This is a genomic window from Streptomyces sp. NBC_01334, assembly GCF_035983595.1.
Taxonomy (GTDB): domain Bacteria; phylum Actinomycetota; class Actinomycetes; order Streptomycetales; family Streptomycetaceae; genus Streptomyces; species Streptomyces coriariae.
Window position 1 is genome coordinate 4,007,586 of record NZ_CP130718.1, and the last position, 115,343, is coordinate 4,122,928.

78 protein-coding genes, 3 rRNA genes, 1 other RNA gene and 1 pseudogene (1 of these 83 only partly in view) are annotated in these 115,343 nt (G+C 70.9%); 31 read left to right on the forward strand and 52 right to left on the reverse strand.

Annotated elements, in window-relative coordinates:
* On the forward strand, positions 1-1,117 hold the 3' portion of the coding sequence (gene murA, locus OG736_RS17930; protein ID WP_020132410.1) for a UDP-N-acetylglucosamine 1-carboxyvinyltransferase. The gene continues 230 nt to the left of window position 1, outside the view; 1,117 of the gene's 1,347 nt are visible here — the last part of the coding sequence; its start codon lies off the left edge, out of view; the stop codon is at positions 1,115-1,117.
* Positions 1,118-1,470: 353 nt separating this feature from the next.
* On the opposite strand, the gene OG736_RS17935 is transcribed toward murA, so the two are convergent.
* From OG736_RS17935 to OG736_RS17990, 12 genes are all read right to left on the reverse strand, one after another.
* Complete coding sequence (locus OG736_RS17935) at positions 1,471-1,752, reverse strand: HU family DNA-binding protein (protein WP_004000874.1); 282 nt, start codon at positions 1,750-1,752, stop codon at positions 1,471-1,473.
* Positions 1,753-2,070: 318 nt separating this feature from the next.
* A complete protein-coding gene (locus OG736_RS17940; RefSeq protein WP_327183344.1) occupies positions 2,071-3,489 on the reverse strand; it encodes an NAD-dependent malic enzyme in 1,419 nt (472 codons plus the stop codon).
* A 385-nt stretch (positions 3,490-3,874) separates the two neighbouring features.
* Positions 3,875-6,253 (reverse strand): HelD family protein, encoded by a 2,379-nt coding sequence (locus OG736_RS17945; RefSeq protein ID WP_327183345.1) that lies wholly within the window; start codon positions 6,251-6,253, stop codon positions 3,875-3,877.
* A gap of 64 nt (positions 6,254-6,317) precedes the next feature.
* Positions 6,318-7,112 carry an anti-sigma factor family protein gene (locus OG736_RS17950; protein ID WP_327183346.1) on the reverse strand — a complete coding sequence of 265 codons (795 nt, stop codon included), beginning with the start codon at positions 7,110-7,112 and terminating at the stop codon, positions 6,318-6,320.
* A 38-nt stretch (positions 7,113-7,150) separates the two neighbouring features.
* Positions 7,151-7,672: a sigma-70 family RNA polymerase sigma factor gene (locus OG736_RS17955; RefSeq protein WP_010039908.1), complete on the reverse strand. Its 522-nt coding sequence runs from the start codon at positions 7,670-7,672 to the stop codon at positions 7,151-7,153.
* A 335-nt stretch (positions 7,673-8,007) separates the two neighbouring features.
* On the reverse strand, positions 8,008-8,583 hold the full coding sequence (locus OG736_RS17960) for a CGNR zinc finger domain-containing protein (RefSeq protein ID WP_327183347.1): 576 nt from the start codon (positions 8,581-8,583) through the stop codon (positions 8,008-8,010).
* Positions 8,584-8,775: 192 nt separating this feature from the next.
* The gene (locus tag OG736_RS17965) at positions 8,776-9,951 is read right to left on the reverse strand and encodes a uroporphyrinogen-III synthase (protein ID WP_327183348.1); all 1,176 of its coding nucleotides are present in this window, start codon (positions 9,949-9,951) and stop codon (positions 8,776-8,778) included.
* Between the two features lie 99 nt (positions 9,952-10,050).
* The gene (locus OG736_RS17970; RefSeq protein WP_327183349.1) at positions 10,051-11,445 is read right to left on the reverse strand and encodes a nitrate/nitrite transporter; all 1,395 of its coding nucleotides are present in this window, start codon (positions 11,443-11,445) and stop codon (positions 10,051-10,053) included.
* Positions 11,446-11,741: 296 nt separating this feature from the next.
* Positions 11,742-13,280: a metallophosphoesterase gene (locus OG736_RS17975; protein ID WP_327183350.1), complete on the reverse strand. Its 1,539-nt coding sequence runs from the start codon at positions 13,278-13,280 to the stop codon at positions 11,742-11,744.
* A 213-nt stretch (positions 13,281-13,493) separates the two neighbouring features.
* Complete coding sequence (locus OG736_RS17980) at positions 13,494-14,768, reverse strand: acyltransferase family protein (protein ID WP_327183351.1); 1,275 nt, start codon at positions 14,766-14,768, stop codon at positions 13,494-13,496.
* On the reverse strand, positions 14,768-16,846 hold the full coding sequence (locus OG736_RS17985; protein WP_327187633.1) for a bifunctional polysaccharide deacetylase/glycosyltransferase family 2 protein: 2,079 nt from the start codon (positions 16,844-16,846) through the stop codon (positions 14,768-14,770). Before OG736_RS17985 ends, OG736_RS17980 begins: the two co-directional genes overlap by 1 nt.
* A 1,024-nt stretch (positions 16,847-17,870) precedes the next feature.
* A complete protein-coding gene (locus tag OG736_RS17990; protein ID WP_327183352.1) occupies positions 17,871-18,701 on the reverse strand; it encodes a hypothetical protein in 831 nt (276 codons plus the stop codon).
* 701 nt (positions 18,702-19,402) lie between these two features.
* Between OG736_RS17990 and OG736_RS17995 the strand changes: the two genes are divergently transcribed.
* Genes OG736_RS17995 through OG736_RS18015 form a run of 5 tightly spaced genes read left to right on the forward strand, consistent with a single transcriptional unit; the run spans position 19,403 to position 25,822 of the window.
* Positions 19,403-20,716, forward strand: coding sequence for an ABC transporter substrate-binding protein (locus OG736_RS17995; RefSeq protein ID WP_327183353.1), 1,314 nt, complete (start codon positions 19,403-19,405; stop codon positions 20,714-20,716).
* Positions 20,713-21,678 (forward strand): carbohydrate ABC transporter permease, encoded by a 966-nt coding sequence (locus OG736_RS18000; protein WP_327183354.1) that lies wholly within the window; start codon positions 20,713-20,715, stop codon positions 21,676-21,678. The genes OG736_RS17995 and OG736_RS18000 overlap by 4 nt, the downstream gene beginning before the upstream one ends.
* Entirely contained in the window at positions 21,675-22,505 is an 831-nt protein-coding gene (locus OG736_RS18005) for a carbohydrate ABC transporter permease (protein ID WP_327183355.1), read from the forward strand. Before OG736_RS18000 ends, OG736_RS18005 begins: the two co-directional genes overlap by 4 nt.
* Positions 22,506-22,535: 30 nt before the next feature.
* Positions 22,536-24,806: an alpha-xylosidase gene (yicI, locus tag OG736_RS18010; protein ID WP_327183356.1), complete on the forward strand. Its 2,271-nt coding sequence runs from the start codon at positions 22,536-22,538 to the stop codon at positions 24,804-24,806.
* Positions 24,806-25,822 carry a LacI family DNA-binding transcriptional regulator gene (locus OG736_RS18015; protein WP_327183357.1) on the forward strand — a complete coding sequence of 339 codons (1,017 nt, stop codon included), beginning with the start codon at positions 24,806-24,808 and terminating at the stop codon, positions 25,820-25,822. Before yicI ends, OG736_RS18015 begins: the two co-directional genes overlap by 1 nt.
* Here the strand turns inward: OG736_RS18015 and OG736_RS18020 are convergent.
* The 6 genes from OG736_RS18020 to ftsE form a co-directional block, all read right to left on the reverse strand.
* A complete protein-coding gene (locus OG736_RS18020; protein WP_327183358.1) occupies positions 25,809-26,171 on the reverse strand; it encodes an immunity protein CdiI family protein in 363 nt (120 codons plus the stop codon). The two genes, OG736_RS18015 and OG736_RS18020, sit on opposite strands and share 14 nt — an antisense overlap.
* 81 nt (positions 26,172-26,252) lie before the next feature.
* Positions 26,253-26,639: a transfer-messenger RNA gene (gene ssrA / locus OG736_RS18025) on the reverse strand.
* Positions 26,640-26,772: 133 nt separating this feature from the next.
* The gene (gene smpB / locus OG736_RS18030; protein WP_327183359.1) at positions 26,773-27,321 is read right to left on the reverse strand and encodes an SsrA-binding protein SmpB; all 549 of its coding nucleotides are present in this window, start codon (positions 27,319-27,321) and stop codon (positions 26,773-26,775) included.
* Between the two features lie 60 nt (positions 27,322-27,381).
* Complete coding sequence (locus OG736_RS18035; RefSeq protein ID WP_327183360.1) at positions 27,382-28,560, reverse strand: S41 family peptidase; 1,179 nt, start codon at positions 28,558-28,560, stop codon at positions 27,382-27,384.
* Positions 28,561-28,627: 67 nt separating this feature from the next.
* The gene (gene ftsX / locus OG736_RS18040) at positions 28,628-29,545 is read right to left on the reverse strand and encodes a permease-like cell division protein FtsX (RefSeq protein WP_020132391.1); all 918 of its coding nucleotides are present in this window, start codon (positions 29,543-29,545) and stop codon (positions 28,628-28,630) included.
* 60 nt (positions 29,546-29,605) lie between these two features.
* Positions 29,606-30,295: a cell division ATP-binding protein FtsE gene (ftsE, locus tag OG736_RS18045; protein ID WP_020132390.1), complete on the reverse strand. Its 690-nt coding sequence runs from the start codon at positions 30,293-30,295 to the stop codon at positions 29,606-29,608.
* A 236-nt stretch (positions 30,296-30,531) separates the two neighbouring features.
* Here ftsE and OG736_RS18050 point away from each other — a divergent pair, with 236 nt between their 5' ends.
* Positions 30,532-30,726, forward strand: coding sequence for a hypothetical protein (locus OG736_RS18050; protein WP_327183361.1), 195 nt, complete (start codon positions 30,532-30,534; stop codon positions 30,724-30,726).
* Positions 30,727-30,813: 87 nt separating this feature from the next.
* On the opposite strand, the gene OG736_RS18055 is transcribed toward OG736_RS18050, so the two are convergent.
* The 4 genes from OG736_RS18055 to OG736_RS18070 all read right to left on the reverse strand — a co-directional run bounded on the left by OG736_RS18055 (position 30,814) and on the right by OG736_RS18070 (position 36,301).
* The gene (locus OG736_RS18055) at positions 30,814-31,656 is read right to left on the reverse strand and encodes a hypothetical protein (protein WP_327183362.1); all 843 of its coding nucleotides are present in this window, start codon (positions 31,654-31,656) and stop codon (positions 30,814-30,816) included.
* A 270-nt stretch (positions 31,657-31,926) separates the two neighbouring features.
* On the reverse strand, positions 31,927-33,033 hold the full coding sequence (gene prfB / locus OG736_RS18060; protein ID WP_054240261.1) for a peptide chain release factor 2: 1,107 nt from the start codon (positions 33,031-33,033) through the stop codon (positions 31,927-31,929).
* 156 nt (positions 33,034-33,189) lie between these two features.
* Complete coding sequence (locus OG736_RS18065; RefSeq protein ID WP_327183363.1) at positions 33,190-34,443, reverse strand: serine/threonine-protein kinase; 1,254 nt, start codon at positions 34,441-34,443, stop codon at positions 33,190-33,192.
* A 145-nt stretch (positions 34,444-34,588) separates the two neighbouring features.
* On the reverse strand, positions 34,589-36,301 hold the full coding sequence (locus OG736_RS18070; RefSeq protein WP_327183364.1) for a serine/threonine-protein kinase: 1,713 nt from the start codon (positions 36,299-36,301) through the stop codon (positions 34,589-34,591).
* A 336-nt stretch (positions 36,302-36,637) separates the two neighbouring features.
* On the opposite strand from OG736_RS18070, the gene OG736_RS18075 reads away from it, so the two are divergent.
* From OG736_RS18075 to OG736_RS18115, 9 genes are all read left to right on the forward strand, one after another.
* The gene (locus OG736_RS18075) at positions 36,638-40,330 is read left to right on the forward strand and encodes an FHA domain-containing protein (protein ID WP_327187634.1); all 3,693 of its coding nucleotides are present in this window, start codon (positions 36,638-36,640) and stop codon (positions 40,328-40,330) included.
* Positions 40,331-40,606: 276 nt separating this feature from the next.
* Positions 40,607-41,989 (forward strand): ABC transporter substrate-binding protein, encoded by a 1,383-nt coding sequence (locus OG736_RS18080; RefSeq protein ID WP_327183365.1) that lies wholly within the window; start codon positions 40,607-40,609, stop codon positions 41,987-41,989.
* Positions 41,990-41,996: 7 nt separating this feature from the next.
* Positions 41,997-43,340 (forward strand): carbohydrate ABC transporter permease, encoded by a 1,344-nt coding sequence (locus tag OG736_RS18085; RefSeq protein WP_327183366.1) that lies wholly within the window; start codon positions 41,997-41,999, stop codon positions 43,338-43,340.
* Between the two features lie 47 nt (positions 43,341-43,387).
* The gene (locus OG736_RS18090) at positions 43,388-44,215 is read left to right on the forward strand and encodes a carbohydrate ABC transporter permease (RefSeq protein WP_327187635.1); all 828 of its coding nucleotides are present in this window, start codon (positions 43,388-43,390) and stop codon (positions 44,213-44,215) included.
* 185 nt (positions 44,216-44,400) lie between these two features.
* Entirely contained in the window at positions 44,401-46,677 is a 2,277-nt protein-coding gene (locus OG736_RS18095; RefSeq protein WP_327183367.1) for a bifunctional glycosyltransferase/CDP-glycerol:glycerophosphate glycerophosphotransferase, read from the forward strand.
* Positions 46,678-46,901: 224 nt separating this feature from the next.
* Positions 46,902-49,106 carry a bifunctional glycosyltransferase/CDP-glycerol:glycerophosphate glycerophosphotransferase gene (locus OG736_RS18100; RefSeq protein ID WP_327183368.1) on the forward strand — a complete coding sequence of 735 codons (2,205 nt, stop codon included), beginning with the start codon at positions 46,902-46,904 and terminating at the stop codon, positions 49,104-49,106.
* Between the two features lie 8 nt (positions 49,107-49,114).
* A complete protein-coding gene (locus OG736_RS18105; protein WP_327183369.1) occupies positions 49,115-51,337 on the forward strand; it encodes a bifunctional glycosyltransferase/CDP-glycerol:glycerophosphate glycerophosphotransferase in 2,223 nt (740 codons plus the stop codon).
* Between the two features lie 8 nt (positions 51,338-51,345).
* Positions 51,346-52,623: a glycosyltransferase family protein gene (locus tag OG736_RS18110; RefSeq protein ID WP_327187636.1), complete on the forward strand. Its 1,278-nt coding sequence runs from the start codon at positions 51,346-51,348 to the stop codon at positions 52,621-52,623.
* 207 nt (positions 52,624-52,830) lie between these two features.
* On the forward strand, positions 52,831-54,390 hold the full coding sequence (locus OG736_RS18115) for a hypothetical protein (protein ID WP_327183370.1): 1,560 nt from the start codon (positions 52,831-52,833) through the stop codon (positions 54,388-54,390).
* A 22-nt stretch (positions 54,391-54,412) separates the two neighbouring features.
* Here the strand turns inward: OG736_RS18115 and OG736_RS18120 are convergent, their stop codons facing one another.
* A complete protein-coding gene (locus OG736_RS18120) occupies positions 54,413-54,826 on the reverse strand; it encodes an organic hydroperoxide resistance protein (protein ID WP_307163642.1) in 414 nt (137 codons plus the stop codon).
* Between the two features lie 142 nt (positions 54,827-54,968).
* Between OG736_RS18120 and OG736_RS18125 the strand changes: the two genes are divergently transcribed.
* On the forward strand, positions 54,969-55,466 hold the full coding sequence (locus OG736_RS18125; RefSeq protein ID WP_020132371.1) for a MarR family winged helix-turn-helix transcriptional regulator: 498 nt from the start codon (positions 54,969-54,971) through the stop codon (positions 55,464-55,466).
* A 195-nt stretch (positions 55,467-55,661) separates the two neighbouring features.
* Here the strand turns inward: OG736_RS18125 and OG736_RS18130 are convergent, their stop codons facing one another.
* Both OG736_RS18130 and OG736_RS18135 read right to left on the reverse strand, forming a co-directional pair.
* Positions 55,662-56,306, reverse strand: a complete 645-nt coding sequence (locus tag OG736_RS18130) for a LuxR C-terminal-related transcriptional regulator (protein ID WP_327183371.1) — start codon at positions 56,304-56,306, stop codon at positions 55,662-55,664.
* Positions 56,307-56,341: 35 nt separating this feature from the next.
* Positions 56,342-56,989, reverse strand: a complete 648-nt coding sequence (locus tag OG736_RS18135) for a TetR/AcrR family transcriptional regulator (protein ID WP_327183372.1) — start codon at positions 56,987-56,989, stop codon at positions 56,342-56,344.
* 171 nt (positions 56,990-57,160) lie between these two features.
* Between OG736_RS18135 and OG736_RS18140 the strand changes: the two genes are divergently transcribed.
* Together OG736_RS18140 and OG736_RS18145 are read left to right on the forward strand one after the other, a co-directional pair.
* A complete protein-coding gene (locus OG736_RS18140) occupies positions 57,161-58,078 on the forward strand; it encodes an ABC transporter permease (protein WP_020132368.1) in 918 nt (305 codons plus the stop codon).
* Positions 58,071-58,925, forward strand: a complete 855-nt coding sequence (locus tag OG736_RS18145) for an ABC transporter ATP-binding protein (protein WP_327183373.1) — start codon at positions 58,071-58,073, stop codon at positions 58,923-58,925. Before OG736_RS18140 ends, OG736_RS18145 begins: the two co-directional genes overlap by 8 nt.
* A 110-nt stretch (positions 58,926-59,035) precedes the next feature.
* On the opposite strand, the gene OG736_RS18150 is transcribed toward OG736_RS18145, so the two are convergent.
* Entirely contained in the window at positions 59,036-63,997 is a 4,962-nt protein-coding gene (locus tag OG736_RS18150; protein WP_327183374.1) for an NAD-glutamate dehydrogenase, read from the reverse strand.
* Between the two features lie 794 nt (positions 63,998-64,791).
* Between OG736_RS18150 and OG736_RS18155 the strand changes: the two genes are divergently transcribed.
* The gene (locus OG736_RS18155; protein ID WP_327183375.1) at positions 64,792-65,358 is read left to right on the forward strand and encodes a DJ-1/PfpI family protein; all 567 of its coding nucleotides are present in this window, start codon (positions 64,792-64,794) and stop codon (positions 65,356-65,358) included.
* Between the two features lie 146 nt (positions 65,359-65,504).
* On the opposite strand, the gene OG736_RS18160 is transcribed toward OG736_RS18155, so the two are convergent.
* A complete protein-coding gene (locus OG736_RS18160; protein WP_327183376.1) occupies positions 65,505-66,176 on the reverse strand; it encodes an HAD family hydrolase in 672 nt (223 codons plus the stop codon).
* Between the two features lie 139 nt (positions 66,177-66,315).
* Positions 66,316-66,831 (reverse strand): DUF6912 family protein, encoded by a 516-nt coding sequence (locus OG736_RS18165; RefSeq protein ID WP_327183377.1) that lies wholly within the window; start codon positions 66,829-66,831, stop codon positions 66,316-66,318.
* Between the two features lie 334 nt (positions 66,832-67,165).
* Between OG736_RS18165 and OG736_RS18170 the strand changes: the two genes are divergently transcribed.
* A complete protein-coding gene (locus OG736_RS18170) occupies positions 67,166-67,855 on the forward strand; it encodes an Rv3235 family protein (RefSeq protein WP_327183378.1) in 690 nt (229 codons plus the stop codon).
* A 188-nt stretch (positions 67,856-68,043) separates the two neighbouring features.
* Here the strand turns inward: OG736_RS18170 and secA are convergent, their stop codons facing one another.
* Entirely contained in the window at positions 68,044-70,890 is a 2,847-nt protein-coding gene (secA, locus tag OG736_RS18175; RefSeq protein ID WP_020133045.1) for a preprotein translocase subunit SecA, read from the reverse strand.
* 281 nt (positions 70,891-71,171) lie between these two features.
* Here secA and OG736_RS18180 point away from each other — a divergent pair, with 281 nt between their 5' ends.
* Both OG736_RS18180 and OG736_RS18185 read left to right on the forward strand, forming a co-directional pair.
* Positions 71,172-71,792 (forward strand): GNAT family N-acetyltransferase, encoded by a 621-nt coding sequence (locus OG736_RS18180; RefSeq protein WP_327183379.1) that lies wholly within the window; start codon positions 71,172-71,174, stop codon positions 71,790-71,792.
* A 170-nt stretch (positions 71,793-71,962) separates the two neighbouring features.
* Positions 71,963-73,162: a winged helix-turn-helix domain-containing protein gene (locus OG736_RS18185; protein WP_327183380.1), complete on the forward strand. Its 1,200-nt coding sequence runs from the start codon at positions 71,963-71,965 to the stop codon at positions 73,160-73,162.
* A gap of 90 nt (positions 73,163-73,252) precedes the next feature.
* Here OG736_RS18185 and OG736_RS18190 read toward each other — a convergent pair whose 3' ends face one another.
* From OG736_RS18190 to mtrA, 6 genes are all read right to left on the reverse strand, one after another.
* On the reverse strand, positions 73,253-73,999 hold the full coding sequence (locus OG736_RS18190) for a response regulator (protein WP_020133042.1): 747 nt from the start codon (positions 73,997-73,999) through the stop codon (positions 73,253-73,255).
* Between the two features lie 206 nt (positions 74,000-74,205).
* Positions 74,206-74,898 (reverse strand): ribosome hibernation-promoting factor, HPF/YfiA family, encoded by a 693-nt coding sequence (gene hpf, locus OG736_RS18195; protein ID WP_327183381.1) that lies wholly within the window; start codon positions 74,896-74,898, stop codon positions 74,206-74,208.
* Positions 74,899-75,211: 313 nt separating this feature from the next.
* Positions 75,212-76,147, reverse strand: coding sequence for a ComF family protein (locus OG736_RS18200; RefSeq protein ID WP_327183382.1), 936 nt, complete (start codon positions 76,145-76,147; stop codon positions 75,212-75,214).
* A 349-nt stretch (positions 76,148-76,496) separates the two neighbouring features.
* Positions 76,497-78,341 carry an LpqB family beta-propeller domain-containing protein gene (locus tag OG736_RS18205; protein ID WP_327183383.1) on the reverse strand — a complete coding sequence of 615 codons (1,845 nt, stop codon included), beginning with the start codon at positions 78,339-78,341 and terminating at the stop codon, positions 76,497-76,499.
* Positions 78,331-80,577: an MtrAB system histidine kinase MtrB gene (mtrB, locus tag OG736_RS18210; RefSeq protein WP_327183384.1), complete on the reverse strand. Its 2,247-nt coding sequence runs from the start codon at positions 80,575-80,577 to the stop codon at positions 78,331-78,333. Before mtrB ends, OG736_RS18205 begins: the two co-directional genes overlap by 11 nt.
* Position 80,578: 1 nt before the next feature.
* Positions 80,579-81,268, reverse strand: coding sequence for a two-component system response regulator MtrA (gene mtrA, locus OG736_RS18215; RefSeq protein WP_187282414.1), 690 nt, complete (start codon positions 81,266-81,268; stop codon positions 80,579-80,581).
* 161 nt (positions 81,269-81,429) lie between these two features.
* Here mtrA and OG736_RS18220 point away from each other — a divergent pair, with 161 nt between their 5' ends.
* On the forward strand, positions 81,430-82,302 hold the full coding sequence (locus OG736_RS18220; RefSeq protein ID WP_442817048.1) for a GNAT family N-acetyltransferase: 873 nt from the start codon (positions 81,430-81,432) through the stop codon (positions 82,300-82,302).
* 83 nt (positions 82,303-82,385) lie between these two features.
* On the opposite strand, the gene mtnA is transcribed toward OG736_RS18220, so the two are convergent.
* Complete coding sequence (gene mtnA / locus OG736_RS18225; RefSeq protein WP_327183386.1) at positions 82,386-83,537, reverse strand: S-methyl-5-thioribose-1-phosphate isomerase; 1,152 nt, start codon at positions 83,535-83,537, stop codon at positions 82,386-82,388.
* 140 nt (positions 83,538-83,677) lie between these two features.
* Here mtnA and OG736_RS18230 point away from each other — a divergent pair, with 140 nt between their 5' ends.
* The 5 genes from OG736_RS18230 to OG736_RS18250 are packed head-to-tail and all read left to right on the forward strand — an operon-like array spanning position 83,678 to position 89,417.
* Positions 83,678-85,072, forward strand: a complete 1,395-nt coding sequence (locus OG736_RS18230) for a DUF7847 domain-containing protein (RefSeq protein WP_327183387.1) — start codon at positions 83,678-83,680, stop codon at positions 85,070-85,072.
* Between the two features lie 4 nt (positions 85,073-85,076).
* Positions 85,077-85,925, forward strand: coding sequence for a DUF4129 domain-containing protein (locus tag OG736_RS18235; protein WP_442817049.1), 849 nt, complete (start codon positions 85,077-85,079; stop codon positions 85,923-85,925).
* Entirely contained in the window at positions 85,922-87,118 is a 1,197-nt protein-coding gene (locus OG736_RS18240; RefSeq protein WP_327183388.1) for a DUF4350 domain-containing protein, read from the forward strand. Before OG736_RS18235 ends, OG736_RS18240 begins: the two co-directional genes overlap by 4 nt.
* Positions 87,118-88,107, forward strand: coding sequence for an AAA family ATPase (locus OG736_RS18245; protein ID WP_327183389.1), 990 nt, complete (start codon positions 87,118-87,120; stop codon positions 88,105-88,107). The genes OG736_RS18240 and OG736_RS18245 overlap by 1 nt, the downstream gene beginning before the upstream one ends.
* Positions 88,107-89,417 (forward strand): DUF58 domain-containing protein, encoded by a 1,311-nt coding sequence (locus OG736_RS18250; RefSeq protein ID WP_327183390.1) that lies wholly within the window; start codon positions 88,107-88,109, stop codon positions 89,415-89,417. Before OG736_RS18245 ends, OG736_RS18250 begins: the two co-directional genes overlap by 1 nt.
* A gap of 108 nt (positions 89,418-89,525) precedes the next feature.
* Here OG736_RS18250 and rrf read toward each other — a convergent pair.
* The 4 genes from rrf to OG736_RS18270 form a co-directional block, all read right to left on the reverse strand.
* Positions 89,526-89,642 (reverse strand): 5S ribosomal RNA (rrf, locus tag OG736_RS18255).
* A 91-nt stretch (positions 89,643-89,733) separates the two neighbouring features.
* Positions 89,734-92,856, reverse strand: a 23S ribosomal RNA gene (locus OG736_RS18260).
* Positions 92,857-93,170: 314 nt separating this feature from the next.
* A 16S ribosomal RNA gene (locus OG736_RS18265) occupies positions 93,171-94,696 on the reverse strand.
* Together the 16S, 23S and 5S rRNA genes form the textbook arrangement of a ribosomal RNA operon.
* Positions 94,697-95,270: 574 nt before the next feature.
* On the reverse strand, positions 95,271-96,278 hold the full coding sequence (locus OG736_RS18270; protein ID WP_327183391.1) for a stage II sporulation protein M: 1,008 nt from the start codon (positions 96,276-96,278) through the stop codon (positions 95,271-95,273).
* A 130-nt stretch (positions 96,279-96,408) separates the two neighbouring features.
* On the opposite strand from OG736_RS18270, the gene OG736_RS18275 reads away from it, so the two are divergent.
* Positions 96,409-97,548 (forward strand): RDD family protein, encoded by a 1,140-nt coding sequence (locus OG736_RS18275; RefSeq protein WP_327183392.1) that lies wholly within the window; start codon positions 96,409-96,411, stop codon positions 97,546-97,548.
* Between the two features lie 31 nt (positions 97,549-97,579).
* On the opposite strand, the gene OG736_RS18280 is transcribed toward OG736_RS18275, so the two are convergent.
* The 9 genes and pseudogenes from OG736_RS18280 to OG736_RS18320 all read right to left on the reverse strand — a co-directional run bounded on the left by OG736_RS18280 (position 97,580) and on the right by OG736_RS18320 (position 108,220).
* Positions 97,580-98,194 (reverse strand): hypothetical protein, encoded by a 615-nt coding sequence (locus tag OG736_RS18280; RefSeq protein ID WP_327183393.1) that lies wholly within the window; start codon positions 98,192-98,194, stop codon positions 97,580-97,582.
* 194 nt (positions 98,195-98,388) lie between these two features.
* Positions 98,389-99,846 carry an adenosylhomocysteinase gene (ahcY, locus tag OG736_RS18285; RefSeq protein WP_327183394.1) on the reverse strand — a complete coding sequence of 486 codons (1,458 nt, stop codon included), beginning with the start codon at positions 99,844-99,846 and terminating at the stop codon, positions 98,389-98,391.
* A gap of 348 nt (positions 99,847-100,194) precedes the next feature.
* Positions 100,195-101,175: a cation diffusion facilitator family transporter gene (locus tag OG736_RS18290; RefSeq protein ID WP_327183395.1), complete on the reverse strand. Its 981-nt coding sequence runs from the start codon at positions 101,173-101,175 to the stop codon at positions 100,195-100,197.
* Positions 101,176-101,309: 134 nt separating this feature from the next.
* Complete coding sequence (gene manA / locus OG736_RS18295; RefSeq protein ID WP_327183396.1) at positions 101,310-102,461, reverse strand: mannose-6-phosphate isomerase, class I; 1,152 nt, start codon at positions 102,459-102,461, stop codon at positions 101,310-101,312.
* A 122-nt stretch (positions 102,462-102,583) separates the two neighbouring features.
* Complete coding sequence (locus tag OG736_RS18300) at positions 102,584-103,717, reverse strand: SIS domain-containing protein (RefSeq protein ID WP_327183397.1); 1,134 nt, start codon at positions 103,715-103,717, stop codon at positions 102,584-102,586.
* 174 nt (positions 103,718-103,891) lie between these two features.
* Positions 103,892-104,062: a Trm112 family protein gene (locus tag OG736_RS18305; protein WP_078890202.1), complete on the reverse strand. Its 171-nt coding sequence runs from the start codon at positions 104,060-104,062 to the stop codon at positions 103,892-103,894.
* Positions 104,063-104,411: 349 nt separating this feature from the next.
* Complete coding sequence (locus OG736_RS18310; RefSeq protein WP_327183398.1) at positions 104,412-105,776, reverse strand: phosphomannomutase/phosphoglucomutase; 1,365 nt, start codon at positions 105,774-105,776, stop codon at positions 104,412-104,414.
* A 131-nt stretch (positions 105,777-105,907) separates the two neighbouring features.
* Positions 105,908-107,531, reverse strand: a pseudogene (locus tag OG736_RS18315) (L-lactate permease).
* A gap of 269 nt (positions 107,532-107,800) precedes the next feature.
* Entirely contained in the window at positions 107,801-108,220 is a 420-nt protein-coding gene (locus tag OG736_RS18320; protein WP_020128555.1) for a DUF3499 domain-containing protein, read from the reverse strand.
* Between the two features lie 363 nt (positions 108,221-108,583).
* Between OG736_RS18320 and OG736_RS18325 the strand changes: the two genes are divergently transcribed.
* Positions 108,584-108,964 (forward strand): metallopeptidase family protein, encoded by a 381-nt coding sequence (locus tag OG736_RS18325; protein WP_171397645.1) that lies wholly within the window; start codon positions 108,584-108,586, stop codon positions 108,962-108,964.
* 64 nt (positions 108,965-109,028) lie between these two features.
* Here the strand turns inward: OG736_RS18325 and OG736_RS18330 are convergent, their stop codons facing one another.
* The 3 genes from OG736_RS18330 to OG736_RS18340 all read right to left on the reverse strand — a co-directional run bounded on the left by OG736_RS18330 (position 109,029) and on the right by OG736_RS18340 (position 114,745).
* Positions 109,029-110,564 (reverse strand): DUF5719 family protein, encoded by a 1,536-nt coding sequence (locus OG736_RS18330; RefSeq protein ID WP_327183399.1) that lies wholly within the window; start codon positions 110,562-110,564, stop codon positions 109,029-109,031.
* A complete protein-coding gene (locus OG736_RS18335; RefSeq protein WP_327183400.1) occupies positions 110,561-114,268 on the reverse strand; it encodes a glycosyltransferase family 2 protein in 3,708 nt (1,235 codons plus the stop codon). The genes OG736_RS18330 and OG736_RS18335 overlap by 4 nt, the downstream gene beginning before the upstream one ends.
* A gap of 207 nt (positions 114,269-114,475) precedes the next feature.
* Entirely contained in the window at positions 114,476-114,745 is a 270-nt protein-coding gene (locus tag OG736_RS18340) for a WhiB family transcriptional regulator (protein ID WP_020128551.1), read from the reverse strand.
* Between the last annotated feature and the right edge of the window lie 598 nt (positions 114,746-115,343).

The window sequence follows — 115,343 nt, forward strand, 5'->3', positions numbered from 1 at the left end:
CGAGCTGGTGCTCGACCCGACCTACGTGGAGAGCGCCAACGTCGCCGACATCGACGCCCACGCGGGTTCGAGCCGGATTCCGATCCTGTTCTGCGGCCCGCTCCTGCACCGCCTCGGCCACGCGTTCATCCCGGGCCTGGGCGGCTGCGACATCGGCGGTCGGCCCATCGACTTCCACTTCGACGTGCTGCGGCAGTTCGGCGCGAAGATCGAGAAGCGGGAGGACGGCCAGTACCTGGAGGCCCCGCAGCGGCTGCGCGGCACGAAGATCGTGCTGCCGTACCCGTCGGTCGGCGCGACCGAGCAGGTGCTGCTGACCGCCGTCCTGGCGGAGGGCGTCACCGAGCTCGCGAACGCGGCCGTGGAGCCGGAGATCGAGGATCTCATCTGCGTGCTCCAGAAGATGGGTGCCATCATCGCGATGGACACCGACCGCACGATCCGCATCACCGGTGTCGACAAGCTCGGCGGCTACAACCACGCCGCCCTGTCGGACCGCCTGGAGGCCGCCTCCTGGGCTTCCGCGGCGCTGGCGACCGAAGGCAACATCTACGTCCGTGGCGCCCAGCAGCGCTCGATGATGACGTTCCTGAACACCTACCGCAAGGTGGGCGGCGCCTTCGAGATCGACGACGAGGGCATCCGCTTCTGGCACCCGGGCGGCCAGCTGAAGTCCATCGCGCTGGAGACGGACGTCCACCCCGGTTTCCAGACGGACTGGCAGCAGCCGCTGGTCGTCGCCCTGACGCAGGCCACGGGCCTCTCGATCGTCCACGAGACGGTCTACGAGTCCCGCCTGGGCTTCACCTCCGCGCTCAACCAGATGGGCGCCCACATCCAGCTGTACCGCGAGTGCCTCGGCGGCTCCGACTGCCGCTTCGGGCAGCGCAACTTCCTGCACTCGGCGGTCGTGTCGGGCCCCACGAAGCTCCAGGGCGCCGACCTGGTCATCCCCGACCTCCGCGGCGGCTTCTCGTACCTGATCGCCGCCCTCGCGGCCCAGGGCACCTCCCGGGTCCACGGCATCGACCTCATCAACCGCGGCTACGAGAACTTCATGGAGAAGCTCGTGGAGCTGGGCGCGAAGGTCGAGCTGCCGGGCAAAGCGCTCGGCTGACCCCTCACCGCCTCACCCCGGCCCGGGACAGCCTCCCTCCCGGCCGGGGGTCCGGGGGTCGCCCCCCGGGCAGGCACAGCATGGAGAAGCTCGTGGAGCTGGGCGCGAAGGTCGAGCTGCCGGGCAAAGCGCTCGGCTGACCCCTCACCGCCTCACCCCGGCCCGGGACAGCCTCCCTCCCGGGGAAGGCGCTGAGCTGGTACGCATCCGTCCGGGCCGGCAAGAACCGGCCCGGACGGCCCTCGAGGCCATGCGTGAGCGCACAACGATGGGGCGGCACCCGGAAAACCGGGTGCCGCCCCATCACGTTGCCTACGCGCCGTACACCGTCCGGTGAGGCGTAGACGGCAAGGTCACTTGCCCTTTGCCGCTTCCTTGAGCTTCGAGCCCGCGGAGACCTTGACGCTGTAGCCGGCCGGGATCTGGATCGGGTCGCCGGTCTGCGGGTTGCGGGCGGTGCGAGCGGCACGGTGGGTGCGCTCGAAGGTCAGGAAGCCGGGGATCGTGACCTTCTCGTCGCCCTTGGAGACGATGTCGCCGACGACCTCGGCGAACGCGGCCAGCACTGCGTCGGCGTCCTTGCGGGTCACCTCGGCGCGGTCGGCCAGCGCGGCCACCAGCTCACTGCGGTTCATGTTGTTACTCCCGTGTTCTTCTTGCCGTTGCGGCGTGCCACGCGGCGGAGCCGCATGTTGGGCACAGCGAAGTCGTTGTGCACGCGCCCAGAGACGCATCCTGCCCCTACCAGCGGCGCGAAAGCCAATCCGGCACCCGCTCGGAGTCGTGAGACAACCCTTGGGAGTCACACGAAGGACGGTTGGGTCGGGCGCAACCCTAGAGGGCTGTCCGCGGCGCGAGGTTCCGCGACGCGCCGTCACAGGGGCCACCGTGGCGATCCTCACAGCCCCCGCCACGGGGATCTTGACGGCCCCCGCCCACTCGGATGCCCCAACCTACGAGGCTGACACCCCCGCCGCCTTCGCGGCCTCCCGCACCGCACCCGCGACCGCGCCGGCGACCTTGTCGTTGAAGACGCTCGGGATGATGTAGTTCGGGTTGAGCTCGTCGTCGCTCACGACGTCCGCGAGGGCCTTCGCGGCCGCGAGCATCATCTCGGTGTTGACGGTGCGGGACTGCGCGTCCAGCAGGCCGCGGAAGACGCCCGGGAAGACCAGCACGTTGTTGATCTGGTTGGGGAAGTCGGAGCGGCCGGTGGCCACGACGGCGGCCGTCTGACGGGCGATCGTCGGGTCGACCTCGGGGTCCGGATTCGCGAGCGCGAACACGATCGCGTCGTCGGCCATGGCGGCCACGTCGTCGCCGTCGAGGACGTTCGGGGCGGAGACGCCGATGAAGACGTCCGCGCCGCGCACGGCCTCCTTCAGGGTGCCGGTGAGGCCCTCGGGGTTGGTGTTGTCCGCGATCCAGCGCAGCGCCGAGTCCGGGGCCGCGTCGACCAGGTCCGCGCGGTCCGCGTGGACGACACCGTGGATGTCGGCGACGACCGCGTTCTTCACCCCGGCCGCGAGCAGCAGCTTGAGGATGGCGGTACCGGCCGCGCCTGCGCCGGACATGACGACCCGCACGTCGCCGATGCCCTTGTTCACGACACGCAGGGCGTTCGTGAGGGAGGCGAGGACGACGATCGCGGTGCCGTGCTGGTCGTCGTGGAAGACGGGGATGTCGAGGGCCTCGCGCAGCCGGGCCTCGATCTCGAAGCAGCGGGGGGCGGAGATGTCCTCGAGGTTGATGCCCGCGAAGCCGGGGGCGATGGCCTTGACGATCTCGACGATCGCGTCGGTGTCCTGGGTGTCCAGGCACAGCGGCCAGGCGTCGATGCCGGCGAACCGCTTGAAGAGGGCCGCCTTGCCCTCCATGACCGGCAGCGCGGCCTTCGGGCCGATGTTGCCGAGGCCCAGCACGGCCGAGCCGTCCGTCACGACCGCAACGGAGTTGCGCTTGATGGTGAGGCGGCGGGCGTCCTCGGGGTTCTCGGCGATCGCCATGCAGACGCGGGCCACGCCGGGCGTGTAGATCATCGAGAGGTCGTCACGGTTGCGGATGGGGTGCTTCGACTGCATCTCGATCTTGCCGCCGAGGTGCATCAGGAACGTACGGTCGGAGACCTTGCCGAGGGTGACGCCCTCGATGCCGCGCAGCTGCACGACGATCTCGTCGGCGTGGGCGGTGGAGGTGGCGGCGATGGTGACGTCGATGCGGAGCTTCTCGTGGCCGGACGCGGTGACGTCGAGGCCGGTCACCGAGCCTCCGTGGGACTCCACGGCCGTGGTGATCTGGGAGACCGCCGTTCCGCTCGCGGGCACCTCCAGACGGACCGTGATCGAGTAGGAGACGCTGGGCGCCGTTGCCATGGCCGACTTCCTCTGCACTGCTGGGTCGCGGGTTTGCCGTCCGATCGTCGCACCTACCGACGAGTACATGAAAGCCGCCCCGGATTGCGATCGTTTTGTTCTCAATCAAGTCGGTGGAGGCGCCGGGAGAGGGCCGCGAGGGGGCAATGAGAGGGCAATGAGAGGGCAATGAGAGGGCAATGAGAGAGGCCCACATCACAGGTGATGTGGGCCTCTCTCGCGTTCACGACACCGGCCCGCCATGCTCGCCTCGCGGCAAGTGGTCGCTCGTAGCGACGAAGGTTGGGCCCGGGGGCTTGGATCGAGCCGGTGTCACGACCAGGCTAACAAACGGATGGCCGAAGACCATTCCCGTCCGGGGAGTTCACAGGAAACGGTCAGCTGTTCAGTCCCTCAGAAGGTCCGGGACGCCGTTCGCGTCCGGCTCGTCGCGGTCCCCGGAGACGACCGTGAGCTGCTGCGTCGCCCGGGTGAGGGCCACGTACAGCACCCGCAGGCCGGCCGGGCTCTCGTCCGCGATCTCCGCCGGTGAGACGACGACCGTGGCGTCGTACTCCAGGCCCTTGGCCTCGAGGCTGCCGAGGGCCACCACCCGGTCGCCCAGCCCGGCGAGCCAGCGTCTCGCCTCCTCGCGGCGGTTCATGGCGACCACGACGCCGACGGTGCCGTCGACCCGCTCCAGCAGACGCCGCGCCTCCGCGCGGACGGTGGCGCCCAGGGTGTCGGTGACGGCCTCGAAGCGCGGCACGACCCCCGTCGACCTGACCGCCGACGGGGATTCGGCGCCGGGCATCGCCAGGGCCAGCACCTTCGCGGCCAGCTCGGCGATCTCGGCCGGGTTGCGGTAGTTCACGGTCAGCTGGAAGCGGCGGCGCGGGCGGGTGCCGAGGGCCTCGTCGCGGGCCTCGGCGGCCTCGTCGGGGTCGGACCAGGAGGACTGGGCCGGGTCGCCGACGACCGTCCAGGTGGCGTGCCGGCCGCGGCGGCCGACCATGCGCCACTGCATCGGGGTGAGGTCCTGTGCCTCGTCCACGATGACGTGCGCGTACTCGGTGCGCTCCTGGGCGAGCCGCTCGGCGCGCTCGCGCTGCGTCTCCTCGCGCACCGGCATCAGCTCCTCCAGGCCGGTGAGCTGGTCCAGCGGGTCGTACTCGCGCCGCTTCTTCGGGCGGAACGGCACGCCGAGGATCGCCTCGAGCTCGTCGAGCATGGCGATGTCGTGCACCGAGCGGCCGTCCCGCTTGAGGGCGCGGGCGACCTTGCGGACCTCCCCCGGGTTGAGGATGCGCCGGGCCCAGCGGCCGAGCCGCCGTTCGTCGGCCATGGCCGCGAGGACGGCCTCCGGCGTCAGCTCGGGCCACCAGGCGTCGAGGAAGGCGATGAACGCGTCCTCGGTGGTCACGTCCTCGTCGAAGGAGGAGCGCAGCTCGGCGGCGAGCTCGGGGTCGCTGTGCCGGCCGGCCGCGCCGGAGCGCTCCCACAGGGCGTCCAGGAGCAGTTTGCGGGCGCGGGGGCGCAGGAGGTTCACCGGGGCGGTGCCGCTGAGGGCGCTCTGCCGGACGCGGTCCAGGTCGGCGGCCTCCAGCTCCAGACGGCGGCCGAAGGCGACGACCCGCAGCCGGGTGGGTGTCCCGGTGGGAGGGAGGGCCGCACCGGCCTCCTCGTCGGGGTCGCCGAAGGCCAGCTGTGCCGGGGCCCGGCCACCGCTCTCCAGCGCGCCGCGCGCCGCCTTCCGCAGCACCTTGAGCATCCGGTACGACCCCTTGGCCCGGGCCACCGCCGGGGAGTCGTACAGGGTGGCCTCGGCGCCGTCGACGAGCGAGCCGATGGCGCGGATGGCGACCTGGCCCTCCTCGCCGAGCGAGGGCAGCACGCCCTCGGTGTACGCCACGAGCAGCGGCGTGGGCGAGACGATCAGGATGCCGCCCGCGTACCGGCGCCGGTCCTGGTAGAGCAGATAGGCGGCCCGGTGCAGCGCGACGGCGGTCTTTCCGGTGCCCGGCCCGCCCTCGACGTAGGTCACGGAGGCGGCGGGGGCGCGGATGACCAGGTCCTGCTCGGCCTGGATGGAGGCGACGATGTCGCGCATGGTGTGGCTGCGGGCCTGTCCGAGGGCCGCCATGAGGGCGCCGTCGCCGATGACGGGCAGTTCGCCGCCGTCCAGGACCGCCTTCAGCTCGGGACGCATCAGGTCGTCCTCGACGCCGAGGACGCGACGCCCCTTCGAGCGGATCACCCGGCGCCGTACGACGCGCCCCGGGTCGACCGGGGTGGACCGGTAGAACGGCGCCGCGGCCGGTGCCCGCCAGTCGATGACCAGCGGGGCGTAGTCGGAGTCGAGGACTCCGATACGGCCGATGTGGAGCGTTTCGGCGATGTCGGCGGTGTTGTCGGGGCGGACGGCCCCCTCGGCGGGCTCGACGGCGGTGTAGGCGCCGTCGGGGCCCTTCTTGCCGTCCTTCCCGGCGAGCAGGTCGATCCGCCCGAACAGGAAGTCCTCGAACTCGTTGTTGAGGCGGTTGAGGTGGACGCCGGCGCGGAACACCTGGGCGTCCCGCTCGGCGAGGGCGCCGGGCGTGCCGACCTGCCCTCGCTTGGCCGCGTCGTGCATCAGGAACTCCGCCTCGTCGATCTTCTCCTCGAGGCGCCGGTACACCCGGTCGAGGTGTTCCTGTTCGATGCCGATCTCTCGGTCCCGCACCGAATCCGGCGCGGTGTGCCGAACCGATCCGACCGCGGTTTCCTGCTGTGCCTGAACGGCCACCGGGCCCCCTTCTGACGTGCTGGGCAGCCGTCAACCGTACGCGAAGGGGACCCCGTGTAGGAAGTTACGCGTCGATCTGGACGAGCTTCTTGCCGTCGAAGGTCATGACCTCGAAGTGGTCGATCTCGTTGGTCTTGAAGGCGGCGCCGCCCACGACGTAGAGCGGGTTCTTGGCCTGCTCGGTCTTGGCGTTCGCGATGCCGTAGCCCCACTCCGGGACCGACCAGGAGGAGACCGTCTCGCGCTCGCCGTTCTTGCCGACGGCGATGAGCGAGCACTTCTCCGGACCCGTCACGTTCTTCAGCTCGACGCCGATCTCCGTGCCCCACGCCTTCTCGCCCATGGCGACGGTCGCGGAGACCTTGGAGGCGGAGTCGGTCGCGGAGACCCGGTCGCTGAGCGTCGCGAAGGTGTCCTTGGCCGCGTTGGCCGACTTGGTGGAGCTCGCCTCGGTGCCCTTGGTGCCGCTGTCGCCGCCGGTCGCCGCCAGCACGGTGAGCGGGCCGCCGATGATCAGCGCGGCCGCGGCCGCTACCAGGAAGAACGAGCGGCGGCGCTTGGCCGCGCGGCGCTCGGACACCTCGTCGACCAGCCGTTCCGCGAGCCGCGGGCTGGGGCGGGCGGAGAGGGACTCGCCGATCGCGGGGGTGCCGGTGCCCGGCAGGTCCGCGAGGGCGGCCAGCATGGGTTCCATGCCGGCGAGCTCGTCGAGCTGCTGGGCGCACCACTCGCAGCCGGCGAGATGCATCTCGAAAGCGGTTGCTTCGGCGTCGTCGAGAATCCCGAGGGCGTAGGCGCCGACGGTCTCGTGTTCGCTCGGGCTCGGAGATCCCGTAGATCCCTGCATGGGTCCAGACATACCCGAACCACCTGCTCCGAATCCCCCGTAAACGCTCATCACGCCGTCACCCCCCGCTCCTCCAGAGCCAGCTTCATCGACCGCAGGGCATAGAAGACCCGTGAGCGCACGGTGCCGCTGGGTATCCCCAGCGTCTCGGCCGCCTCGTTGACGGTACGCCCCTTGAAGTACGTCTCGACGAGCACCTCCCGGTGGGCCGGGGTCAGGTCGTCGAGCGCGTCGGACAGCGTCATCAGCCACAGCGCCTTGTCGATCTCGTCCTCCGCAGGAATGACCTCCAGCGGCGACGGGTCGACCTCCTGCGGCCGGGCCTGCCGGCTGCGGTGGCCGTCGATGACGATGCGGCGTGCGACCGTCACCAGCCAGGGGCGTACAGATCCGGTCGCACGATTGAGCTGACCGGCGTTCTTCCAGGCACGGATGAGCGTCTCCTGCACGACGTCCTCGGCGCGCTGCCGGTCTCCGGCAACCAGGCGCAGGACATACGCAAGCAGGGGTCCGGCATGCTCCCGATACAGAGCACGCATCAGCTCCTCGTCAGGTTCCGAGGGCTGGGACATGCGATGTCGGGCCCTCGATCCACGTTCATTGGCCACGGCCGCATCCTTGCGCACGCCCACCTCCGGTGTCCGGGGGTTCCCCCAGTCGGTCGCTCGACGACGGGTACGCAAGCGGGGTGTTGAGCGTTCAAACCGAGGAGACACTTTTCTTCGGGGTGTCATGACGAGCGGGGACATGGCGGCACATTCCCACCGCTTTTTCTTTACGTTTTCGCCACATCGACAAGATCGCGCTGACTGCCCGGCGCGCGGCTCAGGTAAACGGCGTGTAATCGAAATCACTTCGACAGTCGGTCGGCGACGCCTCCACGAAAGCCGCATACCAGGCAGGGGAGTTACGTCCGTGGTGCGAGCGCAGCCCGCCGACGGTGCCGCGCCACCCGCTCCCGGTTCCCGCAGACCTCGCTCGAACACCAACGGCGCCGGCGTCCCCGGGACATGTCGACATAGACGATCGGGCAGTTGTCCCCCGCGCACTGCCGCAGCCCCGCGCGGGCCACGGGATCGGTGAGCAGTTCCACCGCATCCCGGGCCACGGCGGCCAGCAGCGCAACACACGCCGGCGGTCCGGCCAACTCGCGGACGAGCCCACCGTCTTCGCCGCGCACGGCACGCGGGGCCGGAGGAACGGCCCGGGCGGCGTCGTTGACGCGGGCCAGGGCGAGGTCGTACGACCCGACTTCGTACCGGTTGAGCCACCCGTGCACCAACTGTCCGGTGTTGCGACGCAGTTCGCGGAAGGCGGGCGGCCAGGAGGCGTCGGCGTGGGTGAGCGGGGTGTCCGGCGGGACGAGTCCGCAGCCGCGGATCCACGCGCACAACGGCGCGACGGCGTCCAGCCGTTCGAGGGGATGCGCGGTCGCGAGCAGGTCGAGACAGATCCGCCCGGCGTCGAACCGGAGCTCGTCCATGCGCGTGTCACCGCCAACCGAGGGGCACTGCTCGGGAATCCGTCCCTTCACAGTGCCAGCGCCGGGTGCCAATCACCAGCCCGCCCGGCGATTGAGGACGAGGCCCTCTCGGGGCCGAAGCGGGGCCCGGGGGCGCCAGCCCCCGGTGACGCGGCTCCTGGCCGGACCGGCTCCGGTGCCGATACCGCCCGCCTACTCGTCGGCGTACTTCGCGTCCGCGGCCGGGTCCAGCGCCAGCCGGTACCCCCGCTTCACCACCGTCTGGATCAACTTCGGCGCCCCGAGGGCCGTCCGCAACCGGGCCATCGCCGTCTCGACGGCATGCTCGTCCCGCCCGGCGCCGGGCAACGCCCGCAGCAGATCGGAGCGCGGCACGACCCACCCCGGCCGCCGGGACAGCGCTCGCAGCAAGGACATTCCCGCCGGCGGCACCGGCTTCAGAGACCCGTCCACCAGCACCGCGTGACCCCGGATCTCCACCCGGTACCCGGCGATCGGCAGGGCCCGGGACCGCGACGGCAACTCCTGGCACAGCAACTGCACGAGCGGCCCGAGCCGGAACCGCTCCGGCTGGACGGTGTCCACGCCGTGCCCCTGGAGCGGCAGCGCGGTGACCGGACCGACGCAGGCGGGCAGCACATCGTGGGCGAGGGCGGCGAGCAGTTCGGGCAGCAGGCCGCGTTCCTCCGCGCGCGACAGCAGGGACGCGGCGGCGGGCGCGCTGGTGAAGGTGATCGCGTCCAGTCCGCGGGAGACGGCCGCGTCGAGGAGCCGGTCGAGCGGCGAGACGTCCTCCGGCGGCATCCACCGGTAGACGGGCACCCCCACGACCTCGGCGCCCGCGACCCGCAGCGACTCCACGAACCCGGGCAGCGGTTCACCGTGCAGCTGGACGGCGACCCGGCGGCCGTCGACGCCCTCCTCCAGGAGCCGGTCGAGCACCTCGGCCATGGACTCGCTGGACGGCGACCAGTCCTCCGTCAGCCCCGCGGCCCGCACGGCGCCCTTGACCTTGGGGCCGCGGGCCAGCAGCTCGACGCCGCCCAGCTTGGCGAGCAGCTGCTCGCCAAGTCCCCAGCCGTCGGCGGCCTCGATCCAGCCGCGGAAGCCGATGGCCGTGGTGGCTACCACGACGTCCGGCACCTGGTCGATGAGCTCCTTCGTGGCGGCGAGCAGCTCACCGTCGTCGGCGAGCGGCACGATCCGCAGGGCGGGCGCGTGCAGCACCGCCGCCCCACGCCGCTGGAGCAGCGCGCTGAGCTCCTCGGCCCGGCGCGCGGCCGTCACGCCCACGGTGAAGCCCGCGAGGGGACCGTGTTCGACGGCGCCCAGAGGGCCGGCATCGGATCGCTGCTGTTGCTCGTACATAACTCTCGTCCCGCTCGAGTCCCGTTTGCACCTACATGCCGACGAGCCTGTCAACGGTGCGTGACAGGCTCGGTTCGGCCACGTGTCGCCGGTGTTACGTCACACCTCGGCGTAGCTGAGCTGCTGCTTCGCCTCGGAAGCGGTGCTTCCTGCCGTGATCCTGCCGGACGGGCGGCGAAGGTATACGGCCCAGGTGACCCCGAAGCACGCCGCGTAGAAGGCGAGGAAGGCGACGAAAGCGCCGGTCCCGGAACCGTAGGACAGGAAGGACTGCCGGAAGGCCAGGTTGATCGCGACACCGCCGAGCGCGCCGACCGCGCCGATCAGTCCCATGGACGCACCGGAGAGACGCCGGCCGTAGGCGGCCGCCTCCTCGCCCTCCAGCCCCTTGGCCACGGCCTTCGCCTGGAAGATGCCGGGGATCATCTTGTACGTCGACCCGTTGCCGAGGCCGCTGAGGACGAACAGCACCACGAAGACGGAGACGAAGAGCGGCAGCGACTTCTGCATGCTGGCGAAGACCAGGACGGCGGTGGCGGCGGCCATTCCGACGTAGTTGTACAGGGTGATGCGGGCACCGCCGTAGCGGTCGGCGAGCCAGCCGCCGACGGGACGGATGAGGGAGCCGAGCAGCGGGCCGATGAAGGTGAGGTAGGCCGCCTGGAGAGGCGTCCGGCCGAACTGGTTCGTCAGGACCTGCCCGAAGGCGAAGCTGTAGCCGATGAACGACCCGAAGGTGCCGACGTAGAGGAAGGACATGATCCAGGTGTGCACGTCCTTCGCGGAGTCGATCGCCGCGCCCGTGTCGTTCTTCACCGAGGCCAGGTTGTCCATGTACAGCGCGGCGAGGGTGGCGGCGATGACGATGAGCGGGATGTAGATCCCCAGCAGCACGCGCGGCCCGCCGCTGGCGCCGATGACGGCGAGGGCGATCAGCTGGATCACCGGCACGCCGATGTTGCCGCCGCCCGCGTTGAGCCCGAGCGCCCACCCCTTCTTACGGAGCGGGAAGAAGGCGTTGATGTTGGTCATGGAGGAGGCGAAGTTGCCGCCGCCGATGCCCGCGAGCAGGCCGACCAGCAGGAACGTGTTGAACGAGGTCCCCGGGTCCATCACCGTGAACGCGGCGATCGTGGGGATCAGCAGCAGCCCGGCCGAGATGATCGTCCAGTTCCGGCCGCCGAAGACCGCGACGGCGAAGGTGTAGGGCACCCGCACGACCGCCCCGACCAGCGTGACCATCGACGTCAGCAGGAACTTGTCCGCCGGGGTGAGGCCGTACTCCGGCCCCATGAAGAGCACCAGCACGGACCACATCGTCCAGATCGAGAACCCGATGTGCTCGGAGAGGACGGAGAAGAGGAGGTTGCGGCGGGCGATCTTCTCGCCCTTCTCGTTCCAGAAGGCCTCGTTCTCCGGGTCCCACTCCTCGATCCAGTGGCTCCCCTTCTTCGTGGGGGGCGGGGATGCGGGGGCTGTACTCGGGGCTGTCATGACGCCTCCACGGTGCTCCGGGGCTGGGGTGGTTCGGGGGGATGAGCGGTGATGAGTCCCGAAGGTAGGGAGGGCGCGTTTCCACGCTGTGGCTGTGGGTGACCGGAAAGGAACGTTGCTCTCACCTTGCGTGGAGGGCCGGTGAGAGGTTTTGGCCCGAGCCCGAGCGTACGGGCCGGGGCGGGGCGCTGTTGCCTGCGACGGCGCGCCGGACGTCCGCGTGCGCGTACCCGGATGCGCCTCCACCCCCGGCCGAGCCGGGGGTGGAGGCGCATCCGTCGAGGTCCGCGGGCCCTTCAGTGGCAGACGAACTCCTTGTTGGCGGTGCTCCCGCTCAGCGTGCAGGTCTGACCGCGGACCGCACCGGCCGGGTCGTGAGCGGTGAGGTCCCAGGTCCCGGCGTTGCGGCTCAGGACCGCGTACCCGAAGACCCCTCCTTGGGTGACGGAGTGATTCACGGCCTGCAGCGGCGTCCCGACCGTCTTTCCGATCACGCCGGCGTCGTTCGGCCCCTGCTCCAGGGGGGCTCCCCCGGAGAAGCCCACCGTCACCTGCGGTGGCCGCGTGGTGCTGAAATCGATCATCTGGTAGAGGTGCGCATGGCCGGAGACCACCATGCGGATGTTGTCCGCCAGCCGCCCCAGGGTCGTCCCGGCGACGGCCCGCTGGAGGACCGGGGTGAACGTTTCCAGCGGCGGGCCGACCGATCTCACCATCCACACGGGCTTGTGGGTGACGACGAAGTAGTCGTGGCCGGTCTGCTGCGCCGCGACCTGGTTCACGGTTTCGAACTGCCGGGTGTAGATCGCCTGCTGCGCGAGGCTTCCGCTGTCGGCCGGGTCGGCGAACGAGGAGTCCACGTTGAGAAGGTGCAGGACACCTGCCCTGATCTCCACCGGATCGGGGTAGAGGGAGCACGATCCGTTGGCTCTGAGTTCGTCGGCGAGGTAACGGAACCACGCGGCCCCCGCGCCGCCCGTCGCGGGCGGGGTGCGGCAGTCCTCGTGGTTGCCCCGCGTCAACACGACCGGCGCCACGGCCAGCAGCTTCTCCGCCGGCCTGAAGAAGTCGGCGACCACACAGGCCCAGGTGAATCTGTCCGCCGAGGTCGTGCAGCCCGGATTCGCCGCCTTGTCGTCGGCCTGAGCCGGGTCGTCTCGGTAGAGGTAGTCGCCGACATGGATCACGAGGTCCGGTTGTGTCACCGTGGCCGCGCTGCTCGCGACCTGCGGGAACGGCCAGCCGGTCTGGTGGTCGGCGCAGTCCTGATCGGGACCCGACGTCGTGACGCGACACCCCGAGTCGCCGATGACGGCGATGGTGCCGGGACGGGTGTTCGCGGTCCAGTTCGGCAGAGGAAGCTGACGGTTCGCGGGATGCACCACGGCCGCGGCGACCGTCGACTGCGCGAGCACCGCGTCGTAGGCCCCGAGCGGCACGACCAACTCGCACACCGTGGTGGGGAACTGCGGCGGCGCGGGACGGCTCAGCAGCCGCATCGGGTAGGCGGTCCTCAGGGGGCCCATGGTGTACCGCACGGAGGGGCACGTACCGGACGTGTCGGTGGTCACATAGCGGATCTGGGTACCCCGACCGGTCAGCTGGGTCCATGCCCATGCCTCACCGTTGGGGTTACCGGTCCCTGGTGGCGGAGCGGTCGGCCCCGGCGGCTTCGGGCCTTCGCCGTAGGGCGGGGCCCCTGGCGGAGGGGTCGCCCCCGGCGGCTTCGGCCCTCCGCCGTCGGACGCGGTCCCCGCGAGGGCCGTCCCGACCGAGAGCGCCGCGGCCAGCACACCCGTCATGGCCAGAACGATGGTCCGGCGCGTCCTGCTCACGTTCCTCCATCCCGAAACCCTGGGCTCCGACCCGTCCGATCGACGGGCATACCGGGCCATAGTCACCAGGGCTTCCGATGGACGCACCCCGAACCGGGCGAACGGCGTACGGCGGCGTACGGCGGCCTGCAGCGCTGCACGGAGGCGCACACGGGGTCCGGTTCGGGGGGCTGAAGGTGCCGTTCGGGACCGGTGCGTTCAGGACCGGTGCGTTCAGGACCGGTGCGTTCCGGCGCCGACCCGGCCGTCCGGCCACAGGCGTGGCCTGCGGCGGGCCGCCAGATCCTCCACCCAGCCGAAGCAGATCACACAGGCCGCGGTGAGCAGCCAGACGGCGGGCAGCTGCGGCCACGGGCTCTCCAGGACCCAGGAGGCGTTCGTTTCCAGCCAGGAGATGCCCCACAGCCGGTCCCACAGGGCCTCCACGACCCCGATGCAGACGTTGTGCCACAGGTAGATCGTCACGGCACGGGAGTTGAGCAGGGTGATCAGCCGGTCCCAGCGGCGCAGCCCGGCCGGCCACTCTGACCAGGACGGGCTGAGGTGCAGGAGCAGCAGCACCGCGGCGAAGGACCACAGGGACTGGGCGAAGGGCATGTCGTCCAGGTCGTGGCCTTCCCTGAGGTCGTGGGTCAGGGTGTACCAGAGGCCGATTCCCGCCACCGCGGGGGCCAGGGACGGCACCACATAACGCGGCAGGCGACGCAGCACGCCCTCCTGGTGCGCCATGCCCAGCAGCCAGCACGCGCCGAACGCGCCGAAGTCGCTGAGCTGGGCCTCCAGCCGCCAGCCCGGCACCGACAGTGAGCCGAACTCCAGGGCGGCGGACAGCGCGACGGGCGCGAGGATCGTCGGCCAGGGCAGCCGGCGCAGGGCACGCAGCAGGAACGGGGAGAGCAGCACGAACCAGAGGTAGGCGCGGATGTACCAGAGGGGTACGCCCAGGTCGCCGGCCCAGCCGTCGCTGATCAGCCCGTGCACACCGGGCAGGGCATCGCCGTACGGCGGGTCGCTCAGCGGCAGGATCCAGTAGGCGAGGTGGAGCCACCACCAGCCGGGGTGCCCCTCCTCGTCCGGGCCCCAGCCCGCCACCAGCATGCCCGTCACCCCGACCGCGCCCAGCAGCCACAGCGGGGGCAGCAGCCTGCGCAGCCGGCCTCGTACGACTCCCAGCGCGGGGCGGCGGGCCAGCGAGCGGGCCATGAGGTTGCCGGCGAGCGCGAACATCACGCCCATGGAGGGGAAGACGACGGGCAGCCAGGCCCAGCCCATCAGGTGGTAGAAGACGACCCGGAAGAGGGCGATGGCCCGGAGCAGGTCGAAGTAGCGGTCCCGGCCACCGCCCTTCTTCTCGGCGCCCTTGTTCTCGGAGTCCTGCTGCCCTGAACCCTGCTGTTCTGGTCCCTGCTGCTCCGGCACGGTGGTCCGGGCCGAGGCGTGGGGCAGTTCGGGCAACTCGGCCGTGGTGTCCGTCGGGTGGGTGCTCATCAGGCCGCTCCTCCGTCCGCGGTCGCCGCCGCCACGCCGGGCGGGGCCGCCACCTGGCCCTTGCGGCGGAGCTTCTGCCAGCGCAGCCGGCCGCCGGTGAGGGCGGTGATCCAGGACTGGAGCAGGACGATGTACATCAGCTGGCGGTAGAGGAGTTGCTGGAGCGGGAGGGAGATGAGGGGGGTGAGGCGCTCGCGGTCCAGGACGAAGGCGTACGCCGCGCAGCCCGCCTGGACGGCGAGGACGCCGAACCAGGCCGCGATCGTCTTGCCGGTCGGGCCGAAGAGCAGGCCGTAGACGAGGAAGAGGTCGATGAGCGGGGCGAGGAGCGGCGCGACCACCATGAAGAGGGAGACGAGCGGGAGGCCGACGCGGCCGAAGCGGCCCGACGGTCCGCCCTCGACGAGGGCGCGGCGGTGCTTCCAGATCGCCTGCATGGTGCCGTAGCACCAGCGGTAGCGCTGCGACCACAGTTGCTGCACTGACTCGGGCGCCTCGGTCCAGGCGCGCGCCTTCTCCGCGTAGACGACGTGCCATCCGTCCCGGTGGATGGCCATGGTGATGTCGGTGTCCTCGGCGAGGGTGTCGTCGCTCATGCCGCCGACCCGGTCGAGCGCGCTGCGCCGGAACGCCCCGACGGCCCCCGGAATGGTGGGCATGCAGCGCAGGACGTCGTACATCCGGCGGTCGAGGTTGAAGCCCATCACGTACTCGATGTGCTGCCAGGCGCCGATCAGGGTGTCCTTGTTGCCGACCTTGGCGTTGCCTGCGACCGCGCCGACCTTCGGATCGGCGAAGGGCTGGACGAGTTCACGGACCGTGGAGGGCTCGAAGACCGTGTCGCCGTCCATCATCACGATGAGGTCGTGCCGGGCGTTGGCGATGCCCCGGTTGAGGGCGGCGGGCTTGCCCGCGTTGAGCTGGCGGACGACGCGGACGCCGGGCAGGTGCAGGTCCTCGACGATACGGGCGGTGCCGTCGCTGGAGCCGTCGTCGATGACGACGATCTCGATCGGGTGCTCGCTCTTCATCAGCGAACGCACCGTGCTCTCGATGCACTTGGCCTCGTTGTAGGCCGGGACGAGCACCGACGCCGGTTCGGTGACGGGCGCGTCGGGCCCCCAGACGAAGCCTTTGCGGCGGGTACGGCGGGTGTGGATCCCGGAGAGCAGGAGCATCAGCCCGAAGCGGGCGAAGACCAGGACGCCGATGACGGCGAGACCGACGACCAGGACGGCGGTGATGTCGTCCGAGGCCTCGACCAGGAAGACCCAGGCCCTGCCCTTCCACAGGTCGAGCCCGGTGACCGGGGTGTGCGCGCTCGGGGCCTCCAGGGCCTCGGTGAGGTTCTCGAACGTGTAGCCCTTGCCCTGGAGTTCGGGAAGGTAGGTGTCGAGGGCCCGGACCGTCTGGTGGCGGTCGCCGCCGGAGTCGTGCATGAGGACGATCGCGCCCTTGCCGCCCTTCGGCGTGGAGTTGCGGATGATCTCCCGGACCCCGGGCCTGCGCCAGTCCTCGCTGTCGGCGGTGGTGAAGACGGTGAGGTAGCCACGGGTGCCGACGAACTGCGTGACCGGCCAGGAGGCGTTGTCGAGGGCGTCCGTGCTGGAGGAGTAGGGCGGCCGGAAGAGCGAGGTCCGGATCCCCGCGGCTCCTGCCAGGGCCAGCTGGTTCTGGGTGAGTTCCCAGTCGATGCGCTTCTTCGACTGGTAGGAGAGGTCGGGGTGGTTGAAGGTGTGCAGCCCGATCTCGTGGCCCTCGTCCACCATCCGCCGGACCAGGTCCGGGTAGCGGGAGGCCATGGTGCCGGTGATGAAGAAGACGGCGTGCGTGTGGTGCTTCTTCAGGACGTCGAGGACCTCGGGGGTCCACTTCGGGTCGGGCCCGTCGTCGAAGGTGAGCACGATCCGGTGGTCCGGCACGCCCAGGCTGGTCTGCTGCCCGTTCCGGGTGTCGACGACCGGGCCGCCGTCGAGCACCTTCTGCGGCACCTTGTCGGCGGCGGCCTCGGGGCGGATGCGGTAGTCGGCGAGGATCTCGCTGTGCACATAGCCGCGCAGCATCAGCATCGCCATCATCGCGACGAGCACGACGAGCGGCAGCAGATGACGCAGCCGGAGCGACACCAGCCGCCGGCGCTCGGGTGACGGCGGCGCGGCGTGCGCGGAGCCGCCGGCCGCGTGCCCCGGGGCGCGGCCCCGGCCCTGCCTCGGGCCGGACCGCCGGCCGGAGGACCGCCGCCCACCGCCGCGCGGCCCGCCGGCCGACTCACCTCCTGGCGCGTCCCCCGTCGACGGTGAAGCGGACGCGGCGTGGCCGCCGGACGAGTGCGCGGGCTGCCCGACAGCTGACCGTCGGGTCGAGCGGCGGCTGGTACGTGGTGCCATGAGAGGTGGTTCTCCGGAGACGAGGTCGGGCGAGGTACGCGCCGCGAGCTGAAGCGGCGAGGAGCGAGCATCAAGACATCGCTGACAAGTTCGGACTTCATGTGCCGGGCCCCGTCACGTCGGGGCCGTCAGGTCGGGGTTGGCAGGTCGGGGCTGTCACGTCGGGGTCGTTGTGCCGGGGCTGTTGCGCTGGGTCGTTGTGCCGGGGCCGTCAGGTCGGGTTGTTTCCGGGCCGGTTGTGTCGAGCCCGGCGATGCGGGCCGGAGCGGACCGGCGGGTCCGGATCCCGGGCCGGTCCCGGAGGCGGGAGCCCGAATCGCGGTGCGGTGGTGCAGCCGTGGTGGAACGACGACGGCCGCCCTGCGCCCGCGTGACCGGAGCACCGGCCCGGCGGCCGAGAACTGCCGCCCCCCAGGGCCGAAGCCCGGCCCCGGCCGCTGATGGCCGAAGCACAGGCCCGGCCCCTGAACACCGAAGCCTCGGCCCCGAGCCCGGATGGCCGAAGCCCCGATTCCCGGCCCGGGTGGCCGACGCCCCGGTCCTGGCCCGGACGGCCAAAGCTCCGGCCCCTGCCCAGGTGCAGCCACTACGGCGGTGGTCGGTGCGGTGTTCGTCGGCCGCCGCTCCGAAGCCGGGCTCGGCGGCGGGGTTCACCGTGCGCCGAGGCCGGTGGCGTCCGTGAGGCCGGTCGGCCGAGGACTCGCACGGGTCCCGTTCAGGCTGCCGGGGTCGATGCCGCCGGTACCGGTTCCGGCGGGCCGTCAGCGACCGTGGTGGAGGCCCCGCCGGCCGGGGACGGCTCGGAGGACGCGGAGGGAGAGGCGGCGGGTGAGGACGCCGGCGGTGGCGTGGACGGCGGCGTCGGTGCGACCACCGGGCCGCTCGGACCGGGCGCCGAGGAGCCCGTGGCCGTCGCGCCGGTGCTGGGGCGAGTGGCCCCGCTCGCCGAGGGCCGCGCCGCCGTGGACGCCTTGCCCGACGGAGCCGCGCTCCCCGACGCACCCGGCGCCTTGCTCGCGCCCGGCTTGCCCGGCACCGCGCCGGACGCGGTCGCGGTGGCACCCGAGCCGCCCGGAACCGTGCCACCGGGAACCCCGTGGCGCGGGCTCGCGGACTTGTCGGGCGCCGACGTGCCGTCCACCTTGCCGGCCGCCGGCTTCTCGTCGGCCTGGCCCGGCACGGGGACCGGCAGCCAGGGCGCGCCCGCGTTGCCCGAGAGCAGCGCGGCCACGATGACGACGGCGTACGCCCCGCAGGCGATACCCACGACGATGCCGATACGGCGGAACGTACGGCTGCGCCGGCCCGACTCGTCGACGAACACCGGGACGTCGGAGGCGGCATCGGAACCGTCCGGTCGCCCCTTCTTCAGGGGGTCGAGCTGGACGGTCACCTCGCCCGGGTCGCTCTCCTCCCCGTGCGCGCCGCCGGGCTCCTCTCCCCAGGGGTCCCGGAGATCACTCGACCGTTCGTTTTCGGAAAGCCCGTTCGAGGTGTTCGGGGTGTTCGAGCCCGACAGGAGGCCGCTTTCTCGCGGTACATCCATGAGCGACCGGTATCTAGTGCTTTCTCCCGCCACGGACGTCAGAGGCTGCCCCCCGATCCCTGCCAGGCTCTGGGATCCCGGCCCCACGACCGGCGCGTCCCGGGTCGGCGATGCCGCCGCCGGCCACTCCGGTTGGGCGTCTTCTCGCCAATTCTTCATGTGCGTACTTCCCCCCACGGAACTGTTCCGGGTGCGCCGACGACCCTGAGCGCACGCCGATGAACCGGGCCCCCACCCAGCTCTCGCGCCCCATTTATCCCATTGCGCTCAGGTCTACGAATCTAGCGCAGGCTTGGGCCCTGTGTTCGCGATGTGTCATACATGGACAGAATTCATGCCCTTGTCCATGACTGAAAATCGCCGCTGGTCAAGCCTCGGCGGTCGCACTCGATCACAGCGATCACGAAAGTGACCCCTCGATGCACATCGCAGATCGAGACGGTCGGCCTCGTTCGCCACACAAGCGGTATATAGGTACAAAAGACCGACACCGAGGGGGCGGCGGAGGGCCACACCAGGCATGGCCGGAAAGTTCACTGGCGCCAACGTCGGATTGCCCGTTTTTCCCACCCGCCCCATTGACGTGACCACAGCAGCCACATAACTTCCCCCGTCGAAGCGCTTCGACGTCACCCATCGAATCGATTCGATGGACGCACCGTGACGCCCTCAGATCCATCCGACTCCCCTGGAGGCACAGGATGTTGACGGCACGAAGGCGTGTGATCGCACGACGGGGAACGGCGAGCGCGGCGGCGGTCCTCGCCGGATCGCTGCTCCTGGCCTCCTGCGGCGGCTCGGACGGCGGCGGTCCCTCCGACGCCAAGACCCTGCGGCTGTGGCACTACGAGGCCCCGAACAGCGCGATGGGCGTTGCCTGGACAGCGGCGATCAAAGAGTTCGAGGCCCAGCACCCGGGCGTGAAGGTGGAGTTCGAGGAGAAGAGCTTCGACCAGATCCAGAAGACCGCCCCGATGGTCCTCAACTCCTCCGACGCGCCCGACCTCATGGAGTACAACAAGGGCAACGCGACGGCGGGCCTGCTCTCCGAGCAGGGGCTCCTCACCGACCTGTCCGCCGAGGTGACGAAGCGCGGCTGGGACAAGCTGCTCAGCCCGGGCGTGCGCACCACCAGCCGGTACGACACGAACGGCGTGATGGGCTCCGGCAAGTGGTACGGCGTGCCCAACTACGCCGAGTACACGATGGTCTACTTCAACAAGGACCTGTTCGCGAAGTACCGGCTCACCGAGCCGAGGACGTTCGACGACCTGGTCGCGGCGATGGACACCTTCACCGAGCACGAGATCACCCCGCTCGCCAACTCCGGCGCCGAGTACCCGGCCCAGCAGTACGTCTACCAACTGGCCCTGTCCAGGGCGGACCGCTCCTGGGTCGACTCCTACGAGCTGTACAAGGGCAAGACCGACTTCCACGACGCCGCCTGGACGTACGCGGCCGACACCTTCGCCGACTGGGTGAGGAAGGGCTACATCGGCAAGAGCTCCACCAGCGCCAAGGCCGAGGACGCGGGCATCTCCTTCCTCCAGGGCAAGGCACCGATCCTGTTCTCCGGCAGCTGGTGGTACGGCCGCTTCCAGGACGAGGCGACGTTCGACTGGGGCACCACCCTGTGGCCCGGCTCGAACCTCACCCCGGGCTCCGGCGGCAACCTCTGGGTCGTCCCCGAGAGCGCCCACAACAAGGAGCTCGCCTACGACTTCATCGACATCACCATGTCGAAGAAGATCCAGAACCTGCTCGGCAACAAGGGCGGCGTCCCGGTCGCGGCGGACACCGCCGCCATCACCGACCCGAAGTCCAAGGAGCTCATCGCCAACTTCAACACCCTGTCCGGCCGCGACGGACTCGCCTTCTACCCGGACTGGCCGGTCCCCGGCTTCTACGACGTCCTCGTCTCCGAGACCCAGAAGCTGATCACCGGCAGCGAGAAACCCGACGGCTATCTGGACGCGCTGCAGGAGGCGTACGACAAGGGCGTACCGAAGACATGACGGTGACCGTCGAACGCGGCGGGCGGGTGACCGGCAAGCAGGACGGGTCCCCTCACCCGCGCCGTGCCCGCGATTCCTACGCGCTGTTCCTGCTCCCGGGCGCCCTCGCCTTCCTCGCCGTCGTCATCGTGCCGTTCCTGATGAACACCGGGGTGAGCCTCACCGACTGGCAGGGCGTGGGCAGCCCCGAGTGGGCCGGACTCGCCAACTACCGTGAGCTGCTGGACGACGCGGAGTTCTGGGAGAGCTTCCGGCACAGCCTCTTCATGGTCGTCGCGATGGCGGCGCTTCCCACGGCCGTCGGACTGGTCCTGGCCGCCGCCCTGTTCGACTACGTCGGCAAGCACTTCGGCAGCCGGACGGCGGCCGTCCTGCGTGCCTGCTTCTATCTCCCGCAGGTGCTGCCGATCGCGGTCGCCGGCATCGTCTGGAGCTGGATCCTCGCGCCCGACGACGGCTCGCTCAACGAGCTGCTCCAGGCCGTCGGTCTCGGCTCCTGGCGGCAGGACTGGCTCGGCGACCCCGACCTCGCGCTCTACAGCGTCATGGGCGTGATGGTGTGGGTGCAGCTCGGCTTCCCGCTGGTCGTCTTCATGGCGGGACTGGAACGCGTCGACCCGCAGCTGTACGAGGCGGCCGAGCTGGACGGCGCCGGCTGGTGGCGCCGCTTCGCGCACATCACGCTGCCGCAGATCCGCCCGGAGATCTACGTCGTCCTGACCTGGTGCACGATCGCCGCGCTGAAGGTGTTCGGCGCGGTGTACGTCCTGACGAAGGGCGGCCCCGGCGGCGCGACGAACGTCCCCTCCTACTTCTCCTTCGCCACGTTCTTCGAGAAGACGCAGGTCGGCTACGGCGCCGCGATCTCCACCGTGCTCACCGTGATCATCCTCGCCCTCTCCCTGGTCGGCCTGCGGCTGCAGACCCGGGCGCAGGACGCGGAGGAAGGACTCCGGACATGAAGGCCGTACGAGCCCTGCGCCGCTACCCCGTCCTCCTGGCCCTCTGCCTGGCCGCCCTCTTCATGATCGTCCCCTTTCTGATCGTCGCCGTGAACGCGGTCAAGTCCCCGGCGGAGTACGCGCGGAACGGCCCGTTGAGCCTGCCCGACGGCCTGTACCTGGACGGTCTGAAGGACTTCTGGGAGCGCGTCGACTACAGCCGCAAGCTGTTGAACTCGGTTCTGATCAGCGGCTCGGTGGCGGTGGGGGCGGTGGTCCTGTCGGTGCTGAACGCCTACGCGATCGGCATCGGGCGGATCAGGGGCCGCACCTGGGTCCTGGCCTTCTTCGTGCTGGCCAACATGCTTCCGCAGGAGGCGCTGGTCTACCCGGTGTACTACCTGAGCAAGCAGGCCGGCCTGTACGACACCCGGCTGAGCGTGATCATCGTCTTCACGGTGATCCAGGCGGCCTTCGGCACCTACCTGCTCTCCGCCGTGCTGAGCCGGTTCCCGCGCGAGATCATCGAGGCGGCCCGGATCGACGGCGCCGACAAGTGGCAGGTGCTGTGGCGGATCGTCGTCCCCGTCAGCCGGCCCACCCTCGGTGTGCTGCTGGTCTTCTTCTTCGTCTGGACCTGGAACGAGTTCCTGCTCCCGCTGGTCATGCTGATCTCCAACGACAACCAGACCGTGTCGGTGGCCCTCGGTGTCCTCCAGGGGCAGCGCCTGATGGACGCCACGATGACCAACGCGGCCGCCCTCCTCGGCGTACTCCCGGCCCTCGTCTTCTTCCTCGTCTTCCAGCGGACCCTCACCCGCGGTATCGCCGTGGGTGCCGTGAAGTAGTGAGGACCGAGCAGTAAGGACCCCCCACCCATGAAGTTCACCGACGGTTACTGGCTGCTGCGCGAGGGCGTCACGGCCGCCCACCCGGCCGAGGTCCTCGACGTCGTCGAGTCGGACGGCGTCCTGGAGATCCACGCGCCGACCCGGCCCATCCGCAGCCGCGGCGACCTGATGACGGGACCGGTCATGACGATCACCGCCCACACCCCGATGCCCGACGTCGTCGGCCTCACCCTCACCCACTTCACGGGCGAGCGGCCCCGCGAGCCGGCCTTCGACCTCACCGAGGCGGAGCCCGCCCCCCTGCTCTCCTACGACGACGCGTACACGACCCTGACCTCCGGCGCGCTCTCCGTGAAGGTCGCCCGTTCCGGCCCCTGGCACGTGGAGTTCCTCGCCCATGGCCGCACCCTCACCTCCAGCGGCCCCAAGGGCATGGGCATCATGCGGGACGCGGCCACCGGCGGCCACTACCTGCGCGAGCAGCTCAACCTGGGAGTGGGGACCTCCGTCTACGGCCTCGGCGAGCGCTTCGGCCCGCTGGTCAAGAACGGCCAGGTCGTCGACATCTGGAACGCCGACGGCGGCACGGCGACCGAACAGGCCTACAAGAACGTGCCGTTCTACCTCACGGACGCGGGCTACGGCGTCTTCGTCGACCACCCGGGCAAGGTGTCCTTCGAGGTCGGCTCGGAGGCCGTCTCCCGGGTCCAGTTCAGCGCCGAGACACAGGAGTTGACGTACTACGTCATCCACGGCCCCACCCCGAAGGACATCCTCCGCAAGTACACCGCCCTCACCGGCCGCCCCGCCCTTCCGCCCGCCTGGTCGTTCGGCCTGTGGCTGTCGACGTCGTTCACCACCTCCTACGACGAGGAGACGGTGACCTCCTTCATCGAGGGCATGCGCGAGCGCGAACTCCCGCTCTCCGTCTTCCACTTCGACTGCTTCTGGATGCGGGAGTTCAACTGGTGCGACTTCCGCTGGGACCCACGGGTGTTCCCCGACCCGGAGGGCATGCTGGCCCGGCTGAAGGCGAAGGGCCTGCACGTCAGCGTGTGGATCAACCCGTACATCGCCCAGCGGTCGCCGCTCTTCGCGGAGGGCAGGGCGCTCGGCCATCTGCTGAGGCGGCCGGACGGCGGTGTCTGGCAGTGGGACCTGTGGCAGCCCGGCATGGCCCTCGTGGACTTCACCAGCCCCGCCGCCCGCGACTGGTACGCGGCCAAGCTGGAGGCGCTGCTCGCACAGGGCGTCGACTGCTTCAAGACCGACTTCGGCGAGCGCGTCCCGGTCGACGTGACCTGGTCCGACGGCTCGGACCCGGAGCGGATGCACAACTACTACACGTACCTCTACAACCGCACCGTCTTCGACGTGCTGCGCAAGCACCGGGGCGAGGGGGAGGCGGTCGTCTTCGCGCGGTCGGCGACCACCGGCAGCCAGCAGTTCCCGGTGCACTGGGGCGGTGACTGCGAGGCGACGTACGAGTCGATGGCGGAGTCGCTGCGCGGCGGCCTGTCCCTGGGCCTGTCCGGGTTCGGCTTCTGGAGCCACGACATCGGCGGCTTCGAGGGCACACCGACACCGGCGCTGTTCAAGCGCTGGCTGGCCTTCGGCCTGCTGTCCTCGCACAGCAGACTGCACGGCAGCTCCTCGTACCGGGTGCCCTGGCTGTTCGACGAGGAGTCGGTGGACGTGGCCCGGCACTTCACCCGGCTGAAGCTGCGGCTCATGCCCTACCTGTACGAGGCCGCCCGCGTCGCCCACGAGGAGGGCACGCCGATGATGCGGGCTATGGTGCTGGAGTTCCCGGCGGATCCCGGCTGCGCGCACCTGGAACGGCAGTACATGCTCGGCCCGGACCTGCTGGTCGCGCCGGTGTTCAGCGACGCGGGGGACGTGACGTACTACGTCCCCGAGGGCACCTGGACCCACTACGTCACCGGACGGACGGTGACCGGGCCGCGCTGGGTGCGCGAACGCCACGGGTTCCTCGGCCTGCCGCTGCTGGTGCGGCCGGGCGCGGTGCTCCCGGTGGGCGCCCACGCCGACCGGCCGGACTACCCGCACGCCGACGGGGTCACCCTGCGCACCTACGGCCTGGAGCGTGGCGCCCAGGTGACGGTACGGGTCGGGGACGTGACCTTCACCGTCGTACGGGAGGGGGACACCCTGCGGGCTTCCGCGAGCGATCCCTCGGCGCCGTGGGCGCTGGCGGCCGGGGACCGGGTCGCGCGGGCGGCGGCGGGCACGGGCTTCCTGACCCTGGAGACCCCGGACGACCGGGAGCAGGCCTGATGGTGAAGATCACCGATGTGGCGCGGCACGCCGGGGTCTCCCCCAGCACGGTGTCGTACGCGCTGAGCGGCAAGCGCCCGATCTCCGAGGAGACCCGGCGGCGGGTCGAGGAGGCCGCCCGGACACTGGGCTACCGTCCGCACGCCGGCGCCCGCGCGCTGGCCAGCAGCCGCTCGAACGTGCTGGCGCTCGTGGTGCCGCTGCGGGCCGGCATCCATGTCCCGGTCGTCATGCAGTTCGCGGTGTCGGTGGTGACGGCGGCCCGCCGGCACGACCACGACGTGCTGCTGCTGACCCAGGAGGAGGGCGAGGAGGGGCTGCGCAGGGTCGCGGACACGGCCCTGGTCGACGCGCTGATCCTGATGGACGTCCAACTCCACGATCCCCGGCTGCCGTTGCTGCGCTCCTTGGACCGGCCATCCGTGATGATCGGTTTCCCGCTCGAGGCCGACGGGCTGACCTGCATCGACCTCGACTTCCGGGGGGCGGGCGAGCGGTGCGTGGAGCATCTGACGCAGCTCGGGCACCGGGTGGTCGGGCTGGTCGGTTCGCCGCCCGAGGTGTACGTGCGCGGGACGGCCTTCGCGCAGCGCGTGGTCCAGGGGTTCACCGCGGCCGCCGACCGGGCGGGGCTCGCCTCCGCCGTCCACCCCTGCGAGGCGACCCCGGCCGCGGCCCGCCGGGCGGCGGAGCGGCTGCTGCGCGAGCAGCCCGCGTTGACGGGGGTGGTGGTCCACAACGAGGCGGTCCTGGAGCCCCTCGTCGACGCGTTCGAGCAGCTGGGCCTGCGGGTCCCCGGCGATCTGTCGGTCACGGCGATCTGCCCCGACGAGCTCGCCGCGGGGCTGCGGGTGCCGGTCACCTCCATCGCGCTGCCGTCGGCGGAGGTGGGTGAGCGGGCGGTGGAGCTGCTGATGCGCAAGCTCGGCGGCGAGACCGTACCCGAGGCGACCCTGCTGCCGCCCGCGCTGACCGTGCGGGCGAGTACGGCGCCGCGGACGGTCAGTCCACGCTGACCGGGTTGCCGAGGCGGGTCCCCAGGAGCGCGCAGGACACGCCCTGGACGCCTTCGTAGCCCACGGTCCGACCGGGGGCGAGTTCCCGGGCGAGGCGTTCGGCCAGCGTCTCGCCCTCCTCGTGCAGGCGCAGGAACGCGGCGTCCCAGCGGAAGTCGTCACGGTCGGCCAGCCAGGTGTTCATGGCGGCGTCGATACCGCTCGCCCAGGCGGACAGGTCGGCGACCAGGGCGGCGGACAGGCCGAGGGCGGCCGTGGGGTCGTCCGGGGCGAAGTCGTCGTAGGGGCCCCTGCGGAGCGGGCGCGCGTGGTACTCGCCCAGGAGCGTGATGTGCGGCGGGTCGTCCACCGGGCCTCCCTCTCTTAGTCCGACGCGTGACGACAAAAACCCCGCCGCTCGGGAGCGACGGGGTTCTTGTTCACATGGGATGAGTGGAGATGGCGGGAATCGAACCCGCGTCCAACGGTGCAGAATCAGGGCTTCTCCGTGTGCAGTTCGCTGTGATTTTCTCGGCCCCGGTGATCACGCGAACAAGTCGCCGACGGGCCCAGTCACTGTTTGATTTCCCATCCGACCCCGTGACCGGGCCAGATGGTTTAGTTCCCTAGATTATGCCAGGATCCGGGCCGGGAACACTCCCGGGCTGACACCCTTTAGGGTCCTACATCACTGCTTATTAGGCAGCGAGGGCGTAGGACTGGGAATCGCTCTTGGTATTGGCGATTATTTTTTGCGACATATGGTTTACGAGATCATTGCCGCTTCCTCGACACGCTTCCCCTGCTTCAACAGTCGCTGTCGAAACCGATCATCCCCATGTTGATTTTTCAATCCCTCCGGAGAGGGTTCGTGCCTGCTGTGAGGCACAGGTGCCATCGTACGTGACCAACGCACGACGGTGCCACTGTATTCCCCGCGACCCCGCGTGCGGCGGCTGCGCGGGCGGCGGTCACGCGTGCCGCTGCCTGCGCTTCTCCGCCGCGATCACCCGGTCCGTCTCCCGGCGGTCCTGCTGCTCGCGCAGGGTCTGCCGCTTGTCGTACTCCTTCTTGCCGCGCGCCAGCGCGATCTCGGCCTTCGCCCGGCCGTCCTTGAAGTAGACGGCCAGGGCCACGATCGTGTGGCCCGTCTCCTCGGACTTCACCGCCAGCTTGTCGATCTCCTCGCGGTGCAGCAGCAGCTTGCGCTTGCGGCGCGCGGAGTGGTTGGTCCAGCTGCCCTGGAAGTACTCGGGGATGTGCGCGGCGTGCAGCCACGCCTCGTTCCCCTCGATCTGGACGAAGGCGTCGGTCAGTGAGGCGCGCCCCTCGCGCAGCGACTTCACCTCGGTGCCGGTGAGGACGAGACCGGCCTCGTAGACATCGATGATCGCGTAGTCGTGCCGGGCCTTCTTGTTCTGCGCGACGATCTTGCGCTTGCCGTCCTTGACCTTGCCGGACGCGGCCGCCCCGCCCTGCTTCGGCTGGGACTCCTTCGGTACGTACATTCCCTTGCTCATAGTGGAGCCAGTTTCGCACCCGGAGGCCCGCTGAGGGAAAGCCGATTACACGGCGGTCGCTCAGGGCACGTCCCCGAGGCCGCTCAGCACGGTCTCGGCCCGCTCCAGCGCCCCGTCGTCCGCCTCCAGGTCGGGGGTGATGCCCCGGCCGTCGACACCGTGACCGGAGGGAGTGCGGTAGTGCCCGACGGTCAGCTCGGCGACGGAGCCGTCGGGCAGTCGGCTCGGCATCTGGACCGAGCCCTTGCCGAAGGTGCGGGAGCCCACGACGACCGCGCGGCCACGGTCCTGGAGGGCGCCGGTGAGCAGCTCGGCGGCGCTCATCGTGCCGCCGTCGACAAGTGCGACCAGGGGGCTGGTGGTGTCGCCGCCGTCCTCGGCGTGCAGGGCGCGCTGGTCGCCGTCGACGTCGTAGGTGGCGACCAGGCCGCCGTCGAGGAAGGCGGAGGCGGCGGAGACGGCCTCGGTGACCAGGCCGCCGGAGTTGCCGCGCAGATCGAGGACGATCCCGGCCCCTGCCGGGGTCCGGCGGACGGCGCTGCGCACGCTGTCACCGACGCCCTTGGTGAACGCGGCGACGGTGATGACGGTGGTGTCGTCGGAAAGTTGGTGGACGGTGACGGCGTCCGTGGAGAGGAGCGCGCGGCGCAGGGTCTCGCTCCACGCGCGCGTGCCGCGCTCCAGGCCGAGACGGACGGAGCTGCCGGCGGTCGCGCCCGTGGCGTCACCGCGCAGTAAGGAGACGACGTCGGTGACCGGGAGGCCTTCGACGGACCGTCCGTCCACGCTGCGCAGCCGGTCGCCCGCGCGGATCCCGGCGGCGGCCGCGGGCGATCCCGACTGCACCTTGGTCACCTCGATCCGGCCGTCCCGGTCGCCTCGCGCCTCCAGCCCGACGCCGGTGTACCGGCCGTCGAGGGACGCCTCGAACTCCTCGTACTCGCCCTCGGAGTAGACGGCCGCCCAGCGGTCCCCGCTGCGGCTGACGGCACGCTCGGCGGCCTCCATCGGGGACTTGCCGTCCGCGGCGGCCTCCTCGGCGGCCCGCGTCACGTCCTCGGAGCGGCCGGCGGGGGCCGGGGAGGGGGCGGCGCCCGAGGCGCTCCGCCCGCCCTGCGCGGGGTCGCCCGGCAGGGATCCGGTGGCGGCGCCGGCGACGAGCACGCTCGCGAACACCAATGTCAGGGCGGCCCCGCGGCCGAAACGGCGGGGCTGACAGAACAGGTCACGGCCTGACATGGCGGTGAGTCTAGGGGAACGCGAAGGGCCGTACGGTCGGTTGACCGTACGGCCCGCGGGGCGTGCGTCACACCTTCAGGTACTTGCGCAGCGCGAAGAACGCGGCCAACGCGGGCATCAGCAGGCTCGTGGCGAGGATGAGCGGAAGCTTCGTCAGCACGGCGTCCCAGCCGATGAAGTTGATCAGGTTCAGCTTCTCGGACAGGGCCAGGCCGTTGTCGATGATGAAGTACCGGGCGATCACCAGGAATCCGCAGGCGACCGTGCCGCCGATCAGCCCGGCGACCGCGGCCTCGGCGATGAACGGCGCCTGGATGTAGAAGCCGGAGGCGCCGACGAGCCGCATGATCCCCGTCTCACGCCGTCGGCTGAAGGCAGAGACGCGCACCGTGTTGACGATCAGCATCAGCGCCACGACGAGCATCAGCGCCATGACCGCCCGCGCCGCCCAGTTCATGCCGTTGAGCAGCCCGAAGAGGTTGTCCAGGATGCCCTTCTGGTCCTGCACGGACTGCACGCCGTCGCGCCCGTCGAAGGCGGTCGCGATGACCTGGTACTTCTCCGGGTCCTTCAGCTTGATGCGGTACGACTCCTGCATCTGGTCCGGCGTGAGGGAGCTGGCCAGCGGGGAGTCGCCGAACTGCTCCTTGTAGTGCTTGTACGCGTCGTCCTGCGACTCGTACGTCACCTTCTCGACGACCCCCATCTTGTCGAGGTCGGACTTGATCTGCTTCTTCTGGTCCGCGGTGACCGCGCCCTTGGCGCAGTTCGGGTCGGACTCGGCGTCGCTCTTGTTGCAGAGGAACACCGAGACGTTGACCTTGTCGTACCAGTAGCCCTTCATCGTGCTGACCTGGTCGCTCATCAGGAGCGACCCGCCGAAGAGCGCCAGGGACAGGGCGACGGAGACGACGACGGCGAAGGTCATCGTCAGGTTGCGGCGGAGACCGACACCGATCTCCGACAGTACGAACTGGGCGCGCATGGCGAGTTGTTCAGGCCTTTCCGGGGACTTCCGCGAGGGCGGGGGCGATGGCGGGGGCGGTCAGTGCTGGTAGCCGTAGACGCCGCGCGCCTGGTCGCGGACGAGGCGGCCCTGCTCCAGCTCGATGACGCGCTTGCGCATCTGGTCCACGATGTTCTGGTCGTGCGTGGCCATCAGCACGGTCGTGCCCGTCCGGTTGATCCGGTCGAGCAGCTTCATGATGCCGACGGAGGTCTGCGGGTCGAGGTTGCCGGTGGGCTCGTCCGCGATCAGCAGCTTGGGCCGGTTCACGAAGGCGCGCGCGATGGCGACACGCTGCTGCTCACCGCCGGACAGCTCACCGGGCATCCGGTCCTCCTTGCCGCCGAGCCCGACGAGGTCGAGCACCTGCGGCACGGACTTGCGGATCTCGCCCTTCGACTTCCCGATGACCTCCTGCGCGAAGGCGACGTTCTCCGCCACCGTCTTGTTCGGCAGCAGCCGGAAGTCCTGGAAGACCGTCCCCAGCTGGCGGCGCATCTGCGGCACCTTCCAGTTGGAGAGGCGCGCGAGATCCTTGCCCAGGACGTGCACCTGACCGTGGCTGGTCCGCTCCTCGCGGAGGACCAGCCGCAGGAAGGTGGACTTGCCGGAGCCGGAGGATCCCACGAGGAACACGAACTCGCCCTTCTCCACCTCGAGGGAGACATCCCTGAGTGCGGGGCGGGTCTGCTTGGGGTAGACCTTGGAGACGTTGTCGAATCGGATCACGGGTGCACCACGGGTCGCCGGGGGTAGATGAGCGTGACCATACGCGAACCGGGGAGGGCGGCGCAGGCGTCGCGAGGGGTTGAGTGGGGCTTGTGCGTTTTTGTACGGGACTTTGTACGCCCCCCGCTCTCCGGGTGGGCCGCGCGGCCCACGGAGGAACCTGGCACAGTGGAGGGGGAACGTTCCCGTTCCCCGAAGCGTTGTGTACGTGGAACCGGTGCTAGGAGGGCGAGCGCATGACGTACGACCGGCTGGTGTGCGCTAACTGCGCCGCGCCCGTGAGCGAGGGCCGGTGCCCGGTGTGCCGCGCGAACCGCGAGCGGCTGCAGCAACAGGACAACTTCTTCGCGGGGCTGAACCCGATGGCGCTGATCGCGCTGCTCGCGGTGCTGGTGGCAGCGCTGGCGCTGCTGGCCCACCAGAGCGCGTGACCCCCGGACACACACGGAAAGGGGCCCGGAGCTGATCGCTCCGGGCCCCTTCGCGTGTACGTCACGTACGGACGCGACCACCTGACGTCAGGCAGCGGCTCCGTCGCGGCCGGCCGCGAGGCGCGGCAGCACCCGGAAGCCGATGCCGCCGGCGATCATCGTGGCGGCCCCGATGATCAGGAAGGTGGTCTGGCCGGCACCGGTCTCGGCGAGCTCCTTGCCACCACCCTGCGCGCTGGTGTCGGCGGCGGAGTCCGAGGTGTCGGTCAGCGCGGAGCTGCCCTCCTCCTGGGTGGAGGTGCCGTCGGTGTCGGTGCCGCCGGTGGTGGAGCCACCGCCGGTGGTTGCCGAACCGCCGGTGGTGGATCCGCCGGTGGAGTCGTCACCGCCGGTGGTGCTCGAACCGCCGGTGGTCGAGCTGCCGCCGGTGGTGGAGCCACCCGTGGTCGAGCTGCCACCGGTCGTGGAGGAACCGCCGGTGGTCGAGCTGCCACCGGTCGTGGTGGAGCCACCCGTGGTCGAGCTGCCACCGGTCGTGGAGGAACCGCCGGTGGTCGAGCTGCCACCGGTCGTGGTGGAGCCGCCCGTGGTGGGGTCGCCACCGGTGCTGGACGTGCCGCCGATGGTGACCGTCCCGCCGATGGAGGCGGCGCCGCCGACGGAGGCGGTGCCGTCCGTGGTCGATCCGCCCGTCGTGGTCGTCGAACCGCCCGTCGTCGTGGTCGATCCGCCCGTGGTCGTGGTCGGGTCACAGTCAGGAGTGGTGACGATGTCGCACGGGTCGTCGTCGCCGGCAGTGGCGACCGTGCTCGTGTCGACAAGCGCGTCGTCGTCGGCCGAGGCGACGCCGGCGACCGTCAGCGAGGCGCCCGCGGCGATCACGGCGCCGGCGGCTATCCGCGCGAACCGGATCCGCGTCTTCTTGGTCATATAGCTGCTACCCCCAGTAGCTGAATCGTCGATGAGGCCGCGCCCGGGGCCGTGATCGACGGAGGTAGCTGAGCTGTAGCTGAAGCCCCCGGTTCACATGCGCCCCAGAGATACGCATGCCACACTGCACCTTCCCCACTTTTCAAAGCATCGTCAAGGTCGTTGCGTACGCAATGTCCAAGTCGGGGCGCTTTGCGTGTCGTTGGTGCTGTGAATGTGATGTAAAAAGCAACCGCCCCTGATTCAGGGGCGGTTGCCTTGTCGACAAAGTTACTTCTCTTGCTGCTTGCGCCAGCGAATTCCGGCTTCCAGGAACCCGTCGATCTCACCGTTGAACACGGCCTCGGGGTTACCGACCTCGAACTCGGTGCGCAGGTCCTTGACCATCTGGTACGGGTGCAGGACGTACGAACGCATCTGGTTGCCCCAGGAGTTACCGCCGTCGCCCTTGAGCGCGTCCATCTTGGCCTGCTCCTCCTGCCGGCGCCGGTCGAGCAGCTTGGCCTGGAGGACGTTCATCGCGGACGCCTTGTTCTGGATCTGCGACCGCTCGTTCTGGCAGGAGACGACGATGCCGGTGGGCAGGTGGGTGAGGCGCACCGCGGAGTCGGTGGTGTTCACGCCCTGGCCGCCGGGGCCGGAGGACCGGTAGACGTCGACCCGCAGTTCGGACTCGTCGATCTCGATGTGGTCGGTGGTCTCCACCACGGGAAGGATCTCGACACCCGCGAAGGAGGTCTGCCGACGCCCCTGGTTGTCGAAGGGGGAGATCCGCACCAGCCGGTGCGTGCCCTGCTCCACGGAGAGGGTGCCGTAGGCGTACGGGATCTGCACGGCGAAGGTGGTCGACTTGATGCCGGCCTCTTCGGCGTACGAGGTCTCGTAGATCTCGGTCTTGTAGCCGTGCTGCTCCGCCCACCGCAGGTACATCCGCTGGAGCTTCTCCGCGAAGTCGGCGGCGTCGACGCCACCGGCCTCGGCACGGATGTTCACGAGCGCCTCGCGGGAGTCGTACTCACCGCTGAGCAGCGTACGGACCTCCATCTCGTCCAGCGCCTTCTTGACGGAGGTGAGCTCGGACTCGGCCTCGGCGAGGGTGTCCGGGTCGTCCTCCTCCTGGGCCATCTCGAACAGCACGGAGAGATCGTCGATCCGGCTGCGCAGCGCGTCCGCCTTCCTGACCTCGGCCTGGAGGTGGGACAGCTTGCTGGTGATCTTCTGCGCCTCGTCCGGGTTGTCCCACAGGGACGGCGCGGCCGCCTGCTCCTCGAGCACGGCGATATCTGCCCTCAGCTTGTCGAGGTCCAGAACGGCCTCGATCGACTCCATGGTCGAGGAGAGGGACTTGAGCTCTTCGGATACATCGACGACTGCCACGCCTCCAGCCTAACGGACCCGGCATCCGAGCCCGCCCGGCCTCGACCGCCGGGCCCGACTGCCCCGCCCCGGTCAGGACATCCCAGCCCGTTCGGCGATCGAGGACGAGGCCCCTTCAGGGCCGAAGCGGGGGGCTGGGGGCGGCAGCCCCCAGGGTCAGGGAGACGCCGGCGCCGAGTTCTTCGTGTCCTGCGGAGTCGCCCCCGCGTCGTCGCCCGAGGTGGCCGCCCAGGTGCCGATCCCGGCCGCCGCGGCCAGCGCCACCGCCGCCACGCCCAGCGTGATCCGCCGCCGCCGGGTGGCGGAACGGTTCCGTGCCGAGCCGGGGCGCGGTGCGCCGGCCGCCCTCGGCACCCGTGCCGTGCCGTGCGCCCCGCCCGCCAGCTCGTCCGGCGCGGGCACCCGCATCGACGTGTGGGTGTCCCGGTTGGAGTCCGGCTTCGCGCCGGGCACCAGCGGGACCGACCCGCGCCGCACCCGCCCGGAGGGCGCCGCGGACGAGGACGCGGAGGGCGCGGTCTCGACCGGCTCGCCCTCCCCCTCCTCCTGCTCCGGGTCCGGCTCGTCGACGTCCAGCGGCGGCATCCCGGCCAGCGTCGGCAGCTGCTCCCGCAGCCGCGCCGCCAGCTCGGACGCCCGCAGCCGGGACGCCGGCGCCTTCGCCAGGCACTGCACGAGAAGCTGCCACAGCTCGTCCGTGATGCCGGGGAGCGGGGCGACGGACTCCGTGACGTGACGGCGCAGCACCGCGCCGGGGTGGCCGCCGCCGAACGGGGTGAAGCCCGCGAGGAGCTCGTACAGCACGGTCGCCAGGGCGTAGATGTCCACCGAGGCGCGCGGCGGCAGGCCCTCCACGATCTCCGGCGCCAGATAGTCCGGTGTGCCGATGATCTTCGTCGCGCGGGTCCGTTTGGGGGTGTCGATCAGTTTCGCGACACCGAAGTCGGTCAGCAGCGCGCGGTGCGAGCCGCCGGGGCCGAGCGGGCCCTGCATGTCGAGCAGGATGTTCTCGGGCTTCACGTCCCGGTGCACGATCCCGGCCGCGTGCGCGGCGGCCAGTCCCTCGGCGATGTCCGCGACGATCGCCACGGCGGCCTCGGGCGCGAGCCGTCGGTCCCGTTCGAGGCGGGTGCGCAGGTCCGTGCCGCGGACGAGGTCCATGACCAGGGCCAGGTCGTTGCCGTCGACCACCAGGTCCCGTACGGACACCACGTGCGGGTGCTCCAGGCCGAGCAGTGCCGTGCGCTCCTGCACGAAGCGGCCCACGAGCTCCTCGTCGGAGGCGAGGTCCTCGCGCAGCAGCTTGACGGCGACGGGCCCGTCCGGTCCGTCGCCCAGCCACACCGTGCCGGCGCTGCCCCGTCCCAGGATCTGGTGGGCGGTGTACCGGCTGCCGATCTTCCGTGCCAAGGCTGCTCCTACAGACGCGTGTTGCCCATCAAAGTACGCGTCCGAGGAGCCAACCTTCACCGCGGAGACGGAAATCACCCGCCGGATGTCGACAAGTACACAACCTCGACGGTCAGGACCGGAGTCCGTGCCGGTCGCCGGTGCCTCAGTTGCCCGTTCCGCCCGTGCCGCTGCCGCCCGAGTCGGCCAGGTCGCCGATCCAGCCGGTGACATCGTTGAACCAGCCGCTGATCAGCTGCCAGTAGTTCTTGCCGGTGCCGATCCAGCCCTGCAGCGGGCTCAGCTCCCAGATCAGCCATCCGGCCACGAACAGGATGACGATCGTGAACAGGCAGCCCTTCAGGCAGCCCAGCCCGGGGATCTTCATCGGGTTGGCACTGCGCTGCCTCGGCTCCCGCGGCTGCCGGGGTTCCGGCTCCGGCCGCTGCCTCGGCTGCTGCTGGGGCGACGGCGCGTACCGCTGGGGCTGGTGTTGCGGCTGCTGGTGCTGCGGCGGCGCGTACTGCTGCTGCGGCTGCCCCTGGTAGCCGTAGCCGGGGGGCTGCTGCTGGCGCTGCTGAGGTCGCTGTTGCTGCTGAGGCCGCTGTTGTTGCTGGTTCTGCTGCGGATACGGCTGCTGCGGCTGCTGCTGGCGGGAGACCTGCCGCTGGGGGCGGCGGCGCAGCGGGTCCTCGCCGGGGTCGAGGTACTGCTGGACCTGCGTCGGCTCGTTGCGGTCGCGGGCGGCCCGCATCTGCGACTGCCAGGGATGCGGCTCTTGGCCCTGCTGCCCCTGCTGGTGCGGCGGCACCGGCGGCAGCACGGCCGTCGGATCGGCGGCGCCCGCGGGGCCGCTGGTGTGCGGCAGCACGGCGGTGGGGTCGGCGGCGCCGGCGGGACCGCTGGTGTGCGGCAGGACGCTGGTCGCGGCGTTCGGGTCGTAGGCGCCGCCCGGCACGGTCGCGGGCGCCGGGTCGGGCGCGAGGAGGTGACCCACGCCGTCGGCGGCGGCGATCTGCATCGAGTTCGCGTGCACCCCGATGCCCTCGGCGACGATGCGCAGCCCGCGCGCGAGGTTCTCGGCGCTCGGCCGGTCGTCGGGGTTCTTGCGCAGACAGCGCTCGATGACCGTCCAGAGCGGGTCGGGGACCGTGGACGGGCGGCGCGGCTCGGCGTTCAGGTGCTGGTGCAGGACCTCGAGGGCGGAGCCGCCGGAGAACGGCGGACGCCCGGTGACCAGCTCGTACAGCAGGATGCCGGCGCCGTAGATGTCCACGGCCGAGGTCTGCGGACGGCCCTCGGCGGACTCCGGCGCGACGTACGCGGGCGTGCCGACGAACTCGCTGGTCCGGGTCAGGCCCGGGGAGTCGGCGAGGCGCGCGATGCCGAAGTCGGTGAGCAGGGGGTGCATCTGCCCGCCGTTCTGCATCAGCAGGACGTTGGCCGGCTTCAGGTCGCGGTGCACGACGCCGTCGGCGTGGCTGGCGGCGAGCGCGTCGGCGACCTGGGCGGTGAGCAGGGCCGCGGCGACGGGCGTGAAGGGGCCGTTCTCGCGCAGGTAGCGATGCAGGTCCGGGCCGTCGACGAGGTCCATGACCAGCGCCAGCAGATCGCCCTCGACGACCAGGTCGCGGACCCGGACGATGTTCGGGTGGGTCAGGCGCAGCAGCACCGAACGCTCGCGCAGGAAGCGCATCACGACGTCGGGGTCGTTCGCGAGCTCCTCCTTGAGGACCTTGATCGCGACGGTCTCCCCGGGCTGGCCGGCCACGGCCGCCTCGGCGCCCGCGGTCTCGCGCTGGCGCGCTCGCCAGACGGTGCCCGTGGCGCCGCGTCCGAGCGGCTCCTCGAGCAGGTACTTGCTGCCGACTGGCCGCACGTCACGCGCTCCCTGCTGCTTGCTTGCCTGTCCTGTCCGTGTTCCGACCCACTGTAGTGCCGCAGTGCGGACACCGGGCTGTCGTCTTCGTCCGAAGGAAAGACGCTCGGCCCGGTCTTCCTGGTTGCCGGGGGCGGACGTGACCGATCTCAACTGATCGTCGGCGACGCACTTGTCAGGCACTTTTGCGGGCAGAGCCGACCAATCAAGATCACTTGTCCCCCGGTGTGGGGCGCGTTGTCAGTGACAGGTGCGAGGATGCCTTCAGTACTGGCCGCTGTGCTCGTGTGGGGTGGGGGGAAGTCCGCGCCCGTGCAGAAGGGACCGCTGACGGCGATGCAGATCCGGCTGACCGTCGTAGACCCGACGGGCCCGCCCTTCCCGGCGCCGGGCTCGGCTCGCGCGGGGGGAGCTCAGGCGCGGGCCCGCACCGCGAGTTGCGACGTGCTGGTCACGGCGCCCGCCGGCACGGCCCTGGCCGCGGTGGCGTCCGCGCTGGCCGCGGCGGTCTCCGGGGAGGGCGCCCCGTCGGCCTCCTCCGCGGCGGCGGTCGTGCTCTACGCGGGCGTGGAGCGGCTCGACACCCAGCGCTGCACACTCGGCGAGCCGCCGCTGATCGACGGCGCCGTGCTGTCCCTGGGCGCCCCGGCCGACCCGGAACCGCATCCCGAGGTCGACGAAGCCCCGGCCCGTCTGCACGTGGTGGCCGGGCCCGACGCCGGCGGGGTCCATCTGCTGCACGGCGGCCAGGTCCGCGTGGGCCGCTCCGCCGACGCCGACGTGCCCCTCGACGACCCGGACGTCTCACGTCTGCACTGCACGGTGACGCTCTCCCCCGAAGGCCGTGTCACGATCGCCGACCTCGGCTCCACCAACGGCACCACCCTGGACGGCGCCCGGGTACAGGACCGTCCCGTCCGCCTCACCCCCGGCGCCCTGCTGCGCGTCGGCGAGTCGGCTCTGCGTCTGGCCCCGCCCGGCGGCCCGGGACCACGGGCGGCGACCACTCCGGACGGCGAGGGCCATGTCCGGGTGCCCTGCGCGGGCACGGAACCTGCGGCGGGCGACGGCCCGTCCGGCGGGAGCCCCGGCGCGGCCTCGGGTGAGGCACACGCGCGTGCGGCGGGCGGCGCGGGCGACCGCGAAGACCCCTCCGGCCCGACCGGCCACGCCTACGGCACGGTGGACTGGAACGGTTCGTCGGAGGGCCGGGGCGGACGGACGCGCGGCGCCGGGGAATCCCACGCGGCGCCTGCGGTGGTGCCCGGCCAGGGCACGGCGCCGCGCATCGAGAGCCGACGCGGCGGCGAGCCACGCGCAGGGGACCCCGCGCGCCGGAACCCGCCCGGAGCGGTTGCCTCCGGTGGCGTGCCCGGAGCGGGTCGAGGTTCCTCGGCCACCCACGCCGGCCGCTCGGGCCTCGGGTCGTTCACGGGGACATACGACGACGTCCGGGGACCGCACGGCGCGCCGGAGGACGCGGGCGCCCCGCACCGCCCCGCCGCCTCCGCTCCCGGACCCGCCGCCCCGTCCGGCCCTTCGTCCGGCCCTTCGTCCGGCCCTTCGTCCGGCCCTTCGTCCGTTTCCCCGGCCGCGTCCCCCTACGACGACGCCCCCGAAGCCGATCCGCGCGCGGCCTCCCGCCGTAAAGGCACCCCGCTGCGCGGCACCGACGTGCCCCCGGGCGTGCGCAAACGCGGCGGTCTCTCCGCGTGGGCGCGCCGGCTGGCCGGCGGTCGCGGCGACGCGCAGGACACGGACGACCCCGGGACCTACGAGGAGGAGGCCGCAGCGCAGACGTACCCGTCGGTCGCCGCGTCCCCCGCGCCCGAGACCTGGCCGGACCCGGCCGCGCTGCTGCTGACGGCGCTGGGCCCCGGCCCCCGGCTGTGGGAACGCGGCCCGGGGCACCCGGAGGCGCTCACCGTGCGGCTCGGCACCGCCGACCGGCCGGCGCCCGACGGCTCGGGTCTGCTGCCCGCCGTACCGGTGACGACGGGGCTGCGCGAGGTCGGCGCGCTCGGTCTGGCCGGGCCGCGCCCGCGGCTGTCCGGGCTGGCGCGCGCGGTGCTGGCCCAGCTCGCCGCGCTGCACTCCCCCGACACCCTGGAAATCGTCCTGATCAGCACGGACCGCGCGCGTTCCGAGGAGGAGCGCGTCGCCGAGTGGTCCTGGCTCGGCTGGCTGCCGCAGCTGCGCCCGGGACACGGACAGGACTGCCGTCTCCTGCTCGCCTACGACCGCGACCAGGCCACGGCCCGCGCCGACGAACTGCTGCGTCGTCTGGAGGACCACCTGGCCGACAGCGCGGGCGGCCCGAGCGGTACGAGCGGTACGGGACCGGTCCAGGTACCCGCACCCCGCGGCGCAGGCCGCCGCCCCTCCTGGGCCGTGCCGGACGAGACCGACGACGGCGGCTTCCCCGGCCCGTACACCGTGGTCGTCGTGGACGGCGATCCCGGCGGCGCGGACCTGCGCGAGGCGGTGGCCCGGCTGGCGGTGGCCGGACCGCGCGCCGGGATACACGTCGTCTGTCTGGCCGAGACGCCCGCCGCCTCCCCTTCCTCTCCGGTGACCGAGACCTACGAAGCGGCCTGTGCGGCGGCGCCCACCTTCCGCGCGTGCGGAGCCGTCGCGCTGCTCAGCGGGGACGTGGCGACGGCCCTGCGGCTGCTGCGGGTCGCGCCGGCCGGGGCGGAGACGGAGCGGCCCGGCCCGGTGGGACCCGGCACGGTCGGCGCGGTGGACGCGGTCTCCCTCGCCTGGGCCGAACGCTTCGCGCGGGCCCTCGCACCGCTGCGCCCGGACGGCGCGGGCGGCGGCGAGCGGCACACGCGGGTGTCGGCTCCGCTGCCCCAGTCGGCCCGGCTCCTGGACAAGCTGGGCCTCGCCCGGGCCACGCCCGCCTCGCTGATGGCCCGCTGGGCGGACGCGGCCGACGACGCCGAGGCGCTCGGCGGACGGGCGTGGGCCGTGCTCGGCGCGGGGCCGCGCGGACCGGTCGGCGTGGACCTGGTCGCCGAGGGCCCGCACCTGCTGATCGAGGGCCCGACGGGCAGCGGGCGCACGGAGCTGCTGCGGGCGGTCGTGGCCTCGCTGGCCGCAGCCGAGCGGCCGGACCGGCTGGGCATCATCCTGCTGGACGGCCGCGACACCGTCGGCAAGGGCGGCGGCGGTCACGGCGACGGCCTGCGGATCTGTACGGACGTACCGCATGTCACCACCCACCTCACCGCCAACGACCCGGTCCGCATGCGGGAGTTCGCGCAGTCGCTGAGCGCCGAGCTGAAGCGGCGGTCCGAACTGCTGGGCCGTTCCGGCTTCGTGGACTGGCACACACAGCGCGCGGTGTCCGGCCGTGTCGTTCCGCAACGCACCCCGAACGCCCCGTCCCCGGGAGCCGGGCTCGGCGGCTCCAGCGGCGGCGCCGCCGACATCGAGGCCCCGCCCAGCACCACGCTGCGGCTGCGCCCGGGAGCGGCCGCCCGGCAGCGGGCCGAGGCGACGCCCCCGCTGCCCCGTCTGGTGGTGGTCGTCGACGACCTGGACGCTCTCGTCTCCCCCGCCCTCGGCTCCCCGGGCCGGCCGGCCGCCGGCTCGGTCATGCGCGCGCTGGAGGCGGTGGCCCGCGAGGGCGAGCGGCTCGGCGTGCACCTGGTGGCCGCGGCAGGCCCCGGGGGCCGTACGGCGGAGTCGGAACCGGCCCGGCTGTCCACCGTTCGGATCACTCTGGACCCGCCGGGTTCCGGCACGGACGAACCGGCGCCGGGCCGCGGCCGGCTCAAGGGCGCGGACGGCCGCCTCACCCCCTTCCAGGGCGGCCGCGTCACGGGCCGCATCCCCCGTACGGCGACGCTGCGCCCCACGGTGGTCCCCCTGGAGTGGCAGCGCATGGGCGACCCCCCGGCCCGTCGCCCGGTACGGGAACTGGGCAACGGCCCGACGGACCTGGCCCTGCTGGCCAGCGCCCTGGAGCGAGCCGCGCGGCAGCTCAGCCCGTCCGGGGGCGCACCCGCCGGGGGCGCCTGAGGCGAGGCCCTCGCGGGCCGAAGCCGGCCCGGGCGGGCCCGGAGCCGGTGACCGGAACGGGTGACCGGGGGCGGTGGCCCCCGGTCGCCGCCCGCGGCGGGCCAAGCGCACCGGCCCGGCACCGGGAATCGCGCGCCTTGCGATCACGACGCGGTCACGATCCCCCGCTTGACAGCACAGGCGCCCTTGCCGAGCCCAGGCACCCGGCGTAGACCAGTGCTCACGGGACAGCGCTCGAACGTTCACGAGTCGACGAGGACGAAGAACGGGGCAGTGATGCGCAGCACGAGCAATACCATCCGGACACGCAGGACCGTGAAAGCGGCCGCCACGCTCCTGGCGGGAGCGCTCGCGCTCTCGCTCACGGCGTGCGGCAGCGACGACGACAAGAGCGGCGGAAGCGAAAGCAGCACCGGCGGCAAGGAGTCCGGCGGCACCCTCACCCTCCCCAAGCTCGACGGCACCACGCTCGAAGTGGCCGCCGTATGGACCGGCACCGAACAGGCGAACTTCAAGAAGGTCCTCGCCGAGTTCGAGAAACGCACCGGCGCGAAGATCACCTTCGTGCCCGCACAGGACCCGATCATCAACTTCCTCGGCTCGAAGATCGCGGGCGGCTCACCGCCGGACGTCGCGATGCTGCCGCAGCCCGGCGCGATCAAACAGGCCGCCGACAAGGGCTGGGCCAAACCGCTGGGCGCCGAGGCCCAGGCGGAGCTCGCGAAGAACTACTCGCAGGGCTGGCAGGACATCGGGAAGGTGGGCGACAAGCAGTACGGCGTCTACTACAAGGCCGCCAACAAGTCGCTGATCTGGTACAACGCCAAGGTCTTCGAGAACGCGGGCGCCACCGACCCCGCGACGTGGAAGGACCTGCTGACCACCGCGCAGACGGTGTACGACTCCGGCGTCACCCCGTTCTCGATCGGCGGCGCCGACGGCTGGACCCTCACCGACTGGTTCGAGAACGTCTACCTCTCCCAGGCGGGCCCGGAGAAGTACGACCAGCTCGCCCAGCACAAGATCAAGTGGACGGACCCCTCCGTGAAGGAGGCCCTGACCACCCTGGCCCAGATCTGGGGCAAGAAGGACTGGGTGGCGGGCGGCGCGAGCGGCGCGCTCCAGACCGAGTTCCCCGCCTCGGTGACCCAGACCTTCACCGGCGGCGAGCAGCCGAAGGCGGCCATGGTCTACGAGGGCGACTTCGTCCAGGTCAACATCGCCGACACCAAGTCGAAGGTCGGCACGGACGCCAAGGTGTTCCCGTTCCCGAAGGTCGGCGACACCGCGCCGGTGGTCTCCGGCGGTGACGCGGCCGTCATCCTGAAGGACTCCAAGGGCGCGCAGGCACTGGCGACCTTCCTGGCCTCGCCGGACGCGGCGGAGATCCAGGCGAAGCTCGGCGGCTATCTCTCGCCGAACAAGAACGTCGATGTCTCCGTGTACCCGAACGAGGTCCAGCAGACGATCGCCAAGGCGCTGGTCGCGGCCGGCGACGACTTCCGCTTCGACATGTCCGACCAGGCCCCGCAGGCCTTCGGCGGCACCCCCGGCAAGGGCGAGTGGAAGGACCTCCAGGACTTCCTGAAGAACCCGACGGACGTGGCCGGCACCCAGGCGAAACTGGAGTCGGACGCGGCAGCGGCGTACGGGAACTGACGCGGAGATGGCGACGCCCGCGGCGGCGGGGGCTCCCGGGGCCCCCGCCCCTCCTCGCTCGCGCAAGAGTGTGACCGGCACCCGAAGGACCGTGGCCGCGCTGTTCCTGCTGCCCGCCCTGGTGCTGCTCGGCGCACTCGTGGTCTACCCGATCGGGTACTCGGTCGTGCGCAGTTTCTACGACCAGTCCGGCGACGGCTTCGCCGGCGTCGACAACTACAAGGCCCTCTTCACGGACGAGGGCATCCGTACCGCCCTCAAGAACAACGTGATCTGGGTGGTGTTCGCGCCCACCATCGCGACCGCGCTCGGTCTGATCTTCGCCGTGCTGACCGAACGGGTGCGCTGGGGCACCGCGTTCAAGCTGGTCGTCTTCATGCCGATGGCGATCTCGATGCTCGCCGCCGGCATCATCTTCCGGCTGGTCTACGACCAGGACCCGGACAAGGGCGTCGCCAACGCGGTGTGGGTGGGCGTCCACGACACGTTCGCCGAGTCGTCGGCGTTCCCGAAGGCCCACCCGGGCCGCGACTCGCCGCTGCGACCGCAGGACGGCGGCTTCATCACCAAGGCCCCGGTCCACACCGGCGTCCCGGTCGCCCTTCCGCTGGTCGGCGTCGCCCCCGACCAGATGCCCGGCAGCGCGGAGAAGGCCGTGAAGGCACGGCCCGAACAAGGGGAGGTCACCGGGACCGCCTGGCAGGACTTCACCCGCGGCAAGGGCGTCGGCACCCTCGGCGCGCCCGACCCGTCCGAACCGGGCTACGCCGGCATGAAGATCGAGGCGGTGAAGGACGGCAAGGTGGTGGCCTCGACGAAGGCGGCCGACGACGGCACCTTCACGCTTCCCGCCGAGGCCGACGGCGCCCGACTCCGGCTGCCCGCGAGCAACTTCAAGGAGGCGTACAACGGTCTGGACTGGCTCGGCCCGTCGCTGGTCACGCCGGCCATCATCGGCTCGTACATCTGGATGTGGGCGGGCTTCGCGATGGTGCTGATCGCGGCCGGCCTGGCGGGGATTCCGCGGGAGCTGCTCGAAGCGGCCCGGGTGGACGGCGCCAACGAGTGGCAGGTGTTCCGCAGAGTCACCGTCCCGCTGCTGGCGCCGGTCCTCGCGGTCGTCGCCGTCACCCTGATGATCAACGTGCTGAAGGTCTTCGACCTGGTCTTCATCATCGCCCCCGGTTCCTCGCAGGACGACGCGAACGTGCTCGCCCTGGAGCTGTACCGCAAGGGCTTCTCCGAGGACCAGCCCGGCATCGCCAGCGCCATCGCGGTGTTCCTGCTGCTGCTGGTGATCCCGGTGATGTGGTTCAACGTGCGTCGGCTCAGGCGGGAGGTGCGGCGGTGACGGCGACGACGGGGACGACGGGGACGAAGAAGCGGCTCGAGTGGGTCATGGAGAAGCTCAACGGCGGGCTGGTGCGCGCCTTCCTGATCGTCGTCGGCCTGTTCTGGCTGGTGCCGACCATCGGACTGCTCATCTCCTCGCTCCGCTCCCCCGAGGACATGAGCGCCGACGGCTGGTGGAACGTGTTCAGCGAGCCGTCCCAACTCACCTTCGACAGCTACCGGAAGCTGCTGGAGAACGGCGACATCACCAGCTCCCTCGTCAACACCGTGCTGATCACGGTGCCGGCGACGGTCCTGGTCGTCGTCATCGGCGCGCTCGCGGGCTACGCGTTCGCGTGGATGGAGTTCCCGGGCCGGGACTGGTGGTTCCTGGGCGTCGTGGGGCTGCTGGTCGTGCCCGTGCAGGTGGCGCTCATCCCGATCGCCGAACTGTTCGGCAAGGTCGGCCTGTTCGGGAACATCCTGGGCGTGATCCTGTTCCACGTCGGGTTCGGACTGCCCTTCTCGGTGTTCCTGCTGCGGAACTTCTTCGCGGAGATCCCGCGCGAGCTGCTGGAGGCGGCCCGTCTCGACGGAGCCGGTGAACTGCGGCTGTTCGCCCGCGTCGTGATGCCGCTGGGCGCCCCCGCGATCGCGTCCCTGGGCATCTTCCAGTTCCTGTGGGTGTGGAACGACATGCTGGTCGCGCTGGTGTTCACCAACGCCGACAGCCAGCCGATCACGGTCGCGCTCCAGACACAGGTGCGGCAGTTCGGCAACAACATCGACGTGCTGGCGCCCGGCGCGTTCATCTCGATGGTGATCCCGCTGGCCGTGTTCTTCGCGTTCCAGCGGCAGTTCGTGTCCGGCGTGATGGCGGGCGCGGTCAAGTAGCGAGCGCGCAGTCGTCGAGCAGCCGGTCAAGTGGCCGGTGGAGCAGGGGCGGGCCGGGTCATCGGCCCGCCCCTTTCCGTTCACCCGCAATCCCCCGTATGCCGTACGAACCGTAACCAATTCACTCCATCGGCCGTTCCCGGGCAAGGCCCTGTCTTCCGTCCGCGCCGACCCATGGATGTGCCTTGCCCAGGTTCAGTGTCATCGTCCCCGCGTACAAGGTTCAGGCGTACCTGCACGAGTGCCTCGAATCGGTGCTGTCCCAGTCGTTCGCCGATCTCGAACTGATCGTCGTCGACGACCGTTCGCCGGACGCCTGCGGCGAGATCATCGACGAGTTCGCGGCCCGCGACGAGCGGGTGCGCGCCGTGCACCTGCCGGAGAACGTCGGCCTGGGGCAGGCCCGCAACGCCGGGCTGGAGCGGGCGACCGGCGACTACCTGGTGTTCCTGGACTCCGACGACACGCTCACCCCGGACGCGCTGCGCGCGATCGCCGACCGGGTGAAGGAGACGGGCGAGCCGGACGTCCTGGTCTACGACTACGCGAGCACGTACTGGTCGGGCGAGACCGTCCGCAACCAGTTCGCGGCGCAGCTCTCCGAGGAGGGCGCCGCACCCTTCCGGCTCGAGGACCGCCCGGGGCTGCTCAGGGTGCTGATGGTGGCTTGGAACAAGGCCTACCGACGGGAGTTCATCGAGGGCGTGGGCCTGACGTTCCCGTCCGGCTACTACGAGGACACCCCGTGGACCTACCCGGCGCTGATGGCCGCGCAGTCGCTCGCGACGCTCGACCGGGTCTGCGTGCACTACCGCCAGCGCCGCCGGGGCAACATCCTGTCCACCACCAGCCGGGGCCACTTCGACGTCTTCGAGCAGTACGACCGGGTCTTCGCGTTCGTCGAGCAGCGTCCCGAACTCGCGCACTGGCGACCGGTGTTGTTCCGCCGCATGGTCGACCACCTCTCGACGGTCTTCACCAAGCGCGACCGGCTCCCGCGCGGTTCACGCGCCGAGTTCCTGCGCAGGGCCCGCGCCCACTACCGCCGTTACCGCACCCCGGGCGTCCCGGTACCGCTGCGCTCCCGGCTGCGCCACACGCTGGTCCACTTCGGCGTGCACCGCACCTACCGGGTGCTCCAGGCGTCCATGACCGTGCGCCGGCGCACCCACAAGGCCGTCTCGAAACTCGCCCGCGCGCTGCGGGCGGGCGTCCTCCAGGCGCACTACCGCGTCCAGTTGAAGCTGCCGCTGCGCGCCGACCGGGCCGTGTTCGCCGCGTACTGGGGCCGCGGGCACAGCTGCAACCCGGGCGCACTGGAGGCCGCGTTCCGTACCTTCGCGCCGCAGGTGCGCACGGCGTGGATCGCCCGCCCCGAGCACCGGTCGGCCGTCCCGCCGGGCCCTCGCCAGGTGCGCCCCGGGACGGCCGCCTACTGGACGGCGCTGGCCCGCTCCAAGTACCTGGTGAACAACGTCAACTTCGACCGGCGGCTGGTCAAGCGCCCCGGCCAGGTCTTCGTGCAGACCCAGCACGGCACGCCCCTCAAGCACATGGGGCTCGACCTCCAGGAGCGCCCGGCGGCCGCCCGCGACATGGACTTCGCCGAGCTGCTGAGGGGCGTCGACAAGTGGGACTACGTCCTGTCGGCCAACCGCCACACCACCCTCACCTGGGAGCGCGTCTACCCCGGACGCTACGAGACCCTCGAGTACGGCTATCCCCGCAACGACGTCTTCCAGCGGGCGACCTCGGCGGACGTGGCCCGGCTGCGCGAGTCCCTCGGCATCCCCCGCGACACGGTCGCCGTCCTCTACGCGCCGACCCACCGCGACTACCGCCGCGTCCAGCGCTCCCACCTCGACCTGGAGCGGGTCCTGCGCCGGCTGGGGCCCCGCTTCGTGATCCTGGCCCGCTCCCACTACTGGCAGGAGGCGCCGGCCGGCCGGCCGGTGGCGGGCGTCATCGACGTCACCGACCACCCGAGCGTGGAGTCCCTGTGCCTGGCCTCGGACGCCCTGGTCACCGACTACTCGTCCCTCATGTTCGACTACGCCGGTCTGGACCGCCCGATCGTGATCCACGCCGACGACTGGGAGGCCTACGAGGCGGCCCGCGGCACCTACTTCGACCTGCGAGCCTGTCCGCCGGGCGTGGTCGCGCGCAGCGAGGACGAACTGGTCGACATCTTCGCGACCGGTCACTGGCGCGGCTCCCGTTCCGCCCAGCTGCGGGCCGCGTTCCGTGAGCGGTTCTGCCCGTACGACGACGGCCGCGCCGCGGAGCGCGTCGTACGGCGGGTGGTGCTGGGCGAGACGCTGCTGCCCCCGGTCGTGCCGCTAGCCCAGCGCCGTCCGGTGCCGTCGGCCGCCGCCTCGGCGTCGATGCCCGCGGGGCGCCCGGCGCTCGCCCACGTGCCCCCGCCCGCAGGCCCGGTCCTCCCCGTCACCGACCGGCGCTGAACCCCGTTCACCCTCAGGGGAGTTGCCATGCCCTCCGGCTCGTCACGGCCCACCCCGACCCGGCCGTCCAGCCGGCGGCCGGCCGGGCGGCCCGGACGTACCGCCTGAAGAACACCCCCGAGACCGACCGCCGCAGACCGACCGCCACGGACCGACCGCCGTAGACCGTCCGCCGCAGACCCTCCGCCGCGGATCGTCCGCCGCACCGACAGAGAAAGAGCAGCATGCCCCGCTTCAGCATCATCGTCCCGTCCCATGGGGTCGCGGGCCGGTTGTCCCTGGCGCTGGACTCCGTCCTGGCCCAGTCCTTCGGCGACTTCGAGCTGATCCCGGTCAGCGACGCGCCCGGCACCCCGGCCGCGGCCCTCGCCGCCGGGTACGCGCGGCGGGACTCCCGGGTGGCCCCGGTGCACTCGCCACCGTCCGCCGGGCTGAGCGGGGCGCGCAACACGGGGATGCAGGCGGCGACCGGCGCATATCTGCTGTTCCTCGACGGTGACGACGTCCTCGCCCCGGGCGCCCTGGCGACGCTGGACGCCCGGCTGACCGAGACCGGCGACGTCGACGTGCTGTACGCCGAGCACGAGCGCACCCCCTGGTGGGACGGCGAGCCGACCAACCCGGCCGCCCCGCTGCTGGCGGGGACACCGAAGGGCGCCTTCTCTCCGGCCGAGGCCCCGCACGTCACCGGCGTGCAGCTGCCCGCGTGGGGCACGGTCTACCGGCGCTCCTTCGTCACCGAGCACCGGCTCGCCTTCCCCGACGGGCACTTCACGGACGTCGGCTTCGGCGGCCTGGTCACCGTGCACGCCGAGCGGATCGCGGTGCTGCGCTCGGTCGTCGTACGGCATCTGCTGCGGCGGCAGGGCAACCGGCTGAACCTGCCGGGCGAACACCATCCGGAGCTCCTGGACCCGACCGAGGCGGTGCTGACCCGGGCGGCCGAACTCGGGCTGTCCGGGGACCGGTCGGGTGCCCTCTTCGAGCAGCTCTTCGCGGCCGTGCTGAAGACAGCCGCGCATCCGGCCCGGCTGACCGGGCGCCGCCGCCGGGCCTTCTTCCGCCGCGCGGGCCGACTGTACCGGCGCCACCGCCCGGCCGGTTTCCGCAGGCCGGGCGGCAGCCTGGGAATGCAGCACCGGCTGCTGGCGGCCGGGGCGTACACCGCGTTCCGCGCGCTGCGCGGCGCCAACCGGAAGGCCGCGGGCGCCGTCGAGCGCCTCCCGCGCCCCCAGGGTCTGCGCACCCGCCTCCTCTACCGGCGCCGGCTGCGCCGCCGTATCGACCCGAACCTGGCGGTGTACTGCGCCTACTGGGGGCGCGGCTACGCATGCAGCCCGGCCGCGATCCACGCCAAGGCCGCCGAACTCGCCCCGCACATCCGTTCGGTGTTCCTCGTCGAGGCCGACCAGGCGCACGCGATGCCGGACGGCGTCGACCACGCCGTCATCGGCAGCCGCCGCTACTGGGAGGTCCTGGCCCGCGCCAAGTACCTGGTCAACAACGCCAACTTCGCGGAGGGCGTGGTCAAGCGCGAAGGCAGTGTGCACGTGCAGACCCAGCACGGCACCCCGCTCAAGAAGATGGGCGTCGACCAGTCGACGTACCCGGTCGTCGCCGCCGCGACCGGCTCCTTCACCAAGCTGCTGGGCCGCGTGGACCGCTGGGACTACAACCTGTCCTCCAACACCCACTCCACCCAGATGTGGGAGCGCGCCTTCCCGGGCTCCTACGAGCAGCTGGAGTACGGCTATCCGCGCAACGACGTCTTCTACACGGCGACCGCGGCCGACGTGGCCCGGGTCCGGCGGGAGCTGGGGGTGCCGGAGGGCACCACGGCCGTCCTGTACGCGCCCACCCACCGCGACTACCACACCGGTTTCGAGCCGGGCCTGGACCTGGAGGCCTTCTGCGAGGCGGCAGGCGAGAACGTGGTCGTGCTGCTGCGCGCGCACTACTTCTACGACGGGGGCGGCCGGCGCGGCACCGGCCGGGTCATCGACGTCACCGGTCACCGCTCCTCCGAGGAGGTCTGCCTGGCCGCCGACGCGCTGGTCACCGACTACTCGTCGATCATGTTCGACTACGCCAACCTGGACCGCCCGATCGTCGTGTTCGCCGACGACTGGGACGTCTACCGGGAGACCCGGGGCGTCTACTTCGACCTGCTGGAGGCCCCGCCGGGACCGGTCGCCGGCACACCCGAGGAGCTGGCCCGGGTGTTCCGCGACGGCTCGTACGCGGACTCCGCATCCGCCGCCCGCCGGGCCGCGTTCCGGTCCCGTTTCTGCCAGTTCGACGACGGCCGGGCCGCCGAGCGCGTGGTGCGCCGGGTACTGCTCGGCGAGCCACCGGAGGCGATCGAGCCCGTGCGGCCGCTCGCCGAGCGCGTCCCGGCCCCCGCCGCCTCCACCCTCGTAAGGAGCTGACCTCCGCAGTGCCCCGCTTCAGCATCATCGTCCCCTGTTTCAAGGTGCAGGGCTTCCTGCGCGAGTGTCTCGACTCGGTCCTGGAGCAGTCGTACCGGGACATCGAGGTGATCGCCGTCGACGACCGCTCTCCCGACGGCTGCGGCGCGATCCTCGACGAGTACGCGGCCCGCGACGACCGTGTCCGGGTCCTGCACCTGCCGGAGAACGCCGGCCTCGGCCGCGCCCGCAACGCCGGTATGCCGCTCGCGGGCGGCGACTACCTGTTCTTCCTCGACAGCGACGACACCCTCACCCCGGGCGCGCTGCGCGCGATGGCGGACCGGCTCGACGAGGCCGGCGACCCGGACGTGCTCGTCTTCGACTACGCGCGCACCTACTGGTGGGGCGGCACCCGCAGGAACGCCCTGGCCCATGTCCTCGCGGAGGCGGGCGACGGCACCTTCACGGCCGTCGAACGCCCCGAGATCCTCGACCTGTTGATGGTCGTGTGGAACAAGGTCTACCGGCGGGAGTTCGTCGAGAGGAACGACTTCTCCTTCCCGCCCGGCTACTACGAGGACACTCCCTGGACGTTCCCGGTCATGCTCAGCGCGGAGCGGATCGCCGCACTGGACCGGATCTGTCTGAACTACCGCCAGCGGCGGCAGGGCAACATCCTGTCCACCACCAGCCGTAAGCACTTCGACATCCACGACCAGTACGAGCGGGTCTTCGCTTTCGTCGACTCCCGCCCCGGACTGGCTAGTTGGCGGCCGTATCTGCACCGCAAGATGGGCGAGCACTGTCTCGACATCCTCGCCAAGCCGGACCGGCTGCCGCCGTCGGACAAGGGCGAGTTCTTCCGCCGTACGGCGGAGCTGTTCGCCCGCCACAAGCCCGCCGGTGAGCCGGTGCCCGCCGAACTCCGGGTCCTGGAGGGCGGATACGCGGCCTACCGGATCAAGCGGAAGGCCGGCCGGACGGGCCGGGAGGTCGCCCGGCGCGGCGGGCAGGCGGGCCGGGCGGCCGTCGGGCGGCTGCGCCGGGGTCCGAACGCCCTGCTCGGGCATCGCCCGTCGGACCCGCGCCTCGTCCTGTACTCCGCGTTCTCGCACCGGGGCGTGCTCGGCGATCCCGGAGCCGTCTACGAAAAGGCGCGGGAGATCGCACCGCAGCTGCGCGGGGTGTGGGTGGTGCGCGACGAGGAGACGGCCGAGCGGCTCCCGGCGGGCGTGGAGCACGTACTGCTCGACTCCCCCGCCTACCGCCGGGTCAGCGCGCGGGCCGGCTTCTTCGTCAACAACGTCAACTGGCCCGGCACCCTGGCCAAACGGCCGGGCAGCGTGCACATCCACACCCACCAGGGCACCCCGCTGAAGTACATGGCGGCCGACCTGCTCCAGCGGCCCGGCGCCCGGTACGGCGTGGACGTGCCGCAGATGCTGCGCCGCGCCGACCGCTGGGACTACAGCCTGGTCGCCAACCAGCACTCCGAGCTGGTGTGGGAGCGGGCGTACCCGTGCCACTTCACCTCGGTGCGGACCGGAAGCCCGCGCAACGACGTGCTGGTGAACGCCGGTGCGCAGGCGGGTCTCGCGGTCCGCGCGCGGCTCGGGATCCCGGCCGGTCACACGGTCGTGCTGTACGCGCCGACCCGCCGCGAGTACGTGCGCGGCGGACACGTCGACCGGCTCGACCTGGCCCGGCTCGCCGCCGACCTGGGCGAAGGGCACACCCTCGTCGTACGGCTGCACCCGTCGCTGGCGACCGGTCCGGCGCGCGGGACGGGCCTGGCCGACCTGCACCGGCGCGGGGTGCTGGTGGACGCGACGGACGAGCCGCGTGTCGAGGACGTCATGCTCGCCTCCGACGTCCTGGTCACCGACTACTCGGCCCTGATGTTCGACTACGCCAACCTGGACCGGCCGATCGTCGTCCACGCCGACGACTGGGCCGCGTACACGGCGAGCAGGGGCGCCTACTTCGACATCACCGCGGACGCGCCCGGCCAGGTCTCGCGCACCTACCGGGAACTGGCCTGGCTGCTGGCCTCCGGCAGCTGGCGCGACGAGGAGTCGGCGCGGCTGCGGGCGGGCTTTCGGGAGCGGTTCTGCGCCTACGACGACGGGCGGGCCGCCGAGCGGGTCGTCCGGCGGCTGCTGCTCGGCGAGGAGCTCCCCGAGGGGACCGTCGCCGTCCCGAAGGTTCCCGCACCGGCCGGCGCCCGCGATCTGCTCGCGTCGACGTGACACCTCCCCTGCGGCCGCGCACCCGGGTGCTGGTCCTGGTCGCCGTGTTCGCGCTGCTCCAGCTCGCGAACGTGACCGGCCGGGACACCCCGGACAGCAAGAACTACCTGTCGTACGCACTGAGTCTGCGCGGTGAGGACAAGCGCGAGGCGGCGGCCGTGACCATCGCCTACGCCTGCGCGGGCGAGGCCTCGATCGCGGCCCGCCGGCAGAGCGTGGACGTGCTCCGCTTCGACGATCCCGACCCCGGCCGCCGCGTCACCGCCGAGTGCCACGAGCGGGAGTGGCGCACCGTCGACGCGCGGCTGCGGGCGGGGCAGACCGGCGGGCACACCGTGCCGTTCATGCCGGAGCGCTTCATGCGGATCTTCGAGGCTCGGCCCGGCTACCCGGTGTTCCTGCTGCCGTTCATCACCCTGTTCGGCGTGACCTGGGGTGTGTGGCTGGCAGGTGTCGCGGTGACGGCGGCGGGCGGGGTGCTGGTGTTCCTGATCCTGCGCACCCGGCGCGCGCCGACCTCCGTCTGTCTGACCGGGCAGGCCCTGTACTACGTGCTGCCGTGCGGGACGACCGCCATGCGCCCGATGACCGAGGGCCTGATGCTGGCGCTGACGTTGGCGGCGGTGTGGGGGTGCGCGCTGGCACTGGACGACGAGGTGCGGGCGGGGGCGTGGCTGGTCGGCGGTTCGCTGGCCGCCCTGTTCACCGTCAAGCACTCGCAGGCGCTGTTCCTCGGGCTGTCTCTGGCGGGCGCGGGCGCGCTGATCGCCGTACGGCGCCGGCGGCGCGGCCGGCCGCCGGGTCACGGGGTGGTCGTGGTGGCCGTCGCGGGTGGTTTCGGGGTGCTGGGGACGCTGGTACTGGCGAGGCTGCTGCACTATCCGTCCGAGTCGGAGAGCCTCCAGGATCTGCTGACCCACCATTTCGACCGGCCGGACCGCGCGCACGTGTGGCCGGAGTTCCTGCGTCTCCAGGGGAACTTCTGGGTGGAGTGGCTGCGCCGGCAGCTGTGGGAGCCACTGTTCGTGGGCGCGCTGGCGGCCGGGGCGTGGGGGGTGGCTCGGGGGCGGCGGCGGGCGTTCGGCGTCTTCGTGCTCGGCGCCGCCTGCACCGGGTTCCTCACCCAGGCCGGACACCCGGACATCACCATCTGGGGCGACCGGTTGATCGTGCTGGCGTGGCTGCTGCCGGTGCTGGGGGTGCCGCTGCTGCTCGAGCCCGTGCTGCGGGGGCGGGTGGCCCTGCCGGCCCATGAAGGCTCCGATCGGGCTCACTCCTTGAGGTGACTTTCGGCAAGGCCGTTGACCGGGCGGGAAGATACGGCCAATGCCCCTCTTTGCCCAGCTCGGACCCCGGTACGGTGCGCTGTCGCGTTACCTGCCCGGTTCCCTGTTCGACTCCCTCCCCGGCGCGGCCCGGTCCGGCGCGGCCGGATGCGGTACGGCCCGATCCGGCGCGGCCCGATCTTGCGCGGCCCGGTCCGGTGCCGTCCGTTGAGCACCGGTGTCCAGACCCGGCGGCCCACGCTCGGTGCGACGGCGCTGCGCGGCGGGCGGGGGTGGCGGCCGACCCCGTACCAGGCCCTCGGCTTGCTGTTCTGGCTGCTGATGTCGCTGGCGTACTGGCGGGTGCCGCAGTGCTGCGACGCCGGCCAGCACGCGGCGGTCGTCGAACGCCTGAAGGACAGTCTTCTGAACCCGCGGCACCCGATGGGCGACCTGCCGGGCGCGGGCAGCCCCTACTACTCGCCGTACGCGGTGGTGGAGGGCGCCTTCGCCCGGGTGAGCGGGCTGACGGGCTGGGCGGTGCTGCGGGTCGCGGGCCCGGTGAACCTGCTGGTGCTGCTGACCGGCATCGGCCGCTTCACGCGCGTGCTGACGCCGAGACCGTGGGCGCCGGTGCTCGGACTGGCGGCGATGACGCTGCTGTGGGGCACCGAGCGGGCCTGGTGGAGCGGCTATCTGGGCCTGATGTCGATGACCGGCAACCTCGGCTACCCGTCCACCTTCGCCATCGGGCTCACCTTCTGGGCGTGGGCCCTGGCGGGCACGCGCGCGCGTGACGCGCGCCGGGTGCGCTACGTGGGTCCGAGCGGGCTGCGCGGCTACACGGGCTATGTGGCTCTGGGCGTGCTGTACGGGGTGATCCTGCTGGTGCATCCGATCACGGCGATCGCGGCGGTGGCCGGGTGCGCGGCCTTCGTCGTGGGGTGGCAGCGGGGGTGGCGGGCCGCGGTGGCCGCCCGGTGGGCGGTGGCGGGGGCCGTGGCGCTGCTGGTGGCGGCTCTCTGGCCGTACTTCGACGTGTTCGAACTGGCCGGGGACGGCAGCGTGGACGCGATGCACCGGCGGCTGTACGACGATCTGCCGGGCCACTTCTGGCTGGCGCTGCTGGGGGTGCCGGCGCTGTGGGCGCGAGGCCGCCGCTCGGTGCGCGACCCGCTGGTGCTGATGTTCGCCCTGGAGTGCCTGGTGGTGGCGTACGGCTTCGTCAGCGGCCACTACACCTGTGGGCGGATCCTCGGGCTCACCCTGGTGCCGCTCCAGTTCGCCCTGGCCGTGGAACTGGCGGCGCCCCGGCCCTGGCGGGTGGGGCGGCGGGTGCTGGGCGCGGTCGCGACGGGCGCGGCCTGCCTCGGCTTCCTCACGGTGCAGGCGGGAGCGGTCGTGCCGCGGGCGCTGGACCCGGTCGGCTTCGAACCGCCGCCGCGCTGGCCCGCGTACGACTGGGCCGCGCGGCACATCGGGCCCGGCGAGGTGGTGGTCACCGACGGGTACTACGCGGTCCACACGATCGCCGGGTACGGGCCGAACCTGGCCGCGCCGGCCTGGCCGGACGCGGCCCTGGACGAACGGGAGCGGCTACGGCGGCTCGACGACGTCCGCACCTACCTCTCCCTCGGGTCGACCCGCGCCGAGCGGGTGGGGATCGCCCACCGCTACCGCATCCGCTGGCTGCTGCTGACGCGCTGGCACCCGGTGCCCGAGGAAGCCGTGGTGGTGGCCTGGAGCCGGCGGACGGGGGAGGTGCTGGCGCGGGTCGGGAACCGCTGAACCGCCCGGAAGCGGTCGGCGACTACTCGATGACGAGGTCGACCTCGATGTTGCCGCGGGTGGCGTTGGAGTAGGGGCAGACCTGGTGGGCGGACTCGACCAGCTTGCGGCCGGTCGCCTCGTCCAGGCCGTCGGGCAGCTCGACGCGCAGCGTCACCTTGAGGCCGAAGCCCTCGCCCTGCTTGCCTATGCCGACCTCGGCGGTCACGGCGGCGTCGGTGACGTCGACCTTCGCCTGGCGTCCGACGAGACCGAGGGCGCTGCCGAAGCAGGCCGCGTAACCGGCGGCGAAGAGCTGCTCGGGGTTGGTGCCCTGACCGTTGCCGCCCAGCTCCACCGGCGGGGCCAGCTGGAGGTCGATCCTGCCGTCGGAGGAGACGGCGCGACCGTCGCGGCCGTGGGTGGCGGTGGCGACTGCGGTGTAGAGCGCGTCCATGGATGAACCATCCCTCTCGGAAGTCGTGTCGGGGGGTGGCCGGCCCTCGCGCTGTTCGCGTCCGGACCGCCTCACGGAGATAAGTAGAGCACACAATTAAGTTGTGCACAACTGAATGGCTCGCTGGAGCTACCCTGGAGGCATGACCGCGACACCCACACCCGCAGCGCAGGAGAACGCCGAGGAGAACTGGCTCCGCCTGGACAGCCAGATCTGCTTCTCCCTGCACGCCGCCTCGCGCGCCTTCAACGGCGTGTACCGCGTGATCCTCAAGGAACTCGGGCTGACCTACCCGCAGTACCTGGTGCTGCTGGTCCTGTGGGAGCACGGCGAACTGCCCGTCAAGAAGCTCGGCGAACACCTCCGCCTCGACTCCGGCACGCTCTCCCCGCTCCTCAAGCGGCTGGAGTCGGCCGGCCTGGTGCGCAGGGAGCGCAGTGCGCGCGACGAGCGCTCGGTGGAGATCCGGCTCACCGAGGAGGGCACGGCCCTGCGCGAGCGGGCGCTGCGGGTGCCGCGCCGGATCGTTTCGGCGACCGGATTCGACCTGGACGAGATCCGGGACCTGCGCGAGCACCTCGACCAGCTCACCTCGGCCCTCGACGCGGCGGCCCTGGAGGAGGAGCCGGAGCGCGGATGACGGGCCGGCCCTCACGGGCGCGACGCCGGTGACGGACCGTTCGCGTCATCGGCGCACAGGTCGGCACCCACCGCCTGCGGCGCTCCGGCACCCCACGCCCCGTACCCGCCGCGAGAAGCCCCCGACGTTCCCGCCCCGAAAGCCGGACGGCTGCCGCGCGGTGAGCCGGCGGCGTGCGTCCCCCGTCGACCCGGGTCAGGCGTTGTTCAGATACGCCAGCACCGCCAGCACCCGTCGGTGGCCGCTGTCGCTCGGGGGGAGGCTCAGCTTCAGGAACACGTTGCCGATGTGTTTGCTGACGGACCGTTCGGTGATGACGAGGGTGTCGGCGATGGTGGTGTTGTCGCGGCCCTCGGCCATGAGCTTCAGCACCTCGCGCTCGCGCGGGGTGAGCGAGTCCAGCGGTGAGTCGCGGCGGCGGGACATCAGCTCCGTGACGACCTCGGGGTCGAGAGCAGTGCCGCCGGAGGCGACCCGCTCCAGGGCGTCGAGGAACTCGTCCACCCGGCCCACGCGGTCCTTCAGCAGATAGCCGACCCCGCTCGCGCCCCCGCCGAGCAGTTCGGCGGCGTAGGACTCCTCGACGTACTGGGAGAGCACCAGCACCGGCAGGCCCGGAATCTTCTCGCGGGCCTCCAGCGCGGCCCGCAGCCCCTCGTCACGGAAGCCCGGCGGCATCCGTACGTCGAGCACCGCCACGTCCGGCCGGTGCCGGAGGAGCGCCGGCAGGACCTCGGGACCGGAGCCGACGACGGCCACGACCTCGTGCCCGGCCGATGTCAGCAGCAGGACCAGGCCCTCCCTGAGCAGGGCGTTGTCCTCGGCCATCACGATTCTCATGCCACCTCGGCTCCCGTCGCGGCGTCCGCGCCCCTTTACAGCGCCTTGATCGCCTCGGTGGTCGCACGAGCCAGCGCGCCCAGGTAGCCCTTGGGCAGCTTCGGGCTGCGGATCACCACCGAACGCCAGTAAAGCGGACCCGAGATCAGATCGAGCGCCAGCTCCTCGTTCAGCCCCGCGCGGACCTCGCCGCGCTGCGCCGCCGCCGCCACGATCTTCAGGGCGACCTCCTCCTGTCCCTGCTTCAGCGCCTTCTGCAGCGCCTCGGCGATCTCCGGGTTGCGGGCCGCCTCGGCCTGGAGGTCGGGGATGATCTGCGAGGCCACCGGATGCCGCAGGGCCCGGGAGCTCACCTCGTAGAGCATGCGCAGGTCGCCCTCCAGGCTGCCCGTCTCCGGGGCCGGCAGACCCTGCACGGCGATCACCGAGACGATGTCGAGGACCAGGTGCAGCTTGGAGCGCCAGCGCCGGTACACCGCGGTCTTGCCCACCCCGGCCCGCCGGGCGATCCCCTCGATGGACATCCGCGCGTAGCCGACGGTCGCGAGCTCCTCGAACACGGCGGCCCGGATGGCCTCCGTCACATCCTCGCGGAGCACGGCCGCGCCCGCGGGGGCCCGGCGGCGCGGGCGCGCCTGGGGTCCATCGGCGTTCGTCGCGTTCGTCGTCATACGGACCAGCATAGGGCGTTACGACGAAACGGTTGCGTTCCGACGACGAATCGGCCTACTCTCACGTTGCGACGATACGGTCCCGTCCCGACGTAAGAAAACGTAAAGAAAAGCGTAAGGAAACGTCGAGCGGCCACGGAAACGCCGCCGCCCGCACCCCTCCCCCGAGCGAAAGCAGCGGATGTGAGTCAGGTCCTCCACACACCGCCCCAGACACAGGCCGCCCCCCACGGCGACCTCGCGGCTCTGGCCGCCCGTCACGGCCTCACGGTCAGCGGTGCCCGCCCGTCCCTGCCCGAGTACATCCGCCAGCTCTGGGCGCGCCGCCACTTCATCACCGCGTTCGCCACCGCCAAGCTCACCGCCCAGTACAGCCAGGCGAAGCTGGGCCAGGTCTGGCAGGTGATGACCCCGCTGCTGAACGCGGCGGTCTACTACTTCATCTTCGGTGTCCTGCTGGAGACCAAGAAGGGCGTGGCGGACTTCATCCCGTTCCTGGTCACGGGCGTGTTCGTCTGGACGTTCACGCAGAGCTCGATCATGGCGGGCACCCGGGCCATCGGCGGCAGCATCGGACTGGTGCGGGCCCTGCACTTCCCCCGGGCCGCCCTGCCGATCTCGTTCTGTCTCCAGCAACTCCAGCAGCTGCTGTTCTCGATGGCCGCCCTGCTGATCATCCTGTTCGCCGTGGGCGTGCCGCCGGCGCTGTCCTGGGTCCTCGTCCTTCCGGCCCTGACGCTCCAGTTCGTCTTCAACGCCGGCGTCTCGATGATCCTGGCCCGGCTCGGCGCGAACACCCCGGACATCTCCCAGCTGATGCCGTTCATCCTGCGCACCTGGATGTACATCTCGGGCGTGATGTGGAGCATCGACAACCTGCTCGAGAAGCACCAGGGCATGCCAACCTGGGTCGCCGACCTGCTGCGGGCCAACCCCGCAGCCGTCTACATCGACCTGATGCGCTTCGCGCTGATCGACAGCTTCCACGCGAGCCAGCTGCCGCCCCACGTGTGGCTGGTCGCGACCGGCTGGGCGCTGCTCGCCGGCGTCGGCGGCTTCATCTACTTCTGGAAGGCTGAGGAGACGTACGGCCGTGGCTGAGAACGCAACGCGCACCGCACCCACCGCGCTCACCGAGCCCGTCGACGAGCGGGCCCCCACCGTCATCGCGGACGGCGTCGACATCGTCTACCGGATCAACGGCACCGGCAGCGGCCGGGGCAGCGCGACGGCGGCCCTCAACCGCATCATGCGCCCCCGGCAGGCCCAGAAGGCCGCCGGCATGCGCACCGTGCACGCCGTCAAGAACGTCACCTTCGTCGCGTACAAGGGCGAGGCGATCGGCCTCATCGGCACCAACGGCTCCGGCAAGTCGACCCTGCTCAAAGGGATCGCGGGCCTCCAGCCGGTGGAGAACGGCAAGATCTACACCGACGGCCAGCCCTCCCTCCTCGGCGTCAACGCGGCCCTGATGGGCGATCTGACCGGCGAACGCAACGTCTACCTGGGCGGGCTCGCCATGGGGATGACGCGCGAGCAGATCAAGGAGCGCTACCAGGAGATCGTCGACTTCTCCGGCATCAACGAGAAGGGCGACTTCATCTCCCTGCCGATGCGCACCTACTCCTCCGGCATGGGCTCCCGGCTGCGCTTCTCCATCGCCGCCGCCAAGGACCACGACGTACTCCTCATCGACGAGGCCCTGTCGACCGGTGACGCCCGGTTCCAGGCGCGTTCGGCGGAGCGCATCCAGGAGATGCGCGCGCACGCCGGCACGGTCTTCCTGGTCAGCCACAGCAACGCCGCGATCCGCGACACCTGCGACCGGGTGCTGTGGCTGGAGCGCGGCGAACTGCGCATGGACGGCCCGACCGAGGAGGTCCTGGAAGCGTACGAGGCGTTCACCGGCGACAAGAAGAAGCCCAAGCCCAAGCCGAAGCCCGCCTGACGGAACGGCGGACGCACCGGACGCACCGGACGCAACAGGGGGTGCCCCCGAGCCACGACGGCTCGGGGGCACCCCCTGTTTCCCGTAGTTTCCGGGGTTTTCCCGGGTTCCTACGAGTGCGTCCGCAGCAGCGTACGCATCGTGCGCATGGCCACCGACAGGTTGGCCAGGTCGAACGTCTCCGAGCTCTGGATCTCCTCCAGCGTGGTGCGCGCCCGGCCCAGGATCGCCGCGTTCTTCTCGTCCCACGCCTTGAAACGCTGCTCGGGCGTCGAGGTGCCGTTGCCGACGGCCAGCACGTCCGCCGTCAGCGCCGCGTGGGCCGCGTACAGGTCCTCGCGGATGGAGGCGCGGGCCATGGACTGCCAGCGGTCGGCACGCGGCAGCTCGATGATGCGGTCCATGAGCTGGGCGATGTGCAGCCGGTCGGCGAGGTCGTAGTAGACCTCGGCGACGTCCAGCGGGTCCCGCTCCATGCGGTCGGCCACCGAGACGATGTCCAGCGCCGGGAAGGCCGAGGAGAACCCGGCCACCCGGGTGGCCAGCTCGTCCGGGACACCGGCGTCGGCCAGCTCGTCGTGGATCCGCTGCCACCACTCCAGGTCAGCGCCCCGCAGCAGCTTCGTCAGCTGCGACCACACCTGCTCGACGCGCTCGGCGAAGAACTCGACGGTCTCGGCGAGCTGGAGAGGCTGCGGCCGGTTGTTCAGCAGCCAGCGCGTACCGCGCTCGACGAGCCGCCGCGAGTGCAGACGGATACGGGTCTGGACGTCGGCCTCGACCCGGTTGTCGAGGTCCTCCACCGCGTCCCACACCGGCGCCGAGCGGAAGATCGCCCGGGCCGCGGTCTGGGCCCGCACGATCTCCTCCAGCGAGGCGCCGGTCTCCTCCCGCAGCCGGTGCAGGTACGTCGTACCGCCTGTGTTGACCGTGTCGTTGACCAGGACGGTCGTGGTGATCTCGCGGCGCAGCGGGTGGCTCTCGATGCCCTCGGGGAACCGCTCGCGCAACGCCGTCGGGAAGTACGCGTGCAGCAGGCCGCGCAGGTACGGGTCGTCGGGCAGCGAGGTGTGCAGCAGCTCGTCCGACACCGTGATCTTCGTGTAGGCCATCAGGACGGCCGTCTCCGGGCTGGTCAGCCCCTGGCCGGCGCCGAGACGCTCACGGATCTGCCGGTCGGTGGGCAGGAACTCCAGGGCCCGGTCCAGGTGCTTCTCCCTGACCAGGTGGCGCATGAAGCGCTGCTGGGCGTGGAGCATGTCCTTGGACTGGGCGAGGGCGTTGGCGATCGCCGTGTTCTGCGCGTAGTTGTTGCGCAGGACGAGAGCGCCGACCTCGTCGGTCATCTCCGCGAGCACCTTGTTGCGCTGCTTGACGGTCATGTCGCCCTCGCCGACCAGGCCGTTGAGCAGGATCTTGATGTTCACCTCGTGGTCGGAGGTGTCGACGCCCGCGCTGTTGTCGATGGCATCCGTGTTGATCTTGCCGCCGTGCAGCGCGAACTCGATCCGGCCGAGCTGGGTCAGGCCCAGGTTGCCGCCCTCACCGACGACCCTGACGCGCAGGTCGGCGCCGTCCACCCGGATCGGGTCGTTGGCCTTGTCGCCGACGTCGGCGTTCGACTCCGCACCGGACTTCACGTACGTGCCGATGCCGCCGTTCCACAGCAGGTCCACCTGCGCCCGCAGGATCGCCTTCATCAGGTCGGCCGGGGTCAGCTTGGTGACGGCCGCCTCGATGCCCAGCGCCTCGCGGATGTGGGCGTTGACCGGGATCGCCTTCGCCGTCCGCGGGAAGACACCGCCGCCGGCGGAGATCAGGTCGCCGTCGTAGTCGGCCCAGCTGGAGCGGGGCAGCTCGAACAGCCGGCGGCGCTCGGCGTAGGAGGTCGCCGCGTCCGGCTTCGGGTCGATGAAGATGTGCCGGTGGTCGAAGGCGGCGATCAGCCGGATGTGCTCGCTGAGCAGCATGCCGTTGCCGAACACGTCACCGGACATGTCACCGACGCCGACGACCGTGAAGTCCTCGGCCTGGGTGTCCACGCCCAGCTCCCGGAAGTGCCGCTTCACGGACTCCCAGGCGCCGCGGGCCGTGATGCCCATGCCCTTGTGGTCGTAGCCGGCCGAGCCGCCGGAGGCGAAGGCGTCGCCGAGCCAGAAGTTGTACGACTCCGCGACCTGGTTGGCGATGTCCGAGAACGTCGCCGTGCCCTTGTCGGCAGCGACCACCAGGTAGGTGTCGTCCTCGTCGTGCCGCACGACGTCGGCCGGCGGCACGACCTCCCCGCCGACCAGGTTGTCGGTGATGTCGAGCAGCGCCGAGATGAACGTCTTGTAGCTGGCGATTCCCTCGGCCAGCCACGCGTCACGGTCCACGGCCGGGTCGGGCAGCTGCTTGGCGACGAAGCCGCCCTTGGCGCCGACCGGCACGATGACGGTGTTCTTCACCATCTGCGCCTTCACCAGGCCGAGCACCTCGGTACGGAAGTCCTCACGACGGTCGGACCAGCGCAGACCACCGCGCGCGACCTTCCCGAACCGCAGGTGCACGCCCTCCACCTGCGGCGAGTACACCCAGATCTCGAACGCCGGCCGGGGCGCCGGCAGGTCCGGGATGGCCTGCGGGTCGAACTTCATGGACACGTAGTCGTGCGGCTCGCCGCCCGCGCGCTCCTGGAAGAAGTTCGTCCGCAGGGTCGCCTTGATGACCGTGAGGAAGGACCGCAGGATCCGGTCCTCGTCGAGCGAGGCCACCTCGTCGAGGGCGGCGTCCAGCTCCTCGAGCAGCGCGTCGACGATCTCGTGCCCCGCACGCTGCCGGTCGGGCGACATCCGCGCCTCGAACAACGACACGAGCAGCCGGGTGGTGTGGACATTGGTCCGGAGGGTGTCCTCCATGTAGTCCTGGCTGAACGTGGACCCGGCCTGACGCAGGTACTTGGCGTACGCACGCAGCACCATCGCCTGCCGCCAGTGCAGCCCGGCGCCCAGCACCAGCGCGTTGAACCCGTCGTTCTCCGCCTTGCCGGTCCAGGTCGCCGAGAACGCCTCCTGGAACCGCTCACGCCCGTCGTCACCGAGGAAGTCCCCACCGGGACCCGCCAGCGACTTGGGGATCCGCAGACCGAAGTCGTAGATCCAGGCGTTGCTGCGGTCCGCGCAGCGCAGTTCGTACGGCCGCTCGTCGATCACCTCGACACCGAGCCGGTTCAGGACCGGCAGCACGGCCGACAGGGAGATCGCGTCACCCTTGCGGTAGATCTTGAAGCGGCGCTCGTCGGGCGCGGCGCCCACCGGCTCGTACAGGCTGAGCGAGAAGTTCCGCTCCTCGGTGAGCCGCTCCAGATGGCACAGGTCGGCGACGGCGGAACGCGGGCTGTGGTCGGCCTTGTAACCCTCGGCGAAGGCGTTGTTGTAGCGCCGCAGCAGCTCCGCGGCCCGCTCCTCGCCGAGCTCGGCGTTGAGCGCCTCCTGGAACGCGTCGGCCCAGGAACGCGCCGCCTCGACGAGCCGCGCCTCGATGCGCTCCTTGTCGGCGTCGGACAGCTCCGGCAGCTCGGTGCCCTGCGGGACACGCACGACGAAGTGCAGCCGGGACAGGATCGACTCGGTGTTCCAGGCGGTGAAGTCGACGTTCGTCCCGCCCAGCTCCTCCTTGAGGATGTCGATGATCCGCAGCCGCACGCCCGTGGTGTACCGGTCGCGGGGCAGGTAGACGATCGCCGAGTAGTAGCGCCCGTACTCGTCCTGCCTCAGGTACAGCCGCAGCCGGCGCCGCTCCTGGAGATAGAGCACGGACGTGACGATGGACCGGAGTTCGTCCACCGGCGTCTGGAAGAGCTCGTCGCGCGGGTAGGTCTCCATGATCTGGAGCAGGTCGCGCCCGTCGTGGCTGTTGGGCGAGAACCCGGCGCCCTTCAGCACGGCCTCGACCTTGCGCCGCACGACCGGCACCCGCACCACGGACTCGGTGTAGGCGGCCGAGGAGAACAGCCCGAGGAACCGCCGCTCCCCGACGACGTTCCCGTCCTTGTCGAACTTCTTCACGCCGACGTAGTCGAGGTAGGAGGGCCGGTGCACGGTGGCCCGGCTGTTCGCCTTGGTCAGCACCAGCAGCTTGTGCTCACGCGCCTTGGCGCGGGCGTCGGCGGGCAGCCGCTCGAAGGAGGGGCTGACGGGGTGGCTGTGGTGGCTGTCGGGGTCGGCGTGCTGGGGATCGGAGCGCAGAATGCCGAGCCCGGTGCCGGGCACGGCGGTGAGGGAGTCGTCCCCGCGCAGCTGGTACTCCCGGTAGCCGAGGAACGTGAAGTGGTCGGCGGCCAGCCAGCGCAGCAGCTCACGGGCCTCGTCGACCTCGGGCCGCGCCAGATCACCGGGGACGGGCTCCTCCCGGAGGAGATCGGCGACCCGCAGCGCGGTGTCCCGCATCTTCTCCCAGTCCTCGACGGCCTCCCGGACGTCGGACAGGACGCGCACCAGGTCGGCGGTGATCTGCTTCAGGTCGGCCCGGTCGGTCTCACGGTCGATCTCGACGTGGATCCACGACTCGACATGCCCGTCGTGCGGCAGCTCCCCCGCGGCGGGCGGGGTGCTGAGCACCTCGATGAGCTTGCCGGCCACATCGCGCCGCACGACGACCTGCGGGTGGATGACGAGGTGGATCCCCCGCCCCTGCCGGGTCAGCTCGTTGGTGACGGAGTCGACGAGGAACGGCATGTCGTCCGTCACGACCTCGACGACCGAGTGGCTGCACGTCCACCCGTTCTCCTCGACGGTCGGCGTGTGGACCCGTACGTTGGCCGTCCCCTGCGGCCGGTTCTCGGCCAGCCGGTAGTGCGAGAGCGCGGCTCCGAAGACGTCGACCGGGTCACGGCCGTTCAGGTCCTCCGGGGCGGTGTGCAGGTAGTAGCGCTTGAGGAACGCGAGGAGGGAGGCGTGGTCCGGGGTCCCCGGAGTACCGCCACCCTCGCCCGTCGTCCCAGTCGGTAGATGCCCCCCGACCGGGCTGTTCTCAGCGACCCGCGCCGCCCTCTCGAGCAGCTCGGCCTTGGCTTCGTCCAGCTTGGTCTGCATTGTCCTCTGGCTCCTGTCGCGCGCCGTTGCGTGACGTAGAAGGAAGTACGGTCTCTTCCCCTGCGGCTCGACGCCACGGCCCGGGGTCTCCGGTCTGCTCCGACGCTATGCCGCAAGGTGAGATGAGCGGGGGGTTATCGGCCATTCTCGACACCACTCCCGGGTGTGACGCTGCTCTCCGCGCCAGATGCATCCGGGGGGTGCACGGCGTCCTGGGGGCCCTTTCGGCCCCGTCCCGCCCGCGCCGACCAGCGTCCGCCGCCCGGCTGCGGAGATGGTCCGCACACACCGGGCGCAGGGCGGAGGCAACAGTGCCCCCGCAAGCTATCGCGCTGATCACGCCACCAAGGCTATCGCCCCTCCCGGGCCTCCCGTCATGAGCCGTATGTGTACAAAACCCAGCCCAGAACTTTGCCGTTCTGCACAGAGGCAAAACGGGGGGTCACGTGGGAAGGGGGAAGGGCGGAGCCCCACTGTGAGGCACTCCCCGCCGGGGCGCTGGGCGGAGCCCCGGGTGGGGCGCAGGGGACGCAGTCCCCGCCGGGGTGCGGGGCGGAGCCCCGGGTGGGGCGCCGGGGTGCAGGGGACGCAGCCCCCGCCGGGGTGCAAGGGCAGAGCCCCAGGTGGGGGTGCAGGGGCGGAGCCCCTGGGATGGGACGGGTAGGGGCGGCGGGGGCGAGAAAAGTCGACGCCGGCCCCACCCCGCGGGACGCTGAAAGCGCCCCCTCTTGGCAAGCCCACCCCCAAGAGGCACGTTGCCCAGAGCAACGCCCGCCCGAGAGGAGCCGCCCACCATGTCCGCGAAAATCCTCATCGTCACCGGCGACGCAGCGGAATCCCTGGAAGTCCTCTACCCCTACCAGCGCCTGCGCGAGGAAGGCTACGAGGTCCACATCGCCGCCCCCGCCCGCAAGAAGCTCCAGTTCGTCGTCCACGACTTCGAACCCGGCTTCGACACCTACACCGAGAAGCCCGGCTACACCTGGCCCGCCGACCTCGCCTTCTCCGAGGTCGACCCGGGCCAGTACGCCGCCGTCGTCATCCCCGGCGGCCGGGCCCCCGAGTACCTCCGCAACGACCCCGAACTCCGCAAGATCCTCAAGTCGTTCTTCGACGCCGACAAACCCGTCGCCCAGATCTGCCACGGCCCCCTGCTCACCGCGGCCGCCGACGCCCTCCGCGGCCGACGCGTCACGGCGTACCCGGCACTGGAACTCGACATGCAGTCGGCAGGCGCCACCTTCCAGGACGCCGAGGCCGTGGTCGACGGCGCCCTGGTCTCCGCCCGCGCCTGGCCGGACCACTCGGCCTGGATGCGCGAGTTCCTGAAGGTGCTACGCGCCAAGGCACCCGTGACGTGACCTGACCCGCCCCACCCAGGCGGCCGACCGCCGGCCATCGACCGTCGGCCGGCCCGCCCCGCACGGGCGCGGCGCCCCCAGGACGTCAAAGGACGCCCCAGGACGCCGCACCCGATCAGACGCTCGAGGCACCGACCCGCAAACCCCTACGCAGCCTCAGCCAACCGCCCCGCGACCTCCACCGCCTCCCCCAGCGTGTCCACCACGGGCACCCCCACCACCTCAAGGCTGGCCCGGCTGTGCGACCCGCCGGTGTACAGGACGGCCCGCGCGCCCACATGCAACGCGGCCACCGCGTCATCGGCGGCATCCCCGATCACCACCGTGCGCGCCGCCTGCACGCCGGTCAGCGCCTCGAGGTGCCGCACCATGTGCTCGGCCTTGCTGCCGCCGGAGGGACCGGTCCGTCCGTCGACCCGTACGAAATGCGGCTCGATCCCGAACCCCCGGACCAGCGGCACGAGTTCATCGTGCACATACATGCTCAGCAGGGACTGACTGTGCCCCGCCGAGCGCCACCCCGCGAGCAGCTCCACCGCGCCCTCGGTGAGCCCGCACCGCACCCGGTGCTCGGCGTAGTACCGGTGGAAGACGTCGTCCATGACCTCCCACTCGGCATCGGTGGGCAGCCTGCCCATCAGCCGCTCGTAGAACTTCGGCACCGGAACGCAGTACAGCGCCCGGTACCGCTCCAGCGTGATCGGCTCCAGCCCCAGCTCGACGAATGCCGCGTTCGTCGCCCCGATGATCGCGTCGTTGTCGTGGAACAGCGTCCCGTTCCAGTCCCAGACGATGTGCGCCGCTTCCTGCTTCCCCATACCTGCAAACGTACCCGCCACCACCGACAATCAAGTGACCGACCGAAGCGGCGCCCCACCCCACCGGACCAGGCACGCCGACGGCTCGGGGGGCTCGACAGGTCGGCACGCCCGCAGATCGGCAGCCGACCGGGCGGACTCAGTCGCCCGACCCCACCAGAGTCGGGATCTCCTGCCTGGCGAACCACAACAGCTCATGGTCCTCGGCCCCGTCGACGACGAACTGCGCGTCGTCGTCCCCGCCGTCCGCCGCCGCGACCGCCTCCGCCGCGGCGGTCACGTCCGCCACGGCCTCACCGGCGTCGACGTGCACCGCGGCCGCCTTGGCCAGCGGCACGGCACCCGTCACCCGGACCTCGCCCAGCGCCGCCGGATCGAGCCCCCGGTCGGGGTCCACGGCGGCGGCGCGGTCGGGTACGTCGACCGCGACCACGACCCGGCGCCGCGGGGCACCCGGGTCCGCCGCGAGCAGCCGCAGCGAGGCGAGCGCGGCCCTGCTGAGCGCCGCGTACTCCAGCTCCTCGATGTCGTCGGAGACGTACCACTCACGCAGCGCGGGCGTGACGGCGTACGCGACGAGCGGCCCGGACCCCAGCTCACCCGTCTTGTGCGCCTCGGCGAGACCGGGGAGGGTCAGGGGGACGTAGACGCGCATGGCTGGCCGCTCTTTCGTGGTCGCAGGCTCGGACTCGGTATCCCGGGCAAAGACGGTTCCGCGTCTCCCCGAGGGCCTTCAGGATACGTGCGGCCGTCCCCTTTCGGGCCCCTGCCCGCGCCCCCGCGACCGTCAACCCCGAGCCACGCCACTCACCCGGCCCGCCCCCGCAGCACCAGGCTTCCACCACCCCCCACCACCCCTGATAGGTGAACTTCCCGGCCCCCCACCGAGGACTCTCCGCTTCCTTGCCGTCACACAACGCAACCACGTACAAGATCCACAACGGCAAGTTACCGACTGGTAGAGCCGAGCCCACCGAACGGGGACACCCATGAACAAGGTCATGACGAGGACGCAGCACCACCCCGGCACCCGCCCTCCCGGCCGACACGACACCCGCCGCCCCGCGGGCGCCCCACCCCGCACCCCGAGCGGCGGCGGCCCCCGCACGGCACCCGGCGGCGGCCGCCCACCCGGTCCCCCCGGCACCGGCTCCCCGGCCCGCACCCGCCCCACCGACGGCCGCCCCTCAACCCCCCGACCCCTCACCCGCCACGCCACCCCCCGACCCGATTCCGCCGCCGGCACCCCCACCAGGGCCCCCAAGGCCCCCAAAGCCATCACCGGCTCCCCGGCCGTCCCCGCCCGGACCCAGACCCCCCGCCGCCCCGTCTCCCAGCCTCGCCCCACCGACCTCTTCGCCGACCGTCTCCTCGCGGTCCTGACCGGCCGGCGCCCCGTGCACTTCATGCTCCGGCACACCCTCGGCCACGCCTACGACGACCTGGCCCACCTCGCCGAACGCGGCCCCCTGCGCACCACCCGGGGCGCCCGCCCCGTCGTCCGGGACATCGGCTACTACGTCCCCCGCCCCGGCGCCATCGAGGCCTTCGCCCGCATCGGTGCCGGCGACCGCCTACGGGCCATGGCCTTCCGCCTGGAGCTCGGCACCGACCACCGCTGGCGCTGCACCGCGGTGGAACTCGACGGCACCCGCAGGCCTCGCCCCCAGGACGACTGAGCCGTCCCGGAACCGCCGAACAGCAAAGGGCCGGGCCACCCGAAGGTGACCCGGCCCTCAAGCCGCTACGAAGCCCACAGCGCCGTCACGTCATACGTCGCACAGTCACGCCACACCGTCACACATCACGGCCCGGCAGACGGCGCGCCCGGAAGACGCCGCGCCGCAGGGCAGAGACGCGGCGCACGCTACTTCTTCCGGCGCCGCCCGGCCTTCGCCTGCTTGCGACGCTCCGCGCGCGTGAGGCCATCGGCCTCCGAGCGCACCGGCTCGTCCTCGTCACTGTCGAAGTCGCCCTCGATCGTGCCGCCCTCGCCGTCCACCGTCGGAGCCGAGAAGTGCAGCTGACGGCGCTGCGGAGCGTCCAGACCCTTCGCCCGGATCTCCGGACGCGAACCCGCCTGCGCCGGCACCACGTCCTGCTTCTCCATGTCGACCGGCGCGGCGTCCGCCACCGGGACCTCCTCGACCTGCTGCTCGACCTGGACCTCCAGGTTGAACAGGTAGCCGACGGACTCCTCCTTGATGCCGTCCATCATCGCGGAGAACATGTCGAAGCCCTCGCGCTGGTACTCGACCAGCGGGTCCTTCTGCGCCATCGCGCGCAGACCGATGCCCTCCTGGAGGTAGTCCATCTCGTAGAGGTGCTCGCGCCACTTGCGGTCCAGGACCGACAGCACGACCCGCCGCTCCAGCTCACGCATGATCTCGGAACCGAGCTGCGACTCCCGCGACTCGTACTGCTCGCGGATGTCGTCCTTGATGGACTCGGAGATGAACTCGGCGGTCAGACCGGCCCGGTCACCGGCCGCCTCCTCCAGCTCCTCGACGGTGACCTTCACCGGGTAGAGCTGCTTGAAGGCGCCCCACAGCCGGTCCAGGTCCCAGTCCTCCGGGAAGCCCTCGGCGGTCTCCGCGCCGACGTACGCGTCGATCGTGTCGTCCATGAAGTGGTGGATCTGCTCCTGAAGGTCCTCGCCCTCCAGAACGCGGCGCCGCTCACCGTAGATGACCTCACGCTGACGGTTGAGCACCTCGTCGTACTTCAGGACGTTCTTACGCGTCTCAAAGTTCTGCTGCTCCACCTGCGACTGCGCGGACGCGATCGCGCGCGTGACCATCTTGTTCTCGATCGGCACGTCGTCCGGCACGTTCGCCATCGACATCACACGCTCGACCATCTGCGCCTTGAACAGCCGCATCAGGTCGTCACCCAGCGACAGGTAGAAACGGGACTCGCCCGGGTCGCCCTGACGGCCGGAACGACCGCGCAGCTGGTTGTCGATACGACGCGACTCGTGCCGCTCGGTACCCAGCACGTAGAGGCCGCCCAGCTCCTTGACCTCGTTGAACTCGGCCTTGACCGCCTGCTCGGCCTTCTCCAGGGCGGCGGGCAGCGCGGCGGCCCACTCCTCGATGTGCTCCTCGGGGTCGAGGCCACGCTGGCGCAGCTCCGCCTCCGCGAGGTCGTCGGGGTTGCCGCCGAGCTTGATGTCGGTACCACGGCCCGCCATGTTGGTGGCGACCGTCACGGCACCCTTGCGGCCGGCCTGGGCGACGATCGACGCCTCACGCTCGTGGTGCTTGGCGTTCAGCACCTCGTGCTGGACACCCCGCTTGGAGAGCTGCTGCGACAGGTACTCGGACTTCTCGACCGACGTCGTACCGACGAGGATCGGCTGGCCCTTCTCGTGCTTCTCGGCGATGTCGTCGACGACCGCCTCGAACTTCGCGACCTCGGTGCGGTAGATCAGGTCGGACTGGTCCTTGCGGACCATCGGCCGGTTCGTCGGGATCGGGACCACGCCGAGCTTGTAGATCTGGTGGAACTCGGCGGCCTCGGTCATCGCCGTACCGGTCATGCCGCAGAGGCCGGGCTGTTCCTTCTCGTTGTGGTCGTGGCGCTTGTAGAGGCGGAAGAAGTTCTGCAGGGTGATCGTGGCGAGCGTCTGGTTCTCGTCCTTGATGTCCACCCCTTCCTTCGCCTCGATCGCCTGGTGCATGCCCTCGTTGTACCGGCGGCCGGCGAGGATACGGCCCGTGTGCTCGTCGACGATCATGACCTCGCCGTCCATGACGACGTAGTCCTTGTCCTTCTTGAAGAGCTCCTTCGCCTTGATGGCGTTGTTCAGGTAGCCCACCAGAGGGGTGTTCACCGACTCGTAGAGGTTGTCGATGCCCAGCCAGTCCTCGACCTTGCTGACACCGGCCTCGTGAATGGCGACCGTGCGCTTCTTCTCGTCGACCTCGTAGTCGCCGGTCTCCTCGATGCCCTTGAGCGGGTTGCCGGCCTCGCCCTTCTTCAGACGCGTCACCAGCTTGGCGAAGTCGCCGTACCACTTGGTGGCCTGGTCCGCCGGGCCGGAGATGATCAGCGGCGTACGCGCCTCGTCGACCAGGATGGAGTCGACCTCGTCGACGATGGCGAAGTTGTGGCCGCGCTGGACCAGCTCGTCCTGCGCCCACGCCATGTTGTCGCGCAGGTAGTCGAAGCCGAACTCGTTGTTCGTGCCGTACGTGATGTCGCACGCGTACATCTCACGGCGCTGCGCCGGCGTCATGTTGGCGAGGATGCAGCCGACTTCCAGGCCCAGGAACTTGTGGACACGACCCATCATCTCGGAGTCGCGCTCGGCCAGATAGTCGTTGACCGTGATCAGGTGGACGCCCTTGCCGGACAGCGCGTTCAGATACGCGGGCAGCGTGCCGACGAGCGTCTTGCCCTCACCGGTCTTCATCTCGGCCACATAGCCGAGGTGCAGGGCGGCACCACCCATGATCTGCACGTCGTAGTGACGCTGACCGAGGACACGCTTGGCGGCCTCGCGCACAGTGGCGAACGCCTCGGGCAGCAGGTCGTCCAAGCTCTCACCGTCGGCGTACCGCTGCTTGTACTCATCGGTGAGGGCCCGCAGCTCGGCGTCGGAGAGGTCGACGAAGTCCTCTTCGATGGAGTTGACCTGGTCCGCGATGCGGTGCAGCTTGCGCAGGATCTTGCCTTCGCCTGCACGCATGATCTTCGAGAGGACGGACACGGGGGTTGGTCTCCTTGCCGGTCGGGCCTGGGACGGTCGGTTTCCAGTGGACTTACTGAGCAACGGCCATCGTATGCGAGGACCCCGCCACCCCGGGAGGCCTGCCGCGACGAGGACCACACACTGCTGCGCACCTGCTCCAAAATCTTCTTCAAAGGAGACAACGGCCGGGCCCCGCCGATGGTGCCGCGTCCGCCGGACGAATTGCGCTAATTGTGATCACGCGCTCACACACCGCAAAAAGATGGCGCCCGCCGCGACACCCCGCGCAGAATCGGCCGATGGAGCCCGAGCCCGTCACCCTCACCACCCCGCGCCTCGTCCTGCGCCCCCTGGACCCGCAGGACACCGACGCCGTGTACACCGCCGCCCAGGACCCCGACATCCAGCGCTGGACCACGATCCCCTCCCCCTACCTCCCCGAGCACGCCCGAAGCTTCACCGAACTGCTCGCCCCGGAGGGCTGGGCGAGCGGCTCCATGTTCACCTTCGGCGTCTTCCTCCCCGACGGAACCCTCACCGGCGTCCTCAGCCTCACCATGCGCTCCCCCGGCACGGCCGAGGTCGGCTTCTGGGCGGCCAAGGAACACCGCGGCCACGGCTACACCACCGAAGCCACCCTCACCGCAGCCCGCTGGGCCTTCACCACCCTCCCCGTCGACCGCCTCGAATGGCGGGCCGAGATCGGCAACACCGCCTCCCGCACGGTCGCCGAGAACGCCGGCTTCACCCTGGAAGGCACCCTCCGCTCGGCCATCGCCAACAAGGGCGTGCGCCGCGACTGCTGGCTGGCCTCCCTGCTCCCGTCGGACCTGGGACTGCCCTCGACAGCGCCGTACGTTCCGGCGCCCTCCAGCCCTCCCGGAGCACCCAGGGGTACAGCCGGCCCGTCCGGCGTTTGAGGGCGAGGCCGTCCAGGCCGAAAGCGGGGTCTGGGGCGCAGCCCCCGGGGACGGGAAGGGTAGGGCGGCGAGGGCGAGAACCGCGGCGAAGCCGCCCTCGCTCCCACCCCCGAACCCTCAACCCCCCAGCTCACCCGGCACTGTCAGTCCCACCCCCTATCGTGCGAGCCATGACGACCCCGCGCCCCGACACCGCCCTCTCGGCAGACGAAGCCCGCCGCATCGCCCTACGCGCGCAAGGCTTCCTCGGCACACCCGACCGCAAGGCCGGCGTCCGCGGCGTCCTCCGTCACCTCGGCGCGGTCCAGCTCGACACCATCTCGGTCCTGGCCCGCTCCCACGAGCTGATCCCCTACGCCCGCCTGGGAGCGGTGGGCCGCAAGACCATCGAGGACGCGTACTGGAAGCCCGAGTCCGCGGGCACGCCCGCGGCACGGCCGCACGCCTTCGAGTACTGGTCCCACGCCGCCTGCATCCTCCCCATCGAGGAATGGCCCCACTTCGCCTTCCGCCGCCGCGCCTACCGGGCCCGCCCGCACTGGAACCACTCCCTCCCGGACGGCACGTACGACCAGGTCGTCAAGCAGCTCCGCACCGAGGGCCCCCTCACCGCCACCGAGTTGGGCGGGGCGAAGAAGACCAGCGAGTGGTGGGACTGGTCCGGCACCAAGGTCGCGGTGGAACGCGCGCTGATGTACGGCGAGGTGGTCTGCGTGGAGCGCCGCGGCTGGAAGCGCGTGTACGACCTCGCCGAACGCGCCGTCCCCGCCGACCTGCTGCACGACGAGCTGGACGACACCGAGTGCCTGCGCCGCCTCGTCCGCCTGGCCGGCCAGTCGCTCGGCGTGGGCACGCGCGCGGACATCGCCGACTACCACCGTCTCAAGGGCGAGCAGGTCGACACCGTGATCGCCGACTCGGGCCTGGTACCGGTCACGGTCGAAGGCTGGGGCAAGCCCGCCTGGGCCGACCCGGCAGCTCTGGAAACGCCCCCGCGCGGCCGCCACCGCACCACGCTCCTGTCCCCCTTCGACTCCCTGATCTGGGAGCGGGCGCGCACCGAGCGGATCTTCGGCTTCACCCACCGCCTGGAGGCCTACGTCCCCAAGCCGAAGCGGATCCACGGCTACTTCGCGATGCCGGTCCTGGCCGGCGGCCGGCTCGTCGGCCGCGTGGACCCGGCGCGTGAGGGCCGCACCCTGATCGCCAGGCAGGTCACCCTGGACGGCCCGAAGGCGGTCCCGGCGGTGGCCCAGGCCCTGCTCGAGGCGGCGACCTGGGTGGACTGCACGGACGTACGCGTCGAGCGCATGGACGCCCCTGAACTGCGCGAGCCCCTCGCCGAAGAACTGACCCGCGCACTGGCCTGACCCGGGCCCGAGCCGCGTCCGAACCGGGCTGCGTCAGAACCGAGCCGAGCCGGGCCCAGGCCCGGCTCCACGGATCACCGGATCACCGGATCACCGGATCTCGAGAATCTTCTCCCGCATCGCGTACACGACCGCCTCCATCCTGGAGTGCAGCTGAAGCTTCTCCAGGATGTTGCGCACATGGTTCTTCACGGTGTTCTCGGAGATGAACAACTCCTTGGCGATGTCACGGTTGTTCATTCCCGTGGCGACCAGCTTGAGCACCTCCAGCTCCCGGTCCGTCAGCCGCGGCGCGGGAACGAGGCGACGCTCGTCGGTCCGCTGGATCATCGACTTGAACTCGGTGAGCAGCTTCGACGCCATGGAGGGGCTGATCTGCGACTGCCCGTCGGCGACCGCGCGGATCGCGGTGGCGACCTCGTCCGTGGAGATCTCCTTGAGGAGATAGCCGGTCGCGCCCGCCTTGATCGCCTCGTAGAGGTCGGCCTCCTCGTCGCTGATCGTCAGCATGATGATCTTCGCGCTGGGAGCCACCTCCTTGATGGAGGTGCAGGCCTCGATACCGCCGCGCTTGGGCATCCGTACGTCCATCAGCACGATGTCCGGCAGCAGGTCGGCAGCCTTGTCGACCGCCTCGGCGCCGTCACCCGCCTCGCCGACGACCTGGATGTCCTCCTCGGCCGCGAGCACGATCTCCAGTCCGCGGCGGAACAGGGCGTGGTCGTCCACGACAAGGACTCTGATCGGCTCCTTGCGTGAGGTGCCCCCGTCCGGGCCCATGCCGACGACGCCGTCGTCGGCATCGTCGTCCCGCATCGGTCCGAAGCTGTCCGCCATCGTTCCTCCCCCTGAAGGCTGTGGCCGTGGTCCTGTGCCGTCGCCAACCCAAGGCAGCGGCCCACCGGTTGAGCCGCCCTGGCCATGATTCCATGCCCGGACGACAACGCGGTGACAGAGCGGTGCCCGAAGGGGTCGCACACGGGTGCCCCTGGGGGCGCACACAGCGCTCCAGGGGCACACCGCTCAGCTGTCACCGGGCAGCGTCAGCCGCCCAACGCGCCGCCCGCCTCGGGCGAATGCGCCTGGGCCACCATCGGGTCGGTGTCGAGGTAGATCACGCCGTAGTCGTAGGCGTGACGCCGGTAGACGACGCTGGGCTGCTTGGTCTCGGAGTCGACGAACAGATAGAAGTCGTGTCCGACCAGTTCCATCTCGTAGAGGGCCTGGTCGAGAGTCATCGGAGCGGCGACGTGGGTCTTCTCGCGCACCACGAGGGGGCCGTCGCCCTGCACCTCAAGCGAGCCGATCCGCTTGGTCGGCACGCTCTCCGACTCGTCGGCGGGGACGGGACGGCCGTTGCCGTTGAGCGTCGCCACACCGGGGACGTAGTCGGAAACCTCCGCCGCGGAGATCCTGCGGGCGCCGCGGCGCGTGTATCGCTTGTCGTGCTGCTTGCGCAGCTGGGCATCCAGCTTCTCCGCCGCCAGGTCGAGTGCCGCGTACGGGTCGCTGGCGGCCGCCTCCGCCCGGATCACAGGGCCGCGGGACCGGAGTGTGATCTCCACTCGGTCGCACCGGTCGGCCTGTCGAGGGTTGGGCTCCTTGGACACCTCCACGTCGAGGCTGATCACCTTGCCGTCGAGCTTCTGGATCTTCTCCAGGTTCAGCTTGTCGGCCACGTGCTTGCGGAACCGCTCGGGCACCTCGGTCTTGCGGCCCTTGACGACGATGTCCACGCAGAACTCCGTTCCCGGATCACTCCGCTTCGGTGCGGAGCGTCTCCCTTTTGCACCAGGCTCCGGTGAGCACCGGAACCTCGGACTCGGTGACTTCCACCTCCTCCTCCCCCATGGGCGAGATCTACACCCCAGGTGCCGCGGAAGATTTCGAAAACCGCAGCACGGCATTCAGATATGAGAGGTGTGGCCTGCGGCTTTCCCTCACAACCGAACATATCTCGCCCGGACGGATGTCGTCACCCTCTACTGCGGCGTACCTCCGTTCAGGCGAATTGGCCCTCTCATTACCTGCAACGACGCAACTTCCCACTCAGTTCCGGTTTATTTCGAAAGAGTCCGGCGACGCGGCGACCACGGCCGCGCAGAGCACGTCACCGGCTCCGCCCGCGTCGTCCAGCGGTCTCACCGACACCCCGTCCACGCCTGCCACCTCCGCTCCTGACAGCTTCCTACTGTCTTCCCGAGTCCTACCCACGTACCCGGCCGTCGCCCCTTCACCACACAACGCACCCTTCGCCTCCTCCTCACACCGCCCACTCTCCCCCTGTCCCGCCCACTGCGCCGCCGCAGCCACCCGAACCTCCCGCACCGCCCGCGCGGCCTCCGCCAGCGAGGCGCCCGTCGTGACCACGTCGTCCACCAGAACCACCGGCCCACCGCACAGCACCCGCGCGCCCCCGGGCACCACCGTCAGCGCGCCCACCAGGTTGTCCAGCCGCTGCCGGGAGCCGAGCCCCGACTGATCGGCCACCGCCCGCCGCTGCCGCAACACCGCGGCCACCCGCGCCGGCACCCCCGCCCGCCGCAACTCACCGGCCGCCGCCAACGCGATCCGCCGAGCCGGATCATGCCCACGCGCCCGGACGGCGGCCCGGGTGGAGGGGACAGGGACGAGCAGGAGATCTCCGGGGGACTGAGGGGCCTCCCCCTCCCCCCACCCCACCTCCCCCACCCCTGCCCGCACAGCCCCCGCCAACGCCGCGCCCAGCGGTCGCGCCAGTGCCAGCGCGCCGCGTTCCTTGTGGGCCAGCAGCGCCGCCCGTACCTCGTCCGCGTACCGGGCCGCCGCGTGCACGGCGGGCAGCCCCGGCGGTTCCGGCACCGGACGGACCCGGAACGGCTCTGCCCCGCTCAGCGCCGCACGGCACTGCGGGCAGAGCACCGTACGCGCACTTCCGCAGCCCCCGCACTCGGCGGGCAGCACCAGGCCGGCGAGTTCCTGCCACCACCTGCGAACGCCTTCCACGTGCACTACTGTGCCGACGCCGGAAGCTGCCCGCCACCCCTGTGGAAAACCGCCCGGGGTGCCCTGTGGAAAACTTTCGGGAAGGTGACCCGAAGGCGCCTGGGGCGATCGGAACACCAAAAAGAGCAGCCGAAAAACAGCGCTCAAGAAACCCCGGGCCCCAATGGGAGAAGGGGTCCGAGAAGTTCCCCCCGAACCCCCAGCCCACTCCGGTCCCCCGAGTTACATACCCCCGCCGCCGCAAGCCACCCGAGCCGCCTCAAGCTGCCCCGCGCCGCCCCGTCCCACACCCCGATCCCCGCGATCCGCGCTCCACACGCCGGGCCCCGGGCCCCGGGCGGGGCAAAGATCACCCGGGGTAGAACGCGGCCGAGGCGGTCTCCTTCAGCGTCCGCCACCCGCTTCCGCCGGGCAGCCACAGCAGCCCTTCCTTGGAGGTCGCGAAGAGCGGGATCTCGCTGTCCTCGGAGGCGGCGATGCTCGTGACCTCCGTGAGGCCGGGGAGCGTGCCCGCCTCGGGCACCGAGCCGTCGCACTGCATGTACTGCACCTGCTGCACGCCGCCGGTCTCGCGCCCGACGACCACGAGCCGGCTGTCCCCGGCCCACGACATGGCCGTGACCTGTTCCAACTCCGGTGTCGCGGAGCGCAGTTCCTGGAGCGACACGGAGGGCTGCTCGCCGTTGCCCGGGCCTCGTTCGATCCGGCCGATGAACAGGGACTGCTTGCCGCCCTTGTCGACGATGAGCGCGATCCGTACCCCGTCGGCGGCCACCCGTACGGCGTTGATACGGCCGTCGAGTCCCGGAGTGAGCACCTCCAGCGGCTGACCGGCGCCCTTCTCCAGCAGGAGCAGCCGAGGCGCGGCGGGGTCGCGGTCGGCGACCCACAGGTCGCCCTGGGTGTCCCAGCTGGGGGTGGTGAGCCGGTCGCTCTCCGTCTTGCCCTTGCTCTGGAGCACGGGGTCGCCGATGGAGCTGCCGGAGACGGTGGAGGTGACGTAGAGCGCCTTGCCGTCGAGGGCGACTCCCGCGGCGCTGTGTTCGTCGCGGGCCACGGCCACCGAGCGCAGTGCCTTGGCGCCGTCGCCGAGTGCTCCGGGCACGGGGTCGGCCTTGGTGTTGCCGCTGCCGCTCGTCATCCGTTCGAGGCGGTGCTGGCCGTCGATGAAGTACAGGTAGCCGGGGTTGGTCTCGGAGCCGCGTGCGGCGACGGCTGCGGCCCGTTCCTCGGTGAGGGAGCACAGTTGGGTGCCGCCCGAGCGCAGCGCGATCTCGTCGACGGCGGGGGTCAGGCTGCGGAGGGTGAACAGCAGCTGGGCCGCCATCTCGTCGCACTTGCCCTGTCCGATGTGGGCGGCCTTGTCGTTCAGCGGCACGGTGAGCTTGTTCTGGTCGTCGGGGGTCAGTGCGGTGACGCCCTTGGGCAGCGCGGTGCCGGTGGGGAAGCTGGATCTGACGACGGGGCGGAGCCAGCTGGTGGGGCCCGTGAGCACGGAGCGCACCATCTGCGTCATCGGGTCGACGCGTTCCCGGACGTAGACGGGGTCGGCGACGGCCATGGGCTGCCGGGAACCGTCGGAGCCGTCGGCCGTGGTGTTGGAGGCGAAGTAGTACTTGTTGACGGACACGTAGTTGCGCTGGAAATCCGACTTGCCCATGACGACGCCCTGGGGGAGGGCGTCGATGCGCCACTGCCCGCTCTTCTTGTCGCGGCTGAGGTGGACCACCTGGCCGTATTCGCCCGACGCGGGCGCGTACGACTGCTGTGCGTCGACGGTGGCGACCCGGGTGCCGGTCAGGGTGTACGAGTAGTCGTCGCCGTCGTCCCTGGTCCCGGTGGGCCCGGCATCGGTCGCGGGCCCGTCCGTGAGGACCGTCGTGGACCGTTCGGGCTCCCATTTCTGGGCGGCTTTCTCGGTCAGGTACTGCCGTGCCGTCGCGTAGCCGGGGTCGTCGCTGGTGAGCGCCTCGAGGAAGCCCTGGACGATCTCCAGTGGCTGCGCGTCGCCCCGGGGCGGCATCGCGAACACCCGTACCTGGGTGTCCTGGCGCGGTGTGGACTCGACGCCGCGCAGATCCCCGCTGTCGGGCATCGAGGCGCACCCGGCCAGCAGGACGACGCCGCAGGTGGCGTACGCCACCGCGCGCCCCGGCGTGCGCCGGGTTCCCCCCTCGCGCCACTCAGCGCCCACGAAATGCCTCCCCTTGCTCGTTCGAGCCCTCCGCTCCGGCTCTCTGCCGGTCCGAAGTCCCCCTCAGTGCCGTTTCACGCGTGTCACCCGTGTCGTCCGCGTCACCGGTGCCGGCCGCACCCCCGGCGCCGGCCGCTTCCGTCTGCTCCGGGTTCTCGCCGCGTACTTCCCCGGCTTCTCCAGCTGCCCCAGCGGCCCCACCTGTGCCGGCTGCCCCGGCTGCCCGTGACTCGTCCTCCCCGCGTCCGCCGCCTCCGCCTCCGCCCACGCCGCCCGTGCCCGGGGCGGGTCGGGGCACGACGCGCGCGCCGTTGCCGGGCAGCGCCGTCGGGTCGGCCGTGGGGGCCGAGGTGGCCATCCGGGGCGTGAGCGGGCTCCGTGCGGCCGACAGCTGTTCGCCGGCGGGCTGTACCGGCACCGTCGCGCTCTTCTGGCCGCCGCCGCGCGGCAGACCTGCGTCGTCGAGGGCTCCCCGGTTGCGGCGGGAGTCCTTGGGCTCGAGCGGTATCGGTGAGCCCCGCAGCGGTTCGTCGGCGGTCCTGGGCAGCGTCAGCCGGAACTGCGAGCCACCACCGGGCTCTCCCCAGGCCTGCAGCCAGCCGCCGTGCAGTCGCGCGTCCTCCAGGGCGATGGACAGCCCCAGGCCGGTACCGCCGGTGGTACGCGCGCGTGCCGGATCGGCGCGCCAGAACCGGCTGAAGACGCGGGTGGCCTCGCCGGGCTTGAGGCCGACGCCGTAGTCGCGCACGGCGATCGCGACGGCCCCGCCCGCGGCGGCCAGCTTGACGATGACGTCCTTGCCCTCGCCGTGTTCCACGGCGTTGACCACCAGGTTCCGCAGGACCCGCTCCACCCGCCGGGCGTCGGCCTCGGCGACGACGGGCTGCTGGTCGCCGATGACGCGTACGGTCGTCCCCTTGCGTTCGGCGAGCGGCGCCGCCCCGCTGACGACCCGCCGGACGACCTCCCTGAGGTCGATCGGCTCGGCCTCGAGGGCTGCGGCGCCGGCGTCGAAGCGGCTGATCTCCAGCAGGTCCGCGAGGAGCGTCTCGAAGCGGTCGAGCTGGTCGGCGAGCAGTTCGGCGGACCGCGCGGTGACGGGGTCGAAGTCGACCCGGGCGTCGTGGATGACGTCGGCGGCCATGCGTACGGTCGTCAGGGGCGTCCGCAGTTCGTGCGAGACGTCGGACACGAACCGTCGCTGCATCCGCGACAGGTCCTCCAGTTGCTGGATCTTCAGCTGGAGGTTCTGGGCCATCTTGTTGAAGGCTTCACCGAGGCGGGCGATGTCGTCCTCGCCGGTGACCTTCATCCGTTCCTGGAGCCGCCCGGCGGAGAGCCGCTCGGCGATCCCGGCGGCCATCCGCACCGGCGTGACGACCTGCCGCACCACGAGCCAGGCGATGGCCCCGAGGAGGACGACGACGAACAGCCCGGCGGTCGCCAGCGTCCCCTTGACCAGGCTCAGCGACTTCTCCTCCTGCGTGAGCGGGAAGAGGTAGTACAGCTCGTACGGATCGCCGTTGGGGTCGTTGACCTGCTTGCCGATGACCAGGGCCGGCTGGGATTCCTTGTCGTTGAGGTAGATGATCCGGGAGTAGCTCTGGGCCGCACCGGTGCTGCTGTAGACCTGCTCGCGCAGTTTCTCCGGGACGCTCTTGTCGGGGTCGACGAAGCCGGAGGCGCGCGGCCCGCGGGCGACGCCGCTGACGTCGCCGGGGGGCAGGGTGACCACGTCGAAGGCGCCCTGGCCGCCGCTGGACAGCGACAGCACGAGCTCGCTCATCCATTCGATGACGTTCTGCGAGGCGCCGCCGTCGGCCGGGGTCCCGTCGGCGGCGGCGGAGCTGGCGGCCTCGTCGGCCTTCTGCTTGGCCACGGCGAATCCGCCGGTGGCCTGGCTCTGGGACGCCTTCACCTTGGCGTCCAGCAGCCCGTTGCGCACCTGGCCGATGACGACGAAGCCCAGCAGCAGGACGACGCCCAGCGACATCAGCAGTGTCGTGACGACGACCTTGAGCTGGATGTTGCGCCGCCACAGCCGCATGACGGGCAGCAGCGGCCTGCGCACCCAGCGCAGCAGCAGCCTCAGGACGGGGCTGCCCTGCACCCCGCCCTGCAACAGCCCCCCTTCGAGGAGGCGTGCGAAGCGTGAACCCGGCGTCCTACGGCCGACAGGCCGCTCCGGACGGGCCCCGGAACGACCGGGGGCCGAAGCGGCACTGTCTCCGGACATGTCAGCTCGGTCCTGCCTTGTATCCGACACCACGGACGGTCACCACGATCTCCGGCCGCTCGGGGTCCTTCTCGACCTTGGAGCGCAGCCGCTGTACGTGCACGTTCACCAGGCGGGTGTCGGCGGCGTGCCGGTAGCCCCACACCTGCTCGAGGAGGACCTCGCGGGTGAACACCTGCCAGGGCTTGCGCGCCAGCGCGACCAGCAGGTCGAACTCCAGCGGCGTCAGCGCGATCGACTGCCCTTCCCGCTTCACGGAGTGACCGGCCACGTCGATGACGAGGTCGCCGATGGTGAGCTGTTCCGGCGCCGGCTCCTCGGACCTCCGCAGCCGGGCCCGGATCCGGGCGACCAGCTCCTTCGGCTTGAACGGCTTCACGATGTAGTCGTCGGCGCCGGACTCCAGTCCGACGACGACGTCGACGGTGTCGCTCTTCGCCGTGAGCATCACGATCGGCACTCCGGACTCCGCCCTGATCAGGCGGCACACCTCGATGCCGTCCCGGCCGGGCAGCATCAGGTCCAGCAGCACCAGGTCGGGCTTCGCCTCACGGAAAGCGGCCAGCGCCTTGTCACCGTCGGCCACGAAAGACGGCTCAAAACCTTCACCACGCAGCACAATGCCGAGCATCTCGGCCAGTGCGGTGTCGTCGTCGACGACAAGGACTCGTCCCTTCATAAACGACATCATCCCATTCTCATAACAGTGAAGGTGGCGCAGGTGAGAAGGCTCACCGGCCAGTGACGATAGTCGTACGGGGCGGTCACTGTCTGCCCCGGTCCTCCGTCGCCGGTGCCGGCAGCGGTCCTGGCGGGAAATATCCGTGCGACGCGGCCCCGTCGGGTGGTGGGATGCGCCGCATGAGCGACCCGCTGCGCGACCGCATCGAGCGGTACTACGCCACCGTGCCCCTTCTGTTCGCCGACGCCGAGGACTTCGGCCCCCTGCGCCTGTTCGTACGGAAGGAGCCCGGCGCCCCGTACTACGGCGGCCCGAGCCACGCCCAGCCCACCGGTGCGGCCTCCGTGGGCGCCGCCGACATCGCCCGGGTGCGTGCCCGGCAGCGTGAGCTCGGTGTGCCGGAGGCGTTCGAATGGCTGGCCGAGTCTGCACCGGCGCTGGGGGCCCGGATCGAGGCCGCCGGCCTCCTGGTGCTGCGACGGCCGCTGATGGTGCTGCCGCCCCACCACTCGCTGCCTCCGCAGCCCCTGCCGGACGGCGTGACACTGCGCGCGCTGACCGCGGACGACCCCGCCCTGCCCGCGGCCCTCGCCCTCCCGCACCTGGCCTTCGCCAAGGAGCACCCCACGGCGGAGCCCGGCCCCACGGCGGGCCCGTCGGACCGGGACCGGGCGGAGCTGTCGAGGCTGGCCGAGGCGCTCACCGGGGACGGCACGGTGGCCGCGGTCCGCCCCACGATCCGCGCGGGGCACAAGACCCTCGTCGCCGCCCTCGCCCCGGACGGCACCCCCCTGGCCACCGGCCACTACCACCCGGCGAACGCCACCACGGAGATCGGCGGAGTCGGCACCCTTCCCTCCGCCCGCCGCCAGGGACTGGCCGCCGCCGTGACCGCGGGCCTGGTCGCCCATGCCCGCTCTCACAGCGTCGAGACGATCTTCCTCGCCTACGCGGAGGAGACCGTCGCCCGCATCTACGCCCGTCTCGGCTTCCGCCCCGCGGGCACCACCCTCCTGATCGCCGACCAGCCCGCCCGCTCGTAAGCCCGAGCGGGCGGCCAAGGCGGCCGACCGACGGGTGATCGACGGCAGACCGACGGTCGACCCGACGGACGATCGACGGGCGATCAGAGAGCCGCTCCCGCCCCTCCCCGGCGCGCCCTGCCACACAGCTCGGCAAGCGCGTCGGCTGTCACCGGCGAGGCCACGCCCTCCTCCGTGACGATCGCCGTCACCAGCTCGGGCGGCGTCACGTCGAACGCAGGGTTGTACGCCTGGGTCCCCAGCGGCGCCACCGGAATACCCCCACCCGCTCCGGTCACCGGCGCCTGGGCCGCCATGGCCTCCGTCACCTCGAACCCGGGGCGCTGCTCCACCTCGATGGACGCCCCGTCCGGCGTCTCCAGGTCCACCGTCGTCACCGGCGCCACCACGATGAACGGCACATGGTGGTACCGCGCCAGCACCGCGAGCGGGTAGCTCCCCACCTTGTTCGCCACCGATCCGTCGGCCGCGATGCGATCAGCCCCGATCAGCACCGCGTCCACCTCCCCCGCGGCGAACAGCGAGCCTGCCGCGTTGTCCGTCAGCAGGGTGTACGCCATGCCGTTGCGGGCCGCTTCGTACGCCGTGAGGCGGGCGCCCTGGAGCAGCGGACGCGTCTCGTCCACCCACAGCCGGCGAAGCCGGCCCACCCGGTGCGCCGCGAGTGCCACCGCGAACGCCGTCCCCTCGCCGCCCGACACCAGCGCACCGGTGTTGCAGTGCGTGAGGACACGATGCCCGCCGCCCGGCAGCAGCTCGTCGAGGAGCGTCAGCCCGTGCCCGGCCATCCGGACGCTGGCTTCGGCGTCCTCCCTGTGGAGCTGCCGCGCGGCCGCCAGCGCGGCCTGCGCGCCCTGCGCCGGATCGCCGCCGTCGGCGAGCTCCGCCCGGTACGCCGCGCGGGCCCGGCGCACACCGACGGACAGGTTCACCGCGGTGGGGCGGGCGCCCGCGAGCGCGTTCGCTGCCTCGTCCACGTCGAACCCGCGCGCGGCGGCGAGCGCGACACCGTACGCCCCGGCGATCCCGAGCAACGGCGCCCCGCGCACGGCCAGTGAACGGATCGCCTCGACCAGCGCGGACGCGTCCGTACACACCAGTTCGACTTCCTCGGCCGGCAGTCTCGTCTGGTCGAGAAGGACCAGCACGGGACCTTCCGGCAGCTCCTCCCAACGGATTGCAGGAATCTCGGCCGGCCGCTTGTCCTCGCCGGAATGCGCGTACTGATCAGCCATGCGGTCAGTCTGCCCCCGATCCGGCGGACAATTGAAGGTGTGCAGCCCGTACCGCGGCCGGTCAACCGATGAGCACCCCATGGCACGATGGCTCCCAACCTGCCGCCGCGACCGCGGACGGGCACCGTGAAGGAGCGACGATGAAAGACACTCCGGGCTGGGCCTCGCCCGGATCCGCCCCGTCCGACGGACAGGAGCCCGGCGCGTCCCACCCCGCCGAGCCCACGGACCGCCCCGCCGGCGCCCAGCCCGCGGACCAGCCGGACGCGAACCCGCAGGGCCCCGGCACGAAGTGGTCCAAGGAACAGCCGCCGCCCGGCCCCGGCCAGTGGTCCGCGCCCGCGGGCGCCCCGAACCCGGGCCGCAACGCGGGCCAGACGCCGCCGCCCCCACCGCCTCCGCCGCCCGGCCCCGGCTGGGGCACCTACCCGCCCCCCGGACCCGGCGGCGCATACCCCGGCGGCCCCGCGGGCCCCGGACAGGGCGGCTACGGCGGATACGGCGCTCCCGGCGGCTGGGGTGCCGGCTGGGGCGGCCCCCCGCCCGCGGCGAAGCCCGGCGTGATCCCGCTGCGCCCGCTCGCGGTGGGCGAGATCCTCGACGGCGCCGTCGCCACGATGCGCACCTACTGGCGCACCGTCCTGGGCATCTCGCTGACCGTCGCCGTCATCACCCAGGTCTTCGTCGTCCTGTTGCAGGGCCTCATCCTGGACGCCACCACGGACACGAACGCGCTCGGCGACCCGAGCGCCACCGCCGACGAGCAGCTCAGCGCCATGGGCGACGCCATGCGCGCCTCCGGCCCCGTCCTCGTCATCACCCTCATCGGCACCATCACGGCGACCGCCCTGCTCACCGCCGTCACCAGCCGGGCCGTGCTCGGCAAACCGGTCACCCTCGGCGAGGCCTGGCGCGACGCCCGCCCCCAGGTGCTCAAGCTGTTCGGCCTGATCTTCCTGCTGATGCTCGTCGCCGCCGCCATCGTCCTCGTATGCCTGCTGCCGGGCATCCTCGTGAGCGCCGCCGGAAACTCCGACGCGGGGGCCGCGCTCAAGGCCTTCGGCATCCTCGGGTCGGTCGTCCTGGTGCTGTGGCTGCTGATCCGCCTCTCCCTGGCCTCGCCCGCGCTGATGCTGGAGAAGCAGAGCATCAAGAAGGCGCTCGGCCGTTCCGCGAAGCTCACCCGCGGCTCCTGGTGGCGGGTCTTCGGCATCCAGCTGCTCGCCCTGATCATCGCGAACGTCGTCGCGACGATCGTCGTCGTCCCGTTCGCCCTCCTCGGTGCCGCCGTGAGCGACGGGGGCATCAGCGGCATGGTCGACGCGAGCAGCGACTACGGCTGGACCTACCTGATCATCAGCGGCATCGGTTCGGTCATCGGCTCCATGATCACCTTCCCGATCTCGGCGGGGGTCACCGTGCTCCTCTACGTCGACCAGCGCATCCGTCGCGAGGCCCTCGACCTCGACCTGGCCCGCGCCGCGGGCGTCCAGGACTACGGCACCTCCGTCCCCCGCACGACCCCCGGGGGTTGATGCGGTGAGCCTGGCGGGGGGAGTTCTCACAGCGGCACCGCTCCCGGGCACCCTGCCCGTACGGGTACTGCTGCCCGGCGTCGACGACACCGCCCCGGCGGCCCTGCCCGGCGTCGCCGGCAGGGCCGTGGCAGCCCTGCTGCGGGCGGGTGACGGCGCCGTGCTGTCCCTGTCCGCCCGCTCGGACGACGAGCCGCCGCTCACCGTCCCGCGCGACCCCGCGCGGGAGGCGGCCCGCCGTGAACTGTCCAAGGACCTGTACCACCAGAACGACCCCAGCCTGTTCCAGCGCGCCCTGGACACCCTCTGGGACTGGATCGGCGACCTGTTCGACACCGCCTCGACCGCCACCCCCGGCGGCACGCTCGGCCTGGTGGTCGTCCTCCTGGCCGTGGCAGCCGTCGTGGGCGCCCTGTGGTGGCGCCTGGGCTCCCCGCGCCGCCGGCCCACATCCGCCTCCGCCCTCTTCGACGACCGTCCCCGCAGCGCCGCCGAACACCGCGCCGCCGCCGAGGCACACGCCGCCCAGGGCCACTGGAACCAGGCCGTCCAGGAACGCATGCGCGCCATCGTCCGCTCCCTCGAGGAACGCGCCCTCCTCGACACCCGCCCCGGCCGCACGGCCGACGAGGCCGCCGCCGACGCCGGCCGCACCCTGCCCGCCCACACCGACCGACTCCGCGCCGCCGCCCGCGACTTCGACGACGTGACATACGGCGGCCGCCGCGCCACCCAGCAGTCGTACGGACGCATGGCCGAACTCGACCTCGACCTGGAACGCACCAAGCCCCAGCTGACGGCGAGCAGCACCCACACCGCGGCCCACCCCGCCCGCCGGGGAGCCGCCGGATGACGACCGAGGCCACACTCCCGTCCACCTCGGCCTCGCCCACCGCCCTCCGGCTGTGGACCCGCGCGCGAGGCGTCACGCTCGCACTCGTACTGCTCCTGGCGGGGGCCGTCACACTCGCCGCGCTCCAGTCCGACGCCCGCCACGGCGCCCTCGACCCACGCTCCGCCGACCCCTACGGCAGCCGCGCCACAGCCGAACTCCTCGCCGACCGCGGCGTGTCCACCCGCGTCGTCACCACCCTCGCCGAGGCCCGCACCGCGGCGCGCCCCGACACCACGCTCCTGGTCGCCGCCCCGGACCTCCTGGCGGAACGTCAACAGCAAGACCTGCACTCGGCGATCGCCGGCTCGGGCGGCCGTACCGTCCTCGTCGCCCCCAGCGGCTGGTCCGTGGGAACCCTCGCCCCCGGCGTGACCGCGGACCCCGCCAACAGCCGCGGCTCCGCGCTCTCCCCCGACTGCGCGCTGCCCGCCGCCCGCCGCGCCGGCACCGCGGAGACCGGCGGCATCCGCTACACCACCCGCCACCTCGACGCCGACAAGTGCTACCCCAGCGAACGCCTGGCCACCCTGCTGCGCATCCCGGACACCTCCGGCGACGGCGACACCGTGGTCATCGGCGCGCCCGACATCCTCTACAACAACCGCCTCGACGAACAGGGCAACGCCTCGCTCGCCCTCCAACTCCTCGGCTCCCGCAGCCATCTGGTCTGGTACCTCCCCTCGCTCTCCGACACCTCAGCCACCGAGCAGGACGACGAAAAGGGCTTCTTCGACCTGCTCCCCTCCGGCTGGCTCTGGGGCACACTCCAACTGTTCGTCGCGGCAGCCCTCGCCGCCCTCTGGCGGGCACGCCGACTCGGCCCCCTGGTGCCCGAGAGACTCCCCGTGGCGATCCGCGCCTCCGAAACCGTCGAAGGCCGCGCCCGCCTCTACCGCAAAGCCAACGCCCGCGACCGCGCGGCCGCCGCTCTTCGCTCCACCACCCGCACCCGCCTCGCCCCTCTCCTGGGCGTCCCCGTCACCCAGGCGCACGCGCCCGAGGCACTCGTCCCCGCCCTGTCCGCCCACCTCCACGGCGACGGACAGTCCCTGCACTCCCTCCTCTTCGGCCCACCGCCAGGCGACGACGCGGCCCTGATCGCGCTCGCCGACCAACTCGACGCCCTCGAAAGAGAGGTACGCCGTCCATGATGGACCCGACCACTGACAACGCCGGGAACACCGGGGACCCGGGCCGCGCCCGCGCCTCCCTGGAGGCCCTGCGGGCCGAGATCTCCAAGGCCGTGGTCGGCCAGGACCCCGCCGTGACAGGCCTTGTCGTCGCCCTCCTCTGCCGCGGACACGTTCTCCTCGAAGGAGTCCCCGGAGTGGCCAAGACGCTGCTGGTCCGCGCCCTCGCCTCCGCACTCGAACTCGACACCAAGCGCGTGCAGTTCACCCCCGACCTCATGCCCAGCGACATCACCGGCTCCCTCGTCTACGACACCCGCACCGCCGAGTTCTCCTTCCAGCCCGGCCCGGTCTTCACCAACCTCCTCCTCGCCGACGAGATCAACCGCACCCCGCCGAAAACCCAGTCGTCCCTCCTCGAGGCCATGGAGGAACGCCAGGTCACGGTCGACGGCACCCCGCGCCTGCTCCCCGACCCGTTCCTGGTCGCGGCGACCCAGAACCCCGTCGAGTACGAGGGCACCTACCCCCTCCCCGAAGCCCAACTGGACCGCTTCCTCCTCAAACTGACGATCCCGCTCCCCTCCCGCCAGGAGGAGATCGACGTCCTCACCCGCCACGCCGACGGCTTCAACCCGCGCGACCTGCACGCCGCCGGCGTACGCCCCGTCGCAGGACCGGCCGACCTCGAAGCGGCCCGCGCCGCAGTCGCCAAGACAAAGATCTCCCCCGAGATCACCGCCTACGTCGTCGACATCTGCCGCGCCACCCGCGAATCCCCGTCCCTCACCCTGGGCGTCTCCCCCCGGGGCGCGACCGCCCTCCTCGCCACCGCCCGCGCATGGGCCTGGCTCACCGGCCGCGACTACGTCATCCCCGACGACGTCAAAGCCCTCGCCCTCCCCACCCTCCGCCACCGCGTGCAACTCCGCCCGGAAGCCGAGATGGAAGGCGTGACGGCCGACTCCGTCATCAACGCGATCCTCACCCACGTCCCCGTACCCCGCTGATGGCGCTCACCGGACGCACCGCACTCCTCGCGGCCCTCGGTTCCCTCCCCGTCGGCATCTGGGACGCCGGCTGGACGGGCATCCTCGCCGTCAACGCCCCCCTGGCCCTGGCCTGCGCCTGCGACTTCGCCCTGGCCGCCCCGGTACGCCGACTGGGCCTGACCCGCTCCGGCGACACCTCCGCCCGCCTCGGCGACCCGGCGGACATCACCCTCACCGTCACCAACCCGTCCCGCCGCCCCCTGCGCGCCCACCTCCGCGACGCCTGGCCCCCGAGCAGCTGGCAACCAGGAACAGAGACGGAGGCCTCCCGCCACCACCTGACGGTCCCGCCCGGCGAACGCCGCCGCATCACCACCCGCCTACGCCCCACCCGCCGCGGCGACCATCAGACCGACCGCGTCACGATCCGCTCCTACGGCCCCCTCGGCCTCTTCTCCCGCCAAGGCACCCACAAGGTCCCCTGGACCGTACGCGTCCTCCCGCCGTTCACCAGCCGCAAGCACCTCCCGTCGAAACTGGCCCGCCTACGTGAACTGGACGGCCGCACCAGCGTCCTCACCCGCGGCGAAGGCACAGAATTCGACAGCCTGCGCGAATACGTTCCCGGCGACGACACCCGCTCCATCGACTGGCGCGCCACCGCCCGCCATTCGTCGGTCGCGGTCCGCACCTGGCGCCCCGAGCGCGACCGCCACATCCTCCTCGTCCTGGACACCGGCCGCACCTCCGCAGGCCGCGTCGGCAATGCTCCCCGCCTCGACGCCTCCATGGACGCGGCACTGCTCCTCGCCGCCCTCGCATCCCGCGCCGGCGACCGAGTCGACCTCCTCGCCTACGACCGCCGAGTACGCGCCCTGGTCCAGGGCCGAACAGCGCGCGACGTTCTCCCGTCCCTGGTCAACGCCATGGCCACCCTCGAACCCGAACTGGTCGAGACGAACGCCCGCGGCCTCACCGCCACAGCCCTCCGCACGGCCCCCCGACGCTCCCTCATCGTCCTCATGACCACGCTGGACGCCGCCCCGGTCGAGGAAGGCCTCCTCCCCGTCCTCCCGCAGCTCACCCAGCGCCATACGGTCCTGGTGGCGTCGGTCGCCGACCCCCACATCGCCCGAATGGCCGCTTCCCGCGGCAACACCGAAGCGGTGTACGAGGCAGCAGCGGCAGCCCAGGCCCAGACAGAACGTCATCGCACAGCCGACCAACTCCGCCGGCACGGCGTCACCGTCGTCGACGCAACACCGGACCAGTTGCCCCCCGCACTCGCGGACGCCTACCTGGCACTCAAGGCAGCGGGACGCCTATAAAAAACAAACGGGCTCTCCCGAAAGTTTGAAGGAGAGCCCGCAAAACAATCATGCCCTGAACGCAGAAAACCCCCGCACCGTGAGGTGCGGGGGTTTCCCGTAATATTTGTTCGGCGGTGTCCTACTCTCCCACAGGGTCCCCCCTGCAGTACCATCGGCGCTGTAAGGCTTAGCTTCCGGGTTCGGAATGTAACCGGGCGTTTCCCTCACGCTATGACCACCGAAACACTATGAAACACATGCAGCCGCACCATGCCGTGACCATGACATGGGGCCGTTCGTGGTTTCAGAACCAACACAGTGGACGCGAGCAACTGAGGACAAGCCCTCGGCCTATTAGTACCAGTCAGCTTCACCCATTACTGGGCTTCCACATCCGGCCTATCAACCCAGTCGTCTACTGGGAGCCTTAACCCCTCAAGGGGGTGGGAATACTCATCTCGAAGCAGGCTTCCCGCTTAGATGCTTTCAGCGGTTATCCCTCCCGAACGTAGCCAACCAGCCATGCCCTTGGCAGAACAACTGGCACACCAGAGGTTCGTCCGTCCCGGTCCTCTCGTACTAGGGACAGCCCTTCTCAATATTCCTGCGCGCGCAGCGGATAGGGACCGAACTGTCTCACGACGTTCTAAACCCAGCTCGCGTACCGCTTTAATGGGCGAACAGCCCAACCCTTGGGACCGACTCCAGCCCCAGGATGCGACGAGCCGACATCGAGGTGCCAAACCATCCCGTCGATATGGACTCTTGGGGAAGATCAGCCTGTTATCCCCGGGGTACCTTTTATCCGTTGAGCGACGGCGCTTCCACAAGCCACCGCCGGATCACTAGTCCCGACTTTCGTCCCTGCTCGACCCGTCGGTCTCACAGTCAAGCTCCCTTGTGCACTTACACTCAACACCTGATTGCCAACCAGGCTGAGGGAACCTTTGGGCGCCTCCGTTACTCTTTAGGAGGCAACCGCCCCAGTTAAACTACCCATCAGACACTGTCCCTGATCCGGATCACGGACCCAGGTTAGACATCCAGCACGACCAGAGTGGTATTTCAACGGCGACTCCACAACCACTGGCGTGGCTGCTTCAAAGTCTCCCACCTATCCTACACAAGCCGAACCGAACACCAATATCAAACTGTAGTAAAGGTCCCGGGGTCTTTCCGTCCTGCTGCGCGAAACGAGCATCTTTACTCGTAGTGCAATTTCACCGGGCCTATGGTTGAGACAGTCGAGAAGTCGTTACGCCATTCGTGCAGGTCGGAACTTACCCGACAAGGAATTTCGCTACCTTAGGATGGTTATAGTTACCACCGCCGTTTACTGGCGCTTAAGTTCTCAGCTTCGCCAAGACGAATCTTGACTAACCGGTCCCCTTAACGTTCCAGCACCGGGCAGGCGTCAGTCCGTATACATCGCCTTACGGCTTCGCACGGACCTGTGTTTTTAGTAAACAGTCGCTTCTCGCTGGTCTCTGCGGCCACCCCCAGCTCGAGCAGCAAGTGCTCTCACCAGACGTGGCCCCCCTTCTCCCGAAGTTACGGGGGCATTTTGCCGAGTTCCTTAACCATAGTTCACCCGAACGCCTCGGTATTCTCTACCTGACCACCTGAGTCGGTTTAGGGTACGGGCCGCCATGAAACTCGCTAGAGGCTTTTCTCGACAGCATAGGATCATCCACTTCGCCACAATCGGCTCGGCATCAGGTCTCAGACTATGTGAACGGCGGATTTGCCTACCGTTCGTCCTACACCCTTACCCCGGGACAACCACCGCCCGGGATGGACTACCTTCCTGCGTCACCCCATCACTCACCTACTGCAAGTCTGGTTCGTCGGCTCCACCACTTTCCTTTCCCCGAAGGGTCCGGAACGGCTTCACGGACTTAGCATCGCCTGGTTCGATGTTTGACGCTTCACAGCGGGTACCGGAATATCAACCGGTTATCCATCGACTACGCCTGTCGGCCTCGCCTTAGGTCCCGACTTACCCTGGGCAGATCAGCTTGACCCAGGAACCCTTAGTCAATCGGCGCACACGTTTCTCACGTGTGTATCGCTACTCATGCCTGCATTCTCACTCGTGAACCGTCCACAACTACCTTCCGGTGCTGCTTCACCCGGCACACGACGCTCCCCTACCCATCCATACAGGCGTTGGCCCTGTTGTATGAATGACACGACTTCGGCGGTACGCTTGAGCCCCGCTACATTGTCGGCGCGGAATCACTAGACCAGTGAGCTATTACGCACTCTTTCAAGGGTGGCTGCTTCTAAGCCAACCTCCTGGTTGTCTGTGCGACTCCACATCCTTTCCCACTTAGCGTACGCTTAGGGGCCTTAGTCGATGCTCTGGGCTGTTTCCCTCTCGACCATGGAGCTTATCCCCCACAGTCTCACTGCCGCGCTCTCACTTACCGGCATTCGGAGTTTGGCTAAGGTCAGTAACCCGGTAGGGCCCATCGCCTATCCAGTGCTCTACCTCCGGCAAGAAACACACGACGCTGCACCTAAATGCATTTCGGGGAGAACCAGCTATCACGGAGTTTGATTGGCCTTTCACCCCTAACCACAGGTCATCCCCCAGGTTTTCAACCCTGGTGGGTTCGGTCCTCCACGAAGTCTTACCTCCGCTTCAACCTGCCCATGGCTAGATCACTCCGCTTCGGGTCTTGAGCGTGCTACTGAAACGCCCTATTCGGACTCGCTTTCGCTACGGCTTCCCCACTCGGGTTAACCTCGCAACACACCGCAAACTCGCAGGCTCATTCTTCAAAAGGCACGCAGTCACGACGCACCGAGTAAACTCGATGCGCGACGCTCCCACGGCTTGTAGGCACACGGTTTCAGGTACTATTTCACTCCGCTCCCGCGGTACTTTTCACCATTCCCTCACGGTACTATCCGCTATCGGTCACCAGGGAATATTTAGGCTTAGCGGGTGGTCCCGCCAGATTCACACGGGATTTCTCGGGCCCCGTGCTACTTGGGTGTCTCTCAAACGAGCCGTTGACGTTTCGACTACGGGGGTCTTACCCTCTACGCCGGACCTTTCGCATGTCCTTCGCCTACATCAACGGTTTCTGACTCGTCTCACAGCCGGCAGACTGTGAAAGAGAGATCCCACAACCCCGTACACGCAACCCCTGCCGGGTCTCACACGTATACGGTTTGGCCTCATCCGGTTTCGCTCGCCACTACTCCCGGAATCACGGTTGTTTTCTCTTCCTGCGGGTACTGAGATGTTTCACTTCCCCGCGTTCCCTCCACACTGCCTATGTGTTCAGCAGCGGGTGACAGCCCATGACGACTGCCGGGTTTCCCCATTCGGAAACCCCCGGATCAAAGCCTGGTTGACGACTCCCCGGGGACTATCGTGGCCTCCCACGTCCTTCATCGGTTCCTGGTGCCAAGGCATCCACCGTGCGCCCTTAAAAACTTGGCCACAGATGCTCGCGTCCACTGTGCAGTTCTCAAACAACGACCAGCCACCCATCACCCCGAACCCTTAACGGATCCGAGTGCACTGGGGCCGGCACTGAAGGCAGCCATACGGCCATACCCTCAGACACCCAACAGCGTGCCCGGCCGACTCCCGTCCGAAGATCATGCTTTCCACGCTCTTACGAGCAGTACTTGCAGCCTCCGACCCGGAAACCCGGCCGAATAATCAACGTTCCACCCATGAGCAACCAGCATCGGACGTACGCCGATGTACTGGCCTCTGACCGAGCAAGCCCGGCAAGAAGTGCTCCTTAGAAAGGAGGTGATCCAGCCGCACCTTCCGGTACGGCTACCTTGTTACGACTTCGTCCCAATCGCCAGTCCCACCTTCGACAGCTCCCTCCCACAAGGGGTTGGGCCACCGGCTTCGGGTGTTACCGACTTTCGTGACGTGACGGGCGGTGTGTACAAGGCCCGGGAACGTATTCACCGCAGCAATGCTGATCTGCGATTACTAGCAACTCCGACTTCATGGGGTCGAGTTGCAGACCCCAATCCGAACTGAGACCGGCTTTTTGAGATTCGCTCCACCTCACGGTTTCGCAGCTCTTTGTACCGGCCATTGTAGCACGTGTGCAGCCCAAGACATAAGGGGCATGATGACTTGACGTCGTCCCCACCTTCCTCCGAGTTGACCCCGGCAGTCTCCTGTGAGTCCCCATCACCCCGAAGGGCATGCTGGCAACACAGAACAAGGGTTGCGCTCGTTGCGGGACTTAACCCAACATCTCACGACACGAGCTGACGACAGCCATGCACCACCTGTACACCGACCACAAGGGGGCGCCTGTCTCCAGACGTTTCCGGTGTATGTCAAGCCTTGGTAAGGTTCTTCGCGTTGCGTCGAATTAAGCCACATGCTCCGCTGCTTGTGCGGGCCCCCGTCAATTCCTTTGAGTTTTAGCCTTGCGGCCGTACTCCCCAGGCGGGGAACTTAATGCGTTAGCTGCGGCACCGACGACGTGGAATGTCGCCAACACCTAGTTCCCACCGTTTACGGCGTGGACTACCAGGGTATCTAATCCTGTTCGCTCCCCACGCTTTCGCTCCTCAGCGTCAGTAATGGCCCAGAGATCCGCCTTCGCCACCGGTGTTCCTCCTGATATCTGCGCATTTCACCGCTACACCAGGAATTCCGATCTCCCCTACCACACTCTAGTCTGCCCGTATCGAATGCAGACCCGGGGTTAAGCCCCGGGCTTTCACATCCGACGCGACAGACCGCCTACGAGCTCTTTACGCCCAATAATTCCGGACAACGCTTGCGCCCTACGTATTACCGCGGCTGCTGGCACGTAGTTAGCCGGCGCTTCTTCTGCAGGTACCGTCACTTTCGCTTCTTCCCTGCTGAAAGAGGTTTACAACCCGAAGGCCGTCATCCCTCACGCGGCGTCGCTGCATCAGGCTTTCGCCCATTGTGCAATATTCCCCACTGCTGCCTCCCGTAGGAGTCTGGGCCGTGTCTCAGTCCCAGTGTGGCCGGTCGCCCTCTCAGGCCGGCTACCCGTCGTCGCCTTGGTGAGCCATTACCTCACCAACAAGCTGATAGGCCGCGGGCTCATCCTTCACCGCCGGAGCTTTTAACCCCCACCCATGCGAGTGGAAGTATTATCCGGTATTAGACCCCGTTTCCAGGGCTTGTCCCAGAGTGAAGGGCAGATTGCCCACGTGTTACTCACCCGTTCGCCACTAATCCCCACCGAAGTGGTTCATCGTTCGACTTGCATGTGTTAAGCACGCCGCCAGCGTTCGTCCTGAGCCAGGATCAAACTCTCCGTGAATGTTTACCGGTAATCCGGTCGACACCACGAGAGCGGAACAGCCAGGCGGAATAAGCCCGGCCGTTCACAGCGTCCTCGCTGTGTTTTGTTTCAAAGGAACCTCATCCTCGGCTATCACTGCCGGGGACGGGGTATCAACATATCTGGCGTTGATTTTTGGCACGCTGTTGAGTTCTCAAGGAACGGACGCTTCCTTTGTACTCACCCGAGAGACTCTCTCAGGCTTTCCTCCGGGCGCTTCCCTTCGGTCTTGCGTTTCCGACTCTATCAGATCTTTTCTCGACCCGATTTCCTCGGCGCTTTCCAGGTTCCCGCTTTTGTTTCGCGGTTTCCTTTCCGGCGGTTCCGACTTTATCAGAAGTTCCTGGCCGTTCTGACCGGCCATTCGTTTTCCGACTTATCGGGGGTGCCTCTGCGGAATCATGGATTCAAGAGGCTGATAGATACTAACCGCTGCCGACCGGACTCTGTCCAGTTCCAGGCAACTGTTCGAATCTACCTCCCCACGCGCTCCGTGTCAACGGCTTTTGTGGGGCGAAGAGGAGACTAGCAGGCCAGCAGGGCCCTTCGCACATCAGGCGGCCGTCGGCACCTCGGCGCTGCGCTCGGCAGCCTCCAGGTCGCCTGTCTCCCCGTCCCGGGCGGCTCTGCCGCCCAGGACGTAGACGTATACGAGGAAGGCCAGCTCGGCTGTGATGCCGATGGTGATGCGGGCCCATGTCGGTAGGCCCGACGGGGTGACGAAGCCTTCGATGGCGCCGGAGACGAAGAGGACCAGTGCGAGGCCGATCGCCATGCCGACCGCCGCTCGGCCCTCTTCTGCGAGGGCGGCGCGCCGGGTGCGTGGGCCCGGGTCGATGACTGTCCAGCCCAGGCGTAGCCCGGTGCCGGCCGCGACGAAGACCGCGGTCAGCTCGAGCAGGCCATGCGGGAGGACGAGGCCGAGGAAGGTGTCGAGTCGGCCCGCCGAGGACATGAGGCCGGCCCCGATGCCGAGGTTGAGCATGTTCTGGAAGAGGATCCAGAGGACCGGCAGGCCCAGGAAGACGCCCAGGACCAGGCACATCGCGGCCGCCTGGGCGTTGTTCGTCCAGACCTGGGCGGCGAACGCCGCGGCCTGGTGGCTCGAGTAGTACGTCTCGTACAGGCCGCCGGGTCGGGTGAGCTCGCGCAGTTCGTCGGGGGCCGCTATGGAGGACTGGACTTCGGGGTGGGTGCCGATCCACCAGCCCAGGAGGACGGCGACGGCGGTGGACAGGAGTGCCGTGGGCACCCACCAGTGGCGTGACCTGTAGACCGCGGCGGGAAAGCCCTGCGTGAGGAAGCGCGTCACGTCGCGCCAAGAGGCGCGACGGGTTCCTGTCACCGCGCTGCGCGCGCGTGCCACGAGTTGGGTGAGCCGGCCGGTGAGCTGTGGGTCGGGCGCGCTGGACTGGATCAGGGACAGATGGGTGGCGGTGCGCTGGTAGAGGGTGACGAGTTCGTCGGTCTCGGCGCCGGTGAGGCTGCGCTGGCGGCGCAGGAGGGCGTCGAGACGGTCCCATTCGGCTCGGTGGGCGGAGACGAAGACGTCGAGGTCCATCGGTGTGCCTGCTCCTCGGCTGTTCGTCGGCGGCCGGTGATGGATGTCAGCTTGTCGTACTGCGGCGCGATGTGCCCTCAGCTTGGCAGACTGGCCGTTCTCGGGGCGGGCCAGGGAAGGGACGACGGGCGTGAGTGAGCTGGTGACGGGTGAGGCCGTGGCGTTGGAGCTGCGCCCTGCCAGGCTGCCCAGCCGAGCGTTGGCCACGCTGCTGGACCTGACCGTGGCCTTCGTGGTCTACGTCGTCGTGAGCATCGGTCTGGTGGCGGCGACGGCTTCCCTGGACGAGGCGGCTCAGATCGCGCTGTCGATCGCGACGTTTCTGCTGGTGCTGGTGGGTGGGCCGATCGCGGTGGAGACGCTCAGCCATGGGCGGTCGCTCGGGAAGACGGCGTGCGGGCTGCGGGTGGTGCGGGACGACGGTGGGCCGATCCGGTTCCGGCACGCGTTGGTGCGGGGCGCGCTCGGTGTGGTGGAGATTCTGCTGACGATCGGGGTGGTGGCCTGTATCGCCTCGCTCGTGTCGGCGCGGGGGCGCCGGCTCGGGGATGTCTTCGCCGGGACGCTGGTGGTGCGGGAGCGCGTGCCCGTGGCGCGGTCCGGTTTCGCGCCGCCGCCTCCGCCTTGGCTGGCGGGCCGGTTCCAGGCGGTTGATCTTTCGTCGGTGCCGGACGGCCTGTGGCTGGCGGTCCGCCAGTACCTGGGGCGGATGAACCAGCTGGATCCGCAGGTCGGCTGGGCCATGGCGGAGCGCCTGGCCGGAGATCTCGCCTCGCGTACGGGGACGCCGGTACCGCAAGGGGTGCCGGCGGCCGCCTATCTTGCGGCGGTGGTGCAGGAGCGGCAGGTCCGGGAGGCACGGAGGGCCTTCGGGAACGGTCCGGTCGCGGGGTGGCCCGCCGGTCAGGGTGGGGCCGGAAGTGTGGGCGGTGCGCCCGGGGCCTACGGGCCGCCCACGCCATACGGGCCGCCCACGCCGTACGGGCCGCCCACGCCGTACGGGCCGCCCGCTCCGTACGGGCCGCCCACGCCGTACGGGCCGACGCCGCCGTACAGGCCGACACCGCCGATGCCTTACGCGCCGCCGGTGTCGTACGCGCCGCCGTACGGGTCGCCTGTGGCGGCGTACGGGCCTGTTGCGGGGCAGTCGTCTGCTGCGGCTGCCGGCGTTCCGTCGGCGGATGGGGGACGGCCCGGGGGGCCGCCTGTGGAGGAGTCGCCCGACGAGCCGTCGCAGGGGCCGTCCACCGGGTTCGCGCCGCCGGCGTAGCCCGTCCGGGACGGCGCCGTCCGGGGTGGCTTCAGTCGAAGGCCGACGGGGGCGTTTCGAGGTCTTCCAGTTCGATGCCTGGGGCGGCGAGGACGACGTCCCCGGCGATGTGCACCACGTGCTGTTCCCCGGTGTCCAGGGCTGTGACCTGGTATTCGTCCACGGTCAGGGGGCCGTTGTCAGTGGCGTGTGTTTCTGTTCTCAGCAAGGCCCAGGACTGGTCCACGGTGCGCGGGGCGAGGACCGGATCGGTGAAGGCCACGAGGCGTACTCGGGTTGCCGAGGAAGAGGGGGTGAGGCGTAGGAGCCTGCTGGTGGCGATGAGGAATGCGGGGGACGTGCCGGTGAAGGCGTGGGCGGGGACATTGCCTTCCGTGGCCTGTGTGCCGGTGGGGTCGGTGCGGACCCAGGTGACGCCGTCGAGGGCCGCGCCGCGGACCTGCCAGCTGCTCGCGTGGAGTTCGAGGCGGAGGGGGCGGCCGAGGTCGTCGAGGGTGAGGTCGACCGAGCCGGTGTGCTCGCCGGTGGGGGTGGTCAGTCGGGAGACGTAGCGCCAGCCGGAGGGGCCGGGGGCGCATTGGAAGTGCTCGTGTGCGAGGGGGGTGTGATCGTGCGGATCGTGGAGCGAATATCGGCCGCGGGGCATCGGGGTCCTGGGGTGTGACGAGCCGGTCGGGTCCGTCTCGACGGGTCGGCCAGGCAGGCTGACGGCCGGTCCGGCCGTGGGCCGAAGGGGCAGGCCCCCGGCACGGGGGTGCGGGGGCCTGCCTCGGAGGACCTACCTGGTGCTGAGAAGCGCGTCAGTGCACGGACGCGCTTTCAGCGGGTGGGGCTGCGGACTCAGTAGCGGTAGTGGTCCGACTTGTAGGGGCCCTCGACCTCGACACCGATGTACGAGGCCTGCTCGGGGCGCAGGGTGGTCAGCTTGACGCCGAGGGCGTCCAGGTGGAGACGGGCGACCTTCTCGTCGAGGTGCTTGGGCAGTACGTGGACGTCGACCGGGTACTGGTCGGGCTTGGTGAACAGCTCGATCTGGGCCAGGGTCTGGTCCGCGAAGGAGTTGGACATCACGAACGACGGGTGACCGGTGGCGTTGCCCAGGTTCAGCAGGCGGCCCTCCGACAGCACGATGAGGACCTTGCCGTCGGGGAACTTCCAGGTGTGGACCTGCGGCTTGACCTCGTCCTTGACGATGCCCGGGATCTTCGCCAGGCCGGCCATGTCGATCTCGTTGTCGAAGTGACCGATGTTCCCGACGATCGCCTGGTGCTTCATCCTGGCCATGTCGGCGGCCATGATGATGTCCTTGTTGCCGGTCGTGGTGACGAAGATGTCGGCCGTCTCGACGACCTCGTCCAGCGTGGTCACCTGGTAGCCGTCCATCGCCGCCTGCAGCGCGCAGATCGGGTCGATCTCGGTGACGATGACCCGGGCGCCCTGCCCGCGCAGCGACTCCGCACAGCCCTTGCCGACGTCGCCGTAGCCGAAGACGACCGCGGTCTTGCCGCCGATCAGGACATCGGTGGCACGGTTGATGCCGTCGATCAGGGAGTGCCGGCAGCCGTACTTGTTGTCGAACTTCGACTTCGTGACCGCGTCGTTGACGTTGATCGCCGGGAACAGCAGGCTGCCGTCACGGTGCATCTCGTACAGACGGTGGACACCCGTCGTGGTCTCCTCGGTCACACCGCGGATCTCCGACGCGAGCTGCGTCCACTTCTGCGAACCCTCGGTGATCGTGCGGTTCAGGAGCTCGAGGACGACCCGGTGCTCGTCGTTCTCCGCCGTGTCGGCCGGGGGAACCTTGCCGGCCTTCTCGTACTCGACGCCCTTGTGGACCAGGAGCGTGGCGTCACCGCCGTCGTCGAGGATCATGTTCGGGCCGCCGGTGGGGCTGTTCGGCCAGGTCAGCGCCTGCTCCGTGCACCACCAGTACTCCTCCAGCGTCTCGCCCTTCCAGGCGAAGACCGGGACGCCCTGCGGGTCGTCGGGCGTGCCGTTCGGGCCCACCGCGATCGCGGCGGCCGCGTGGTCCTGGGTGGAGAAGATGTTGCAGGACACCCAGCGGACCTCGGCGCCCAGGGCGACCAGGGTCTCGATCAGCACGGCGGTCTGCACGGTCATGTGCAGCGAGCCCATGATCCGGGCGCCGGCCAGCGGCTGGGTGGCGGCGAATTCCTTGCGGATCGCCATCAGGCCGGGCATCTCGTGCTCGGCGAGGGTGATCTCCTTGCGGCCGAAGGCGGCCAGGGAGAGATCGGCGACCTTGAAGTCCTGTCGGTTGTCGACAGTCGTCATGGTGAGCTGCTCCTCGGGGTTTTGGTCGAGAGAGTGGGTACGGCTGGTCTGCGCGGCGGCGGACACAGGGGTGCCCGATGAAGGGCATGGGCATGCCCGGGTGCGCGCAGCGCAGTCCGTCGGAGGCCCTCTCTCCCTCGGACGGTCCGCACTGGGACCGCCCGACCGCCATCAGCAGCGACGTCTGGCTCCGTTCCAAGCTACACCGGAGTGGCCGGGCGGCCCCAGTCCACCTCCGATCAGATCGAGCCGATCACGATCAGAAATGGACTGGGTCGAAGGGAGATGAGGGGTGGAACGGCGACAGGGCCCGCCTGGTGTGGGCGGGCCCTGTCGGGGTGGTGCGGGTCAGTGCTCGGTCGGGTGCTGGGCGGGGCCGCCCGGGGTCGCCTCGCGGTCGGAGCCCTTGACGGCCTCGGCCTCGCTGTAGATGTCGGGCTCGAGGTAGATGACGCGGGCGATGGGAACCGCGGTGCGGATGCGGGCCTCGGCGGCGTTGATGGCGGTGGCGACCTGGGAGGCCGTGTCGTCGTGCTGCACGGCGATCTTGGCGGCGACCAGGAGTTCCTCGGGGCCGAGGTGGAGGGTGCGCATGTGGATGACGCGGGTGACGGTGTCGCCGTCGACGACCGCCGCCTCGATCTTCCGGAGGTCTTCGGAGGTCGCGGCCTCGCCGAGCAGGAGGGACTTGGTCTCGGCGGCCAGGACGAGCGCGATGAGAACGAGGAGGACACCGATGCAGAGCGTGCCGATGCCGTCCCAGACGCCGTCGTCGGTGAGCAGCGCCAGGCCGACGCCGCCGAGCGCGAGGATCAGGCCGACGAGGGCGCCGAGGTCCTCCAGGAGGACGACCGGGAGCTCGGGGGCCTTGGCGCGGCGGACGAACTCCGTCCAGGAGTGCTCGCCCCGCAGGGGGTTGGACTCCTTGATGGCGGTGCGGAAGGAGAAGCCCTCGGCGATGATCGCGAAGACGAGGACTCCGACGGGCCAGTACCAGTGCTCGATCTGGTGCGGGTGCTTGATCTTCTCGTAGCCCTCGTAGATGGCGAACATGCCGCCGACCGAGAAGAGGACGATGGAGACGAGGAAGGCGTAGATGTAGCGCTCGCGGCCGTAGCCGAAGGGGTGTTGCGGGGTGGCCTCGCGCTGGGCCTTCTTGCCGCCCACGAGGAGCAGGGCCTGGTTGCCGGAGTCGGCGAGCGAGTGCACGCCTTCGGCCAGCATCGACGACGAGCCGCTGAACGCGAACGCCACGAACTTCGATGCCGCGATCGCGAGGTTGGCCCCCAGTGCCGCCACGATCGCCTTGGTGCCGCCTGACGCGCTCATTTTTTCGCGTTGTCCCTTCGCCTACGTGCGTACGCCGTGCAGGGCGGGGCCGACTTGGCTTTGCCCGTCCTTTGCCGGGGGGCCATTCTTGCAGCCTTGTTCGGCAGCGGTGCGTCAGGTCGTCACGACAGGAGTCATACGACGACCGTGGCCCGGAAGACCGTACCCGCCCCCGCCACTTCGGCCTTGTGCCCCGCGGGGACGAAGACAGACGTGCCGGGCGTCAGCGCGTGCTCGCCCGCTCGGACGGTGCCCGCGGTGCAGAGCAGGATCTGCGGGGTGGGGAGGGTGAGGTCGTGGGCGGTGGCGCCCGGGGAGAGGACGTAGCGCGACAGGCGGAACTCGTCGATGGGGGTGTCGTAGACCTCTTCGCCGTCCGGGGCGGCTTCGGGGCGCAGGACGCCGGGGTCCGCGGGCTCGAAGCGGACGATGCGCAGCAGTTCGGGGACGTCGACGTGCTTGGGGGTGAGGCCGCAGCGCAGGACGTTGTCGGAGTTGGCCATGATCTCGACGCCCAGGCCGTCGAGGTAGGCGTGCGGGATGCCGGCGCCGAGGAACAGGGCCTCGCCGGGCTGGAGTCGGACGTGGTTCAGCAGCATCGCGGCGATGACGCCGGGGTCGCCGGGGTAGTGGTGGGCGATGCCGGCGTAAGGGGCGTAGTCGCCGCCGAGGCGGTCGCAGGCGGCCGCCGCCTGGGCGACGGTGTGGGCCATCTCCTCACGGTCGGCGGTGAGGATCGCGGTGAGGACCTCGCGCAGGGCGGCTTCCTCCGGCTGGGCGTGCAGGAGGTCGACGTACGGCTTGAGGGAGTCGACGCCGAGGCCGTCCAGCAGGTCGGCCGCGTGTGCGGGGGCGCGGAAGCCGCACAGGCCGTCGAACTCGGTGAGGGCGCAGATGAGTTCGGGCTTGTGGTTGGCGTCCTTGTAGTTGCGGTGCGGTGCGTCGACGGGGATGCCGCGGCGCTCCTCGTCCTCGTATCCCTCTTTGGCCTGTTCCAGGTCGGGGTGGACCTGGAGGGAGAGGGGGGCGCCGGCGGCGAGAATCTTGAGGAGGAAGGGGAGGCGGGGGCCGAACTTGGTGACCGTCGCCGCGCCGAGTTCCTGCTGCGGATCAGCCTCGATGATCTCGACGAGGGTGCCTCGGTCGGTGCGTGAGGGTGCGCCCGGGTGGGCGCCCATCCACATCTCGGCCTGCGGTTCGCCGGTCGGCTCGGTGCCGAGCAGGTGCGGGATCGCGGTGGGGGAACCCCAGGCGTAGGGGCGGATGGTGTTGTCGAGGCGGTCCATGCGGTTCTCTCTGCCTGCCGGTCTGCCGGTCTGTCGGTCTTCTGCCGTCTGTCGCCTGTCGTGCGCCGTCTGCTGCTGTCCGCCGTCTGGGGTCTGGTGCTTGGGTGACGGACGGGGTCGGGTCAGGCTCCTGAGGCGAGGGCCAGGTAGACAGCGGCGAAATCCGTGGTGGCGATCAGTTCGGCGAGGGTGACGAGTTCGTCGCCTGCTTCGGGCTCGAGTTCGCTGATCGGCGTGTCGTGGCTGAGGGCCAGTTCACGGGCGGCCGAGGCGGCGGTGAGGCCGCCGATCGGACGGTCGCGCAGCAGCACCACGCGCGCGTGCAGCGCGGGCGCTTCCTCGACGCGGTCGCGGAAGAAGTCCTCCGGGTCGGCGCTGGCGGCGAGGGGGCCGGCGAGGATCGCGTTGTGTTCGGCGAGGGCCTGGGGGAGTTCGGCCACCAGGGCGGGGCGGCCGGCGAGTTCGGCGAGGGCGGCGGCGAAGCGGCGGCCCGCGGGGCCGGCCGAGGTGCCTTCGGTCCAGATCACCGGGAGGGAGTCGGCGAGTTCGCCGGCCAGGGTCTTCGCCGGGTTGCTGTAGGTCGCGACGGCGGGGCCGCAGCGTTCGGCGACCTGGTCGAGCCGGTCGGCGACCCGTTCGAGCTCCTCGGGCGGGGCGGAGAGCAGGGCGACGCGGTCGAGGAGGGCGAGGAGGGGGGTGAGGAGGGCCCAGAGGATGCCGGGGGCGGAGGCCGCGTCCGGCACTCCCTCGTCCTGTTCGTACGGTGCGGTCGCGAGCGGCACGAACAGTCCGTGGGCGGCACCGGCCGCTTCGGTGAGCGGGGAGTCGGCGGGGGCCACGGCGGCGACCGTGCAGCCGCGGCGGTAGGCCTGTTCGGCGAGGAGGGAGAGGCCGGGCTCGCTGCCGTCGGGGGTGGCGATGAGGAGAAGGTCCACGGAGCCCGCCCAGCCGGGGAGTTCCCAGCGCAGGGCGCCTGCGGCGGGGGCGACGCCGGTGGGTGTCAGGCGGATGACGGGGCAGGCGGCGCCGGCGAGCGTGCCGAGGAGGTCGGCGACGCAGGTGGCCGCCGCGCCGGGGCCCGCGATGAGGATCGCGCGGGGGCGGCCGTCCGGCTGGAGGTCGTGGACGCCGGCCTCGGCCGCGTACCGGGCGGCGGTGCGGACGCGGGCGCCGGCTTCGGCCGCGCCGCGCAGGAGTGCCCGGTGATCGGCCTCGGTCAGGGCCTCCGGCGTGTCGAGCAGCGAGTCGTCGAGCATGTCGGCAGTCTCCGATCGCCTGGGGCGTCGTCGGTTTGCGGGGCCGGGGATGTGGCGGGGCGTCGCCCGGGAGGCGTGGTGCTCGGCGCGGTGCGCGGCCGGGCGCCGGGGTGCTCGGGCCGGGGACGGCAGCGGGCCGGGGACGGCAGCGGGGTGCGGTCGCGCGGCGCGCTGTTACGCGGGGTGGCGGGCCTCGTCGACGAGGAGGACGGGGATGCCGTCCCGGACGGGGTATGCCAGGCCGCAGTCCTGGCCCGTGCAGATCAGCTCCGTGTCCTGCTCCTCGAGAGGGGAGTGGCAGGCGGGGCAGGCGAGGATCTCCAGGAGGCCGGCTTCGAGCGGCATGGGGTGTCCCTTCGGGGTGTGCGGATGTGCCTGGTCAGGGTACCGCTGGTGGGGTTGGGGCGTGGGGGTTGGGCGGGACGGGGTGGGGTGGGAGGGGGCGCGCGTGGGACGGGGCTGGTGGTCGGCGCGTCGGGGGGCGTCGAGGGTTCGCCCCCGCCGCCCTTGCCCGTTCCCACCCCCAGGGGCTTCACCCCTTCGACCCTCTGGATACTTCGTCCCTGCTTGCCCTTTTCACCCCTGCCGTGTGCTGCCCCCTCGAACCCCTGCGGGGGCGTTGCGAGGCCATGCGGGACCTGCCGGGCCTGCGGGACCCGCGGGACGTGCCGAGCCTGCGGGGCCTGCGGGGCCTTCAGGCTCGGATGATGGTCAGTGCCTCGTCGCGGATCTTGGCCATCGTCGATTCGTCGCGCGCTTCCGCGTTGAGGCGGAGGAGCGGCTCCGTGTTGGAGGGGCGGACGTTGAACCACCAGTCGGTGGAGGTGACGGTCAGGCCGTCGAGTTCGTCCAGGGTGACGTCCTCGCGGTCGCCGTAGGCCGCCTTGATCGCGGCGATGCGGTCGGCCTGGTCGGCGACCGTGGAGTTGATCTCGCCGGAGCCGGTGTAGCGGTCGTACTCCGCGACCAGGGAGGAGAGTGGGCCGTCCTGGCCGCCGAGGGCCGCGAGGACGTGGAGGCCGGCCAGCATGCCCGTGTCGGCGTTCCAGAAGTCCTTGAAGTAGTAGTGCGCGGAGTGCTCGCCGCCGAAGATCGCGCCGGAGCGGGCCATCTCCGCCTTGATGAAGGAGTGGCCGACGCGGGTGCGGACGGGGGTGCCGCCGTTCTCCCTCACCACCTCGGGCACGCTCCAGGAGGTGATCAGGTTGTGGATGATCGTGCCCTGGCCGCCGTTGCGGGCGAGCTCGCGGGCGGCCACCAGGGCAGTGATCGCGGACGGCGGGACCGGCTCGCCCCGCTCGTCGACGACGAAGCAGCGGTCGGCGTCGCCGTCGAAGGCGAGGCCGAGGTCGGCGGACTCCTCGCGGACGCGCTTCTGGAGGTCCACGAGGTTCGCCGGGTCCAGCGGGTTGGCCTCGTGGTTGGGGAAGGTGCCGTCCAGCTCGAAGTACATGGGGACGAGCGTCAGGGGCAGGCCGTCGAAGACCGTGGGGACGGTGTGGCCGCCCATGCCGTTGCCCGCGTCGACCACGACCTTCAGGGGGCGGACGGAGGTCAGGTCGACGAGTGCGCGGAGGTGTGCCGCGTAGTCCTTCAACGTGTCGGCGGTGGTGATGGTTCCCGGGGTCGGGGCCGGCGCGGGGGCGCCCGAGTCCGTCCAGCGTTCCACCAGTTCGCGGATCTCCGTCAGGCCCGTGTCCTGGCCGACCGGGGCGGCGCCCGCGCGGCACAGCTTGATGCCGTTGTACCGGGCCGGGTTGTGCGAGGCCGTGAACATGGCGCCGGGCAGGTCCAGTGCGCCCGAGGCGTAGTACAGCTGGTCCGTCGAGCAGAGGCCGATCTCGGTGACGTGTACGCCCAGGGCCGCCGCCCCGCGCGCGAAGGCGCCGGTCAGGGCGGGCGAGGAGGGGCGCATGTCGTGGCCGACGACGATCGCCTCGGCGCCGGTCACCCGGGCGAAGGCCGCACCGAACAGCTCGGCCAGCGACTCGTCCCACTGGTCCGGGACCACCCCGCGTACGTCGTACGCCTTCACGATCTGTGACAGATCAGCAGCCACGGCCAGCCTTCCTGGAGTCTGTAGGTCACCACAAACTACCCGGGCCGGTTCACCGCCCGCGGTGGGGCCGCCGAGTCGACCCACAGACGTAACCGTGCCGCCATGGTCCGCCGTCGTCCGAGGTGGGGCCGCTAGGGGAGCATCCAGTCCGGCACGGGTGAGCTCTGGCCGACCACGATGAGGCACATCACCAGGAGCAGTCCGAGGCTCCACGGGAGCACCTTGCGCAGCAGGTCGCCCTCCCGGCCCGCGAGGCCGACGGCGGCGCAGGCGATGGTGAGGTTCTGCGGCGAGATCATCTTGCCGAGGACGCCGCCGGAGCTGTTGGCGGCGGCCAGCAGCTCCGGGGACAGACCGGACTCGCGGGCCGCGGTGACCTGGAGGGCGCCGAAGAGCGCGTTGGCGGAGGTGTCCGAGCCGGAGACGGCGACGCCGAACCAGCCCAGCGCCGGAGAGAGGAAGGCGAGGCCCGCGCCGGCGGCCGCCACGAAGTGGCCGATCGTGGCGGCCTGTCCGGAGAGGTTCATGACGTGGGCGAGGGCCAGGACGGAGGTCACGGTGAGGATGGCGTGGCGTACCTCAACTCGTGCACCGTCGCGGCCCATTCCCTGAGCGCCACGCGCGCGTGGACGCCGAGTACGGCCGCGGTGCCGATCCCGGCCAGCAGGACGAGGGTGCCGCCCGTCGAGACGACCGGCCAGGTGAAGAGGTTGCCGCCGACCGGGTTCCCGTCCGGTTCCACCACGTCGAGGAAGGGCCAGTCGTAGCTCCGGGTGGTCTGCGCGAGCCGGTCCTTGAGCGCCGGGATCTGGGCCACGGAGAAGATGACGACGATCAGTGCGTAGGTGGGCCGTAGGCGCGCACGGCCTCGGCGCGTGGGTCCGGTTCGTCCGACTCCTCGCTGCGGGTGCCCGTCAGTACCGACGCGCGCACCGCTTCGGGGGCGGGCACGCGCGTGTGCGGTACGGCGGCCAGTGCCGCGGCGCCCGCCAAGGCGGCGCCGATGTCGGCGAGTTGCGCGGAGGCGTGGTTGGCGGCGGCGAACTGGGCGACGGCGAAGGCGGTTCCGCAGGCCAGGGCGGGAACCCAGGTATCGCGCAGGCCGCGTCGGCCGTCCACCAGGCCGACCAGGACGAGCGGTACGACGAGGGCGAGCAGCGGCGTCTGGCGGCCCACCACCGAGGCCACGGTGTCCAGTGGAAGGCCGGTGACCTGGGCCAGCGTCACGACGGGGGTGCCCATGGCGCCGAAGGCGATGGGCGCGGTGTTGGCGACGAGGGCGACCACCGCCGCGCGGACGGGGTCGAAGCCCAGGGCGACGAGCATGACCGAGCAGATCGCGACCGGGGCGCCGAATCCGGCGAGCGCCTCCAGGAGGGCGCCGAAGCAGAAGGCGGCGACGAGGACCTGGATGCGCGGGTCGTCGGAGAGGCGCCCGAAGGAGCGGCGCAGGACGTCGAAGTGCCGCGTGCGGACGGTCATCCGGTGCACCCACAGGGCGTTGACGACGATCCACAGGATGGGGAAGAGGCCGAAGGCGGCTCCCTGGGCGGCGCCGGAGAGCGCCTGCCCCACGGGCATGCCGTACGCGAGGCAGGCGACGAGGGCGGCGGCCAGCAGGCCCGCCAGGCCCGCCAGATGGGCCTTGAGGCGGACGCCGCCGAGCAGGACGAGGACGATCACCAGGGGCGGGGCCGCGACGAGGGCGGACAGGCCGAGCGAGTCGGCGACGGGTTGCAGTTCCTGGACGTACACGGGCGTCCCCCGGTCCCGATCACGCTTCCGGTCGCTTTTCCGGTCCCGCGCTTCCGATCACACCGGCGTTCACGTGGGCGATCACGAGGGCGGTCGCGCTTCCGGCCGTCCCGCCGGTCGCGGGGTCGGTCGCGGTCACGCTTCCGGACGCGATTCCGTCATGCGGAAAGCGATTTCTCGTTCTTCGACTGAACGGAACGGTCGTGTCCGCGACAACGGCGCGTCAATGGGTGTGCGCCGGTCCGTGCGGGCGAGGGGAGGAAACCGGCTCAGTTGTCCGGCGAGCGCAGCACCCGCAGGTGGCCGCGGCGCGCGACCTCCATCGGGTCGATCGCGCGGCCGCCGCCGGCCCCGGCCGCGCGTCCCTGCGGGCGGGCCGCCTCACGAACGGCGTTGGCAAGCGCTTCCAGGTCGTCACCACTGGGGCGCGCGGGAGCCGAACCGTCGAGGAGCCGGACGACCTCCCACCCGCGCGGGGCGGTGAGGCGCTCGGAATGCTCGGCGCACAGGTCGTAGCAGTGGGGTTCGGCGTAGGTCGCGAGCGGGCCGAGGACCGCGGTCGAGTCGGCGTAGACGTACGTCAGCGTCGCGACGGCGGGTCGGCCGCAGGCAGTTCGCGAACAGCGACGTACAGGGCTCACGACGTTGGACGGTACCGCACTCTTGAGCGGGCCGCGACGACTCTCCACCAGGTCACTCCACCGTGTCGTGTTGTGAAACGCCCCACGCGCTTCTCCAGTCATACCCCGCTGACCTGCGCGAACACCAGCCCCTGAACACACGAGGGCCTCGGCTCGTGGTCACCACTCGACACAAACGGCATCAATTGCGATGAGTTCGCCGGTCTCGGAGAGATACGGAATCGAGCCCAACCTTGGCTGGAATGGTCATCCCACGACATGCGGGGCGCGGCGGCCGGTGGCGGTCGGGCTGCCGTGTGGGGCCGGGCAGCGGGTCGCGGCGGGGACTACGCTTCAGTAGTGATGGACAGCCCCGTACCGCCCCCCGCCGCAGGCCCCGGACCCCGTCGTCGCGACCGCCACGGCCGGGGCATGCGGGGGCCGATCGCGCCGCCCCAGGTTCCGTTGGCCGCCAGCCGTGCCGATGTGTTCGCGGATCTCGTGCAGGACTCCGTGGAACGGCTGGAGCGGCGGTGGCCGCAGCTCGCCGACATCGACTTCATGGTGCTGGAGGTGCCGCGTCTGGACGCGGCCCCGGAACCCTGGAACGACGAGGCGGTCCCGCTGGGCGGGACGATTCCCGCACGTGAGGGAGGGCGGGCGCGGGTCGTCGTCTACCGGCGGCCGGTCGAGATCCGCACCAAGGGGCGCGACGAGCGGGCCGCGTTGGTGCACGAGGTGGTCGTCGAGCAGGTCGCGGAGCTGCTGGGGCTGACTCCGGAGACGGTGGATCCTCGCTACGGCGAGGACTGAACCCCGTCACCCCGCATCCGTCTCCCCCACCCCTCTTCCGGGATACCCCGACAGCCCTTTCGGGTTACTTCTGCAGCACCGCGACATCCTCGTCGGCCTCCGGGACGGCCACCGTGCCGCGGTCGTCCGGCAGGGTCTGGATAGTGAAGCCCGGGACGCCCTCCGTGGTGGCCGTCAGGGTGCGGGAGGCGTAGACCGGGGTGTCCGTGAGGGGTTCCACGGTCAGCGCGTAGGTGCCCTTCAGGCCTGCCGGTACGGGGAGTTCGACCTCCTGCGTGGTGCCGGCCTTGACCGTGAACGTCTGGGACGCGGCCGTGCCGCCGCCGCTGCCCGCGGACGCGGTGACCTTGACCTTGGCGGTGCCCTTGGGTGCGGTCAGGGAGAGGGTGGAGCCCTTGGCGCCGTTGCCGGCGGCGGACGCGCGCGTGCCGACCGGGGCGGTGGCGGTGATGAACGCCGACTCCTGCCGGTCGCCCTTGCCGCGCAGGACCCGTACGGCCGCGACGACGGGCACCGACCGGTCCGTCGGGGTCAGGACCAGCGAGCCCGCCTCGCCGCGCGTGACGTCACCCAGGTCGACCGAGGCCGTCATGCCCGCCTTGACGTGCAGGGTCTCGTGTCCGGCGGGGGTGATCAGGCCCGAGGGGGAGGCGAGTTGGACTTTCAGGTCGGCGTCCGCGTCACCCGGCGCGTAGGCGATGAGGCGGACGGCCGTGGCGTCCTTGGGGATGCCCGGGACGACCTGGGTGCCCGCCGGGTCGGTGGAGGCGGCCAGCCAGTCCCCGCCGAGCTTCTCGTCCAGGGCCTGGACGGCGGCCCCCACACGGCCACTGCGGACGTTCACGTGGACGGTGAGGTCCTCCTGCTTCTCGCCGGTGAGCGTGGACAGCAGGATCGGCTCGCTGGAGTGCGCCGGGATCGTGATGCCCTCCCCCACCGTGGTCTGGAGGGCGCCGTCCTTGCCGTAGAGCTCGATGTCGGCGACGGCGGCGGAGTCGTCCGGATTGGTGAGGTGGACGTAGTCCGTGCGGTCGGCGACGGTGCTGACGCCCGGGAACCAGAACTCCGTGTCCGGCGCGGTGCAGGTGACGCCCTGGAGGCCGCGGCCGCTGCCGGCGGTGACCTCGGTGGTCTCCTGGACGGTCCAGCCGGGCGCGAACTTCCCCTCGGCGGTGCCCAGCAGCGCGGGCGCCTCGCCGCCGGAGGTCTCACCGACGGCCGGGGTGCCGGGTGCCTTGGGCGTGACGACGGGCTTCGTCGCCTTCTTCTTGTCGGTCGCCTTGTCGGTCGCCTTGTCGGTCGCCTTGTCGGTCGCCTTGTCGGTCGTCGCGGCCGCCGACTCCGCGGTGGCTGCCGCGAGTTCGGCCGTGCCGTCGCCGTCCGTGCCCTTGGTGACGGGCGTGAAGGACGTGTACGACGTGTCGGCGAGGTCGGACGTGCTGGGCGAGGGGCAGAGCAGGCTCGTGCGCTCCACGGGCAGTTCGGCGGCCGCCTGGGCGGTGTCGGCGGTGGCCGTGTCCGGCTGGTTGAGCGTGGCGAACCCGGTGACCGCGGCGAGCGCGGCCGTGCCGGCGATCAGGGACAGGGTGGTGCGGTTCACTGCTGGCTCCCGTCGGGGCGCTCGTTGCCGGTGCCGTGGGGGTGCCGGTCCGGGTCGTAGGCGGGGTCGTAGCCGCCCTGGTCGTAGGCCGACGGGTCGTAGCCCTGCTGTTGGTAGGTCTGGTCGTACGGCGCCTGCTGGGCCTGGCCGTCGTAGGCGTACGGGTCGTACTGGCCGGCCTGGTAGGGGTCGTAGGCCTGCTGGTCGTAGCCGCCCGCCGGGTACTGCTGGGTGCCCTGGTACTGCTCGCCCGCGTAACCGCCGTACTCGGCGTTCGCGTAGTTCGCCCGGTCCCCGCGCCAGTCCCCGCCCTGCCCGTCCGGGGGGACTCCCATGTCGTACGACTGCTGCTGGGGGACCGCGACCGGCTCCTCCTGCGGCGGCGACGGGAACTCCTCGTGGTGGCCGGGCTCTTCGGCCTCGGCCTCGGCCTGGGCGCGCAGACGGCGGGCGCGGCGGCCCTCGCCGTCGACCGCCTGGGCCGGGATCGGCTCCTCCTCGGGAAGGTCGTCGTCGACGTCGCGGCGGCGGCCGGGAAGGGCGAGGACGACGAGGACGAGAGCGAGGAAGCCCTGCGCCCACAGCCAGGCGGTGTGGGTGAAGGGGTCGTCGTAGGTGACGTCCAGCTTCCCGCCGGTGGCCGGGAGTTCGAAGCCCTGGGCCCAGCCGTCGACGGTGGTGGGGGTGAGGGGCTTGCCGTCGAGGGTGGCCGTCCAGCCTTCGGCGGCGGTGTCGGCCAGGCGCAGGACGCGGCTGCCGGAGCCGTCGGGGACGGTGGTGTGGATGTCGACGGGACCTGCGGCGACCGGAGTCGCGGTGCCCTTGCCGGACTCGGCGACGACGGCCGCGCGGGAGACCTCCTGGTCGACCCGCCACAGGGCGCTGCCGTCCTGCTGGCTGAGCCGCTTCAGGCCGGGGGTGGCGTCCAGGACGCGCGTGACGTCGCGAGGCGCGCCCTTGTGGACGAGGACGTAGCCCACGGCGAACTTGCCCAGCTGGTCGGCCTGGTCGGCGCCGGAGCCGGCCACGAGATTGGCGACGACCTTGTCGAGCTGCTTGTTCTCGCCGTCGGCCGCGGCGAGTTCGGCGTCGCCGAGGCGGGCGCCGGAGCCGCGGACCAGCATGTAGGCGACGTGGGCGGCGGAGTCGCTGTCGAGGACGAGGGTGCGGGCCTGGTCGCGGTTGCCGGCCTCCTCGGCGACGAACGCGGGCACCTGTACGGGGTCGCGGCGCTCCAGGGGGCCGTCGGCGCCGCCGATCATCCAGCCGGCGGCGACGAGCAGCGGGCCGGCGGCCGAGGCGAAGGCGATGAGGGCGGCCACCGGCTGGCGCCAGCCGAAGCTCTGCTCGGCGACACGCGTGCGTGCCCCGTCGGCGCCGATGACGGCGGCGGCGAGGAGGGCGATGCCGTAGACGAGGGTGGCGGGCCCGGCCCAGGTGGAGCTGTTGGACAGGATCGCGAAGACGAGGCCCACGAGGGCGACCGCCCAGGCCGCCCAGACGCCGAAGTGGCGCTCGGAGCGGAGCAGTGCGGCCAGCGCGGCCAGCACGATGCCGATGAGCATCAGGCCGTCGACGGTGCCGGGGCCGCCGGGGCTGGCGCCGAGCAGGTCGAGGGCGGTGGCGGTCGACGCGCCGTAGTCGAGGCCGGCCTGGGTGAAGAAGCCGAACGGCAGCAGGGACAGCGACCAGGGCGCGAGGATCAGCAGGGGGGTGCCCAGCTGGGCCAGGAAGCGCAGGCCGTAGGCGGTGATCTCGCGGCGGCGGACGGCCAGGACCGCGATGCCGAGGACGAGCGCGAGGGGCCAGACGATCGGCGTGAACGCGGTGGTGATCGTCAGCAGCAGCGCGTACGCCCAGGTGGCGCGCCAGCTGCCGCGGGCGCCGGACGCGTGCGTCAGGCCGCTCGCGGCGACGCCCGCGCGGGCGATGAGCGGCAGCAGGACGGCCAGGACCGCGGTGCCGACCCGGCCGCCGGCGAGGGCGCCGGTGGCGGCGGGCAGGAAGGCGTAGACGACGGCCGCCCAGGCGCGCAGGAGGCGTGACTCGACGAGCGGCCGGGAGGCGAAGTAGGCGGCGAGGCCGGCCAGCGGCACCGAGCAGACGAGCAGCACGGTGAGGGCGAGTCCGGTCGAGCCGAACAGCAGGGTGGCCAGCGTCGCGATGATCGCGAGATAGGGCGGGGCGGACGGGGTGCCGCCCGCGCCGATCGGATGCCAGGCGTCCAGGTAGCGCGACCACAGCTCGGAGGCGTCGGCCGGGGCGGGCAGCAGGGCGCCGCCCGCGAGCGCGCCACCGCCGAGGAGATTGCGGCAGGCGACCAGGGAGACGAGCAGCAGGACCAGGAAGAGCACCGGGCCGGGCTTGCGCGCGATGCGCTTGAGGCGGGCGAACTGCTCGATCTCCAGGAAGTCGGCGTCGTCGCCGCCGGGTCCGGACTCGACGGCGCCGCCGTGCCGGCCCGCGCCGGACACGGCCTCGGGGTCGGAGGAGCCGAAGAAGTCGCCGGCGACCTGTTCGACGGTGGCCCGCACGGTCGCGCCGGGTGGCGGGAAGAGGGGGCGCAGCTCATCCTTGTCGACCGCCGGCTTCCCGCGCCTGCGCCGCCCGGCGATGATCCGCTCGGGCCGCAGCAGGGTGCCCAGCAGACCGCGGATCTCGTCGACGGCCTGTCCGGGGACCTTGCCGACGAGGTAGGCGACGGTCCGCAGCAGGGTGCCGAGGACCAGGCGCACCAGGATCCAGGGCAGCAGGGCGGTACGGCTGTTGACGAGGAGGGTGTAGACGGCGCCGGCCTTGTCGACCTTGTGCGGGGAGGCGCTGGTGCGGCCCGCGCAGTCGACGGTGCGGCGCTCGCGGGAGGCGGCCTCGGCGTGCCGTACGACGGCCTCGGGGGCGATGAGGACGCGGTGGCCGGCCGCCTGCGCGCGCCAGCACAGGTCGACGTCGTCGCGCATCAGGGGCAGGCGGCGGTCGAAGCCGCCGAGCTGTTCGAAGACGTCGCGGCGGATCAGCATGCCGGCGGTGGACACGGACAGCACGGACCGGACGTGGTCGTGCTGTCCCTGGTCCTGTTCGCGGCGGTCCAGGCCGGTCCAGCGGCGGCCGGAGTGGGCGATGGTGACGCCGACCTCGAGGAGCTGGCGGCGGTCGTACCAGCCGCGGAGCTTGGGGCCGACGACGGCCACGTCGTCCCGGCCCAGTTCGAGTTCGTTGTCGACCACGCGCAGCAGTTCGGCCAGTGCGTCCGGTTCCGGGGCGCAGTCGTCGTGCAGCAGCCACAGCCACTGGACGGGCTCTCCGTGCGGGAGCTCCGGCAGGTCGTAGTTGTCGTCGCGCCAGGTGCGCGTGACGGGGTCCCAGCCGCTGGGGCGCTTCAGGTACGGCAGTTCCTCGGGGGTGAGGACCGGGGCCGTCCGGTTGGCCTCCTCCACGGCCTGGCCGAACCCGGTGCGCCGGGCGAGGTGCAGGACGCGGTCGTCGCCGAGGGCCTCGGTGACCAGGCGCGCGGAGTCGTCCGAGCTGCCGGTGTCGGCGGCCATGACGGACTGGACGGGGCGCTCCTGGCCGAGCAGCCCGGCGAGCGCGTCGGGCAGCCAGCGGGCACCGTCGTGGGCGACGATCACCGCGGTCACTACATGACGCGGGAACTCAGGTGTGGCAGCGCGGTCTTGATGGGCTGCCGTGTGGCTGTGCACGGACATCGAGGTACGGGCCCCGGTTCGGTGGACTGCGGTGGACGCCTGCGCCGTGTGGTGCGGCTGGGTGTCTCGGACGAGCGCCCACACTATCGGCTGGGCAGGACGACGGCCCGCCGCCTGTGGACAACCCACGTGCGACGGGCCGTTCGGACCCTTTTCTCTGCGTACCGCGATGCCGTGACGCCCTTGTGCTGTCGAACCGGGCGGTTCTCAGACCGCCGCCTTCTTCAGCCGGCGGCGCTCCCGCTCGGACAGGCCGCCCCAGATGCCGAAGCGCTCGTCGTTGGCGAGGGCGTACTCAAGGCATTCGGAGCGGACCTCGCAGGCGAGGCAGACCTTCTTCGCCTCGCGGGTGGAGCCGCCCTTCTCGGGGAAGAAGGACTCGGGATCGGTCTGGGCGCACAGCGCGCGCTCCTGCCAGCCGAGTTCCTCGTCCGCGTCGTCGACGTCGACCAGCAGTTGCTGCACCAGCTCGGTCATGTGCGCCCCTCGCTCTGTCTTTCGCGTCCCCGTGACCTGGCCGTTACCGATATCGGCTGAACGACACGAGTGAAATTACAAGTGTGCTGCTCCGGGCGAGTCAAGCCGAGATCTGCTATTGGGCCCCTTATTCACTCTGCGGAACCAAGGCCATGCGGTAAGTGTTCAAATCGCCATAAACCTTGACAAGCAGATGAAGCCCCGGAGGGCCACCGGCCCCGCACAGCGCTTGTACGGGGAAGGACGCCCAAAGGTGCGATCCCGTTGCGGCACGCGCGCGGAAGCGAACCTGATCACAGTCGGATCACGGGATCGCCACGAGGCTTGCGCGCCCGGCTTGTGCGCCATGTGTCCCGAAGGACGTGTGCACAAACCTTTCACCTCCGAGATGGACCGGATGAGGTGAACCTGGTCCCACATACCGGGCGTCGAGTTGACAGTGAAGGTGTGAACCGCTGTCCTTGTGGGCATGCTCGCGAACTTGGCACTCACCTCGACCGGCTCCGCCGGGTCCCACGGTGCTGCCCGCGCTCGCTGTAGCTGTTGTCGTCGTTCCAGCTGTTGAGCCCAAGGCGCTCCGGCTGCTCCTCCTGAGTCC

Coding starts and splice junctions, on each gene's coding strand:
- OG736_RS18090 (WP_327187635.1), top strand. CDS start 43,388: ATGGAGAAGCTCAACGGCGGGCTGGTGCGCGCCTTCCTGATCGTCGTC.
- OG736_RS18035 (WP_327183360.1), bottom strand. CDS start 28,560: ATGTCAGGCCGTGACCTGTTCTGTCAGCCCCGCCGTTTCGGCCGCGGG.
- OG736_RS17940 (WP_327183344.1), bottom strand. CDS start 3,489: ATGGCAACGGCGCCCAGCGTCTCCTACTCGATCACGGTCCGTCTGGAG.
- OG736_RS18160 (WP_327183376.1), bottom strand. CDS start 66,176: ATGGGGAAGCAGGAAGCGGCGCACATCGTCTGGGACTGGAACGGGACG.
- OG736_RS18080 (WP_327183365.1), top strand. CDS start 40,607: ATGCGCAGCACGAGCAATACCATCCGGACACGCAGGACCGTGAAAGCG.
- OG736_RS18125 (WP_020132371.1), top strand. CDS start 54,969: ATGACCGCGACACCCACACCCGCAGCGCAGGAGAACGCCGAGGAGAAC.
- OG736_RS18150 (WP_327183374.1), bottom strand. CDS start 63,997: ATGCAGACCAAGCTGGACGAAGCCAAGGCCGAGCTGCTCGAGAGGGCG.
- OG736_RS18305 (WP_078890202.1), bottom strand. CDS start 104,062: ATGCCGCTCGAAGCCGGCCTCCTGGAGATCCTCGCCTGCCCCGCCTGC.
- OG736_RS18155 (WP_327183375.1), top strand. CDS start 64,792: ATGTCCGCGAAAATCCTCATCGTCACCGGCGACGCAGCGGAATCCCTG.
- ftsX (WP_020132391.1), bottom strand. CDS start 29,545: ATGCGCGCCCAGTTCGTACTGTCGGAGATCGGTGTCGGTCTCCGCCGC.
- OG736_RS18270 (WP_327183391.1), bottom strand. CDS start 96,278: ATGGACCTCGACGTCTTCGTCTCCGCCCACCGAGCCGAATGGGACCGT.
- OG736_RS18130 (WP_327183371.1), bottom strand. CDS start 56,306: ATGAGAATCGTGATGGCCGAGGACAACGCCCTGCTCAGGGAGGGCCTG.
- OG736_RS18325 (WP_171397645.1), top strand. CDS start 108,584: ATGCGGGGGCCGATCGCGCCGCCCCAGGTTCCGTTGGCCGCCAGCCGT.
- OG736_RS18230 (WP_327183387.1), top strand. CDS start 83,678: ATGAAAGACACTCCGGGCTGGGCCTCGCCCGGATCCGCCCCGTCCGAC.
- OG736_RS18100 (WP_327183368.1), top strand. CDS start 46,902: ATGCCCCGCTTCAGCATCATCGTCCCGTCCCATGGGGTCGCGGGCCGG.
- mtnA (WP_327183386.1), bottom strand. CDS start 83,537: ATGGCTGATCAGTACGCGCATTCCGGCGAGGACAAGCGGCCGGCCGAG.
- OG736_RS18075 (WP_327187634.1), top strand. CDS start 36,638: ATGCAGATCCGGCTGACCGTCGTAGACCCGACGGGCCCGCCCTTCCCG.
- mtrA (WP_187282414.1), bottom strand. CDS start 81,268: ATGATGTCGTTTATGAAGGGACGAGTCCTTGTCGTCGACGACGACACC.
- OG736_RS18340 (WP_020128551.1), bottom strand. CDS start 114,745: ATGACCGAGCTGGTGCAGCAACTGCTGGTCGACGTCGACGACGCGGAC.
- OG736_RS17935 (WP_004000874.1), bottom strand. CDS start 1,752: ATGAACCGCAGTGAGCTGGTGGCCGCGCTGGCCGACCGCGCCGAGGTG.
- manA (WP_327183396.1), bottom strand. CDS start 102,461: ATGGACCGCCTCGACAACACCATCCGCCCCTACGCCTGGGGTTCCCCC.
- OG736_RS18135 (WP_327183372.1), bottom strand. CDS start 56,989: ATGCTGGTCCGTATGACGACGAACGCGACGAACGCCGATGGACCCCAG.
- OG736_RS18280 (WP_327183393.1), bottom strand. CDS start 98,194: ATGCCCCGCGGCCGATATTCGCTCCACGATCCGCACGATCACACCCCC.
- OG736_RS17950 (WP_327183346.1), bottom strand. CDS start 7,112: ATGTCTGGACCCATGCAGGGATCTACGGGATCTCCGAGCCCGAGCGAA.
- OG736_RS18190 (WP_020133042.1), bottom strand. CDS start 73,999: ATGGCGGACAGCTTCGGACCGATGCGGGACGACGATGCCGACGACGGC.
- OG736_RS18335 (WP_327183400.1), bottom strand. CDS start 114,268: ATGTCCGTGCACAGCCACACGGCAGCCCATCAAGACCGCGCTGCCACA.
- smpB (WP_327183359.1), bottom strand. CDS start 27,321: ATGAGCAAGGGAATGTACGTACCGAAGGAGTCCCAGCCGAAGCAGGGC.
- OG736_RS18250 (WP_327183390.1), top strand. CDS start 88,107: ATGGCGCTCACCGGACGCACCGCACTCCTCGCGGCCCTCGGTTCCCTC.
- OG736_RS18170 (WP_327183378.1), top strand. CDS start 67,166: ATGAACAAGGTCATGACGAGGACGCAGCACCACCCCGGCACCCGCCCT.
- OG736_RS18240 (WP_327183388.1), top strand. CDS start 85,922: ATGACGACCGAGGCCACACTCCCGTCCACCTCGGCCTCGCCCACCGCC.
- mtrB (WP_327183384.1), bottom strand. CDS start 80,577: ATGTCCGGAGACAGTGCCGCTTCGGCCCCCGGTCGTTCCGGGGCCCGT.
- OG736_RS18300 (WP_327183397.1), bottom strand. CDS start 103,717: ATGCTCGACGACTCGCTGCTCGACACGCCGGAGGCCCTGACCGAGGCC.
- OG736_RS18120 (WP_307163642.1), bottom strand. CDS start 54,826: ATGGACGCGCTCTACACCGCAGTCGCCACCGCCACCCACGGCCGCGAC.
- OG736_RS18165 (WP_327183377.1), bottom strand. CDS start 66,831: ATGCGCGTCTACGTCCCCCTGACCCTCCCCGGTCTCGCCGAGGCGCAC.
- OG736_RS17990 (WP_327183352.1), bottom strand. CDS start 18,701: ATGGATGTACCGCGAGAAAGCGGCCTCCTGTCGGGCTCGAACACCCCG.
- OG736_RS18055 (WP_327183362.1), bottom strand. CDS start 31,656: ATGACCAAGAAGACGCGGATCCGGTTCGCGCGGATAGCCGCCGGCGCC.
- OG736_RS18290 (WP_327183395.1), bottom strand. CDS start 101,175: ATGAGCGCGTCAGGCGGCACCAAGGCGATCGTGGCGGCACTGGGGGCC.
- OG736_RS18005 (WP_327183355.1), top strand. CDS start 21,675: ATGAAGGCCGTACGAGCCCTGCGCCGCTACCCCGTCCTCCTGGCCCTC.
- OG736_RS17980 (WP_327183351.1), bottom strand. CDS start 14,768: ATGAGCACCCACCCGACGGACACCACGGCCGAGTTGCCCGAACTGCCC.
- OG736_RS17960 (WP_327183347.1), bottom strand. CDS start 8,583: ATGGACGAGCTCCGGTTCGACGCCGGGCGGATCTGTCTCGACCTGCTC.
- OG736_RS18180 (WP_327183379.1), top strand. CDS start 71,172: ATGGAGCCCGAGCCCGTCACCCTCACCACCCCGCGCCTCGTCCTGCGC.
- OG736_RS17985 (WP_327187633.1), bottom strand. CDS start 16,846: ATGATGGCGATGCTGATGCTGCGCGGCTATGTGCACAGCGAGATCCTC.
- OG736_RS18000 (WP_327183354.1), top strand. CDS start 20,713: ATGACGGTGACCGTCGAACGCGGCGGGCGGGTGACCGGCAAGCAGGAC.
- ahcY (WP_327183394.1), bottom strand. CDS start 99,846: ATGACGACTGTCGACAACCGACAGGACTTCAAGGTCGCCGATCTCTCC.
- OG736_RS18220 (WP_442817048.1), top strand. CDS start 81,430: ATGCGCCGCATGAGCGACCCGCTGCGCGACCGCATCGAGCGGTACTAC.
- OG736_RS17970 (WP_327183349.1), bottom strand. CDS start 11,445: ATGACAGCCCCGAGTACAGCCCCCGCATCCCCGCCCCCCACGAAGAAG.
- OG736_RS18015 (WP_327183357.1), top strand. CDS start 24,806: ATGGTGAAGATCACCGATGTGGCGCGGCACGCCGGGGTCTCCCCCAGC.
- yicI (WP_327183356.1), top strand. CDS start 22,536: ATGAAGTTCACCGACGGTTACTGGCTGCTGCGCGAGGGCGTCACGGCC.
- OG736_RS17965 (WP_327183348.1), bottom strand. CDS start 9,951: ATGTACGAGCAACAGCAGCGATCCGATGCCGGCCCTCTGGGCGCCGTC.
- OG736_RS18050 (WP_327183361.1), top strand. CDS start 30,532: ATGACGTACGACCGGCTGGTGTGCGCTAACTGCGCCGCGCCCGTGAGC.
- OG736_RS18185 (WP_327183380.1), top strand. CDS start 71,963: ATGACGACCCCGCGCCCCGACACCGCCCTCTCGGCAGACGAAGCCCGC.
- OG736_RS18085 (WP_327183366.1), top strand. CDS start 41,997: ATGGCGACGCCCGCGGCGGCGGGGGCTCCCGGGGCCCCCGCCCCTCCT.
- OG736_RS17955 (WP_010039908.1), bottom strand. CDS start 7,672: ATGTCCCAGCCCTCGGAACCTGACGAGGAGCTGATGCGTGCTCTGTAT.
- OG736_RS18245 (WP_327183389.1), top strand. CDS start 87,118: ATGGACCCGACCACTGACAACGCCGGGAACACCGGGGACCCGGGCCGC.
- OG736_RS17995 (WP_327183353.1), top strand. CDS start 19,403: ATGTTGACGGCACGAAGGCGTGTGATCGCACGACGGGGAACGGCGAGC.